Origin of the sequence: Lysinibacillus sp. C5.1, assembly GCF_016350185.1 — a bacterium.
GTDB classification, from domain to species: Bacteria; Bacillota; Bacilli; order Bacillales_A; family Planococcaceae; genus Lysinibacillus; species Lysinibacillus sphaericus.
This window is the reverse complement of record NZ_CP066226.1, coordinates 3,008,298-3,123,640: the sequence shown is the minus strand read 5'-3', so window position 1 is coordinate 3,123,640 and position 115,343 is coordinate 3,008,298. Positions and strand designations below refer to the sequence as shown.

The 115,343-nt window shown below is 37.0% G+C and carries 118 protein-coding genes, 1 riboswitch and 1 other annotated feature (2 of these 120 cut by a window edge); of the genes, 88 read left to right on the top strand and 30 right to left on the bottom strand.

Annotated features, from left to right (window positions below; genetic code table 11):
* The 4 genes from lepA to I5435_RS15245 all read left to right on the top strand — a co-directional run.
* A protein-coding gene (gene lepA / locus I5435_RS15260; RefSeq protein WP_103976185.1) for a translation elongation factor 4 crosses the window boundary here: on the top strand, positions 1 to 404 show its final stretch. The gene continues 1,423 nt to the left of window position 1, outside the view; the window shows 404 of its 1,827 coding nt (coding positions 1,424–1,827); the start codon falls outside the window, past its left edge; its stop codon occupies positions 402 to 404.
* Positions 405 to 717: 313 nt separating this feature from the next.
* Positions 718 to 1,125, top strand: coding sequence for a hypothetical protein (locus tag I5435_RS15255; RefSeq protein ID WP_025220058.1), 408 nt, complete (start codon positions 718 to 720; stop codon positions 1,123 to 1,125).
* 21 nt (positions 1,126 to 1,146) lie between these two features.
* Positions 1,147 to 1,335: a hypothetical protein gene (locus I5435_RS15250; protein WP_025220057.1), complete on the top strand. Its 189-nt coding sequence runs from the start codon at positions 1,147 to 1,149 to the stop codon at positions 1,333 to 1,335.
* A gap of 1,255 nt (positions 1,336 to 2,590) precedes the next feature.
* The gene (locus I5435_RS15245; protein ID WP_025220055.1) at positions 2,591 to 3,337 is read left to right on the top strand and encodes a hypothetical protein; all 747 of its coding nucleotides are present in this window, start codon (positions 2,591 to 2,593) and stop codon (positions 3,335 to 3,337) included.
* A 458-nt stretch (positions 3,338 to 3,795) separates the two neighbouring features.
* On the opposite strand, the gene I5435_RS15240 is transcribed toward I5435_RS15245, so the two are convergent.
* The gene (locus I5435_RS15240; RefSeq protein ID WP_108029816.1) at positions 3,796 to 4,422 is read right to left on the bottom strand and encodes a nitroreductase family protein; all 627 of its coding nucleotides are present in this window, start codon (positions 4,420 to 4,422) and stop codon (positions 3,796 to 3,798) included.
* Between the two features lie 129 nt (positions 4,423 to 4,551).
* Here I5435_RS15240 and I5435_RS15235 point away from each other — a divergent pair, with 129 nt between their 5' ends.
* Positions 4,552 to 4,923: a winged helix-turn-helix transcriptional regulator gene (locus I5435_RS15235; protein WP_107893877.1), complete on the top strand. Its 372-nt coding sequence runs from the start codon at positions 4,552 to 4,554 to the stop codon at positions 4,921 to 4,923.
* Positions 4,924 to 5,083: 160 nt separating this feature from the next.
* Positions 5,084 to 5,812: a hypothetical protein gene (locus I5435_RS15230; protein WP_337982542.1), complete on the top strand. Its 729-nt coding sequence runs from the start codon at positions 5,084 to 5,086 to the stop codon at positions 5,810 to 5,812.
* A gap of 167 nt (positions 5,813 to 5,979) precedes the next feature.
* On the opposite strand, the gene I5435_RS15225 is transcribed toward I5435_RS15230, so the two are convergent.
* Positions 5,980 to 6,603, bottom strand: a complete 624-nt coding sequence (locus tag I5435_RS15225) for a hypothetical protein (protein ID WP_024363069.1) — start codon at positions 6,601 to 6,603, stop codon at positions 5,980 to 5,982.
* A 228-nt stretch (positions 6,604 to 6,831) separates the two neighbouring features.
* Here I5435_RS15225 and I5435_RS15220 point away from each other — a divergent pair, with 228 nt between their 5' ends.
* The 10 genes from I5435_RS15220 (at position 6,832) to I5435_RS15175 (ending at position 13,639) form a co-directional block, all read left to right on the top strand.
* Positions 6,832 to 7,365: a DUF6143 family protein gene (locus tag I5435_RS15220; protein WP_337982541.1), complete on the top strand. Its 534-nt coding sequence runs from the start codon at positions 6,832 to 6,834 to the stop codon at positions 7,363 to 7,365.
* Positions 7,366 to 7,642: 277 nt separating this feature from the next.
* Complete coding sequence (locus tag I5435_RS15215) at positions 7,643 to 8,278, top strand: DUF2306 domain-containing protein (RefSeq protein ID WP_337982540.1); 636 nt, start codon at positions 7,643 to 7,645, stop codon at positions 8,276 to 8,278.
* Between the two features lie 491 nt (positions 8,279 to 8,769).
* A complete protein-coding gene (locus I5435_RS15210) occupies positions 8,770 to 9,462 on the top strand; it encodes a hypothetical protein (RefSeq protein ID WP_337982539.1) in 693 nt (230 codons plus the stop codon).
* Positions 9,463 to 9,507: 45 nt separating this feature from the next.
* Positions 9,508 to 10,401 carry a S8 family peptidase gene (locus I5435_RS15205; protein WP_337982538.1) on the top strand — a complete coding sequence of 298 codons (894 nt, stop codon included), beginning with the start codon at positions 9,508 to 9,510 and terminating at the stop codon, positions 10,399 to 10,401.
* A 218-nt stretch (positions 10,402 to 10,619) separates the two neighbouring features.
* On the top strand, positions 10,620 to 10,829 hold the full coding sequence (locus I5435_RS15200; RefSeq protein ID WP_108029813.1) for a hypothetical protein: 210 nt from the start codon (positions 10,620 to 10,622) through the stop codon (positions 10,827 to 10,829).
* Between the two features lie 157 nt (positions 10,830 to 10,986).
* Entirely contained in the window at positions 10,987 to 11,640 is a 654-nt protein-coding gene (locus tag I5435_RS15195) for an SMI1/KNR4 family protein (protein ID WP_108029812.1), read from the top strand.
* A gap of 60 nt (positions 11,641 to 11,700) precedes the next feature.
* Positions 11,701 to 12,189 carry a tetratricopeptide repeat protein gene (locus I5435_RS15190; protein WP_025220045.1) on the top strand — a complete coding sequence of 163 codons (489 nt, stop codon included), beginning with the start codon at positions 11,701 to 11,703 and terminating at the stop codon, positions 12,187 to 12,189.
* A 12-nt stretch (positions 12,190 to 12,201) separates the two neighbouring features.
* Positions 12,202 to 12,405, top strand: a complete 204-nt coding sequence (locus tag I5435_RS15185) for a hypothetical protein (RefSeq protein WP_025220044.1) — start codon at positions 12,202 to 12,204, stop codon at positions 12,403 to 12,405.
* Between the two features lie 85 nt (positions 12,406 to 12,490).
* Positions 12,491 to 12,829: a cupin domain-containing protein gene (locus tag I5435_RS15180; protein WP_337982537.1), complete on the top strand. Its 339-nt coding sequence runs from the start codon at positions 12,491 to 12,493 to the stop codon at positions 12,827 to 12,829.
* Between the two features lie 114 nt (positions 12,830 to 12,943).
* Positions 12,944 to 13,639: a VOC family protein gene (locus I5435_RS15175; protein ID WP_108029810.1), complete on the top strand. Its 696-nt coding sequence runs from the start codon at positions 12,944 to 12,946 to the stop codon at positions 13,637 to 13,639.
* A gap of 23 nt (positions 13,640 to 13,662) precedes the next feature.
* Here the strand turns inward: I5435_RS15175 and I5435_RS15170 are convergent, their stop codons facing one another.
* Positions 13,663 to 14,658, bottom strand: coding sequence for a PLP-dependent cysteine synthase family protein (locus I5435_RS15170; protein ID WP_108029809.1), 996 nt, complete (start codon positions 14,656 to 14,658; stop codon positions 13,663 to 13,665).
* A 261-nt stretch (positions 14,659 to 14,919) separates the two neighbouring features.
* Between I5435_RS15170 and I5435_RS15165 the strand changes: the two genes are divergently transcribed.
* The 14 genes from I5435_RS15165 (at position 14,920) to I5435_RS15100 (ending at position 29,401) form a co-directional block, all read left to right on the top strand.
* Positions 14,920 to 15,981, top strand: coding sequence for a DUF1835 domain-containing protein (locus tag I5435_RS15165; protein ID WP_337982536.1), 1,062 nt, complete (start codon positions 14,920 to 14,922; stop codon positions 15,979 to 15,981).
* A gap of 147 nt (positions 15,982 to 16,128) precedes the next feature.
* Positions 16,129 to 16,533, top strand: a complete 405-nt coding sequence (locus I5435_RS15160; protein ID WP_052599507.1) for a hypothetical protein — start codon at positions 16,129 to 16,131, stop codon at positions 16,531 to 16,533.
* A 66-nt stretch (positions 16,534 to 16,599) separates the two neighbouring features.
* Positions 16,600 to 17,025, top strand: a complete 426-nt coding sequence (locus I5435_RS15155; RefSeq protein ID WP_337982535.1) for a GatB/YqeY domain-containing protein — start codon at positions 16,600 to 16,602, stop codon at positions 17,023 to 17,025.
* 218 nt (positions 17,026 to 17,243) lie between these two features.
* Positions 17,244 to 17,813 carry a TetR/AcrR family transcriptional regulator gene (locus I5435_RS15150; RefSeq protein ID WP_337982534.1) on the top strand — a complete coding sequence of 190 codons (570 nt, stop codon included), beginning with the start codon at positions 17,244 to 17,246 and terminating at the stop codon, positions 17,811 to 17,813.
* An 85-nt stretch (positions 17,814 to 17,898) separates the two neighbouring features.
* Positions 17,899 to 18,831, top strand: coding sequence for an SDR family NAD(P)-dependent oxidoreductase (locus I5435_RS15145; RefSeq protein ID WP_337982533.1), 933 nt, complete (start codon positions 17,899 to 17,901; stop codon positions 18,829 to 18,831).
* Between the two features lie 252 nt (positions 18,832 to 19,083).
* A complete protein-coding gene (locus tag I5435_RS15140; RefSeq protein ID WP_337982532.1) occupies positions 19,084 to 19,881 on the top strand; it encodes a DUF5643 domain-containing protein in 798 nt (265 codons plus the stop codon).
* A gap of 89 nt (positions 19,882 to 19,970) precedes the next feature.
* A complete protein-coding gene (gene chrA, locus I5435_RS15135) occupies positions 19,971 to 21,140 on the top strand; it encodes a chromate efflux transporter (protein ID WP_337982531.1) in 1,170 nt (389 codons plus the stop codon).
* A gap of 368 nt (positions 21,141 to 21,508) precedes the next feature.
* On the top strand, positions 21,509 to 22,654 hold the full coding sequence (hemW, locus tag I5435_RS15130) for a radical SAM family heme chaperone HemW (RefSeq protein WP_337982530.1): 1,146 nt from the start codon (positions 21,509 to 21,511) through the stop codon (positions 22,652 to 22,654).
* A gap of 89 nt (positions 22,655 to 22,743) precedes the next feature.
* A complete protein-coding gene (gene hrcA / locus I5435_RS15125) occupies positions 22,744 to 23,772 on the top strand; it encodes a heat-inducible transcriptional repressor HrcA (RefSeq protein ID WP_024363052.1) in 1,029 nt (342 codons plus the stop codon).
* 17 nt (positions 23,773 to 23,789) lie between these two features.
* Positions 23,790 to 24,362: a nucleotide exchange factor GrpE gene (gene grpE, locus I5435_RS15120; protein WP_024363051.1), complete on the top strand. Its 573-nt coding sequence runs from the start codon at positions 23,790 to 23,792 to the stop codon at positions 24,360 to 24,362.
* Positions 24,363 to 24,434: 72 nt separating this feature from the next.
* Positions 24,435 to 26,276 carry a molecular chaperone DnaK gene (gene dnaK, locus I5435_RS15115; protein WP_025220034.1) on the top strand — a complete coding sequence of 614 codons (1,842 nt, stop codon included), beginning with the start codon at positions 24,435 to 24,437 and terminating at the stop codon, positions 26,274 to 26,276.
* 227 nt (positions 26,277 to 26,503) lie between these two features.
* Entirely contained in the window at positions 26,504 to 27,625 is a 1,122-nt protein-coding gene (dnaJ, locus tag I5435_RS15110; protein ID WP_024363049.1) for a molecular chaperone DnaJ, read from the top strand.
* A 21-nt stretch (positions 27,626 to 27,646) separates the two neighbouring features.
* Positions 27,647 to 28,588, top strand: a complete 942-nt coding sequence (gene prmA, locus I5435_RS15105) for a 50S ribosomal protein L11 methyltransferase (RefSeq protein WP_024363048.1) — start codon at positions 27,647 to 27,649, stop codon at positions 28,586 to 28,588.
* 75 nt (positions 28,589 to 28,663) lie between these two features.
* Complete coding sequence (locus I5435_RS15100; RefSeq protein WP_337982529.1) at positions 28,664 to 29,401, top strand: 16S rRNA (uracil(1498)-N(3))-methyltransferase; 738 nt, start codon at positions 28,664 to 28,666, stop codon at positions 29,399 to 29,401.
* 379 nt (positions 29,402 to 29,780) lie between these two features.
* Here the strand turns inward: I5435_RS15100 and I5435_RS15095 are convergent, their stop codons facing one another.
* Positions 29,781 to 30,602, bottom strand: a complete 822-nt coding sequence (locus I5435_RS15095) for a methyl-accepting chemotaxis protein (protein ID WP_337982528.1) — start codon at positions 30,600 to 30,602, stop codon at positions 29,781 to 29,783.
* Between the two features lie 408 nt (positions 30,603 to 31,010).
* Here I5435_RS15095 and mtaB point away from each other — a divergent pair, with 408 nt between their 5' ends.
* The 5 genes from mtaB to I5435_RS15070 all read left to right on the top strand — a co-directional run bounded on the left by mtaB (position 31,011) and on the right by I5435_RS15070 (position 34,544).
* Positions 31,011 to 32,360 carry a tRNA (N(6)-L-threonylcarbamoyladenosine(37)-C(2))-methylthiotransferase MtaB gene (gene mtaB / locus I5435_RS15090; protein ID WP_024363045.1) on the top strand — a complete coding sequence of 450 codons (1,350 nt, stop codon included), beginning with the start codon at positions 31,011 to 31,013 and terminating at the stop codon, positions 32,358 to 32,360.
* A gap of 227 nt (positions 32,361 to 32,587) precedes the next feature.
* Complete coding sequence (deoC, locus tag I5435_RS15085; RefSeq protein WP_025220031.1) at positions 32,588 to 33,259, top strand: deoxyribose-phosphate aldolase; 672 nt, start codon at positions 32,588 to 32,590, stop codon at positions 33,257 to 33,259.
* Between the two features lie 193 nt (positions 33,260 to 33,452).
* Complete coding sequence (locus I5435_RS15080; protein ID WP_024363043.1) at positions 33,453 to 33,680, top strand: spore coat associated protein CotJA; 228 nt, start codon at positions 33,453 to 33,455, stop codon at positions 33,678 to 33,680.
* A 4-nt stretch (positions 33,681 to 33,684) separates the two neighbouring features.
* Positions 33,685 to 33,936, top strand: a complete 252-nt coding sequence (locus tag I5435_RS15075) for a spore coat protein CotJB (protein ID WP_029747265.1) — start codon at positions 33,685 to 33,687, stop codon at positions 33,934 to 33,936.
* 38 nt (positions 33,937 to 33,974) lie between these two features.
* The gene (locus I5435_RS15070) at positions 33,975 to 34,544 is read left to right on the top strand and encodes a manganese catalase family protein (RefSeq protein ID WP_024363041.1); all 570 of its coding nucleotides are present in this window, start codon (positions 33,975 to 33,977) and stop codon (positions 34,542 to 34,544) included.
* 182 nt (positions 34,545 to 34,726) lie between these two features.
* Here I5435_RS15070 and I5435_RS15065 read toward each other — a convergent pair whose 3' ends face one another.
* Positions 34,727 to 35,383 carry a potassium channel family protein gene (locus I5435_RS15065; RefSeq protein ID WP_024363040.1) on the bottom strand — a complete coding sequence of 219 codons (657 nt, stop codon included), beginning with the start codon at positions 35,381 to 35,383 and terminating at the stop codon, positions 34,727 to 34,729.
* Positions 35,384 to 35,408: 25 nt separating this feature from the next.
* Positions 35,409 to 36,746 (bottom strand): TrkH family potassium uptake protein, encoded by a 1,338-nt coding sequence (locus tag I5435_RS15060; RefSeq protein WP_337982527.1) that lies wholly within the window; start codon positions 36,744 to 36,746, stop codon positions 35,409 to 35,411.
* Positions 36,747 to 36,874: 128 nt separating this feature from the next.
* A riboswitch (cyclic di-AMP (ydaO/yuaA leader) is annotated at positions 36,875 to 37,017 on the bottom strand.
* A gap of 255 nt (positions 37,018 to 37,272) precedes the next feature.
* Between I5435_RS15060 and rpsU the strand changes: the two genes are divergently transcribed.
* From rpsU to recO, 13 genes are all read left to right on the top strand, one after another.
* Entirely contained in the window at positions 37,273 to 37,446 is a 174-nt protein-coding gene (gene rpsU / locus I5435_RS15055; RefSeq protein WP_004227078.1) for a 30S ribosomal protein S21, read from the top strand.
* Between the two features lie 352 nt (positions 37,447 to 37,798).
* On the top strand, positions 37,799 to 39,130 hold the full coding sequence (locus I5435_RS15050; protein ID WP_431808388.1) for an NfeD family protein: 1,332 nt from the start codon (positions 37,799 to 37,801) through the stop codon (positions 39,128 to 39,130).
* Positions 39,131 to 39,155: 25 nt separating this feature from the next.
* Positions 39,156 to 40,139, top strand: coding sequence for a flotillin-like protein FloA (gene floA, locus I5435_RS15045; protein WP_370510659.1), 984 nt, complete (start codon positions 39,156 to 39,158; stop codon positions 40,137 to 40,139).
* Positions 40,140 to 40,166: 27 nt separating this feature from the next.
* Positions 40,167 to 40,658, top strand: a complete 492-nt coding sequence (locus I5435_RS15040) for a hypothetical protein (protein ID WP_337982526.1) — start codon at positions 40,167 to 40,169, stop codon at positions 40,656 to 40,658.
* A gap of 54 nt (positions 40,659 to 40,712) precedes the next feature.
* Positions 40,713 to 40,973, top strand: coding sequence for a hypothetical protein (locus I5435_RS15035; protein WP_024363035.1), 261 nt, complete (start codon positions 40,713 to 40,715; stop codon positions 40,971 to 40,973).
* A complete protein-coding gene (locus I5435_RS15030) occupies positions 40,963 to 42,075 on the top strand; it encodes a sporulation protein YqfD (protein WP_337982525.1) in 1,113 nt (370 codons plus the stop codon). The genes I5435_RS15035 and I5435_RS15030 overlap by 11 nt, the downstream gene beginning before the upstream one ends.
* Before the next feature lie 2 nt (positions 42,076 to 42,077).
* A complete protein-coding gene (locus I5435_RS15025; RefSeq protein ID WP_024363033.1) occupies positions 42,078 to 43,034 on the top strand; it encodes a PhoH family protein in 957 nt (318 codons plus the stop codon).
* 477 nt (positions 43,035 to 43,511) lie between these two features.
* On the top strand, positions 43,512 to 45,632 hold the full coding sequence (locus tag I5435_RS15020; protein WP_024363032.1) for an HD family phosphohydrolase: 2,121 nt from the start codon (positions 43,512 to 43,514) through the stop codon (positions 45,630 to 45,632).
* Positions 45,633 to 45,641: 9 nt separating this feature from the next.
* Entirely contained in the window at positions 45,642 to 46,115 is a 474-nt protein-coding gene (gene ybeY / locus I5435_RS15015; protein WP_024363031.1) for an rRNA maturation RNase YbeY, read from the top strand.
* The gene (locus tag I5435_RS15010) at positions 46,116 to 46,466 is read left to right on the top strand and encodes a diacylglycerol kinase family protein (protein WP_024363030.1); all 351 of its coding nucleotides are present in this window, start codon (positions 46,116 to 46,118) and stop codon (positions 46,464 to 46,466) included.
* A 241-nt stretch (positions 46,467 to 46,707) separates the two neighbouring features.
* On the top strand, positions 46,708 to 47,121 hold the full coding sequence (locus I5435_RS15005; RefSeq protein ID WP_029747264.1) for a cytidine deaminase: 414 nt from the start codon (positions 46,708 to 46,710) through the stop codon (positions 47,119 to 47,121).
* Positions 47,108 to 48,025, top strand: coding sequence for a GTPase Era (era, locus tag I5435_RS15000; protein ID WP_025220028.1), 918 nt, complete (start codon positions 47,108 to 47,110; stop codon positions 48,023 to 48,025). The genes I5435_RS15005 and era overlap by 14 nt, the downstream gene beginning before the upstream one ends.
* 171 nt (positions 48,026 to 48,196) lie before the next feature.
* Positions 48,197 to 48,991 carry a DNA repair protein RecO gene (gene recO / locus I5435_RS14995; RefSeq protein WP_024363027.1) on the top strand — a complete coding sequence of 265 codons (795 nt, stop codon included), beginning with the start codon at positions 48,197 to 48,199 and terminating at the stop codon, positions 48,989 to 48,991.
* Positions 48,992 to 49,020: 29 nt separating this feature from the next.
* On the opposite strand, the gene I5435_RS14990 is transcribed toward recO, so the two are convergent.
* Positions 49,021 to 50,448 carry an S-layer homology domain-containing protein gene (locus I5435_RS14990; protein ID WP_337982524.1) on the bottom strand — a complete coding sequence of 476 codons (1,428 nt, stop codon included), beginning with the start codon at positions 50,446 to 50,448 and terminating at the stop codon, positions 49,021 to 49,023.
* Positions 50,449 to 51,182: 734 nt separating this feature from the next.
* On the opposite strand from I5435_RS14990, the gene I5435_RS14985 reads away from it, so the two are divergent.
* A complete protein-coding gene (locus I5435_RS14985; protein ID WP_024363025.1) occupies positions 51,183 to 52,901 on the top strand; it encodes an HD-GYP domain-containing protein in 1,719 nt (572 codons plus the stop codon).
* Positions 52,902 to 53,011: 110 nt separating this feature from the next.
* Positions 53,012 to 53,779, top strand: coding sequence for a GNAT family N-acetyltransferase (locus I5435_RS14980; protein ID WP_337983874.1), 768 nt, complete (start codon positions 53,012 to 53,014; stop codon positions 53,777 to 53,779).
* Positions 53,780 to 53,954: 175 nt separating this feature from the next.
* Here the strand turns inward: I5435_RS14980 and I5435_RS14975 are convergent, their stop codons facing one another.
* On the bottom strand, positions 53,955 to 55,340 hold the full coding sequence (locus I5435_RS14975; RefSeq protein ID WP_024363023.1) for a glycine--tRNA ligase: 1,386 nt from the start codon (positions 55,338 to 55,340) through the stop codon (positions 53,955 to 53,957).
* A 166-nt stretch (positions 55,341 to 55,506) separates the two neighbouring features.
* Positions 55,507 to 55,683: a binding site (T-box leader), on the bottom strand.
* A 137-nt stretch (positions 55,684 to 55,820) separates the two neighbouring features.
* Here I5435_RS14975 and I5435_RS14970 point away from each other — a divergent pair.
* The 15 genes from I5435_RS14970 to I5435_RS14900 all read left to right on the top strand — a co-directional run bounded on the left by I5435_RS14970 (position 55,821) and on the right by I5435_RS14900 (position 69,518).
* Positions 55,821 to 56,453 carry a transcriptional regulator CcpN gene (locus tag I5435_RS14970; protein ID WP_024363022.1) on the top strand — a complete coding sequence of 211 codons (633 nt, stop codon included), beginning with the start codon at positions 55,821 to 55,823 and terminating at the stop codon, positions 56,451 to 56,453.
* A gap of 18 nt (positions 56,454 to 56,471) precedes the next feature.
* On the top strand, positions 56,472 to 57,284 hold the full coding sequence (locus tag I5435_RS14965) for a pyruvate, water dikinase regulatory protein (RefSeq protein WP_024363021.1): 813 nt from the start codon (positions 56,472 to 56,474) through the stop codon (positions 57,282 to 57,284).
* Between the two features lie 208 nt (positions 57,285 to 57,492).
* Positions 57,493 to 59,325 (top strand): DNA primase, encoded by a 1,833-nt coding sequence (dnaG, locus tag I5435_RS14960; RefSeq protein ID WP_029747262.1) that lies wholly within the window; start codon positions 57,493 to 57,495, stop codon positions 59,323 to 59,325.
* A gap of 32 nt (positions 59,326 to 59,357) precedes the next feature.
* Entirely contained in the window at positions 59,358 to 60,485 is a 1,128-nt protein-coding gene (rpoD, locus tag I5435_RS14955; protein ID WP_024363019.1) for an RNA polymerase sigma factor RpoD, read from the top strand.
* 285 nt (positions 60,486 to 60,770) lie between these two features.
* Positions 60,771 to 61,334 (top strand): hypothetical protein, encoded by a 564-nt coding sequence (locus I5435_RS14950; RefSeq protein ID WP_024363018.1) that lies wholly within the window; start codon positions 60,771 to 60,773, stop codon positions 61,332 to 61,334.
* Between the two features lie 489 nt (positions 61,335 to 61,823).
* Complete coding sequence (gene cccA, locus I5435_RS14945; RefSeq protein WP_024363017.1) at positions 61,824 to 62,174, top strand: cytochrome c550; 351 nt, start codon at positions 61,824 to 61,826, stop codon at positions 62,172 to 62,174.
* A gap of 158 nt (positions 62,175 to 62,332) precedes the next feature.
* Entirely contained in the window at positions 62,333 to 63,025 is a 693-nt protein-coding gene (locus tag I5435_RS14940) for a tRNA (adenine(22)-N(1))-methyltransferase (protein WP_108029797.1), read from the top strand.
* Position 63,026: 1 nt separating this feature from the next.
* Positions 63,027 to 64,148: a Nif3-like dinuclear metal center hexameric protein gene (locus tag I5435_RS14935; RefSeq protein WP_108029796.1), complete on the top strand. Its 1,122-nt coding sequence runs from the start codon at positions 63,027 to 63,029 to the stop codon at positions 64,146 to 64,148.
* Positions 64,149 to 64,163: 15 nt separating this feature from the next.
* The gene (locus I5435_RS14930; RefSeq protein ID WP_025220024.1) at positions 64,164 to 64,388 is read left to right on the top strand and encodes a hypothetical protein; all 225 of its coding nucleotides are present in this window, start codon (positions 64,164 to 64,166) and stop codon (positions 64,386 to 64,388) included.
* Between the two features lie 251 nt (positions 64,389 to 64,639).
* Positions 64,640 to 64,831 (top strand): hypothetical protein, encoded by a 192-nt coding sequence (locus I5435_RS14925; RefSeq protein WP_337982523.1) that lies wholly within the window; start codon positions 64,640 to 64,642, stop codon positions 64,829 to 64,831.
* A gap of 81 nt (positions 64,832 to 64,912) precedes the next feature.
* The gene (locus I5435_RS14920) at positions 64,913 to 65,335 is read left to right on the top strand and encodes a lactococcin 972 family bacteriocin (protein ID WP_337982522.1); all 423 of its coding nucleotides are present in this window, start codon (positions 64,913 to 64,915) and stop codon (positions 65,333 to 65,335) included.
* Positions 65,336 to 65,423: 88 nt separating this feature from the next.
* Complete coding sequence (locus I5435_RS14915; RefSeq protein ID WP_337982521.1) at positions 65,424 to 67,436, top strand: hypothetical protein; 2,013 nt, start codon at positions 65,424 to 65,426, stop codon at positions 67,434 to 67,436.
* Positions 67,437 to 67,457: 21 nt separating this feature from the next.
* Positions 67,458 to 68,084, top strand: coding sequence for an ABC transporter ATP-binding protein (locus I5435_RS14910; protein WP_108029792.1), 627 nt, complete (start codon positions 67,458 to 67,460; stop codon positions 68,082 to 68,084).
* Positions 68,085 to 68,231: 147 nt separating this feature from the next.
* Positions 68,232 to 68,480 carry a DUF2164 domain-containing protein gene (locus I5435_RS14905; protein WP_337982520.1) on the top strand — a complete coding sequence of 83 codons (249 nt, stop codon included), beginning with the start codon at positions 68,232 to 68,234 and terminating at the stop codon, positions 68,478 to 68,480.
* A 147-nt stretch (positions 68,481 to 68,627) separates the two neighbouring features.
* Positions 68,628 to 69,518 carry a PhzF family phenazine biosynthesis protein gene (locus tag I5435_RS14900; RefSeq protein ID WP_337982519.1) on the top strand — a complete coding sequence of 297 codons (891 nt, stop codon included), beginning with the start codon at positions 68,628 to 68,630 and terminating at the stop codon, positions 69,516 to 69,518.
* Positions 69,519 to 69,603: 85 nt separating this feature from the next.
* Here the strand turns inward: I5435_RS14900 and I5435_RS14895 are convergent, their stop codons facing one another.
* Together I5435_RS14895 and I5435_RS14890 are read right to left on the bottom strand one after the other, a co-directional pair.
* The gene (locus I5435_RS14895) at positions 69,604 to 69,801 is read right to left on the bottom strand and encodes a YwbE family protein (RefSeq protein WP_024363006.1); all 198 of its coding nucleotides are present in this window, start codon (positions 69,799 to 69,801) and stop codon (positions 69,604 to 69,606) included.
* A gap of 50 nt (positions 69,802 to 69,851) precedes the next feature.
* Complete coding sequence (locus I5435_RS14890) at positions 69,852 to 70,388, bottom strand: tubby C-terminal domain-like protein (RefSeq protein WP_108029789.1); 537 nt, start codon at positions 70,386 to 70,388, stop codon at positions 69,852 to 69,854.
* Between the two features lie 55 nt (positions 70,389 to 70,443).
* On the opposite strand from I5435_RS14890, the gene I5435_RS14885 reads away from it, so the two are divergent.
* On the top strand, positions 70,444 to 70,572 hold the full coding sequence (locus tag I5435_RS14885; RefSeq protein WP_258842304.1) for a hypothetical protein: 129 nt from the start codon (positions 70,444 to 70,446) through the stop codon (positions 70,570 to 70,572).
* A 530-nt stretch (positions 70,573 to 71,102) separates the two neighbouring features.
* Here I5435_RS14885 and I5435_RS14880 read toward each other — a convergent pair.
* Both I5435_RS14880 and I5435_RS14875 read right to left on the bottom strand, forming a co-directional pair.
* Entirely contained in the window at positions 71,103 to 72,368 is a 1,266-nt protein-coding gene (locus tag I5435_RS14880; protein WP_024362999.1) for a dicarboxylate/amino acid:cation symporter, read from the bottom strand.
* Between the two features lie 259 nt (positions 72,369 to 72,627).
* Positions 72,628 to 73,674, bottom strand: coding sequence for a TRAP transporter substrate-binding protein (locus tag I5435_RS14875; RefSeq protein WP_025220011.1), 1,047 nt, complete (start codon positions 73,672 to 73,674; stop codon positions 72,628 to 72,630).
* Between the two features lie 112 nt (positions 73,675 to 73,786).
* On the opposite strand from I5435_RS14875, the gene I5435_RS14870 reads away from it, so the two are divergent.
* The gene (locus I5435_RS14870; RefSeq protein ID WP_428842421.1) at positions 73,787 to 75,367 is read left to right on the top strand and encodes an ATP-binding protein; all 1,581 of its coding nucleotides are present in this window, start codon (positions 73,787 to 73,789) and stop codon (positions 75,365 to 75,367) included.
* 55 nt (positions 75,368 to 75,422) lie between these two features.
* On the top strand, positions 75,423 to 76,124 hold the full coding sequence (locus tag I5435_RS14865) for a response regulator (RefSeq protein ID WP_024362996.1): 702 nt from the start codon (positions 75,423 to 75,425) through the stop codon (positions 76,122 to 76,124).
* A gap of 132 nt (positions 76,125 to 76,256) precedes the next feature.
* Here I5435_RS14865 and I5435_RS14860 read toward each other — a convergent pair whose 3' ends face one another.
* Positions 76,257 to 77,225 (bottom strand): 4-hydroxy-3-methylbut-2-enyl diphosphate reductase, encoded by a 969-nt coding sequence (locus I5435_RS14860; RefSeq protein ID WP_024362995.1) that lies wholly within the window; start codon positions 77,223 to 77,225, stop codon positions 76,257 to 76,259.
* Positions 77,226 to 77,294: 69 nt separating this feature from the next.
* Complete coding sequence (gene vrrA / locus I5435_RS14855; RefSeq protein WP_337982518.1) at positions 77,295 to 77,828, bottom strand: VrrA/YqfQ family protein; 534 nt, start codon at positions 77,826 to 77,828, stop codon at positions 77,295 to 77,297.
* A 392-nt stretch (positions 77,829 to 78,220) separates the two neighbouring features.
* Between vrrA and I5435_RS14850 the strand changes: the two genes are divergently transcribed.
* Complete coding sequence (locus I5435_RS14850; protein WP_229387105.1) at positions 78,221 to 79,909, top strand: methyl-accepting chemotaxis protein; 1,689 nt, start codon at positions 78,221 to 78,223, stop codon at positions 79,907 to 79,909.
* A gap of 90 nt (positions 79,910 to 79,999) precedes the next feature.
* Here I5435_RS14850 and I5435_RS14845 read toward each other — a convergent pair whose 3' ends face one another.
* From I5435_RS14845 to I5435_RS14825, 5 genes are all read right to left on the bottom strand, one after another.
* Complete coding sequence (locus tag I5435_RS14845) at positions 80,000 to 80,173, bottom strand: FeoB-associated Cys-rich membrane protein (protein WP_080653342.1); 174 nt, start codon at positions 80,171 to 80,173, stop codon at positions 80,000 to 80,002.
* A 16-nt stretch (positions 80,174 to 80,189) separates the two neighbouring features.
* Positions 80,190 to 82,169, bottom strand: a complete 1,980-nt coding sequence (gene feoB, locus I5435_RS14840) for a ferrous iron transport protein B (protein ID WP_024362992.1) — start codon at positions 82,167 to 82,169, stop codon at positions 80,190 to 80,192.
* Complete coding sequence (locus tag I5435_RS14835) at positions 82,166 to 82,393, bottom strand: FeoA family protein (protein ID WP_024362991.1); 228 nt, start codon at positions 82,391 to 82,393, stop codon at positions 82,166 to 82,168. Before I5435_RS14835 ends, feoB begins: the two co-directional genes overlap by 4 nt.
* A gap of 330 nt (positions 82,394 to 82,723) precedes the next feature.
* A complete protein-coding gene (locus I5435_RS14830; protein WP_024362990.1) occupies positions 82,724 to 83,428 on the bottom strand; it encodes a response regulator in 705 nt (234 codons plus the stop codon).
* The gene (locus tag I5435_RS14825) at positions 83,421 to 86,129 is read right to left on the bottom strand and encodes a sensor histidine kinase (RefSeq protein ID WP_227665361.1); all 2,709 of its coding nucleotides are present in this window, start codon (positions 86,127 to 86,129) and stop codon (positions 83,421 to 83,423) included. The genes I5435_RS14830 and I5435_RS14825 overlap by 8 nt, the downstream gene beginning before the upstream one ends.
* 265 nt (positions 86,130 to 86,394) lie before the next feature.
* Between I5435_RS14825 and I5435_RS23185 the strand changes: the two genes are divergently transcribed.
* The 4 genes from I5435_RS23185 to kdpC are packed head-to-tail and all read left to right on the top strand — an operon-like array spanning position 86,395 to position 90,926.
* A complete protein-coding gene (locus tag I5435_RS23185; protein ID WP_108029786.1) occupies positions 86,395 to 86,475 on the top strand; it encodes a potassium-transporting ATPase subunit F in 81 nt (26 codons plus the stop codon).
* Between the two features lie 23 nt (positions 86,476 to 86,498).
* On the top strand, positions 86,499 to 88,193 hold the full coding sequence (gene kdpA, locus I5435_RS14820) for a potassium-transporting ATPase subunit KdpA (RefSeq protein WP_024362988.1): 1,695 nt from the start codon (positions 86,499 to 86,501) through the stop codon (positions 88,191 to 88,193).
* Positions 88,194 to 88,208: 15 nt separating this feature from the next.
* A complete protein-coding gene (gene kdpB / locus I5435_RS14815; protein WP_337982517.1) occupies positions 88,209 to 90,272 on the top strand; it encodes a potassium-transporting ATPase subunit KdpB in 2,064 nt (687 codons plus the stop codon).
* A gap of 12 nt (positions 90,273 to 90,284) precedes the next feature.
* Positions 90,285 to 90,926, top strand: coding sequence for a K(+)-transporting ATPase subunit C (gene kdpC, locus I5435_RS14810; protein WP_337982516.1), 642 nt, complete (start codon positions 90,285 to 90,287; stop codon positions 90,924 to 90,926).
* A gap of 87 nt (positions 90,927 to 91,013) precedes the next feature.
* On the opposite strand, the gene I5435_RS14805 is transcribed toward kdpC, so the two are convergent.
* Complete coding sequence (locus tag I5435_RS14805) at positions 91,014 to 92,069, bottom strand: 2,3-butanediol dehydrogenase (RefSeq protein ID WP_229387101.1); 1,056 nt, start codon at positions 92,067 to 92,069, stop codon at positions 91,014 to 91,016.
* 299 nt (positions 92,070 to 92,368) lie between these two features.
* Between I5435_RS14805 and I5435_RS14800 the strand changes: the two genes are divergently transcribed.
* From I5435_RS14800 to I5435_RS14780, 5 genes are all read left to right on the top strand, one after another.
* The gene (locus tag I5435_RS14800; protein ID WP_024362984.1) at positions 92,369 to 93,670 is read left to right on the top strand and encodes a DEAD/DEAH box helicase; all 1,302 of its coding nucleotides are present in this window, start codon (positions 92,369 to 92,371) and stop codon (positions 93,668 to 93,670) included.
* A gap of 12 nt (positions 93,671 to 93,682) precedes the next feature.
* Positions 93,683 to 94,579, top strand: a complete 897-nt coding sequence (locus I5435_RS14795) for a deoxyribonuclease IV (RefSeq protein WP_024362983.1) — start codon at positions 93,683 to 93,685, stop codon at positions 94,577 to 94,579.
* 250 nt (positions 94,580 to 94,829) lie between these two features.
* The gene (locus I5435_RS14790) at positions 94,830 to 95,645 is read left to right on the top strand and encodes a lipid II flippase Amj family protein (protein WP_024362982.1); all 816 of its coding nucleotides are present in this window, start codon (positions 94,830 to 94,832) and stop codon (positions 95,643 to 95,645) included.
* 260 nt (positions 95,646 to 95,905) lie between these two features.
* The gene (locus tag I5435_RS14785) at positions 95,906 to 96,409 is read left to right on the top strand and encodes a DUF6773 family protein (protein ID WP_108029783.1); all 504 of its coding nucleotides are present in this window, start codon (positions 95,906 to 95,908) and stop codon (positions 96,407 to 96,409) included.
* A 14-nt stretch (positions 96,410 to 96,423) separates the two neighbouring features.
* On the top strand, positions 96,424 to 96,618 hold the full coding sequence (locus I5435_RS14780; protein WP_024362980.1) for a helix-turn-helix transcriptional regulator: 195 nt from the start codon (positions 96,424 to 96,426) through the stop codon (positions 96,616 to 96,618).
* A gap of 67 nt (positions 96,619 to 96,685) precedes the next feature.
* On the opposite strand, the gene I5435_RS14775 is transcribed toward I5435_RS14780, so the two are convergent.
* The 6 genes from I5435_RS14775 to I5435_RS14750 all read right to left on the bottom strand — a co-directional run bounded on the left by I5435_RS14775 (position 96,686) and on the right by I5435_RS14750 (position 100,628).
* A complete protein-coding gene (locus tag I5435_RS14775) occupies positions 96,686 to 97,321 on the bottom strand; it encodes an ABC transporter ATP-binding protein (RefSeq protein ID WP_337982515.1) in 636 nt (211 codons plus the stop codon).
* 13 nt (positions 97,322 to 97,334) lie between these two features.
* Positions 97,335 to 98,033 (bottom strand): hypothetical protein, encoded by a 699-nt coding sequence (locus I5435_RS14770; protein ID WP_337982514.1) that lies wholly within the window; start codon positions 98,031 to 98,033, stop codon positions 97,335 to 97,337.
* Complete coding sequence (locus tag I5435_RS14765; protein ID WP_337982513.1) at positions 98,030 to 98,683, bottom strand: hypothetical protein; 654 nt, start codon at positions 98,681 to 98,683, stop codon at positions 98,030 to 98,032. The genes I5435_RS14770 and I5435_RS14765 overlap by 4 nt, the downstream gene beginning before the upstream one ends.
* Before the next feature lie 67 nt (positions 98,684 to 98,750).
* The gene (locus tag I5435_RS14760; RefSeq protein ID WP_108029779.1) at positions 98,751 to 99,644 is read right to left on the bottom strand and encodes an ABC transporter permease; all 894 of its coding nucleotides are present in this window, start codon (positions 99,642 to 99,644) and stop codon (positions 98,751 to 98,753) included.
* 117 nt (positions 99,645 to 99,761) lie between these two features.
* Positions 99,762 to 100,154: a hypothetical protein gene (locus I5435_RS14755; RefSeq protein WP_108029778.1), complete on the bottom strand. Its 393-nt coding sequence runs from the start codon at positions 100,152 to 100,154 to the stop codon at positions 99,762 to 99,764.
* A gap of 237 nt (positions 100,155 to 100,391) precedes the next feature.
* Positions 100,392 to 100,628, bottom strand: coding sequence for a Nif11 family protein (locus I5435_RS14750; RefSeq protein ID WP_024362974.1), 237 nt, complete (start codon positions 100,626 to 100,628; stop codon positions 100,392 to 100,394).
* Between the two features lie 108 nt (positions 100,629 to 100,736).
* Between I5435_RS14750 and I5435_RS14745 the strand changes: the two genes are divergently transcribed.
* From I5435_RS14745 to I5435_RS14735, 3 genes are read left to right on the top strand one after another with little or no spacing between them, the layout of a single operon-like run.
* Complete coding sequence (locus I5435_RS14745) at positions 100,737 to 101,483, top strand: metal ABC transporter ATP-binding protein (protein ID WP_337982512.1); 747 nt, start codon at positions 100,737 to 100,739, stop codon at positions 101,481 to 101,483.
* A 14-nt stretch (positions 101,484 to 101,497) separates the two neighbouring features.
* Positions 101,498 to 102,361 (top strand): metal ABC transporter permease, encoded by an 864-nt coding sequence (locus I5435_RS14740; RefSeq protein ID WP_337982511.1) that lies wholly within the window; start codon positions 101,498 to 101,500, stop codon positions 102,359 to 102,361.
* Positions 102,358 to 102,786 (top strand): Fur family transcriptional regulator, encoded by a 429-nt coding sequence (locus I5435_RS14735; RefSeq protein ID WP_024362971.1) that lies wholly within the window; start codon positions 102,358 to 102,360, stop codon positions 102,784 to 102,786. Before I5435_RS14740 ends, I5435_RS14735 begins: the two co-directional genes overlap by 4 nt.
* Before the next feature lie 80 nt (positions 102,787 to 102,866).
* Here the strand turns inward: I5435_RS14735 and I5435_RS14730 are convergent, their stop codons facing one another.
* Together I5435_RS14730 and serC are read right to left on the bottom strand one after the other, a co-directional pair.
* Positions 102,867 to 103,202 carry a hypothetical protein gene (locus I5435_RS14730; protein ID WP_024362970.1) on the bottom strand — a complete coding sequence of 112 codons (336 nt, stop codon included), beginning with the start codon at positions 103,200 to 103,202 and terminating at the stop codon, positions 102,867 to 102,869.
* A 311-nt stretch (positions 103,203 to 103,513) separates the two neighbouring features.
* Positions 103,514 to 104,602, bottom strand: a complete 1,089-nt coding sequence (gene serC, locus I5435_RS14725; RefSeq protein WP_024362969.1) for a 3-phosphoserine/phosphohydroxythreonine transaminase — start codon at positions 104,600 to 104,602, stop codon at positions 103,514 to 103,516.
* 241 nt (positions 104,603 to 104,843) lie between these two features.
* Between serC and I5435_RS14720 the strand changes: the two genes are divergently transcribed.
* Positions 104,844 to 105,380, top strand: a complete 537-nt coding sequence (locus I5435_RS14720; RefSeq protein WP_108029777.1) for a hydrolase — start codon at positions 104,844 to 104,846, stop codon at positions 105,378 to 105,380.
* 402 nt (positions 105,381 to 105,782) lie between these two features.
* Here the strand turns inward: I5435_RS14720 and I5435_RS14715 are convergent, their stop codons facing one another.
* The gene (locus I5435_RS14715) at positions 105,783 to 106,292 is read right to left on the bottom strand and encodes a PCYCGC motif-containing (lipo)protein (RefSeq protein ID WP_024362967.1); all 510 of its coding nucleotides are present in this window, start codon (positions 106,290 to 106,292) and stop codon (positions 105,783 to 105,785) included.
* Between the two features lie 79 nt (positions 106,293 to 106,371).
* A complete protein-coding gene (locus I5435_RS14710) occupies positions 106,372 to 108,684 on the bottom strand; it encodes a YhgE/Pip domain-containing protein (protein WP_108029776.1) in 2,313 nt (770 codons plus the stop codon).
* A 193-nt stretch (positions 108,685 to 108,877) separates the two neighbouring features.
* On the opposite strand from I5435_RS14710, the gene I5435_RS14705 reads away from it, so the two are divergent.
* The 6 genes from I5435_RS14705 to I5435_RS14680 all read left to right on the top strand — a co-directional run.
* A complete protein-coding gene (locus tag I5435_RS14705; protein WP_024362965.1) occupies positions 108,878 to 109,357 on the top strand; it encodes a thioredoxin family protein in 480 nt (159 codons plus the stop codon).
* 142 nt (positions 109,358 to 109,499) lie between these two features.
* A complete protein-coding gene (locus tag I5435_RS14700; RefSeq protein ID WP_337982510.1) occupies positions 109,500 to 110,201 on the top strand; it encodes a tetratricopeptide repeat protein in 702 nt (233 codons plus the stop codon).
* A gap of 215 nt (positions 110,202 to 110,416) precedes the next feature.
* A complete protein-coding gene (locus tag I5435_RS14695; RefSeq protein WP_052599506.1) occupies positions 110,417 to 112,597 on the top strand; it encodes a bifunctional diguanylate cyclase/phosphodiesterase in 2,181 nt (726 codons plus the stop codon).
* Between the two features lie 301 nt (positions 112,598 to 112,898).
* Entirely contained in the window at positions 112,899 to 114,098 is a 1,200-nt protein-coding gene (locus tag I5435_RS14690; RefSeq protein ID WP_024362962.1) for an NAD(P)-dependent malic enzyme, read from the top strand.
* Between the two features lie 81 nt (positions 114,099 to 114,179).
* Positions 114,180 to 114,737: a hypothetical protein gene (locus tag I5435_RS14685; RefSeq protein WP_108029774.1), complete on the top strand. Its 558-nt coding sequence runs from the start codon at positions 114,180 to 114,182 to the stop codon at positions 114,735 to 114,737.
* A gap of 171 nt (positions 114,738 to 114,908) precedes the next feature.
* On the top strand, positions 114,909 to 115,343 hold the 5' portion of the coding sequence (locus I5435_RS14680) for an alpha/beta hydrolase (RefSeq protein WP_024362960.1). The gene runs 225 nt beyond the window's last position; only the first 435 of its 660 coding nucleotides appear in the window; the start codon lies at positions 114,909 to 114,911; its stop codon lies off the right edge, out of view.

Sequence of the window (115,343 nt, the reverse complement as noted above, 5' to 3'; positions counted from 1 at the left end):
ATGCATCATTTGATTATGAGCTAATCGGTTATCAGCCGTCAAAACTAGTGAAGATGGATATCCTATTAAATGCCGAGCAAGTCGATGCACTAAGCTTTATCGTGCACCGTGACTTTGCTTACGAGCGTGGAAAAGTAATCGTAGAAAAACTTAAAGAATTAATTCCTCGTCAACAATTTGAAGTACCAATTCAAGCTGCAATTGGTCAAAAAATTGTCGCACGTTCGACAATTAAAGCGATGCGTAAAAACGTATTAGCAAAATGTTACGGTGGGGATATTTCTCGTAAACGTAAACTTCTTGATAAACAAAAAGAAGGTAAAAAGCGTATGAAACAAGTCGGTTCAGTCGAAGTGCCACAAGAAGCATTTATGGCTGTGCTGAAGATGGATGATACGAAGTAATGTTGATATAACAACGTTTGTAGAGGTTGTTTATTAGTAATTTTATATCCTTTGGGTGGAGGATGCCACCGATTTGCCACCGTTATTAAAATGAGCCTTCCACAGATGATTGTGGAGGGCTTTTATTATACAAAAAGGAAGGTGTCAGATAAAAATAGACACACTCTATACATCAATCAAAAAAGTGGCGTGAAGTTCTGATTGAAAATTAATATATAATAATGATAGGTATTAATATACCTCGGAGTAATTAACTCTTATAATCATTAATGTAAAATACTTGAATAATTTTTAATAAATTAGGAGTGTGGAAATGATTGATTATTTTGAAAGAATACTAAGATTTAAAGACATGGAAGTATGGGATGTTAAGTTTGGTAAAGATGTTTATCGATTATTTATAGTTGATGAAAATCGAGCGTCTGAAATAAAAGATTTAAACCTATCTCCTAATGATATTTTTTTTGAAGATGATTTAAGGGGGAATTTGATTACCGTTAGTGTTTATTCTAAGCATCCTGTCAAAAAAGAACATATAGAACCAATCGATCAATTTTCTAAACAACTTACAGACCATGTTGCATTAGCACACTGTGATGTAGTAGTTACATTTTATACAGGTATTGTTGAAAATATTTTTAAGACGTTATTACAGGAGAAATATAACTTAGACTTTGACAAAATTCCTTTACAAAAATTATTACATTTAAATCAAGACTAATGCAAAAAAGGAGCGTTTATTTTGAAAAAGATAATAGCCACATTAATGATTTTGGTACTTACAATATCTATGCTTCCTTTATCTCCAAATAAAGTAAAAGCAGCAGAAATTGAAACAGAAAAAATGGATATTCCTCAAGAAGTATTGAATAGTTTACCAGAAGAGATTCAATCAATCTTGAGCGGTGAAAAGAATATGAGTTATATTTAGAGCTTATTGAAAAAGAAAAAATGAAGAATATACTAGTTCTCCTATAGAGATAACACCTTTGGCTTCGAATGTTAACTCTCAAAGTTGTGAATATGATTTAGGAAGTAATTACTGTTTCAGAATTGATAAACAGAATTCGTCAACTGGTAAACCATATCATATACATAGTTATAAAAAGAAAGTACATAAAGGTCTATAGCCCTGATGCGCAAAAATGGTCAGATAATATACCATTTATAAAAACTTTAGCTATCTCAGCAATTGTAGTAGCTCTAGTAGTTACACCTATACCAGGTGACGAGTATGTAGCTTGGGCATATTTTTTAGGAGCCATTGCGTAATATTTTAAAAAGAACCAGGCGCTCATTTTAATTGAGTACCTAGTTTTTCCGTTATTTACCTTTTTGTATTATTCTAACCCTAATTGAGTCTTGTTCATCAATTTACCACCTCCTGTTTCTTGTTTAGAATCATTCGATGTTTCAGCAACCGATTTTTCCTCTTTTGCTGTTTCGTCCTTTGTAGTTGTCTCTCCACAGCCTGCTAGTCCAAGACTTAATACTAATGCTGCACTAAATACTATTTTTTCATTTGTAAACCAATCCCTATATATTTACATTTTAGGAAAATAATTATAAAAAGTGCAGAAAAAAACAGATAGCCGTATTTAGTTATCTATTTAGAATAATTTTTTAATTGTTCGTTTTAAAGATGGTTTACGCTTTTTCTTAATCAATGGCTTTTTCATCTTAATAGGCTTAATTCCAGTTGCTTCATATACTGACTTTTTAGCTTGCTTCTTTAATTGTCTATTCTTTTTGCTAATCAACTTTTAAACATGTTAGCCCTTCGCAGATTATTTATATCTTCGTACCTTCTTCTAACACAAAATGAGCTTCAAACTTAATCCCTACAATATCAGCTACTTCTTATAATTCTTTTTCACTGAAATTATCACGTTTTTATTTTTTGAAAAATTTGATTGTAAAGTTCCCATTTTTTCAGCTAATTACGTGATGTTCAAAGTCTTTAACAGCCATTACACAGCTTCAAAGTGCACCTGACTTCATTAAAGCTAGCTATTCAAAATAGCTATGGATATAAAAGTGAACTGGGTAGAATGGTAGATGGGAGAAATAATGTTTTGGAAAAATACTATACTTTTGTAGGGTTTTTAACAACCTTGATATAATATTAAGTTACTGGTATATAATACTAAGAAATTATGTTTTTATAACTGAGTAGGAGGAGAATAATGAAAAAATTATTTATTGTGTTACTAGCAGCATTCGTATTTGCAGTAGTAAATCCAACGAAATCAGAAGCGAAAGTGATGCATGATGGAGCGGAAGTTGTAAAAGGGCAAACAGGTAAAATGACCTTTAAAAAAGACATTAAGGTATACAAGAAAAATTCAGATGGTACGTTTGAATCTTTAGTGGTAAAGCGAAATAACTTCTTTAGAACGTATGATATTGAAAAATATGATAACAAAATATTCTATCAAATGGGGCAATACCGCGTACAAGCAACAGATTTGGTAGTTTTCAAAGAAGTACCAATAAAAATTCGTTCCTCTTTTTATAACGAACCAACTTATATTATTATTAATCGTGATGGTATTTATAGGGTCGGATCATACGGATTTAATTTCAGAAGTAGATGGGGTATTTCTTTCTTGGATACAAATAGTGGACAATTGCTGGAGTATTGCCAAAGCGATGATGGTAGTTGGATGGCGTGTTATCAGTATCCTGGTACAGACCTTAAAATCGCTGAGACTATACATAGTAAATCCGGAGAGCGTTTTGAGTTAACAAAAGATGCAGGTGGGAAAAGAACACCATTGGATGAAGCTAAATCAGAAACAATGTATGATAAGGGTAGTGTTTTTCAATCGCAAGGTACTGAAGTTAATGGTTATCTAGAAGTATTTAGTGAATCCGACTCAAAAAGTTCATGGCTTCCAGCGAATTTATTAAAGCCAGTTGGAGATAAGTGATAGATTAAGAATTATATAAAGCCCTCTTATTTTATTTGATAAGGGGGCTATTTTTTATGGTTGTGGACATGCGAATAGGCTGATTATCGATGTCTTGTGCTTAGCTGAATAATCCATAAAAGAACACTCTGTGATGGGTGGTCATTTTGTTATTTCCCCCATCATATCCCCACCAATGATAATAAATAAGCGAAGAAAAACAACCGTCAAACCCTTTTACAGCAAAGGTTTATCGGTTGGAAAAGGATACGAATAGATACATCCTGAATACAACGTTTCTATAGGAAGCATTTATGACTGTGCTGAAGATGGACGATACGAAGTAATTCTGATTTATCAATATAGGTTGTAAACAAGAACCATGTAAAAGCTCAGGTACTCAATTAATTTTGAGCCTGAGCTTTTTTCCATGAAAAACATATTGTTTTGCTTTTTGTTAATCAGAGACTATCAAAACATTAACTGATTTCGTTTCTATAAATGATCTTATTTACATCGTGTCTTACTGTTTTATGACCGGCTTTCGTACCTTTCCCAACAGCTATGAGCATTACATCTAAATACCTGTCAGAAATATGCAAGATGTCTTTTAATTTTTTAGAATCATAGCCTGACATAGTAATCGTGTCAAAACCCGCTTCGTTTGCTAATAAAATAAATGACATGGACGCAAGACTTACATCTCTAGTTAATTCAAGCTTTAAATCTTCCTTGGATTGGTGTTTGTAATAATTGATTGCAGCATCCGCTAGATAATCCCTTAGCGATTCATCGTAATACCCCGCTTGGAAGCCTTCCTCATGTATGTCGATAATATTCTTTTTGTCAAATGCCTGATAATCACCCAACATGACAATTAAAGTTGAAGCTTCTATTACTTGTTGCTGATGAAAGGCTATAGGTAGTATTAAATTTCTTAAGTCCGGATTATCAATAATTAAGTATCGTGTAGCTTGGATATTATTTCCATTAGGTGACTTACTTGCACTTTCAACTAATGAACTTATTTGTTCTGAACTTATTTTATAACTTGCATCATAATGTCTAACTGAACGTCTTTTTTCCAAAATATTTTTTACACTCATGCTATCAGCTCCGAAATTTTTATTGTCTTGCAGCTTTAATTATAGTAAGCAATAATATAGAAGAAAATAACGCACTTTAAAGTGGTATAGCCACTTAAAGGTGCCTATTTAGCGTTGGGAGGAAACTAGATGGTGAACTATAATACGGGAATTAATATTTTTATGAATATAGCAGGTGGTAAATGGAAATGTTTAATTCTTTTTTTCTTAAGCCAAAAATCAGTAAGAACAAAAGAGTTTTATGAGTTAATACCTGGCATTACACAAAAAGTTTTAACAGATCAATTGAAACAGTTAGAAAGAGATGGTCTTGTACGAAGAGAAATATTTAAAGAAGTACCGCCAAAAGTAGAATATAGCTTAACGGATTTAGGAAAATCTTTTGTACCAGTATTAAACACAATGTGTGAATGGGGAAATACATATGCAGGTATAAAAGGTCTAGATAAAGATCAACAAATTGATTGTGATTTGTTCCGCGGTGCTCAAAATAACGTGTAATGGCAACTCGTCTTGCTTCTACAGGTACTGTAAATAATGAATCAAACATTTATTTAAAAAGTGAGTAGCTGTTTTTTCTAGATTGAGGCAATATTAGGTTTAACTAGATTTCATTTAAAATGCCAAAAAATTGTCGATATAGATTATGAGGTGGTAAAATATGAAAATAACGCATGATAGTAATTCTACGAACTTCATTAAAGTGTCAAATGTATCTTCCAATAGACCTAAAACGATTCAGCAAAATGCTCTAATTCGTAAAGATACATTAACAATAGGGCAACAAGCACGAAATTTGTTTAAAGGTCAGCAAGCTAAAACGAGTCTGATTGAAAGTTTAATGAAGCAACGTGAGAGCGTTCAACAAATGAAAAGTGATTTAAGCGAACGGACGTTAGAAAACGGAGGCGACTTATCGTCTATTAAAGAACAGCTAAAGGATTTTGAAAAACAAATAGCTGAAATTGATGCCCAAATAGCTGAACAGCAGATGGAAGAGCAAAAGAAAGCGACAAACCAAAATGATCAAGAAATAAAGAAAGAACAACCTGCCAATTCACTGGAGGATATTTTGGGCAAATCTGTTTCACTAGAACAAATGGAAACATTAGAATTGTCGAGAAATTCATTAGGACGCGAACAAAATCGTCTTGCGAGTGAAGTAGCGTTAGATGCTAGCCGGGGTACTTTTATTGATAAAAAATATGAAAAACTCTCAGATTTAGAGGATCGGATTCAAACTGTGCAAGAAAAAGTAGCCGATCACCTTCAAAATGCTGAAGATAAAGATTTACATAAAGAAGCATCTTTAACTACTCTTATTGATGAGCTTAAAGAATCTAAAACCAAACAACAACAGGATAAACTGACAGCGGAAGAAGGCAGTTAAAGTAACTAGCCATCACCATATTGAGCAAATTTGACAGATTAACTGTTATTGTGAAGATTGAAAAAAGCCCAGTTCTCAAAATTATGAGACTGGGCTTTTGGGCGCGATCTAATTATTATGGACATGGCAAAAGGATCGTAGCCATATGCATGGTAGCAAAATAGCTATTAATCACATGTGTATTTATATTCAGGGTTTGTTTGAATAAAATAGCCACTTCGTACTTGCCCTGCCCAGTTTTGTAATGCTTCTTTCCAAGCTATACTATCAAAAAATTCATCTACAGTTGTCGTTTCAGAAAACCATATTAATGGGGTATAAGGGGCAAGTGGACCTGCATCTCCCCAGATACCACCTGCTTTGATTGTACTTTGTTTTACAAGAAGTAAAGGAAGTCCGCGTTGTAGAGACATGGATGGTTCTATTTGTAAGAAAGGCGAATAAGGTTCAAGTTGATCCGTTCGCCGAGTTGGTTTTAATAGAGCCGCAGCTGTTCCATAACTAGAGTTTACTATTGTCCGGACATTCTCTATTGTAGTATTGGGATATTGGTCTGTATTCGGAATGGTTCTTGGGAAAAGAAGCACCTGTTTAATTTCGTTAAACATCCGAATAATAAATCGTTGCTCATTAGATAGTGGTGGTTGTGCTGATCCTAAAGTAAAAAGGTTTTGATGGCTAAAAAAAACAGGAATGCGGAAAAATGCACCTGCTGCATCATTTAAATCTTCCACAGCTTTATAAAATTGATTGATTTCAGTGTTCGTATTTCTAGTTTTATTCTCACTCAAGTTTTATCACCTCCTTACGCTAACTTATTCAAAAGTTAGAAGAAAAGGCTGTGTTTACATACAATATAGCTATTCATTTTATATCTTGTAAATTATCACCTATATATTGCGAGTGAAAAATCATGAAATGTAGTTACTAGAGAAATAAATTAGGTTGCATTAGTTTAATTTTCGAATACACATTTTTATCCTCTCTACATACAGTGTAAAAAGGAGTGGTGTGTATTTATGAAAAATCATGACCGTTTTATTAAAGCTGTTAATATTCCTAATCCATTGTATCAATCCATACAAGGACGATATTTTGTTGGTCAAACGGAACCGATTTGTTTAGGGAAAGGGAAGAATGCCTGGGGAAGCTTGAGTAATCCGCATTATTCAAATGTCGATTTATATGTAAATGCGTTTACCATTACAAATCATTCGAATCAACCGTTTGTTGCTGAAATTTGGTTTAATGCAATACCTCCTGGAAATGCGATGATTTCTAAAAACGTAACATCTGCAAATCAAGCCATTTCGCCACTTCCAAAGCCCGAAGTGAAAATTGAGTTTGCTGAACTTGTAAGTGGATTTCCAAAACAAGGCGTAAATGTATTTAAACGAATTGTACCACCACAAAGTACATTGGTAAGTGATGAAGATGGAAAATTTATTTTTCCATCAGGAGAGTCATTTGTTATTTTTTTAGTTTCACCCGATGATGAATATATCGAGGCAGAAGTGGCATTTGGCTGGTTTGAAAAAAAGATTAAGAAATAAATATATCTCCGCCAAAGAAGATTCGCTTGTGTACATTCGATTGGGTAATGCCAGCGTTCATCGTTAATTGTTGACTATATTATATGTATTGAATATTTTTTATGGGGAGATTACTTTATTTTACAATAGCTAAATGCAATGATAGTCACAATTTAAAACCTCTTATACACATTAAGTTACCACTTACTGTATGAATTACAAATCTTCTAAAATGGCGTGTTACATTAAGAATGTAGCACGATATTTTTTGATAAATCATTTTTTAGGGGACTGTAAAATGAAAAAAATTACGTTAATATTTAGTTGCTTAGCTATTGGAATAGCTGGATACTCCATAGTTCAATATTTAATAATGGATGCCCATCAGGCAGGCTTTGTTCGCATGAAACTGATGTTTATGGATACATTGGATTCGCTTTGGTATACCTTACTTTATATCCATATTGTATTTAGTATAGTGGCTTTAGTAATAGGCCCCTTTACACTATCTTCAAAGTTTAGAGAAAAAAATAGGAAGCGTCATCGTATAGCAGGGAAGGTCTATGTGATAGGCATTTTATTCGGCAGTATTGCAGGTCTTTATTTAGCGTTTTATGCTACAGGGGGATTTGTGTCACAGCTCGGTTTTAGTTTGTTAGCTATTTTCTGGATCATTACCGGCTATCAAGCGGTTACGAAAATTAAAAAACATAATGTTTATGGACACCAAAAATGGATGATACGCAATTATTCATTAACTTTTGTTGCAGTAACTTTAAGAATCTGGCTACCATTATTTACTGCATTATTTGGATTCGAAAGTTTTATGATTAGTTATCCTATTATTTCGTGGTTATGTTGGGTGCCAAATCTTATAGTTGCGCAGTGGATTATTGGGCGGACACTTCAAGAAAGAAGCACAATAGTTATATAGGTTAGGATAAATGCCACTCGATTTAGGGTGGTTTTTATTGTCTATTCGTATCAAAAAGGCTGCCAAATTGGGAGGGTAGAATTTAAAAAAAGAAAAATAAAAGCCATCGGAAAGATGATATTTTTTTATGTAATCCTAAAATTATTATTAAAAAAATGTCTAAATTTTCTTAAAAAATAAAGTAATTTGACTATTGTGTGAGAATCATTATCAATGATAAATTATTGTTAACTCGGGGATAGTTTAGCTATAGTTATACGCTGTTGATATTATATAATATTACTTTTCAAATTGACATCATTTATTTAATAGGGTGAGGTATCGTAGTGTTTTGGATAAACAAAGAATACTTCAAATAAAAGTTAAGTCTGATGTTACAAAAGTTCTATAACATATAAATATTCTATGTGTTTTTTTCGCACTTTTGGATAATAAATAAATTTCATATCAATCAGGTAACTCTTTTAAAATAAAATTTTAGGAGAGAGAAAATGAAAAAAATAATTATATTTTTTACAGTTTTAACATTATTTTTTGGACTAGTACCTTTTAATGCAAAGGCATATGTAAATGGGGTAGATGAAAAAGAATATAAAGAGAGTTTAGAAAATATCATAACTGTTATAGAAGCAAATCTAGAAATTTCACCTCATGGCATAACTATTTTAGACGAAGATAAAATAGTTCATAATTTAAATAACCAAGATATTAATCTATTAAATGAATTAGCCAGACAACAAGGTAGCAATAAAATCATTACTAAAGCTTCATTAATGGAAGATTTAGAAGCACATTTCAATAACTTAAATTCACAGATTGAAAAAGGTGAACTAAAAGTTTTAGACAATGGTGCGATGATTGATTCTACTGATCACAATTTTTATATTCAGGGCGGATCTACTTACGATGAAACTTTTTGGTGGGGCAAACGACGTTATATGAGTACTTCAGCAGCTAGGCAATGGGTTTATGATTTAAGAGATGCTGCATCTGTATCTATGGGTCTGGCACTTGCTAGTGTCGTTTTTGGCAAACTTGGTGTAATACCTGCCACTATTAATGGTATTACTGCTTTATGGACTAACCAATTAGCTAATCGAGTAGAATATCACAATGGAAATACAAATAGAGGAATTAGAGCAGATTTATACTGGGTTTTAGTTTTTAATATCGAGCCTCAATAATAGTATTTATTAAATTAATAAACAGCTATAAAGTAGGTGCTTTTATTGAAAAGTTTTTTAACTAAATTTATTTGGATGATTTTTATATTTGCTGGATTATCCTTGACAATCTATACCGTATTTTCGTCTGATTATGAAAATAATAGTGCAGATGCTACAACTTGGGAATTTGATTGGCTAGATTATAAAGAGCTTCATAAACTTTCTACAGGTGGGTCCCAAATAATTGCTATCATTGATAGTGGTATAAATCCTCTATACAGTGAAAATCTAAAATTTGAAAAATCTTTAGTTGATCAATCTATCGAAGATACAAATGGTCATGGTACTATGATGTACTCCATAATTAAAGGGATTGATGGCATTTTAGAAGGTATAAGTCCAGATGCACAAATAATCGTCATTAAAGTAATGAATGGGGATGATTCAGTTGCACCAACAATTATCAAGAATGCAATTGAATTGGCTATCCAAAAAGATGCTTCTATTATTAATTTAAGTATGGCTAGCCATTTTGAAGATAAAGATATTACGGAAACGATAAAATTAGCAGTAAATAAAGGTGTTACAGTAGTAGCTTCCTCAGGAGATTATGGAAATACTGAATTGATGTATCCTGCAATTTTAGATGAAGTTATTTCAGTTGGGGCGATAGATACTTCAGGAAATGTACTTGATTTAACAAGCGGTTCGCAAAAAACAACGATTAACGCACCTGGTCACGAGATATCAACAATCCATTCCGATGGGACTATAATTAAAACTACTGGTACATCGCAGGCAACAGCCTTAATATCAGGCTATATTGCACTATTAAAAGATTATGCCTTTTCGAAAAATGTAGCGTTAACTGATGATACGATTATATCGTTATTAAAGTCTATTAATAATGAAGAATTAACGTATTTACAAGCATTGATGAAAATCAGTACTTGGTAAGGGGGCTAGTTATATGGAAATAAGACCATATTATTTAGCAATAATAGCAGCCGTGATAAGTTGTAGTGCATCATATTTATCAATATCTTCAGATGCCAAATCTACCATTAACTTTTTTATGGCTATTTTAATAATTATTTCCATTTATTTGAGTTATAAAGAATACAAAAAGTCGAAAAGAGAGTCGTGATCTTAATAGATTAATAGGATGTTGATATATGGAAATAAGAGATTGGTTTAGTATACCAATGATATTAAGTCAAATTGTTATTTGGATTTTATGGATTCTATTACAACTTGCTTTAGAAGCCAATGTAATGTGGATAGTTTTTTATCCATTTAATTTTCTTTTTGTTACAAATGTAATTATTGGCGTCGTCTTCAAATTAAAAAGTGTAAAAAGACAACGTGTTAATATACGGGTATAAGATGACCAAGTAAGCAAACGATGTGACCTTGGTCATTTTTTATTGTGCAACGAATCCTGAAATAATGGAAAAATATAACTGACGAAATACCGTATGTGTATTATGATAAAAGAATAAGAAAGTAACACATTTTGGTTGTAGGAGAGAGGGGATTGCCATGGATTATCGTATATTTGAGCAGAGAGTTCAGAATATAGTGGAGCGAATAGTTGCGATTGGTGGAGAAGTATCAACAGTAGATATTGGTGCCCCTGCGACGCTACAACAAATTGCGCACTGTGAGAACCAATTAGGTTTCCAAATTCCTGAAAGTTTTAAAAAAGTGCTTGTGGAGTTTTCATCAGCATTTTACTTCCGTTGGGGTTTTCTAGATGATTACCAATTGGAGGGTGAACTGGACGGAATCTTTAGCGGAATGCTTCACTGGGATTTAGAATTATTGAACGAGATAAATAATTCTAAAAATGCGTGGATTAAGGAAGTTTTTTCAAATCCACAACATGACTACGATAAAGTATGGCATCAAACATTTGCTTTTTACGAGGTCGGCAATGGAGACTACATTGCATTTGATGTCGTTGATAACAATGCTGATGCTTCTATTGTTTATTTAAGTCATGATGATGGGGAAGGACATGGCTATAAATTAGCGGACAACTTTATTGATTTTCTGGAAAAATGGTCTAGGTTAGCATTTGTTGGTGGTGAAGATTGGCAGTGGCTAGCATTTACATCGAATGCTAGAAGTGGTCTTTTACCAGACAGTCAAAATGCAAAACGATTTAGAAGTTTAATGAAATTAACAATTTAATTTGGGATGCATGACGGGGCTTAAGAAAAGTGTCATATTGTTTAAAAGGAGCTAATAACATTGTACGAACAACAACTTGCAAGGGCAATCCAATTACGTAATGAGGAAAAGAAGAAAGAATCAAATCACTTGTTGTTAAAAATGGTAGAACAATACCCGAATGATGCGTTTGTGAACTATCAATGTGCTTGGAGCTTTGATGTTTTAGGAGAAGAGTCTCAAGCGGTACCATACTATGAAAAAGCAATTCAGCAAGGGCTATCAGGCAAAGAGTTAGAGGGTGCGTTTATAGGGCTTGGTAGTACATATAGAACGTTAGGACAGTATAAAAAAGCACAATCGACGTTTTTAAAAGGAATTGACTTATTTCCGACTAATAAAGCATTACAAGTCTTTTATGCCATGACTTTATATAATCTAGACGAGCATAGTAAGGCGATGGAGCTTTTACTAGAATGCTTGCTACATACGACAAGAGATGCGGAAATACTTAGTTATAAAAATGCGATTCATTTTTATGCACATCAATTAGATAAAGTATGGCAATAAAGGGGGAATAATGTGACGAAGTTTTATATGATGGCTATTACCAAAAAAACAGATGACCAAGAATATGAAGAAGCAGAAAAAGTTTTTGTTAAAAAATCGCAATTAAAAAAGTATTTGAAGAGTGAAGGATACTGCAAGGAAACCAAGTATCAGTACATTAAAATACAAAAAGAATCGATGTATGTTGCCACTGTTGAAAAAATAAAAGTACAATAGCAGTCCAAATTCACGCAAACGAGAATGGCTGATTCTAAAAGGGAAATTAGAATAGATGGCCTATTTGAACAGGGAGTTGTTTTAGTTGAAAATTAGTAAAGAACATGCGGAGCATTACATTTGGGGTAAACAATGTGATGGCTGGCATTTAGTTAAAAATAATGAATTAAGTATTATTCATGAACGGATGCCTGCCAATACAACGGAAGTTTGTCATTACCACCATCAAGCACAACAATACTTTTTCGTGCTATCAGGTATAGCAACAATGGAAATAGGCGAAGATCGGATTATATTATTGCCTCATGAAGGGGTTGAAGTACCACCATTTCAACCACACCAAATGCGCAATGATTCACAGGAGGATGTGGAATTTTTAGTTGTTTCACAGCCAAATAGTAGCGGAGATCGTACGCCGATATAAGGTTATATAGGAACCTAAAGTATATTTTCTAAATTTTCATTCTTTTGCATGAGGAACATTCATCTGTTATTTAGTACAGTAAATGGTATCAGAAGCTAAGGGGATGAGTGATTTATGAAAATTTCTAAAATAAAACTTTATGCGTATGATTTACATAAAATGAGGGAATTTTACTGTACCTTATTAGGATTTGAATTATTAGATGAGGGGACCCATTTTTTTGACATAGCTGCTGGGGAGAGCAAAGTTCGATTCGAAAAAATAGAGGCTTCTGTTGCAAAGCAATATCATTTCGCCTTCAATATCCCTAGTAATTTATTTCAGTTAGCGAAAAAATGGGCAAAAGAGCGTGTAGACGTATTAAGTTTGGACGGAGTCGATGAAGTGTATTTTAAAACAATCGATGCCTATTCATGCTATTTTTATGATGCTGAGAACAATGTAGTAGAGTTGATAGCACGGCAGCAAATCAATCCGAGCGTTAATGCCGATACATTTTCTATTCAACATATACTGAATATAGCAGAAATAAATTTAACCACAGATGCGATTGCAGACCTCGTAGACCGTTTAAAGGAATATGATATAACACCATTAAAGGGAGAAGATATTCGCCCAGATGCGCTAACCTTTATGGGAAATTACGAAGAGAGTGCCCATCTATTAATTGGTCCAAGTGAACGTCTTTGGTATTTCTCTACGCGTAAAGCGATTATCAGCCCTATTCAAATAGAGGTAAATAAAGAGATTGTGATATCTATGACAGCTAAGGGCAATTTTGCTATTTCAGAACAAACGAAGGATAGATAACAAGGCTATCCTTCGTTTTATCGTTAAAATAAATCGGTAGATAAATAGCGCAATCCTGTATCTGGAAAGAGTACGACTATACGTTTTCCTTTGTTTTCGGGACGTTTAGCAAGCGTTGTTGCAACAAACAATGCCGCACCAGAGGATGTACCTACTAAAACACCATCTGTTTGCGCTACAGTGCGAGCAGCTTTATAGGCCTCATCTGTTTCTACTTCTAACACTTCATCAATCCGATCAAGATGAACATTAGACGGAACGCGCGCTTCATGTGCATCTGAAAAGCGATGCACACCTGTAATTTCAATAATATCAGGCTGTTCAACTGTAGCGATAGAATTAATAGCGGGTTCTACGCCTATAATTTGTATGGCTGGATTTTTGGATTTTAAATAAGCACCTACACCACTAATGGTGCCTCCTGTACCTATTGCAGCAACAAAAATATCAATTTGTCCTGCTGTGTCCTCCCAAATTTCTGGCCCAGTAGTGCGTTCGTGAATGTTAGGATTGGCTTCATTATCCAGTTGATTTAGAAAGACGACATTTTCATCCTTATCAACGACAGTTTCTCTAAATACTTTAATGGTTTCAACAAAATCGCCATCAGTTTCTTCAAATGCCGCTACCATCTCTGGTACATCGGAAAATGGCACAACCTCGGTTCCATATGCTTTCACAACCTTTGTTCGTTCTTCGCTTACACCATCTTGCATATAGATACGTAACTTATAGCCCTTTGCTGCTGCGATAGCTGCAAGCCCAATACCAGTATTCCCACTTGTTGTTTCAATAATCGTTTTGTCCTTTGTTAAAACTCCACGTGCTTCAGCATCCTCAATCATCGCTTTAGCAATACGATCTTTTACACTATTCGCAGGATTAAAATATTCTAGCTTCGCAATAATTTCCGCTTCAAGTTGTAGTTCTTTCGTATACTGATTTAACGCTAATAGTGGTGTATGCCCTATTAAATCGATTATCGACTGCTTTATGGTATTGGCAATAATTTGACCCATATCATCATCCCCTTTGTTTTACCTACTTAACAAATTAGTTTTGTAGGAATTATTGGCATCTTAGCATGATAAATCCTTATGAGCAATACATTTTCTGATAGAAAGAATGGTTCGATTAATAGAAAAAAGTAATCAGTTTAGTTAAATTTAAAGTTTTAGTTGTTTTAAAGAGAAGTGGAGGGTAAGGTCAATTATTTGCGTTGTTGAACATTTTAGAAAAAACATGAATTGCGCTATGATAAGAGAAATGGGAATGCTGTTATGATAGTAACTAGAAAAATGAATGGTGGAGAGGATTTGAATGGAATGTTGGAAGATGTTAATCGATTAAAAGAAAGAATCAATCAACTAAGTGAAGCGGAAGCAAAGTCAATGCTTTTCATATCTCTATTAAATGGAAAGTCGAGAGAGGACATGCAGCAAATACTCCTACATATGACAGAAGATAAGGAACAAATGGATAAAGCGCAGACAATACATATTGTTTTTGGTGATTCGCCAGCAGGAAGTCTAAAAGCAGCATTTAGAACGTTAGAATATCAAAAGACAGAGGATATTATTGTTTGGCCAGATAATTTATCGATTGGGCCAGTAAAAGATATACATCAAGCTTCGGGAATAGAAGCGAGACTTGAATGGTTCAACAAGCGGTACAATATGGACGAGGATGAACGTAATCATTATCGACAATGTATGCAAACTGCAATAGAGAAAATAAACAATATTTTACCACATCAAAAAATCGTTATTTGGACATGCCAAAATGCACATGAACAAACAGGATTACGACTTGTACTAGCCATGCTAGAAGGCAAAGTGAATGCAGTGCGAGTCATTGATACGTACAAGGCTTTTCATGAAAAGGAGATGCATCCACAAATAGCGGATTATCCACGAACTTCAGGAGAATTGAATGAAGAAAACCTCCTGTATTTTTATGAACAGTTTGCTATGGATGAACTAAAAAATGAAGCAAGGGAAGCCTTAATGAAGGAAGGTAAAAGCTTATTAGCAGATAAAGTCCATCTGTTACGAACATGGACATGTGATGGGCTATTACATAGCCTACATGAAAATCGAGATGATGATTTTATTATTGAATGTGCCAAGCGGATGTATCAAGAAGAGGGTACCGTAACGTTTAAGAAAGCGGCACGTTTAATAGGTGAAGTATACGGACATATGCAACAATTTACAGGAGACGAGTGGATTGAGTATCGTTTACGAACGTTAATCAAGCAGGGGGTTTTTTCATATCAAGGAGATTTGAAGGCAATGCGATTTTATGAAGTGAAATTGCAAGACGAATTCTTGACAAATTGAAATTTTTGATGTTTTGACTTCATTAAAAAGCATAGATAGAATAGTATAGTAGAGTTTGAATAACTCTAGTCGATTAGCAATATTTATCAGTGAACATAACGAGTGAATAAATAACGAATAGATAAATTTGAAGAAAGGAAGTCGATTATGAATCCTGAAATCAATCAAAATGCAATTCTTCAAGCTATTTTGGAGCTCTCTACACAAGTGCAGGGCGTGAAAACAGAGATTCAACAACAAATCAAAGCGCTAGACAAAAGACTACATTCAGTTGAAACGAGACTAGACTCATTAGAAACAAGACTAGGGTCGGTTGAAACGAGACTAGATTCACTAGAAATAAGATTAGGGTCGGTTGAAACGAGACTAGATTCACTAGAAATAAGATTAGGATCGGTTGAAACAAGACTAAATTCGCTAGAAACGAAACTAGATTCAGTAGAACAAAATCTTAGTGCAAAAATAGATAAAGTAGATGCAAAGATGAACGTGTTAACACTTGACATATTAGAAACAAAGGCCGATGTGGAAATGTTGAAGAAAGCAAAATAATTTGTTTTGGTCGTCACAATGTGCAATAATCATTGACAATTAGCAATGATAGAGGAGTGAGTTTGGATGTTAAAAACAGCAGTATTTGAACAACTAAAAACAGCAATGAAGGAAAAAGATGTCTTAGCAAAAGGTGTGCTAACACTAGTTAAATCAGCATTAGATTTAGCAGAGAAAGAAAAAGGTGAACCTCTAACTCAACCAGAGGAGATTGCCATTATTAATCGTGAAGTAAAACAAACGAATCAGGCATTAGAAGGCGCGCAAAATGCTGGCCGTGCAGATTTAATCGAAAGAGAAGAAGCAAAATTAGTGTTATTAAAATCCTTCCTTCCTAAGCAATTAAGCGAAGCGGAAATTGCTGAAAAATTACTAGCAGCAGGCGTTAGTAAAGGTATGAATATGGGTGAAGCGATGAAGATTGCAAAACCATTATTATCTGGTCAAGCAGAAGGTGCCGTTATATCTAAAGTAGTAAAAAGTTTAATTTAATAATAAATTGAAGGATCGCTGACGAAGTAGTGTTGGCATCCTTTATTTATTTTCTGTGCAAGTTTTCACCATCTAATCACTGTCAGAAAATAGAGGTTTTGCTTAATACAATGTTTAGAAGAGGAACCGTAAAGATTTCTATTAAAATTAAGGTTTGCCAAATAAATGAAAACATTTTATACTATTAATTAACCACTGGTCAGTTGAAGGAGGATTCCATGTCGCCACGTAAACCATCAGCACAAGAATTGACACTCAAGATGATTGTTGACGAAGCTCATAAACAGTTTATTGAAAAGGGTTTTCACCAAGTTTCCATGCGTAGTATCGCGAAAGAACTTGGATGTAGTCATGGAGCAATTTACTATCATTTTAAAAATAAAGCGGAATTATTTTATTGCATTATAGGTGAGTATTTTACTGAATTAAATCAAATGTTAGATGACATTGTAAATGGAACTGGAGACTATCAAAACAAACTTTACGATGTCTTTGTTGGCTTTATGAAATTTGGATTAAACTATCAAAGCCAATATGAATTGATGTTTATGACGAAAGATCTTCATATCGATGGATTATCGCAAGAGGCTGCTAATCTTAGCTATGAAAAATTTGCGCAATCGGTTCAAGCTTTATCAGCAAAAACATTGTTCATTTCGGATATTCATTCAACATTTCTTGCATTACACGGTTTTGTTTCACATTATCACCATTATGTGATGAACTATGATGAAGCGCAAGAGGCGGTAGATGTCCATGCTAAATTTCTCGTTAAAGCATTGACTTAAATAATGTTGCTCTAGATGTGAAAGTGAATCTAGAGTTTTCTTTTAACATCTATTGACCAGTGGTTAATTAAAGGAGGAATAGATGATGAAAAAAGCATTAGTCATGGGTGCTTCAGGTGGAATAGGTTTTGCGATAGTGAGTGAATTAGCAGCTAGAGGTATACAAGTTGTGGCTTTCGCTAGGGGGAAAGAGAAGTTGCAAGCGCTTTTTGAAAGTTACTCGAATGTGTCGATTTTTCCAGGGGATGTCTTTAATGAAGAGCATGTAAGGAAGGCATCTGTTGGGATTGATGTTATGTTTCATGCAATAAGTTTTCCCTATCAAGAATGGGAAGAAACACATATTCAGTGTATCCATTCAATTATCAATGTCGCACAAACGCAACAAGCAAAGATTGCACTAGTGGACAATATCTACGCATATGGTAGGCAATCTTCTATTGTAACAGAGGAGGCAATTAAAGAACCTCATACGAAAAAGGGGAAGATTCGATTAGCAATGGAAAATAAATTGAAGGCTAGTAGTGTGCCTTCATTAATCGTCCATATGCCTGATTTATATGGCCCCAATGCAGAAAATACAATTCTAAATGAAACATTAAAAAGTGTTATGAGTAATAAAAAGGCAAACTTCGTTGGGCATATGCAAGTGGCAAGAGAATTCCTCTATACAGTCGATGGAGCTAAAGCAATCGTTGAATTGGCATTGCGCTCAGACACATATAATCAGAATTGGAATGTGCCCGCTGTGCATCCTATTACAGGAGAACAATTAATGGGGATAATTCGGGATATTACAGGCTATAAAAAGAAAGTACGAACGGTTTCCAACACAATGATTGGTATTTTAGCACTCTTTTCTCCGTTTATGAAGGAAATGAAGGAGATGATGTATTTAACAGAGGAGCCTGTTATTTTGAGCGGGGCAAAGTATGAAAGCGCAATTGGCACGTTGCCACAGACTAGTTATCAGGAAGGTTTACAACAAACGTTGCTATGGTTGAAGAAGAGGGGATAAAATCAGTTTTCCTAAAGTATAAAAATCCACTTCGGTTTCTGCGAGTACAAAGTAGTTCGCAGAAATCTACGTGGATTTTTATTAAATTGTGTGAGTGACTGGCACTTATTTAGTTATATAATGCCTAGCTCGTTATTACAATGAATCATAGGGAAGTACTCGTTGATAGATTAAAGGGATTGGGGGTGTTTGTTTGTCAGTTGAATCGCATGTGCATGAAGTGTATCCCGAAAAAAAGGAAAACGTAAATGGGTGATCGTTGTAGTAAGTATTTTATTTGTTGTCGGTTTATTAATGGTAGGTAGCCGCGTTGTCTCTTCTATTTTTAATGATAATCAGTCGGATTTTGCAGCTTATAAAACACTTGTCGGTCAATCAACAGAAAATGATTTTGGGAGATTGACTTTAAACGAGGTGATGGTTGATGATAATCAACTATTGTTAAATGCAACTTTTGAACCGGCGAAAGATGTAAATTTCGACTATCAAATTTTTTTCTTTCCACAAGTACTCGTGAACGGTCAAAATTATACCGTTCGAAATGGTGGTCAGACCATTGCCCAATCAGAAAATACTTATACAATATATAGCAGTGTTAAAATGCGTGATTTACCTCAAGATGAAGTGTTGCAGCTGAATATCCTCTATAACGATTGGAATTGGGAAAAGCCTATTCCAGAGCCTTGGGCATTTAAGGTAGAAGCATCTCAAAAGAAACTACAAGCGGATCGAAAAGTAATTGCGGTTAATAAAACCATTAAGCTTAGTGATGGTCAGAAAATTAAGGTAGAAAAAGTTGTATCTACACCGATTTCAACTACAGTATACGTTGAGACACAAGAAACTACAAATGAATCGTTAAATTTTAATATTGTATCGCAATCAGGCAAAACATGGCGTCAAGATTCTTCTTATACATTAAATGAAGAACATACAAAGTGGGGGATTCGCTTCGATGCACGCTATCTAACAGATAAGACATATAAACTGATTCCTGTTACTGCAAGTGATGTTAAAAGTGGCCCAGCTATCAAAATACGCGAGAAATGAATATGCGATGCTTTAAGTAAATTTTACAATATCTTAATCTATTATAAGACATTCTCCGTGTAATATGATTGTATATCACATGGAAAGTAGTGAACAGTTTGCCAAAGTTGTTAGAGATTTTTCTTATTTCCTTTAAATTAGGCTGTACATCTTTTGGGGGTCCAACAGCGCATTTAGGTTTTTTTCAAATTGAATACGTGCAAAAAAGAAAATGGTTATCAGATAAAGAGTACAGTAACTTAGTGGCACTTAGTCAATTTCTCCCTGGGCCTGCATCCAGTCAGGTAGGAATGGGCATTGGTTTACTACGTGGCGGACTGTTGGGAAGCTTAGCCTCCTTTCTTGGCTTTACGTTACCATCTGTATTACTATTAACTCTATTTGCCTATTTTTACTCGCATCTAGAGATAGATATGGGATGGATTCAAGGCTTGAAATTGGTTGCTGTTGCCATCGTGGCACAAGCCATTTGGGATATGTCCAAAAAGTTAATTCCTAGCGTAGTGCACTTGATAATAGCAATTTTGGCGCTTTTAACGCTCCAATTTTGGGGAAATCCATTTGCACAAGTTACTGTCATCGCATTGGCAGCTTTAATAGGTGCACGGCTGTTTAAGCAAACGAACGGTGTAGATGATACCGCGCAAAAAAACTTACCTATATCTAAAACAACAGGTGGTTTACTATTAGCATTATTTGCTATGTTAATGATTGCATTACCAATAGCTAATTCATTTGTAAAAGATGACTTATTAACAATTATAGAAAAATGTTATCTAGCAGGTGCCCTCGTATTTGGTGGCGGCCATGTAGTATTACCGTTACTCGAAACGCAGTTTGTGCAAAGTGGGTTAATGAGCGCATCTGACTTTATAGCAGGCTATGGTCTTACACAGGCAGTTCCAGGTCCATTGTTCACATTTGCTTCTTATATTGGGATGGTCATTGCTGGCGTGCCAGGAGCAGTGGTTGCAACGATTGCAATTTTCCTACCTGCATTTCTTTTAATTGTTGGGGCAATGCCTTTTTGGCTGTCTATGAGCAGGCATGTAGCTTTAAAAGGTGCAATGGCTGGTGCTAATGCTGCGGTTGTTGGGATTTTAGCTAGTGCTTTTATCCATCCAATTGTGACGCAAACAATTCTAAGTGGATTAGATATTCTTTTAGCGGCTATATTTTTGTTGCTATCCTTGCGCTGGGCAGTCCCGCCTTATATACTGGTCGTGCTTGGCATAATAGTAGGATTGCTATGTTATTAAGAGTAAACATAAAAAAATCAAAACTACACATGATGATGGTAGTTTTGATTTTTTTTTGGATAAATTGTTCCTCTATTGTAGAAGCAAATGAAACTTTTCCATTTCAAAGGTAGGTTCCGCGAGCGGTGTGTCATCATGTTAGCTGAATTGTCATGTTCTATCTTCTATCTTCTATATAAAATATATTGCGTACGTATTTTGATACAGTTTTTGCTTTTTTGATTTTTGCAAAGACGTTATGAGAGTTCACTTTTATAAAACAATGTTTTTACAGTTCTTTTAAATATCTGGATGGATTCATAGCGTTCTTTATTTCGTTTGTTTATAATGAAGAAATGGAAAAACTCAACAAGAAAGAAGGGATAGCTATGGCACGAGGTGTTTACATTCATATTCCTTTTTGTCATCAAATTTGCAATTATTGCGATTTCAACAAATTTTATTTTAAAAATCAACCTGTGGATGATTATATAGAATCACTTGGCAAGGAGATGGCGCTTGCTACGGAAAAATATCCGCAACATTTTCAACAAATTGAAACGATATTTCTTGGCGGTGGAACACCGACTGCTTTATCTCCAGAACAATTGACGAGATTGCTCAACATGATTCGCACGTATATTCCAATGGATCGTGTGACAGAATTTACATCAGAGGCGAATCCAGATGAATTATCAGAGGCGAAAATGCATGTCTTGTTTGATGGAGGCGTCAATCGTTTAAGTATGGGCGTTCAATCATTTAACCAAGAATTATTGAAAAAAATTGGTCGCACACATAGCAATACGCACGTCTACGATACAATTGCACTCGCTAAAAAGGTCGGTTTCCAAAATATAAGCATCGATTTAATGTATGGTTTGCCTGGTCAAACGATGGCGCAATGGAAAGATTCACTAGATAAAGCGTTTGCGCTTGAGCTACCACATTTCTCAGCTTACTCTCTTATCGTAGAACCAAAAACAATTTTTTATAATCAATATGCGAAAGGGAAACTGAGCTTACCAACGGAAGATTTAGAAGCGGATATGTATGAAGTGCTAATGCAAGAAATGAAATTGCATGGTTATATGCAATATGAAATCAGCAATTTTGCGAAAGCAGGCTTTACTTCAACGCACAATAAAATTTATTGGGAAAATGATGAATATGCTGGTTTTGGCGCAGGTGCACATGGCTATATGAATGGCACACGTTATTCAAATTATGGTCCTTTAAAAAAATATATGGATGCTGTAAATGCAGGGTACTTACCTATCATGCAGGAGCATGTTGTAACAGCAACAGAACAACGCGAAGAACAAATGTTTTTAGGGCTGCGTAAAACGGATGGAATTACACACAATATATATGAAGAAAGATTTAATGAGTCAATGATGGACCGTTATGGACATGTCATTGATAAGCTAGTATCAGAAGGGTTTTTGGCACATGATGCTGTAGGCATTCGGCTTACACGCAAGGGACGATTTGTCGGGAATGAAGTTTTTCAACAATTTTTGCTAGAAGATTGAGCGATATCGTTGACATAAAATGTGGGATTTGATAACTTAATAATAGTATTAGCACTCCTCTTAGTTGAGTGCTAACAGAGGTGATGATCATGCTAACAAATCGGCAATTACAGATATTGCAAGTAATCGTAGACGATTTCATTATGTCTGCACAGCCGGTAGGTTCTCGCCAAATCTCAAAAAAACAAGAGATTACATTTAGTCCAGCCACTATTAGAAACGAAATGGCGGATTTAGAGGAATTAGGGTTTTTAGAAAAAACCCATACGTCCTCTGGTCGAGTGCCTTCGGAAAAGGGGTATAGATTTTATGTAGATCATTTGTTGAATCCACAGGGCATTAATTCACGGGATATTCAGCAAATTCAATCGATTTTCAACGAACGTCTAGTAGAAGTAGAGCACATTATCCGAAAATCAGCGAATATTTTATCTGAGCTGACATCGTATACATCGATTCTTTTAGGACCAGATGTCCAAAGACATCGAGTAAAGCGTTTTTCTATCGTGCCACTCTCAAGCGACGCGGCAGTAGCGATTATCGTAACGAATAACGGACATGTTGAGAACCGCATGTTTAGTTTACCACCTAATTTTACCGCTGCTGAACTAGAAAAAATGGTGAACATTTTAAATGAGCGCTTAGTCGGTGTTTCGTTAGATGAAATCCATAAAAAGCTGGAAATTGAAATTCTGGCTATCTTGCAGCAACATGTTCGATCGGCGGATGATTTTATCCATTCGCTCGTTTCAGCTACGATGCAAAATTCGGAAAGTAAAATTTTCTATGGTGGTAAAACAAATATGTTCAACCAACCGGAATTCCACGATTTAAATAAAGTCCGAATGATTTTGGACTTAATGGAAACGACTAGCCAAGTGCAATCGCTTTTCCATCCGAACGAATCGGGTATTCATATTCGTATAGGCTCGGAAAATCAGCAGTTAGAAATGGAAAACTGTAGTGTCATCACGACGACTTATTCAATAGGTGAGGATCAACAGGGGGCCATTGCAATTATTGGTCCAACGCGCATGGATTACAAGCGTGTTGTTGCATTGCTTGAAGTAATGCGCATGGACTTATCTCAAGCCTTTACGAAGAATCGTAGTGAATGATAATGAGGAGGATTTAAGTGACTGAAACAACAGAAAACAAAGACCTTGTACAAGAAAATGTACAAGCTGAAAATGAGGCAACTGTAGAACAAACAGAAACGCCAGAAGAAGTGAAAGAACTAACGATTGAAGAGCAGTATGAAGCGAAACTAGCAGAATTACAAGCAAAGCTAGATGATGAGGAAAATCGCCATCTACGCCTGCGTGCTGACTTTGACAATTTACGTCGACGTACACAACTTGATCGTGAGGCGGCTGAAAAATATCGTGCACAAAGTCTGTTATCGGATTTATTGCCGGTATTAGATAATTTCGAACGTGCTTTACAAATAGAGCCAACTTCTGAAGAAGCAGTCTCAATTGTAAAAGGTATTGAAATGGTCTACCGTTCACTAGTAGAAGCAACTGAAAAAGAAGGCTTACAAGTGATAAAAGCTGAAGGAGAGCAATTTGATCCAAATGTTCACCAAGCTGTTATGCAAGAACAAGATAGTGAAAAAGAACAAGGTGTTGTATTACGTGAGCTTCAAAAAGGGTATATTTTAAAAGATCGCGTATTACGCCCAACTATGGTATCTGTAAACGAATAGTCATCGTACTATTTGAAAAAATAATTAGTTAATTAACGCATTTGCGTTTTAATAATAGGAGGAAATTTTACTATGAGCAAAATTATCGGTATTGACTTAGGAACAACAAACTCTTGTGTATCTGTACTTGAAGGCGGAGAGCCAAAAGTTATTCCAAACCCAGAAGGAAACCGTACGACTCCATCTGTAGTAGCATTCAAAAATGGTGAAAAACAAGTTGGGGAAGTAGCAAAACGCCAATCAGTAACAAATCCAAATACGATTATTTCAATTAAATCTAAAATGGGTACAGCTGAAAAAGTAAAAGTGGAAGATAAAGAATATACACCACAAGAAGTTTCAGCAATGATTCTTCAATACTTAAAAGGCTATGCAGAAGATTACTTAGGTGAAAAAGTAACGAAAGCAGTTATTACTGTACCTGCTTACTTTAACGATGCACAACGTCAAGCTACAAAAGACGCTGGTAAAATCGCTGGTCTTGAAGTAGAACGTATCATTAATGAGCCAACAGCTGCTGCACTTGCTTACGGTTTAGATAAACAAGATGTAGACCAAAAAGTATTAGTTTTTGACCTTGGTGGTGGTACATTCGACGTATCAATCCTTGAATTAGGTGACGGTGTATTCGAAGTATTAGCTACAGCTGGTGATAACAAACTTGGTGGGGACGATTTCGATGACGCAGTAATCGAATATCTAGTTGCTGAATTTAAAAAAGAAAATGGCATTGACCTTTCTAAAGACAAAATGGCTATGCAACGTCTAAAAGACGCTGCTGAAAAAGCGAAAAAAGATTTATCAGGTGTTACGTCTACACAAATTTCATTACCATTCATTACGGCTGGTGAAGCAGGTCCATTACACTTAGAAATCTCTTTAACTCGTGCGAAATTCGATGAGATTACATTACCATTAGTAAACCGTACAGTAGGTCCAGTACGTCAAGCATTATCTGATGCAGGTCTATCTACTTCAGAAATTGACCAAGTAATTTTAGTTGGTGGTTCTACTCGTATTCCTGCCGTACAAGAAGCTGTACGTAAAGAAACTGGTAAAGAGCCTCACCGTGGTGTAAACCCTGATGAAGTAGTAGCAATGGGTGCTGCAGTTCAAGGTGGCGTATTAACAGGTGATGTGAAAGACGTAGTACTTCTTGATGTAACACCACTTTCTTTAGGTATTGAAACAATGGGTGGCGTGTTCACAAAATTAATTGATCGTAACACAACAATTCCAACATCTAAATCACAAGTATTCTCAACTGCAGCAGATAACCAACCAGCAGTAGATATTCACGTATTGCAAGGTGAGCGTTCAATGGCAGCGGATAACAAAACATTAGGTCGCTTCCAATTAGCGGATATCCCACCAGCTCCACGTGGTATTCCACAAATCGAAGTAACATTTGATATTGACAAAAATGGTATCGTGTCTGTTAAAGCGAAAGATTTAGGTACAAATAAAGAACAAACAATCGTTATCCAATCTGATTCTGGTTTATCAGATGAAGAAATCGAACGCATGGTAAAAGATGCTGAAGCAAATGCAGAAGCGGATGCAAAACGTAAAGAAGAAGCTGATCTTCGCAACGAAGCAGACCAATTAGTGTTCCAAGTTGACAAAACAATTGCTGATTTAGGTGAGCAAATTACAGAAGATGAGAAAAAATCTGTAGAAGATGCTCGTGATGAGCTTAAAAAAGCGCTTGAAGCTGGTGAATTAGAAGGTATTAAATCAGCGAAAGAAAAATTAGAAGGCGTATTACAGCCTCTAGTAATGAAAGTTTACGAACAAGCTGCAGCAGCGGCTCAAGCGGCTCAAGGTGGCGAAGCAGGTCCAGAGGCTGGAACTGACAAAAAAGACGATGGTATCGTTGATGCTGACTTTGAAGAAGTAAAAGACGATAAATAAGATATCAACAGCACAGTAAAGTGAAGAAGCCAAAGACCGCTTGCGGCTTTGGCTTTTCTCTTTCTATTCTTTATAGAAAAAAGAATGGGCATGTCAGTGACATTTCTATAATGCTAGAGATATCATAGATACAATGATAGTAATGAGAAAATTATGGCGAAAATTAAAGCAGTTTTTTAAACTGCATGTTACAATAGATTTTATGCAAAAAGAGCGGAGTGTGAATCATGGAGAAACGCGATTACTACGAGGTGCTTGGTTTAACGAAATCGGCTTCTAAAGATGATATTAAAAAAGCATATCGTAAATTATCAAAGCAATACCATCCTGACTTAAATAAAGAGCCAGGTGCAGATGAAAAATTCAAAGAAATTGCTGAGGCTTACGAAGTTCTAAGTGACGATCAGAAAAAAGCGCGCTATGACCAATTTGGCCACGAAGATCCTAACGCAGGCTTTGGCGGCGGTGGCTTCGGAGGCGGCGGCTTTGGCGGCTTCGAGGATATTTTCAGTTCATTCTTTGGTGGCGGTGGACGACGTCAAGATCCGAATGCACCACGCAAAGGTGATGATTTGCAATATCGCATGAATATTAAATTTGAGGAAGCGATTTTCGGGAAAGAAACAGAAATCGAGATTCCAAAAGATGAAACATGTGATACTTGTCATGGCTCTGGAGCAAAACCAGGGACATCACCAGAAACATGTTCGACATGTAAAGGTGCAGGGCAAATTAACCAAGCAGTCGATACACCTTTTGGTCGCATGATGAATCGTCGTACTTGTTCAACATGTCAAGGAACAGGTAAAATCATTAAAGAAAAATGTTCAACTTGTCGTGGAGAAGGGAAAATTCAAAAACGTAAAACAATCAAAGTGTCTATTCCAGCAGGTGTAGATGACGGTCAACAAATTCGTGTGTCGGGTCAGGGTGAACCAGGTATTAATGGCGGTCCAGCTGGTGACCTATACATTATGTTCCGTGTTCAAGGGCACAATGAATTTGAACGTGATGGAGATGATATCTACTACGAATTAAAATTAACATTCCCTCAAGCAGCACTAGGTGATGAAATTGAGGTACCAACTGTGCATGGAAAAGTAAAATTACGTATTCCTGCAGGCACACAATCAGGTGCTCAATTCCGCTTGAAAGATAAAGGCGTTAAAAATGTGCATGGGTATGGAACAGGTAACCAATATGTCACAGTTAAAGTTGTCACACCAGAAAAACTAACAGAGAAACAAAAACAATTACTACGTGAATTTGCAGAAATCAGTGGTGATATTCCAGAAGAACAAGGAAGCTCACTATTTGATAAAATCAAGAAAAAATTCCAAGGTGAATAATTAGAGGAGCTGAAGAGCTACGTGAAGTGGTCAGAATTATCCATTCATACAAAAAATGAAGCGGTGGAAGCAATTTCAAACATTTTGCATGAAGCAGGGGCTAGCGGTGTTGTTATTGAAGATTCAGCTGAATATGCGAAGCCACGTGAAGATCAGTATGGAGAAATTTATGCGCTAAATGAAGATGATTTTCCAAAAGAGGGAGTCATCGTTAAAGCTTACTTATCAGAGTCTAGCTTTTTAAATGAAACAGTCGAAGAGATTAAGGCGGCCATTACAAATTTAACGAAATTTAACATTGATATTGGCGAAAATGTTGTTTCGATTGTAGAAGTGAACGAGGAAGATTGGGCAACAGCGTGGAAGCAATATTATCACCCTGTTAAAATTTCGGAACGCTTTACAATTGTACCGACATGGGAAGACTATTCACCCGTTTCAACGGATGAGTTAATCATTGAGTTAGATCCTGGCATGGCATTTGGAACAGGAACACATCCAACGACAGTAATGTGCTTACAAGGGCTGGAAAAGGTCGTGAAAGAAGGCGACACGGTTGTTGACATTGGCACAGGTTCAGGGGTTCTGTCCATTGGTGCTGCAATGCTAGGTGCAAAAAGTGTGCATGCCCTTGATTTAGACGAAGTTGCTGTACGTTCTGCTAAAGAAAATGTTGCGTTGAACAAAGTAAGCGATACAGTGCAAGTTTTCCATGGTAACCTATTGGATACTGTCAAGGAGCCAGCAGATGTTGTTGTTGCCAATATTTTAGCGGAAATAATAATGTCCTTTACTGACGATGCATTTACGATTGTCAAACCGGGTGGATTATACGTCACTTCAGGCATCATCGGAGCGAAACGAGATGATGTAAAAGCAGCACTAGAAGCTTCTGGCTTTGTTATTGAAGAAGTATTATTAATGGAAGATTGGGTAGCAATTATCGCCCGTCGTCCACTATAAATGAACCGAGGAAGCGCAAATTGTGAGCCGAGTGCTGACGATTTGGCGCTTCTTCTATTGAGAGGAGTGAGCAGTATGCAACGCTATTTTATTGAGACGGCCATTCATGAAGCTCGCATTACAGGTGAAGATGCCCGTCATATTATGCGTGTTATGCGGATGAAAGAAGGTGCTGAAATCATCGTTGTGGCACAAGACACAGCTTATATTTGTACGATTACGGCCTTTGAAGATGAGGATGTCTTAGTGCAAGCGACGGGACAAACCATTCCATCCCCTGAACTACCAGTGCGTGTAACAGTGGCGTGTGGGTTGCCTAAAGGCGATAAACTAGAGCTTATCACGCAAAAGGCAACGGAGCTAGGCATGTATGCTTTATTACCATTTGAAGCGGAACGTTCCATTGTGAAATGGGATGTGAAAAAGGGTGCGAAAAAACAAGAGCGCTTGCAAAAAATTGCAAAAGAGGCAGCGGAACAATCACATCGCACACATATTCCTCAAATCTATGAACCGATTCACTTTAAGCAGCTTGTGTCACAAATTGGAGATTTCGATGCGGTTTTTATTGCAGATGAAGAGGATGCCAAAGCCGAAAAACGAACAAGGTTTGCGGATAAGCTAAAAACCATGGTTGACAAGCCAGCAAAATCCATCCTTATCGTCTTTGGACCAGAAGGTGGGATTGCGCGTAAGGAAGCTGAAATGTTAATGCAAACAGGTGCCCAAACAATGTCTCTAGGACCAAGAATTTTACGAGCAGAAACGGCGCCTCTTTATGCATTATCTGCAATATCGTATGAATTTGAATAAAACTGCGGTTTAGCCTTGTGGTATTGCTATTTTTTGCAAGTGGAACTGTCACGGAGTAAAGCATTTTACCAGTGTGTAAATCCCTTTGTAAAGCGCGTTTTAAGAAAGCTGCTGTCTGCACATGCAGGTGGCAGTTTTTTAGTGCGATTGCCGTCCAATGGTTGTAGGGAATTACTGCTAGATAAGAAAAGCATGATGCAATCGAGCGAATTTACCGTAGAAGCAAATTTTAAAGTAGTGCTGAGAAGGGGAGAAAATTTTTGGAAAAATAGATTGGTTAATGTCAAAGGATTACAGGAATAAAAAAGCCCAATTGTTAGCTTTATCTAACAATTGGAGCGATTACAGTGCTTGAAAGTTGCCTGTTAGAGCAGTTTATTTATTTTAAGGCTTCTTGCATAAAAACTTTCATCTTGCTACTTAATACTGTTAATTCACCAATAATTTCGCTGAAATCTTGAACTAGTTGAGCCTGTTCATTTGTTGCACCATTAATTTGCCCCATGTTTTGTTTCAGATTTTCAAGGCTACTATTAATATTTCGTAATGACGTTTCAATACTTGTCGCGTTCGATGTTTCAGAAGAAAGTTTTCTTACTTCTTGTGCCACAATATTAAAACCAGCGCCATGTTGACCAGCACGAGCTGCTTCAATCGATGCATTTAAGCCAAGTAAATTTGTTTGACGCGAGATGCTTTTTATTAAATTTGTTACTTCGTGTGTTTTTTTAGCATCATCTAGTGCGTGCTGTGCTTGCGTGTTAATTTCGTCACTAGTGGCTGCTAGCTCCTCAGAATGAGAAGCTACGTTATGTACTTTATCTTGTAAACTGTTAATAATAGCTTCCATTTTATTCATATATTCTTCAAGTTTAAGTTTGTTGTCGATTGGTAAACCAAAAGCAAGTGCTCCCACAACTTTACCATGTTCACGAATTGGAAAAGCAAATGCATAAATGAAAATTCCGTAAACATCTTCTGGGATAATGATATCTGAATTTTGCCCTTTTAAAGCAGTGTAAATATTCTCATCGTTTGCGTTTACTTTGTGCCCGTCTTGATAACCTACATCGATGCGTTTACCAGCTAAACATTTTACAACAGTTTCAGTTTCTTTATCAATAACCGCTACTATTGCTTCTTCTTTTAATGCTAAGTGAATATAGGGTACTGAAAGAGATAATGCTTCAAGAATGTTCATACTAATTCCTCCGTTTTTTGTAAACCGTTTAAGGGCACTATTAGTTATGTAATCATACAATTACATTGAAAGTATATCATTTCACCAGCTTTGTTGCTATATTGGAAAAAAGAAATGTATTTTATAATATGACAATAAAAAACAATTAAATGATAAAAGAGGATGACAATTACTGATAGAAGGTTTCGTTTTCAAAGGTGATATTATATTGAGATAATTGATAGCAGAGCGTGTTAAAGTTCGGCAGTAGCTACTTGTTATGCTTAGTTATTTTATAAAAAAATCTAATAAGTACTGATTTTAAAAGGTTTGTGTTATTATAGTTCTCGTATCTAAAATAAGAACACAAAAAAATACTTATAAATACGAAACACAATGTTATGTGATGTTGAAAGGATGAAATTAATTATGAGTTACGCGCCTCCAAAAACCGTATCTCTATATACGCTAGGTTGTAAAGTAAATCATTATGAAACAGAAGCTATTTGGCAACTGTTTAAAGAAGAAGGCTATGAACGTACGGAGTTTGATCATAAAGCGGACGTTTATGTGATTAATACATGTACAGTAACAAATACGGGTGATAAAAAATCACGTCAAGTTATTCGCAGAGCTGTCCGTCAAAATCCGGATGCTGTTATTTGTGTAACAGGCTGTTATGCGCAAACATCGCCAGCAGAAATTATGGCTATTCCTGGTGTTGATATTGTGGTAGGGACACAGGACCGTACAAAATTACTAGGCTATATTGAACAATATCGTAATGAGCGTCAACCGATTAATGCTGTACGCAACATTATGAAAAACCGTGTATATGAAGAGTTAGATGTACCGGCATTTACAGACCGAACACGTGCATCGTTAAAAATCCAAGAGGGTTGCAATAACTTCTGTACATTTTGTATTATTCCTTGGGCGCGTGGTTTAATGCGCTCTCGTGATCCACAAGAAGTTGTCAAACAAGCCCAACAGTTAGTAGATGCCGGTTATCTTGAAATTGTGCTAACAGGTATTCATACAGGGGGCTATGGTCAAGACTTAAAAGACTATAACCTTGCACAGTTGTTACGTGATTTAGAAGCGAATGTAAAAGGATTGAAACGTTTACGTATTTCTTCTATTGAAGCAAGCCAACTAACAGATGAAGTCATTGAGGTTTTACGTGACTCAAAAATCGTTGTCAATCATTTACACATTCCAATTCAATCTGGTTCGGATACGGTTTTAAAACGTATGCGTCGAAAATATACGATGGCATTTTTCGGGGAGCGCTTAACAAAATTACATGAAGCTTTACCAGATTTAGCTGTTACTTCCGATGTAATTGTTGGTTTCCCAGGGGAGACAGAAGAAGAATTTATGGAAACCTACAACTTTATTCGTGACCATAAGTTTTCTGAATTACATGTTTTCCCATTCTCACCTCGTACAGGCACGCCGGCAGCACGTATGGAAGACCAAGTGGATGAGGACATTAAAAATGAGCGCGTGCATCGTTTAATCGCTTTAAACGACCAACTAGCAAAGGAATATGCTTGTCGTTTTGAAAATGATGTGTTAGAAGTAATCCCAGAGGAATTTGTTCATGATGGTAGTGATGAAGAAGGTTTATTAACAGGTTATACTGATAACTATTTAAAAGTAGTATTTGAAGGACCTGAAAACCTTATTGGTCAACTTGTAAAAGTCAAAATTACACAAGCAGGCTATCCACATTCTAAAGGGCAGTTTGTACGTTTACTAGAAACGGTAAAATAATTGATAAAGGATTGTCTATCTGTTGAAGATGGACAATCCTTTTTACTTCATAATAATAAGCTTGTATGGGCATGATAAAATTTAATAATTTATAAAATTAGTGTTTGTAGCACATATTTTTATTGGCTAGACTGGCTCTCGTGTAACGATTATTAGACGGAAACGTGAAAACATGTTATCATTCCAAAGAGGTACGGACAACTTAAGTTAGAAGGAGCGCTTGTTAAATGAAAACAAATTATGCAAGTATGATTGATCACACGTTATTAAAGGCGGAGGCAACGAAAGAGCAAATTGAAAAGTTATGTGCTGAGGCTAAAGAATTTGGCTTTGCATCAGTTTGCGTAAATCCAACTTGGGTAAAATATTGCAGCGAGCTATTACAAAATTCAAATGTTTTAGTTTGTACCGTTATTGGTTTTCCGTTAGGTGCTAATACAACCGCTGTAAAAGTATTTGAGGCAAAAGATGCAATTGCTAACGGTGCACAAGAAGTGGACATGGTTATTAATATTGGGGCATTAAAAGACCAAAACTTTGAATTAGTGCAATCAGATATTGCTGCAGTGGTAGAAGCGGCTAAAGGCAGTGCGATTGTTAAAGTGATTATCGAAACATGCCTACTAACCGAAGAAGAGAAAGTAAAGGCATGTGAACTTTCAGTGGCTGCCGGAGCAGATTTCGTCAAAACGTCAACAGGTTTTTCTACAGGTGGAGCAACAGCAGAGGACATTGCCTTGATGCGCAAAACAGTTGGTCCAGAGCTAGGTGTAAAAGCTTCTGGTGGCGTTCGCAGTTTAGAAGATATGCAAAAAATGGTCGAAGCAGGTGCTACCCGAATTGGGGCAAGCTCTGGTGTAGCGATTGTAAAAGGCTTAATTGCAGATTCTAATTATTAATGTTCACATCATTTAATAGCGGTCTTTAGAAAATAGTGTATGGGGGATTTCTCCGGTACACTATTTTTTTAATTACCACTAAAGACCGTACTTCCAATCAACCATCTATATTACGCTAACTTGTCTATAGAATAATTAATTTTTCCTTCTCATATACTCGAATGACGTAAATGCGTTTTGAAAGGAGGATTTTATGTTTACGCAATTTAAATATTGGCGGCCTTATATCAGTCCATTCGACCCTTGTAAACCGATTGAAGTCAAAAGTTATTCAACACCTCCGCAATTGTATATAGGCTTTCAACCACCTGGACTACCACAATTTCAAACTGCCAAGGAAGCGCTGAAATTTGGCACTTTATGGCCTCAATTTTTTAGCCCATATCCGAATCCTGAGAGAGGTGAGATGAAAGGTGAGTAAAAAAATGCCACCAGAATTTTATGAGCTTCTCGAGGAAATTCAGGCCATCGATTTTGTTTTAGTTGAATTAAATCTTTATTTAGATACACATCCTCACGATTATACAGCGATCACACAATTTAATGAAAATGCTGAAAAAAGTATGCGCTTAAAAATTGATTTTGAGCAAAAATATGGACCACTCATGAACTTTGGAAGAAGCTATTCGAATTATCCGTTTAATTGGGTCGACACGCCATGGCCTTGGCAAGTGTAACATCTTATGAAAAATGTTTGGATTAGGGGGAAAGATGTTTGTGGTATTATGAAAAAAAGCTCCAATATCCAGTGAAAGTTAGTACATGTAACCCGATGCTTGCGAAATTTTTAATAGAGCAGTACGGGGGTGCTGATGGGGAGCTGGCTGCAGCACTTCGGTATATGAATCAGCGTTACACTTTACCTGATAAAGTAGTTGGTTTGCTGACGGATATAGCGACGGAAGAGTTTTCACATCTCGAAATGATTGCGACGATGATTTATAAATTAACGAAGGACGCCACGCCACAGCAGTTAAAAGAAGCGGGAATTGGTGATTATTATGTGAATCATGATAAAGCTTTGTTTTATCAAAATGCAGCCGGTGTGCCATTTACCGCAAGCTACATTCAGGCAAAGGGGGATCCCATTGCTGACCTTTATGAAGATATTGCTGCAGAAGAAAAGGCACGTGCCACATACCAATGGATTATCGACTTATCCGATGACCCTGATTTGAATGATAGTTTAATTTTCCTAAGAGAAAGAGAAATCATCCATTCCCAACGCTTTAGAGAAGCGGTCGAACTATTAAAAGAAGATGGTAACACAAAGAAAATTTTTTAAAATACGACATAAGGGATATTCGTACAGGTTTGCTTCTGTAACAAAACGTAGATGAGATAAAACTTAGCTGATAAGGCAAACGCTTGTGGATAACAACACCGTAGTGAAAATCAACGGTAAAGCAATAAAGTGTTAGATTATTGGTAGTCAATCTAACACTTTTTCTCATTTTGCTAATTAGCCTATTCAATATTGGAAAATTGCGCAATATCTTTACGATGACCAATCATGACTAAAATATCTTCTTGTTCAATTAATTGTTCTGGAGATGGAGAGATAATGATATCTACTCCTCTTACAATGGCAATAACACTGACATTGTATTTAGCACGTAGATCTAAATCGCGTAAATTTTTATTAGCCATTTTGGGAGGAATCATTATTTCTTCTATACTATAGTCTTTCGATAACTCAATATAATTTAACATATTAGGGGAGAGCAACTGATTTGCTACTCGCTCACCCATATCGCGTTCAGGATAAATAATCCAATCTGCGCCTACTTTATCTAATACTTGCCCATGTCTTTTCCCAAGCGCTTTAGCAATAATTTTTTTTATGCCAAGTTCTTTTAGCAATGAAACAGTTAAAATACTGGATTGCATATCGTTACCTATAGCAACAATGACACAGTCGAAATTTCCTATTCCGATGGAGGTTAGCGCCTTCTCTTCAGTCGTATCCGCAACGACTGCATGTGTTACATAAAGCTCGGCATCTTCAACCCGCTCCTCGTTAATATCGATTCCAAGCACCTGTTGGCCAGCTTCATGTAATCTTCTAGCAACACTTACTCCGAATCTACCTAAGCCGATGATGGCATATTGATTGATGGTCATAGTCGTTAGCTCCTCTTGAATTTAATTAACCGATCATTATATTTCCTTTTGGATGATGGAAAGCTTCTGGCTTTCGTCGTTTTGTAATAGCAAAAGCAATCGTTAGAGGACCAAGTCTACCAGCAAACATTGTTAAAATAATGAGTATACGACCAGCAGGCGTCAATTCAGGAGTTAGCCCCATGGAAAGTCCAACAGTACCAAAGGCAGATGTAGCCTCAAACAAATACATCATAAAACTATGTTTTTGTTCGGTAATGCTAAGAAAGATGGTGACAAACACCACAATGACCATCCCGCACATTGCCACGGTTAATGCCTTTAAAATGGTTTCAATCACAATTCTACGACGAAATAAAACAACATCTTCCTTCCCTCTAATTTGCGCCCAAAGCGTAGCAGCTAAAACGGCAAACGTTGTTATTTTAATCCCACCAGCGGTAGAACCAGACCCTGCTCCGATAAACATCAATAAAATAGTTAAAAACAATGTAGAGTGAGTCAAATCTCCGATAGGTAAAGTATTCGATCCAGCAGTCCTTGGTGTAACAGCCTGATAGAAAGAGCCTAAAATTTTACCCATTCCCGTTAAATCACCAATTGTTTTACTATTGCTATATTCAAATAAAAATATTAAAAGGGTAGAACCCACTGTTAAAATAACTGTGGCTGATAATACAATTTTAGAATGGACCGAAAGACGCTTTGTTTCACGATATTCATATAACTCATTCATGACGATAAACCCTAAACCACCAATTGTAATCAGCGCACAAATGGTTAACACAACAAATGGATCAGCTACATACGCTGTTAAACCTTGAAACCCTCCCATTAAGTCAAAGCCAGCATTATTAAAGTTCGAGATCGAGTGGAAAAAACCAAAGTAAATGGCTTTGCCAATCGGCATATCAAATGAAAATCGAATCGATAAGATAAGCCCTCCAATTAGTTCAATAAGTGCTGTAAATAACAAAATTCTTTTCACCAATTTCACAAGACCAGCCATCGAAATATTATTAAAGGCTTCTTTTAACAATAGCCTTTCTTTTAAAGAGATTTTTTTCCCTAACAACAAAAATAATAATGTTGCAAAAGTCATAAATCCTAAGCCCCCGATTTGAATAAGAGCCAGAATAACGATTTCACCAAACATTGTAAAGGTGTCTCCTGTATCAACTACAATTAAACCTGTTACACATGTGGCGGAAGTAGCAGTAAACAAGGCATTTAAAAAAGGTAGGCCATTTCCATCCTCTGTAGCAATCGGCAAAGTGAGCAAACATGCCCCAATAAAAATAATAATGGCAAAACCAAGTACAAGAATTTTTGGTGGACTTAAATAATGTATCAATTTTTTCATCGATGTCTCCTAACTGTTTACAAAACATGTGAGCCTTTCATATCCATATTTGGGCATAAGAAAAAGACCCTCATGGTTAGAATGTTGGATTGGGCATCACAAAAAAACTAATGAATGGTGGTCTTTATGACCTCCTTCGCTTTAGCCGACGAAGTTAGCTGACGGGTAGGATGGCGAAAGAGAACTCATCCCTTCTACATATGCAGAATTAACCCCAAAATATTGGGTCCTCCGTACTCACAAAAAATTTGAGATTTGGCTGTTATGAAATTGAATGGGATTATTTTACGCCCAACTAATATTTTTTGTAAAGCCCTTATTTAAAATAAAATTTCTTCACCTTATTGTTCACGTTAAAGCGCTATAAAATTCGGACAAAGTGGGTGTAAAAAATTCTCTGAACTATTTCGAATACTTTCTATTGACCGTTAAAAGACAATACGGTATAATTTTTTAGTACACAACAGTTAGTTATTAGCCTAATTCGATTGTGTATTGACGTGTGTTCGGAGGGAGGGAAAGAGAGATGTCAAAAACTGTCGTTCGCAAAAACGAATCGCTTGAAGATGCTCTTCGCCGCTTCAAACGTACTGTATCAAAAAGTGGTACAATTCAAGAAGTTAGAAAGCGCGAGTTCTACGAAAAACCTAGCGTAAAACGTAAAAAGAAATCAGAAGCTGCACGTAAACGTAAGTGGTAATTTAATTTCCCATTAAAAATCCCTACGTTCAAAACACGCAATTGTATGATTCACTGAGCAGACAATGATATACCTGGAATTAATTGCACTAGCGATTAATTCTGGGTATTTTGCATGATGCTCCATTTTGCGGTACATATTCGAAAAAAAGGCCGAATGAAGTCACTCAAGATTTCATTCGGTTTTTTCATATCCATTATCAACACAACTATTAAATCCATCCAACCGAAGATAAAAAACAACCTTTCATTAAAATTTCACTGTATAATAAAAATAAACAATATTTTGTGAAACTTATTACAAAGTCTCTCGTATATACAGTAGAGAAGCATGTTAGAAGGGAGGGAAAAAGATGCGACAAAAAAGGAGAATACTAAGCTATATCATCATCATTTGGATGACAGTTTTGGTAGCGTTTCCATTGACTACAGCTTTCGCGAGTAGCAAGGTTTACCACGTACCGATTCATGATGAAGTAGAACGTGGACTTCACGCATTTTTGGAACGAGCTTTTAAAGAGGCAGAAGAAAATTATGCAGAAGCGATTGTACTGGAGATACATACGCCGGGTGGATTCGTCAATGCAGCTAGTGACATCGCCATGCTTATGGATGCCACAGAAATTCGTACAATTGCTTTTATTAACAAAGATGCGCATTCCGCTGGTGCTTTTTTAGCCTTACATGCAGATGAAATATATATGGTACCAAATGGAACAATTGGCGCAGCGGCTGTCATCGATTCAGTGGGGAATGCAGCGGACAATAAGGCGCATAGTGCGTGGTTAGCACAAATGCAGGCAGCAGCCGAAACATCTGAACGTGACCCGAAATATGCATTAGCAATGGCTGATCCAAAGATTAATTTGCCAGAATATCGTGCTGGGGGAGATAATTTATTGACATTATCTGCTGCAGAAGCAAAAAAGGTCGGCTATTCTGAAGGAACGGTTGCTAACTTTCAAGAGCTTTTGGCGGTAACGGGGCTAAAAGGTAGTGATATTGTACCGATTGAGCCAACATTCGCTGAAAAAATTGCTCGTTTTATTACGAACCCGCTAATTATACCTATTTTGTTGTCCGTTGCTAGTTTAGGGCTTGTTATGGAGCTCTATTCGCCTGGATTTGGCGTTCCGGGTATAATGGGGTTGTCAGCTCTCGGATTATTTTTCTTCGGTCATATGGTGGCAGGCTTTGCAGGATATGAAACATTGTTACTTTTCATCGCAGGGCTAGCCCTCGTTATCGCAGAATTTTTTGTCCCCGGAGGCATTGTTGGTATTTTAGGTGGTGTGCTTATAATACTTAGCTTGCTGCTAGCAGGTGCGAATATAACACAAATGATTATAGCGATCGTTATTGCACTTGTAGTAGCCATAATAGGAATGGTGGTCCTGATGAAATTTTTCGGTAAAAAAATGCATGTTTTAAACAAGTTAGTGTTGATGGATGCAACAACGACGGAAGAAGGCTATGTGTCTAACGTTAATCGCACAGAGTTGTTAGGAAAAGTGGGGGTAACAATTACACCGCTTCGTCCTGCAGGTACAATTCGTTTTGTTAATGAGCGTATTGATGTAGTATCAGAAGGTGGCTACGTTGATGTAGGCAAAAATGTAGAAGTAATTAAAGTTGAAGGCTCACGCATTGTCGTGAGACAAACAGAAAAAGAGATGGAGGAATAACAACATGGGATTTGATTTAGCTCTAATGGGTCCAATTGTCGGGCTAGTCTTATTATTTATTGTAGTCGCTGTATTCTTTACTTTTGTACCAGTGGCGCTGTGGATTTCAGCTCTTGCAGCAGGTGTCCGCGTTAGTATTTTCACATTAATCGGAATGCGCTTACGTCGTGTCATTCCATCGCGTATCGTCAATCCGTTAATTAAAGCCCATAAAGCTGGCTTACCAGTAACTATTAATCAGTTAGAAAGTCACTATTTAGCAGGTGGTAATGTAGATCGTGTCGTAAATGCACTAATTGCTGCTCACCGTGCGAATATTGAACTAACATTTGAACGTTGTGCTGCGATTGATCTTGCGGGTCGTGATGTATTAGAAGCGGTACAAATGTCGGTTAACCCAAAAGTAATTGAAACACCATTTATTGCAGGTGTTGCAATGAACGGGATTGAAGTAAAAGCGAAAGCACGTATTACTGTGCGTGCTAACATCGAACGTTTAGTCGGTGGTGCAGGGGAAGAAACAGTTATTGCCCGTGTAGGTGAAGGGATCGTTTCTACAATCGGTAGTGCAACAAGCCATACAACAGTCCTTGAAAATCCGGATATGATTTCGCAAACCGTGTTATCTAAAGGCTTAGACTCGGGAACAGCATTTGAAATCTTATCGATTGATATTGCGGATGTTGATATCGGTAAAAATATCGGTGCGGAATTACAGATTGAACAAGCGCAGGCGGATAAAAACATCGCCCAAGCGAAAGCTGAAGAACGCCGAGCGATGGCGGTAGCAAATGAGCAAGAAATGATTGCCCGCGTTCAAGAAATGAAAGCGAAAGTAGTGGAGGCAGAAGCAGAAGTTCCGCAAGCGATGGCAGAAGCTTTACGCTCTGGTAATCTTGGTATTATGGATTACATGAATTATCGTAACATTCAAGCGGATACAGCTATGCGTGATTCTATTTCTAAAGTAAGCCTAGATAAATCAGAACCAAATGAACCGAACGTATAACATACGGAAAGGAGCGAGTGCTAACAAATGGAACAACTCATTTTATTTGCAATTATTGCCATAGTCAGCTCGCTTTTCGGAAAATTAAAAAACCCAAAAGAACAAAAGCCAATGCCCCCTTTCAATAAATCGGCGCAACCTTCCGCTTATAAGGAAGTAGATGAGCCGATGCAACATCAGCCAACGACTAAAAGGCAGAGCTTCGAGGATTTTGCACGAGAGTTTTTAGGGGAAATGAAAGCGGAAATGACGACAGACATGCCGGAAAAACGAGTGGAACCAAGAGAGGAAAGTGTGAAGGAACACATTCCTAGCTATGTAGCACCACCGTTAACGCCGACTGAACCTTCTAGTCGTAAAATTGAACGACCTAGCCTTGGTCGTTTAGCTGCAGGGAAAAAAGAAAGAACAGTTGCAGCATCCAATAATGGATTTCAACTACCAAATTCTCAAAAGGCAATTGTGCAAGCAGTGGTAATGGCTGAAATTTTAGGTCCGCCAAAAGCAAAACGAAAATAACTAGCATGTCCTCCTTTTTTGGCGCATATATTGCCGAAGAAGGAGGCATTTTTTATGAAAAAATTATTTCAATTAACGCCACTACTTGAATTAACACAGTATGAAACATTAAAAATTATCGGTCCATATCGCTTTTTACATGCGGACGCTACATCGTGCTCGTTTATTTATGCAGATTATCATATTATTGTGCGTGGAAAATCCGTTGCTATAAATGCAATTAAAGAAGAAATGCTTCATCTTTCAGTAGAGGATTTGCAAGAATTACATGTGAAAATGACTAAAGATTTGGGTGTGAGCAATCATGTGGAATAATCGACCGATTATCATACGTATAAAGCGTCATGAAAATGTTCATCCTTTTATTCAAGCATTGCATGCGCAACACATACCATTAAAGCGTGTCGTCTTTCGGGAGCAAGAAGTGACATTTGAAACGCATATGGGGTACTTGTCTAAAATTCGCCGTACACGCAGTCGCTATCGGCTTAAAATGACTGTTCATTATGCAGATGAACAACATGTTTTTCGAGCTCAACTTTGGACATTGCTTGGTTTGTTTATTATGATTTTAATCCCTTTACTATGTGCGCAAGTAGTTTGGCGCGTCGATATTGAAGCGGCTACACCAGAATTGCAACAACAAATAGAGCGAACGTTTCAAGAAACTTTTAGGCTAGAAACACCTATGACGAAAAAAGTGTTACCGTCAGATGCAGTAATTCGGCAAAGTCTGTTAGAAAAGCATCGAGATTTAGCATGGGTGCATATTGAAAAACACGGTGGTCGAGTTATTTTAAGACCACAGGAATCGCCTAAGAAAACGGAGCTGACAACAGAAAAACTTGCCACGCATTTAGTCGCTACAAAAAGTGGTGTTATTACACACTTTAATATTCAACATGGTGAGCGGAAAATTTCTGTAAATGATACAGCGTATGATGGGGACGTTCTAGTTAGTGGTGTCATTGAAAGTGGGGATGATCATGTTTTTGTTGGGGCAAAGGGAGAGGTATTTGCTGACTATTGGCTTGAATGCACATTTAAAATACCAACGAAGCTAACGCTCCAATCTTTGCAACAAAAGCAATGGCGTGTAGTCGTGAAAGGTATTCATAAAGAAGCGGTTGATTATGTACAAAAGAAAGACTTACCAAGTTGGTTAGATCCTTATGTTTCCATTGTGGAGGAACAGCAAACAAAAACGATGGAAATTACATTAGATGAATCTAAAATAGACACGTTGTTAATGCCACTACTTCATGAAAAGATGTTGCAATCCCTTCCTGCAAAAACAGTTATTAAGAAAGAAAACCTTTTACAGGCGAAGTGGGGGAATGGTACAGTTGAAGGGAAAGTTCTATTTTTAGTCAATGAAAACATTGCAAGTCCAATACAAGGGCCACAAGGAGAATGATTATGTCAGAACATTTAACTGTATTACAAGTGGATAATCCAAATGAAGCGGTCATGTTACTAGGTATATCTGATGCGAATATGAAATTGATTGAAGAGGCACTTCGCGTTCATATTATTACGCGCGGTGAGCAAATTCAGCTTGCAGGTGAAGAAGAGGCAAAAGAACAAGCGACATATCTTTTACATGCATTATTAAAAGTTATTCGCAAAGGCATTAATATCGACCAACGGGATGTAGCAACCGCAATTGAAATGACACAAAAAGGAACAATTGAATATTTTGCAGAACTTTACGATGAAGAAATTGCACGCACGACAAAAGGGAAACCAATTCGTGCTAAGACAATTGGTCAACGAGAATACATACAAGCGATTCGTCACAAAGACGTTGTTTTCGGTATTGGTCCAGCAGGTACCGGAAAAACGTATTTAGCGGTAGTAATGGCTACACAAGCGCTTAAAAATGGGCATGTAAAGCGTATTATTTTAACTCGTCCTGCCGTAGAAGCAGGAGAGTCATTGGGCTTCCTTCCAGGCGATTTAAAGGAAAAGGTGGATCCGTATTTACGTCCACTCTACGACGCATTAAACGATATTTATGGCTCGGAACAAACTCAACGTCTAATTGAGCGAGGAACGATTGAAATCGCGCCATTAGCGTATATGCGAGGACGTACATTAGATGATGCTTTTGTAATTTTAGATGAAGCGCAAAATACAACACATATGCAAATGAAGATGTTTTTAACACGTCTTGGCTTTGGTTCAAAAATGGTTATTACTGGCGATAAAACGCAAATTGACCTTCCTAAAAATACAGAGTCAGGATTGATTGTTGCGGAACGCACGTTAAAATATGTCAAACCAATACATTTCCAAATTTTAGAGCAAGGCGACGTTGTCCGCCATCCAGTCGTAGCAAAAATTATCCAAGCTTATGAGGAGCAACAACTTTAAAATAACCGCCTAAGGCGGTTATTTTAAAGTCTGTACCGAAAGCGAAGCGACAGGTACAACGATAGAAAAGTCTGTACTGAAAGCGAAGCGACAGATACAACAATAGAAAAGTCTGTACGGAAAGCGAAGCAACAGGTACAACAATAGAAAAGTCTGTACCGAAAGCAAAGCGACAGGTACAACAATAGAAAAGTCTGTACCGAAAGCGAAGCGACAGGTACAACGATAACCCTGAACACAGCGTAGCGGTGGAGGAGACTTAAGCAACGCCCGCGGAAAGCGAGCAATCCGTAACGGAAATCAATGGCAAAAGTTTGAGACCAAAGCGAAGTGACAAGTCAACGAATTATGCATATATAAGGTTAAATGTGACGGCTATACATATACGTATAGCTGTTTTTTTGCTTTCTTTATACATTTTTCGGGAAAAATGTTTTTTGAATTGGTATGATAGAAGATAGATAGGGGAGGTGCCAAATGGAGAAACAACTTCAGAAAATTACGGAGCTTATTGGATTCCGCTACTTTTTGATTGTCGTTCTCATCCTTACAGGAGCATTACAATTTACATTTATGTATGGCAATGTAAAGGGTGTTACATATGATTTTAAACCGTTGCAACTTGCGTCAGAAACAGTAAGATCAACGAAAACCATCGAAGATACCGTGAAGACACAGCAGGAACGAGAAAAGGCTGCTAACGCAGTTACGCCCGTCTATCAATTTTCTGAAGACGTCGCTAAGCAACGTGTAGCAATCGTGACGTCTTTATTTGATTATGTCCTCGAAGTGAAAAAGGATGTCGAAAGTAGTAAGGACCCTGTTGCAACTGTCGACCAAGTGGCAAAGCTCCGGAAAAAATTAGAATCCATTGATGTGGATCAAATGCCTGTCGTCTTTACCGATGCACAGTTAGAAGGCTTATTACAACAAAGTGAAGCCGATTTAAAGCGAACAAGCATACAACTATCAAAACTTGTACAAGAATACCTAGAAAAATCAATTCGAAAAGAAAATGTGTTAGCTGCTCAAAATGATTTTGAAACCAAAATACGTGGACAGCGTGGCTATCCTGATAGGATTTTAAGTACCGTCGTATCAATTGGACGTGCTAGTATTATCGAAAACGAAACCATTAATGAGGAACAAACGAAAGTTAGAATAGAACAAGCAAAGGAAGCCGTTGAACCAACACGTATTCTACAAGGTCAAATCATCGTACAAGAAGGTCAGATTATTGATAATGAGGCTTATCGCCAGTTAGAGCTACTGGGTATGGTGAGTAATAAAGCATCACTGAAGCCGATTGCAGGGCTAATTATTTTAACGTTCATTCAAATGATATTTATGTATATTTATTTTGATCGCTGGGAAATCGAAGAACAGAAAAAGCGCAATGCATTACTCGTAACCGTTATTGTGTATAGTTTTTCAATCCTGCTAATGAAGTTTATAAGCTTAGTGGCAGATGGGTTTGATGTGACAATTGCCTTTTTATTCCCAACAGCGTTAGCTACAATGCTTGTACGTCTACTCGCTGATGATCGAGCTGCAGTCCTTATTACTGTCATGACAGCTGCTTCAGCAGGGGTTATTTTCCAAGAAGGATATTCTTCTGTAATGCAAATGGAAATTACTTTGTATATCATATTTGGTGGCTTTGCGAGTCTATTCTTTATGCGTAGTGTAGAAAAACGCTCGCATATTATGCAAGCGGTTGCCGTGATTTCTGTTGTAAATATGGGCTTTATCGCATTTTATTTATTAATGACACAATCATCTTATGGTTTATCTGAGCTATTGTTTTACTTTATAGCCGCGATATTATCAGCACTACTATCTGGTGCGCTAACGATGGGACTATTGCCATTTTTTGAGTCAGCCTTTAGTTTGCTCTCCACATTACGTCTCATTGAGCTATCCAACCCAAATCATCCATTGCTGAAAAAGCTACTAATGGAGACACCGGGAACATATCATCATAGTGTAATGGTAGCGAATCTAGCTGAAGCGGCATGCGAAGCGATAGGTGCGGACGGATTGCTCGCACGTGTCGGTTGTTATTATCATGATATTGGCAAAACGAAACGACCAGCTTTCTTCATTGAAAATCAAATGTCAGGTATGAATCCGCATGATTCCATGCCTCCAGAAACAAGTGCTGAAATAATTATTGCGCATACAACTGATGGCGCAGAAATGCTAAGACGTTATAAAATGCCACAAGAAATTATTGATATTGCGCTACAACATCACGGTACAAGTCTGCTTAAATTTTTCCTTTACAAAGCGAAGGAAGAAGGAAAAGTAATAGATGAGGCAAAATTCCGTTACCCAGGACCAAAACCTCAAACGAAGGAAGCCGCGGTAATAAGCGTTGCTGATAGTGTGGAAGCGGCGGTTCGTTCGATGAAAGAGCCAAATGCTGAGAAAATTCATAAACTCGTTCGAGCAATTATTGATGACCGTGTACAAGATCATCAGTTTGATGAATGCGATATTTCGATAAAAGAGTTAAAATGTATAGAGCAAGTACTTTGTGAGACGTTGAATGGGATTTTCCATTCCCGTATTGAATATCCAAAGGCAGATAAGTAGGAGGCACTAATGATTTTAACGATTGATTTTACAGATGAAACAAATGAAGTGACAGCACAACATACGGAGCTTGTAGAAAAGCTTTTACAACATGCTGCAAAAGTGGAAAAGATTGAACCTGAAACAGAAGTATCAGTAACTTTTGTCACAAATGAGGCTATCCAAGAAATTAACCGAGAATACCGCGATAAAGATCAACCTACAGATGTGATTTCCTTCGCGCTAGAAGAATTAGGCGAGGGAGAAATGGAAGTAACATTTGAAGGCATGCCGCGCATTTTAGGTGATATTATAATTTCCACGGATCGCACTAAGGAACAAGCAGAAGAATATGGACATTCATTTGAACGGGAATTAGGCTTTTTAGCTGTCCATGGCTTCTTGCACTTATTAGGTTATGACCATATGGTACCTGAAGATGAAAAGGTGATGTTCGGCAAACAAGAGGAGATTTTACAAACTTTTGGCTTAGGACGTGACTAAATGAACTTACGCAAATATTTACGTTCATTTGGATATGCTTTTGAAGGAATAATCACAGCATGTAAAGAGCAAAATTTTCGATCTCATTTGCTTAGTGCGTGCATTGTTATCATTGCAGGTTATTTCACAGGTTTATCACGAGTTGAATGGTTGATTGTGCTATTATTAATAGCACTGATGTTTGCGCTTGAAATGATCAATACTGCGATTGAGCGAGTTGTAGACTTAGCATCAACAGACATTCACCCACTCGCTAAGCAAGCTAAGGATGTTGCAGCGGGTGCGGTGCTTGTATTTGCGGTATTCAGTGCTATAATCGGTTTACTTATCTTTATACCGAAATGGTTTTAGTTTTGTTCCATTACAAGCTACCACTTCGCTATGTGAGGATAAACGCCAACTATGCTCTTATGCATGTGTGGTTTAAACGCTGGCAAAAATCAATTGAAAACCCCAGCAAATGTCACAGATTTTGGAGAGGCGCTTTTCAAGCAGGCTCGAAAAAATCTAGACGCAATTACGCTGTGGCGTAATGGATAGTGCCTAGTCAAAGAGGCATATTTGATTTTTATGTAGAGGAGAATTAGCATAGATGAAGATAGATATGCATGCATTACTAGAAGAGTCAAAAAAAGCACGCGAGAAGGCATATGTTCCCTATTCAAAATTTAAAGTGGGAGCTGCGCTTTTGACTAAAAATGGCGATATCATCCACGGCTGTAATATTGAAAATGCTGGCTATAGTATGACGAATTGTGCGGAGCGTACGGCGTTTTTTAAAGCCATTTCAGAAGGTGTTTATGATTTTGAGGCAATTGCGATTGTAGCGGATACGGAAGGCCCCTGTGCGCCTTGTGGAGCTTGTCGCCAAGTGATGGTGGAGTTTTGCCCACCAACAATGCCTGTCTATTTAACAAATTTAAAAGGTGATGTCACGGTAACGTCAGTTGGCGAATTAGTACCGTTTGCATTTACAACGGAGGATTTAGAGAATGCTGGAAAATAATACTGGCTATAAGTCAGGCTTTATCTCAATTATTGGAAGACCAAATGTTGGGAAATCTACATTTTTAAACAGAGTCATTGGTCAAAAAATTGCCATTATGAGCGATAAGCCACAAACAACACGAAATAAAGTACAAGGTGTACTGACAACAGATGATAGCCAAATGATTTTTATTGATACACCAGGAATCCATAAGCCAAAGCATAAGCTAGGCGATTTCATGTTAAAAGTATCTAAAAATACATTGCGTGAAGTGGACGTTATCATGTTTATGGTAAATGCGGAGCAAAAGCTTGGAAAAGGTGACGAATTTATTTTAGAAATGCTCGAAGGTAATCCAACGCCTGTGTTTCTAGTAATAAATAAAATCGACCAAGTTCACCCAGATGAATTAATGGGTATTATCGACAGTTATAAGGAACGTTATGACTTTGCGGAAATTGTGCCGATTTCAGCACTTCAAGGTAATAATGTTGAAAACTTACTAGCAACACTTACTAAATATTTACCTGAAGGCCCACAATATTATCCTGCCGATCAAGTAACAGACCACCCCGAGCGCTTTATCATTTCCGAGTTGATTCGTGAAAAAGTGTTACATTTAACACGTGAGGAAATTCCGCATTCCATTGCAGTAGTCATTGATAAAATTCGTCGTGATGAAGAAAACGAAGGAAAAATTCGTGTAGCCGCGACAATTATTGTAGAGCGTGATTCTCAAAAAGGCATTGTGATTGGGAAGCGTGGAGCATTACTGAAAGAAGTAGGAATCCGAGCTCGTAAAGATATCGAAATGTTATTGGGTTCTAAAGTGTATTTAGAGCTATGGGTAAAAGTGCAAAAGGATTGGCGTAATAAATCGACACATCTTCGTGACTTTGGATTCCGCGATGATGAATATTAATTTTCTTCGTAGGGCTTAATGGTTTCAACTGAAGTCTACCGTATCGAGTTATTGCAGTGGACAAGTGTTCGTTGAAGTAATGCTTGATTCAGAAGAAGGGAAAATGGAGCTGTCCAAATATGTTGGAGAGCTCTATTTTCATGGAAAACTTGAAAAAAAGGAGGGGGATGGATGCTTTATAAATGGGAAGGTATTGTGCTAAAGGTGCGTGCGTACGGGGAATCCAATAAGATTGTGACGCTACTAACGCGAGAAGCTGGTAAAGTAGCAACGATGGCGCGAGGGGCCAAAAAACCTTCAAGCAGATTATCAGCTGTGACACAGCCCTTTACATATGGCATGTTTATGGTGCAGCATCATACAGGTATGGGCACTTTGCAACAGGGAGAGCATCTCAATTCAATGCGTCATATACGTGAGGATATTATAGCGACAGCCTATGCGAGCTATATTATGGAACTAGTGGAACGTGTAGTGGAAGAGGGAAAAGCAGAACCTTTTGCATTTGAAGTACTCTTGCAAGCATTACAAGCAATTGAAGATGGCTATGATCCGGAAGCTATTACCCTTTTTGTAGAGTGGAAAATGCTCCCTTATACGGGTGTGCAACCGATACTCCATGCTTGTGCTTCTTGTGGTGCAGTGGATGGAGAATTTGCCTTTTCTTTTGCACAAGGAGGTTTCTTATGCCACCGCTGTTATCAGCATGATCCATATATTATTCGCCTAACACCAACACAGTTAAAGTTAATCCGAATGTTTTATACCGTTCCAATTGATCAGATTGGTAAACTGGAATTGAAAAAAGAAACAAAATATTTCATAAAAAAAATTATTACAACGATTTATGAAGAACAAACTGGAATCCGCTTTAAAACAAAGAAATTTATTGAGCAATTAGAAAGAACGCCTGAATTACAGTTAAGACCATCTACAGATAAAACAGAAATGCCAGAGGACAATTAATGTACCCTCTGGCATTTTTACATAATGAATTAGTAGTCTTCCATATCATCATATAAATCGTAATAAGTTGCCCATTTACCTGCAATTTTCATAAATTCAACATTTAAATATGCAGTTTCTCCATTTTTTCCAGTTACATGGATCATGGCATTGCCCTCTGCTAACGGTGTTACAATCAATTTGTTTCCATTAAGTACTGCTTTGACTGGTACTTTGTAAGTTGGATCAGAACCATCATCTAAATCTTCTAATGCAACTTGTACTGGTTCAAATGATAAATAATCGCTTGTAAATGTTAGTTCGTCGGTTAATTCGTAAATGTCAATACTACGTACAAAATCATACGTATATACATCAGCCGCCATTATTTGTTGTTGGGTACCATTTGTGAAAGTTAATAAGTATTGTCCATCTTTAAAAATCGATAGTGTTGTATTATTATTTTTCGTTTCTAGTGCATAGGAATCCGAAGATAAAGCCTGTCCATCGGCTGTTTGTATACTTACTTCTGTAGGTGCGAACGTTAAATCCGTTTCATTTAAGTTGAGCGGTAGATGTTCTAAATAGTCTTCTTCCTTTACTTCTTCAAGCGTTGTTTGTAGCTTACCGTCTACAGTTTTTACATGAACTAAGAAAAAGAAATCTGTGAACTCTTCTGTCTCTTCGCTAAAACCAGAAATGACTAATTTACCAGTACCTTCTTTTAAAGGCTTAATCGTAATGGTATTTGTCATCATCTCTTCGTCATCCCATGTGAAAATATCCTCTGCGGGTTCAATTCCACCATAAGAAGCGAAAATATAATCTTGGTTAAAACGACTTGCAGAAATCATAGCATTATGTTGAGTGTTTTCTGCTCTTACTACAAAAGAAGCTAGTTGAGAACGTTTTACATAGCTTTGAGGGCCAAAGGTAGTCGGTGTCGTGCCTTTTGTAATGTTATTAGAAAATAATGTTTGAATATATGGCTCATATTCACTGCCAGCTTCTACATCTGTAAAGGGAATATCAATATCATCAGTAATTGTTAAATCAAAGCCCTTGACAATCATTTTCGACAATTGACCACGTGTAATTTGTTTCGTTGGGTTGAAATAACCATTAGAGCCTCGGATAATCCCTGCTTCTGCTAGTGCAGCGATGGCACCGTAGTTTTCATTGTCAGGGGTAATGTCCTTAAAGTTAGGATTTTTTACATGAACAGTATCAAGATGTAAAATGCCTGCTAAAATTTTGGCAGCCTGTGTACGGGTAATAAAATTTGCGGGCTTGAACGTGCCATCTGGATAGCCGGATATAATTCCACGCTCTGCTAAGTTTATGATTGCTTTCCCTTCCTCTGTTGAGGGATTTATATCGGGGAATGATGAAGCAGCATATGCTGGGGGTGCTATGACAATGGCGCTCGTTGCGATAGTTGTTGCCATAACCAGTTGATAAAAACGATGTGTATTCAATTTGTTTCCTCCAATGTCCATTTTTATAGCTTGCTTTTTTCTAGTAAAGATCCTTCCTATGTACAGTTTCAAACTTCCGGACGATTGATTGCGAATGGTTGGTATTACTATGTATTGTTAAAAATACGTACTTTAACACAAAAGATTAACTATAATAATATATTTATAACAAATTGTTGAAGGTGAGAATAGAGGGAATATTATCCACTATAAAATGGGAATTATGAGATATAAATAGCAATGAGCTTATGCTACTAGGAAAAAAAGATTAGTAGATAACATTTAGTGAGAAATTTTTTGTTTTTTAAGCCATTCTTTATATTAATAGAAAAATGGCTATTTTTTATAAATATACATTTATCTATATTTTTAAATAGGTCAAATGAAATATAACATTGCCTGAATATCGATAAAAATAAATAAAATAAATAAGAAAAAATAACTAATTTTTAGCCGGTTTATAATATATGCATAGTATTAACTAATCATTTAAGCCCCATATACTAGTTGAAAAGGAATTTTAACCTATGATATTGTAAAGATACAAAGAAATGTCATATTAATTATTCTTGTATAATTATACGAATTAAAGTTTAGGAATGTAATTTCAAACTATTTTAAAACCATGCCTCTATCAGCAAAACGTACTATTGTACGTTATTAGATTAATGCAGTCCTATGGAAAAGGGAGGGAGGTCACATAATGCTCTAACCATGCGTGTGTGGCTGATAAAATGCTAAAAAAAGTGATATTATGTATTGATGAAGTAGAAGCCGGTGATATTTTAGCAGAAGATATTTTTTCCGAGTATCGCCTATTAGCTAAAAAAGATTTAGTGCTAACTGAAAGAATTATTGCATTACTTAAACTTAGAAGAGTAGAAGAATTGTCAGTTTATCTATCATCAGATTCAGTAAGAATTGTTCATGATTTAAGTATACAACGTACAATGGAGTACGAAGATATTTTTGCACCACTGTTGGAGAAAAATGAAGAGATAGATGAATATCAAGTAGCGGTCAGTAATCTATTTATGTCAACGTTAGAAAATGTTGTACATGAATTACGTTATGGTCAAATATTAAAAAGTACGCAGGATACGGCATATGTCAGAGGTATATTTGAACGGATTTTAGCAGAAAAGAGTCGCTACGATTTGCTTATGCGTTTAAAGGAGTGGGATGAATACTCATTTGTCCATTCCTTTGATGTCTTTGTTCTTGGAACAATTTTTGCAAGACAATTAGGCTTAACGGACATTGAGATGCTTGCCAGAGGTTATTTATTTCACGATATCGGCAAAGTTTTTATTCCACAAGAAATCTTAAGTGTAAAAAGAAAACTGTCCGAAGATGAATTTGATATAGTCAAAACACATACGACGAAAGGCTACGAGCTTCTTATAGAAAATGGTGAAGCTGATATTGCCTATTTGGCGCGCGATCACCACGAACGCTTTGCTGGAAAAGGGTACCCTAACCAACTGTGTGCAGATGATATGAGTGAAGGTGTTCAGTTATTACAAATTATTGATGTCTATTCTGCAATGACCTCAAAGCGTGTATATCATTCTGGATATGGTGCGACGGATGCTTTAGCAGTTCTATATCGTGATCGGCATTTATATAATGAAAAATTTATGAACAAATTTGTAGAATGTCTTGGCATCTATCCTGTAAACTCAGTTGTGTTACTATCAGATAATCGTAGTGCTCAAGTAGAGCTTGTCTATGATATGTTCCCAACATTGCCGAAAGTAAAGTTACTAGATGAACAAACGTCCATGAACTTACCACTGAATTATAGTGTCAAAATTGTTAAAATGATTGATTATCGTGCCAATAGTTTTGAGGAGATTTTTAATTTATTTATCGAGCAGTTGATACGTAATGATGAAAATTCTTTAAGGGTACATTTCAATAAATTGATTGACCATTTACATCCGAAAGAAATTGTTTTAAAAATTTTTCTCCCAGCTTTTCGTATTCTTCGACTACTAACGAGAGAAATACAAACCGATATGAAGAAATATAAAAATTCCATACTCATATTAAATAAATTGTTGGAAGAACAATTAAATGTTTTGTACATGGATTATCAGCATGAGCAAACAACTATTTTAGTTGTTGAAACGGCTGTTCGAGAAAATTTTTTCATCAAACTTGTTCAGAGTATTTTGTATATTGACAAAATTGTACCATTCTTTATCAATCCGGGAGATGACCAGCGCATTACGCAACTAATGGAGCATTGTGGAGTCAATGTTGCCTATTTTATTGAGGAAGAATTGACGATAGACAGACGAGTGCGTCCTATGCGCGAAGGGACATTTCTCTATTACTCTCTAAGTGATATTGAGGAACTGTTAGTAAACTTAGTAGGGATGAGTATGAAAAAGTTTCTATTTGAAGAAAAAATGCAAGAGCGATTATTTATATCGTTAAAAGCATAAAGCAAGATATTTATGACGACCAAATCAACAGTTGATTTGGTTTTTTTTGTAAGCTTGCAAGAGGGATTAGATAAGGCAGTTGCAATTTTAAAGGGGGAGTTCGATTGGCAATTGATAGTATCATCGAATTGAATGAACAAAATATTGTTCAAAGTGGATGCTTTTGTCTACGCAGTAATCCACATGCTACAGGATATATAAATAAAAGTAACTGGCTTTATGAAAGATTTCATGAAGGATTAAAGTATATAAAAATAATGGACAATAATAAGCAGGCAGGTTTTATTGAGTATACACCGATTGAGTATTCTTCAAGGGTTGTGTTTGGTGAAAACCATGTTGTGATTCATTGTTTGTGGGTAAGTATTACTGGAAAGGGCTATGCCTCGAAATTGATTGATAGTTGTATAGAAGATGCAAAGAAACAACAGAAATCAGGTGTCATTGTCATTACAAACGCAAATAGTTCGTGGGTTCCGAGTAAGCAAATTTTTTTGAAACATAACTTTAAAGAATTAGAGCAGGCACCAAATGGATTTGAATTGCTCGTTTATAAGTTCAAAAATGCACCAAATCCATATTTTCCGAACGATTGGGATAAGCGGCTAGCATCTTATCAGGAGCTAACAATATTCCGAACCCCTCAATGTCCCTTTGTAGATATTGCAACGGATAATGTTGTAGAGGCTGCAAAAAAACTAGGCATTCATGCTGAAATCATTGATGTGCAAAATAGAGAAGAATTAGTCAGACTTTCTCCTACGCCTTATGGTGTCTATGGAGTCATCTATAAAGGAAAATTACTAGCCTTTCATCGACTTACTGTGCATTCGGCGATAAAGCGTTTAAAAGCCTTTCATCCAATTGATGGTAAATAGAGCGCTAGTTTTAAAAGCGGAAGTAGGCAGTGACTCTTGTAAACAACTAGACATACACTAGTGTTACAGCTTACATGTATGCCCACAAAAAGCATCGCCGAAGCAAAAACGTGTTAGATTGACTGTAATCAATCTAACACGTTTTCTTTGCTTAAAACCTAACTAATCGTTTGAATTAAAATTGAAGATGCTTTTCGATATATGCTTTCACATCAGCGATTGGCATACGTACTTGTTCCATTGAATCACGATGACGAACAGTTACTTGACCATCTTCTTTTGAATCGAAATCGAATGTAATACAGAATGGCGTACCGATTTCGTCTTGACGGCGGTAGCGTTTACCGATTGATTGAGACTCATCAAAATCAACAGGGAATGATTTACGTAACGCTGACCATACATCTGCAGCTTCATCAGATAATTTTTTAGAAAGTGGAAGAACAGCTGCTTTAAATGGTGCTAAAGCAGGGTGGAAACGTAATACGGTACGTTTGTCATCACCTTCAAGCTCTTCTTCATCATAGGCGTCACATAAAAATGCTAATGTCACACGGTCAGCACCTAAAGATGGTTCGATACAATATGGTACATAACGCTCGTTTGTTACTGGATCAATATAAGTGAAATCTTCGCCTGAATGTTCCATATGTTGTTTTAAGTCGTAGTCTGTACGATCAGCTACACCCCAAAGCTCGCCCCAGCCGAATGGGAATTTAAATTCGATATCAGTTGTTGCATTTGAGTAATGCGATAATTCATCTTCCTCGTGGTCACGTAGACGCATAGAATCTTCTTTCATACCTAAGTTTAACAACCAGTTTTTACAGAATTCTTTCCAATAGGCATGCCACTCAAGATCTTCACCAGGCTTGCAGAAAAATTCAAGCTCCATTTGTTCAAATTCACGAGTACGGAATGTGAAGTTCCCTGGCGTAATTTCGTTACGGAAAGACTTCCCGATTTGTGCGATACCAAATGGTGTACGTTTACGCATAGAACGTTGTACGTTTTTAAAGTTAACGAAAATTCCTTGTGCTGTTTCTGGACGAAGGTAAATTTCATTTGTTGAAGATTCTGTTACACCTTGGAATGTTTTAAACATTAAGTTGAACTGACGAATATCAGTGAAATCTGCTTTGCCGCAATCAGGGCAGACAACATCGTATTTCACCATTGTTTCTTTCATTTGATCGAATGTCATACCATCAACGATAATTTCATCACCTTTTGCTAGCGCAGCATCTTCAATGATTTTATCTGCACGGTGACGCGCTTTACAAGCTTTACAGTCTACCATTGGGTCGTTGAAGTTGCCAACGTGACCAGATGCAACCCATGCTTTTGGATTCATCAGGATAGCCGCATCGATTCCAACATTATGTTCAGATTCTTGGACAAATTTTTGCCACCAAGCTTTTTTGACATTGTTTTTTAATTCCACACCCAGTGGACCATAATCCCAAGTATTTGCTAAACCTCCGTAGATTTCAGAACCCGGGAAGACAAAGCCACGATGCTTTGCTAAAGATACAATTGTTTCCATTGATTTGTTAGCCATAATAATAGCCTCCTTCGTAATTTTTCCTTGCATTTGAGTGAAACGTAACTGTCTGATAGGACGAATAGATAGACAACAATCATGATAGATTACCCTCATATTTGTTGAAAATAAGAATTCGCCATATCCAAAATAAAAATAGCACCCGTCTCCGGGCACGAAAATGCCCAGGGACGAGTGCTAATACCCGCGGTTCCACCCTGATTGTTTTAAACGCTTTGTTTAAAACCTCTTTTCAAAAAGTTAGCTCAAGGAGTGCCTTTCTCTGTTGCTATGTAGACTTTCACCATCTTCTACTCGCTAAATAAATGAACAGATACTTTTTTCCTATCATCGCCTGTATAACGCAAGATTGCTCGAAAATACATGGAGAGCAAGCGTCTGTGTCAATATTGTAGCATGTAGTTCTTTTCTTCGCAATAACCATTAAAATAGTATATAATAATTGAGCATAAGTATAACACTATTAGATTTGAGGCGGTGAGTCCAATCGAACTCAATAAACGTCAGGAAGACATTTTACAAATTGTGAAAGAGAACGGCCCGATAACAGGGGAACATATTGCAGAACGTCTCAATCTGACAAGAGCGACTTTAAGACCAGATTTAGCCATTTTGACAATGGCTGGCTTTTTAGATGCTAGACCAAGAGTTGGTTATTTCTATTCTGGTAAAAAAACATCCGTAACATTAACGGATAGCATTAACAATTTAAAAGTTAAAGATTTTCACTCTGGACCTGTTGTTGTACCTGAAACAATGACGGTGTATGATGCCATTTGCTTCATGTTTTCAGAGGATGTCGGGACCCTTTTCGTTGTCGATAAAAACGAATTTTTGACAGGTGTTCTGTCTCGTAAAGATTTACTGCGTACAAGTATTGGCACGCAGGATTTAAATAAAATTCCTGTACATATTATTATGACACGAATGCCAAATATCTCGTACTGTGAAAGATCCGATTCGTTAGTTGTTGCAGCTAATAAGCTAATAGAACGAGAAGTAGATTCATTACCGGTAATCGAACCACAAGAGGGTGGATTGACGATTGTAGGTCGTCTCACTAAAACGACCATTACACGTGCTTTCCTGTCGCTTGCGCAAAATGTCTAAAAATTGAAGGGGAACAGCATGAAAAGACTACGAGTTTTTGTTGTATCTGATTCAGTCGGCGAAACTGGGGATCAAGTAGCCAAAGCCGTAATTAGCCAGTTCCGACCAGGCTTGGAAAATACGATTATTCGGCGCTTTCCACATATTCAAACAGAGGAGCTTGTTCGAAAAATTGTGTGCCTCGCTGCAAAACAGAAGGCATTTGTTGTCTATACACTTGTTCGACAAGACATGCGTACATTACTACATGATTTATGTGAGAAAGAAAAAGTACATGCTGTAGATATTTTAGGACCAGCGTTGAAATCGATGGCAACCTTTATGGAAGAAATGCCATTAGAGACACCGGGCATTGTGCATCAACTTGATGACGACTATTTTAAAAAAATTGAGGCGATAGAATTTGCGGTGAAATACGATGATGGCAGAGATCCACGAGGCTTATTGCAAGCTGATATTGTACTTGTGGGTGTTTCACGTACATCAAAAACGCCTCTTTCACAGTATTTAGCACATAAACGTTATAAGGTGGCAAATGTACCATTAGTCCCGGAGGTCGCGCCACCAGAAGAATTATTTAAAATCGATCCGAAGAAATGCTTTGGTTTAGTTATCTCTCCTGATAAATTAAATTCAATACGAAAAGAAAGATTAATGACATTAGGGTTAAATGATGATGCCATCTATGCTCAGCATGTCCGTATTTTAGAGGAGATTCAACATTTTGAACAAGTTGTTGAGAAAATAGGTTGTAAAGTGATTGATGTAACAAATAAAGCTGTAGAGGAAACAGCGAATATTATTATTGAACAGCTAGCAAGTTGTAAATAAGAAACCAAATTGTGTAAACCACCTCGGGGTAGTAGAGGCGGTTTTTTTGAGTGGGTTTTGAAATTGGTATAGATAAATACTAATTTTTGTTTTATAATAATAAAATTGTGGTAAAAATATTTAAAAAGAGAAAAATCCTATTTTTTTGTCGAGAAATAAAGGATTTTTAAAACGGATATCGAATTGTGTTCTAGAACGTAAATTAAAGATGGTGATGAATTTGGCAGGGAAAATACCAGAAGAAGTGATTGAGCAGATTCGTACACAATCGGATATTGTCGATGTTATTAGCGAATATATGCAGCTAACAAAGCGCGGGCGCAATTGGTTTGGTCTCTGTCCTTTTCATGGAGAACAAACGCCATCTTTTTCTGTGTCAACCGACAAACAGATTTTTCATTGTTTTGGTTGCGGTGCAGGCGGTAATGCCATTACTTTCGTCATGGATATCGAAGGGATTTCTTTCCCAGATGCAGTCGTCAAACTAGGTGAACGTGTGGGTGTACATTTAGATGTTGGTCCAACTTTGCCTCAAGCGACGACAAAGATTTCAAAAGCGGAAGAAAGGATGAAAGAAGCACATGCTTTTGCGGCAGATTTTTTTCATCATTTATTGCTGAACACAGAAGATGGGGAAGAGCCTTTAAATTATTTGCTAGAAAGAGGATTTACAAGGGAACTTATCGAATCTAATAGCATTGGATGGTCTCTCCCAAGCTTTGATGCATTAACGATATTGCTTGAAAGAAAAGGTTATAACTTACAAGAAATCGCAGATAGTGGTCTAGTAATCAAACGTGAAGGAGAAGAACGCTATTTTGATCGTTTTCGGGGACGTATTATGTTTCCAATTCGAGATGAGAACGGTAAAATTATTGCCTTCTCAGGGCGAATTCTGTCATCGACAGGTGAAGAGGCAAAATATTTAAATAGTCCAGAATCACCAATTTTTCAAAAGAGTGAAGTGCTATATAACCTAGACAAAGCACGAACCTCTATTAGAAAAAATCGTCAAGTAGTGTTGATGGAAGGTTTTATGGATGTTTTAGCTGCAACTTCAGTTGGTGTAACAAATGCCGTAGCAACAATGGGTACTTCGCTTACGAATCAGCATATCACAAAGCTAAAGCGCTTAGTAGAGCAAGTTACGATTTGCTATGACGGTGATAATGCTGGATTTGATGCGGCGAAACGAGCGGCACAGTTATTACAAACGGAGCGCATGAAAGTGAATATTGCGGTGATACCAGATAAACTAGATCCTGATGAGTATATTCAAAGTCTAGGTGGACAGGCTTTTAAGGAACAGATTTTGGAAAACCCACATACGTATATTGCTTTTATGATGATGCATGCTAGACGAAATAAGAATTTTCAGTTTGAAAATGATACGCTTCAATATATTCAAGAAGTACTCGAACAATTAGTGGGTAGCTCCTCACCGATTGAACGAGATTTGTATATCCGACAGCTATCGAATGAAACAACGATTTCGGAAGAAGCAATTTATGCCCAATTCCGAAAACTAGAGGCAAATCAGGTACGCACTGCGAAAGTGGAAATGCCAACGCATACACCTTCGATGCCAGTCACGCAGCGACAAAAGCCTATGGACGCAGCAGAACGTGCCGAACGTTTATTACTGGCTCATATGCTTCATAATATAGATGTAGTGGACAGGGTATTACGTAGTGAGCAAAAAGAGCCTTTTGTACGAGATGCATATATGGCAGTTTTTGTTCGATTGGTAGGATTTTATGAGGAATATGGTCATCCAGATTATCAGCGCTTTGTCGAGATATTAGATGACGCTGAATTACGCAAAATTGTGATGGAAGCTGCTTTAGTGGAAAGGGATCCAGACCAAGCAGAGTCAGAGGTTACAGATTCTATTCGACAGCTTCAAAAATATAGAATTGAGCAGGAAATTCATCAAAAGATGCATGAGTCAAAGGAAGCGGAGAAGATGCACGAGTATGCGCGTGCACTTGAAATCGCCCAACAGATTATTCATTTAAGAAAATCGTTATCGGCGATTTAACCCGATTCGGTTGTTTAGAAGGAGGAAGGTTTATGGCGGACAAGTCTGAACGTTCAAAAGAGGTAGAAGTAGAAATTACATTAGATGAAGCAAAAAAATTACTACAAGAAAAGGCGAAAACAGAAGGTGAAATTTCAATGAAAGAAATTTCAGAGAAATTACTGCCCTATGAGTTGGAAAATGAAGAAGTTTTTCATTTCGCTGAAGATCTTGAAAAACATAAAGACATTCAAATTATCGGTAAAGAAGAATTTGAAGAAGAAAGCTTAATGAAAGAAGAAGCTAACGAAGAAACGTTCGATTTAAATGATTTAAGCGTACCACCAGGGGTAAAAATTAATGATCCTGTTCGTATGTATTTGAAAGAGATTGGTCGTGTAGATTTACTTTCTGCTGAGCAAGAAATTGCACTGGCAGAACGTATTGAGCAAGGGGATGAAGAAGCGCGTAAACGTTTAGCTGAAGCGAATTTACGTCTTGTTGTATCAATCGCCAAACGCTATGTGGGCCGTGGAATGTTATTCCTTGATTTAATTCAAGAGGGGAATATGGGACTTATTAAGGCAGTTGAAAAATTCGACTATCGTAAAGGTTTTAAGTTCTCCACTTACGCAACATGGTGGATTCGTCAAGCGATTACACGTGCGATAGCAGACCAAGCACGTACAATACGTATCCCTGTGCACATGGTAGAAACAATTAACAAATTAATTCGTGTGCAACGTCAATTATTACAGGACTTAGGTCGTGAACCGTCTCCAGAAGAAATTGGCGAGGAAATGGATTTAACACCTGAAAAAGTACGTGAAATTTTAAAAATCGCGCAAGAACCAGTATCTCTTGAAACGCCAATCGGTGAAGAAGACGATTCACATTTAGGGGACTTCATTGAAGACTCAGAGGCTCAATCTCCTTCTGATCATGCAGCCTATGAATTGTTAAAAGAACAGCTAGAAGATGTATTAGATACATTAACAGACCGTGAAGAAAACGTACTACGTTTACGTTTTGGCTTAGATGATGGACGTACACGCACGTTAGAAGAAGTAGGGAAAGTATTTGGTGTAACACGTGAACGTATTCGTCAAATTGAGGCAAAAGCACTTCGTAAATTGCGCCACCCTTCTCGCAGTAAACGTTTAAAAGATTTCTTAGAGTAAAACAGAACTTCAAACTTATATATGCAAACCCCGCCACTTAAATTTTGTAGCGGGGTTTATTCTTTATAAGCTATTTTTAAAGTAGCTGTCCTTCTTTGGGACATTTAGCAGTTTGAACACTATTAAACCATGTTAATTTAACATAATGATATAAGAGATGTAAAAATACATAATTTGAACGGATGATAAGTTCCGTTTTTTGCGACTTTTTACAGATGTTCTTTCTTTAATTGTGAGATAAAATTGTAGTACAACCATTATTAAGCAATGTTTGGAGAAAATACGATGACAAATCCACGGAAAAAAATTATTTTAAATGAGATATTGTTTTGGAAGCAAAATAAGCTATTACCAGAGCACTACTGTGACTTTCTAGCCACTCTTTATGCAGAGGGAAATGATGTGGAAGAGCTAGAGGAAGCAACTCATAAACAGGCAGTATTGCCTTTAGAAAAACGAAAAATGATGTTCTTCATAGTGGGATTATGCTTGGGTATGCTACTGCTCTTGTATATTTATTTTACAGTCACTTCTTTATTGCTTTTATTAACAGGTATTGTAGCCATTGCTACAATTACATTATTCATAATGGCTTTTCGAGTTGCGACCAAAAATAACTTATTAGCACCTGTCTTTCATATTATTGCTGCTATCTTGTTATTTAGCTTATCTATTCGCATGTATACTACATATTTTAGTGGAAATAATACTGTGCTGTTTGTCATTATCGCTGCAAATTGTGGGGTATGGCTAGTATCAGGTATCAAAATGAAGTTGCTTTATTTCACAGTATCTGGTGGTCTCGGGTTATTAGCACTTATTGGTTATTATTTGTATAATTTTATGTAAAAAAATACACCGCTATGACGAACTTTTCATTCATAGCAGTGTATTTTATTTTTGTAATATAGTAGTATGACTTTTTTAAAAAAGTATAAATAGAAGAAAAAATAGAAAAAACATCGAATAATAATATATCAAAATAATAGTATAACCTATTTGTGAAATTGTTAGGATAAATCAACAGCATAATAGGACATAAAGGTTTTATACGACAGCTATTAAATTTTTCATTGGACGTATATGATTGCCAATATGGTGGCAAAATATTGGCGAGAAGTGAAAGAGTTGAGTTATTAGAAGGTACATTATCAGTCCATATTTTGGGTTTAACAAGACATAATTTATCCAATTGATACAGAAATGTCGAAATTGTTACAAACAAAGGAAAACTTAGCGAATGGGGCTTTTCGTTTCTTGTTTAATGCAGTACAATATTAGATGTTGACTGATTCTATATTATAATAGAAGTAGACTTATTATGAGGAGGGGAAACATATGAAAAACAATCCAGTCGTTCCTTACATCTTGATTCTGGCATTTGGTATAGGTCTTATTTTCTTCATGTCTTTACAAGGCGCAGATAACAAGAAAGAAATTGCTGCTGAACAAGAGGGCGGTGGCGAAACTACAGAAGCTAATGATGATGGTTCTGCATTAGTACAAACTTGTATCGGTTGTCACGGTGGTGACTTAACTGGTGGTGTTGGTCCAAACCTACACGGTTTAGATGAAGCTCGTATCGTAGACGTGTTAACAAACGGTATCGAAGGCACACCTATGACACCAGGAATGAAAAACGAAGCGGAAGCAAAAGCAATCGCTGAGTACATTTCTACTCTAAAATAGTTTTAAAAAATGGCTGTACTAAAAAGTGTCTTTACGCTTTTAGTACAGCTTCTATTATGATGGAGTTGCTCAAAAATCTGAGACAACTCCATTTGTTTTTTTGTTCAACATCATACATACTAGAGTGGACTCTATATTTATAAGGTAGGCGGTTTAAAATGAACGCACAAAAATTATCAAAACGTTTAGAAACAGTGGCAAAATTTGTTCCAACTGGTGCGGTTGTAGCAGATATTGGCAGTGATCATGCATATTTACCATGCTATTTAATTCATAAGGGGATTGCTGCGAGCACAGTAGCTGGCGAGGTTGTAAAAGGACCGTATGAATCGGCGCTAGGACAAGTAAAAAAAGAAGGGTTAACGGAGAAAATTACTGTTAGACTTGCAGATGGCTTAGCTGCAGTGGAGGCAACTGATCATGTAGATACTGTAACAATAGCTGGCATGGGTGGACCACTCATTGTGTCGATATTAGAGAAACATCCACAAAGCTTACAAGGTGTTACACGTCTGATTTTGCAACCTAATATTCATGCAAAAGTTATCCGGGAATGGGCTTTAACAAATAATTGGGCCATTCTCGATGAAGATATTTTAGAAGAAGATGAAAAAATATACGAAATTCTTGTCTTACAAAGAGGAGCGATGACGTTATCTCCATCGGAAATCTTATTTGGTCCTAAATTATTGTTACGTAAAGCACCAGCTTTTTTAAAGAAATGGCAACGAGAAAAAGAAAATTGGCAACGTGTTTTACAGTCCATTGAAGGGGCAGAGCCAACTCTTGAAATTGAGGAAAAACGTGCAGAATTAACAGCACTACTTGAGTTAGTGGAAGGAGTTTTATAGCATGAAATCAGTAAATGGTCAGGAAATTATACAACTATTTGAATCATGGTCACCAAAGCATCTTGCATGTATGGAGAATGATCCAATTGGACTTGCCATTGGAACGTTAAATAAACCTGTAAACAAAGTATTAGTGACATTAGATGTGAATGACGCCGTAGCAGACGAAGCGATTGCCCAAGGCTGTGAACTGATTATAGCGCATCATCCGCCTATTTTCCGTCGACTAGCGAATATTCGTACGGACAATCCCGCTGGACAATTATACGAAAAACTTATTAAACATGATATTGCGGTCTATGCCGCACATACAAATTTAGATGTAGCGGAAGGTGGCGTCAATGATTTATTAGCTGATGCATTGCTGCTCGAAAATCGCTCTATTTTACAAGAAACGTATGCTGAGGATGTTTTAAAACTAACCGTTTTTGTACCGACTGCCGATGCAGACGTGCTGCGTGAGGCATTAGCAAAAGCGGGAGCAGGTCGTTTAGGTTCTTATGAAGCGTGCAGTTATACATCGAGTGGAGAAGGGCGTTTCCGTGCACTTGAAGGGGCAAATCCGCATGTTGGTTCTATTGGAGAATTACATGTCGAGGAAGAAGTCAAAGTGGAAGTGGTTTTGCCCGCGTCCATTAAAAACCGCGTATTGAAGGCACTGTTAAATGCCCATCCATATGAGGAGCCTGCGTATGATATCATTCGCTTGGAGCAACAAACGAATCGTATGGGATTAGGTCGTGTTGGCTATTTACCAAAAGAAATGCTGTTACAAGATTTTGCAGAGTTTGTAAAGAAACAACTAGATGTACCAACTGTTCGTGTTGTCGGCGATTTGCAGTCAACAGTAAGAAAGATTGCACTAGTCGGTGGAGATGGAAATAAGTATATTTATACGGCAAAGCGTGCAGGTGCCGATGTCTTTTTAACAGGCGATATGTATTTCCATACGGCACAGGATGCACAAGCAATTGGTTTGCAAATTGTAGACCCAGGTCATCATGTTGAAAAAGTAATGATTACGGGTGTTGCGAAAAAAATGGCAACATTGTGTGAGACCAAAAAATATAGAGTAGAATTTGTCCAATCTACTATTCATACAGAACCATTTTTATTTGTTTAAGAGAGGGGAATACATGTGGCAAATGGGAAACCTGCTGGGAATAATGCAGGCAAGTTATGGATTATTATCGGCTTACTAATTGCTGTGTTTGGTGGCGGTATGACACTTATGACAAATATGATGAATGAGAAAAAAATAAATGCCATGACTGCGCAATGTGAAAACGATGGAGGCAAAGCCATCGTGTCAAAAGAAAAGAGCTTTCTAGCAACAAATTATTCGTTTGAATGTAAAAAATAGAATGATTCGCATATGAATGAACGCAACTTTTAAAGGAAGTTCCTTTAAAGGTTGCGTTTTTTTGTTATAGTCTTACAGATAAATCTACTATTTTTTTATTGTTATATAAATATTAAGAATATATTGATTTTTCTATTATCTTATGCTATATAAAAAATAATTAAATGAGAATCCATTGAGAATGTAAATTGTAGGAATGTGGAACAGTGTTGACGATAACAAAATGCTAGAAATAGGAGGTATATTTCTATATGAAAAGAGGCGATAAAATTAAAAAGATTCCAGCACCATATGTTTATCTAATGCTAATATTTATTTCGTTACTATCATTAATCAGGGATTATGAAAGTACGCCTATTTGGATAAAGGTTTTTGGGATATTTGGCATTTTAGGATTTTCCGTACTCACATATTTGGAGAGAGATAAATTTTTTAGAAAGTAAAGTGTTCTATCAATTTCTATCCATTACATAATAAAAAATAGCCATAAATTCTTCCTTGTCAAATGAAAGGAGGTGAGCCATATGTTAGCCAAAAAAACTGTGAGGGTGAAAATAGTAGTGTTAGCGTTGGTGGCATTATTGTTATTGCCATCTGGCGTTTTGGCAGTGTCCCATAAAGCTATTCAGGAACCTTTAATTGCTACAACATCAATGGTTGCCACACAAAGTGATCAATTCAACCGCGGAGACATTTCCCGTAAATGGCTAGCACCAGGACCAATCACGCAATATCCAAATGAAGGTGGCACGTGGGAGTATGGATTTTGGGATGTTAAAGTGCGTTCCTACTACACAGTGGATCGCTGTCATGGAAGCACGGTAAATCTGAATGGTAATATATCAAGATCAGCTGAAACTAGAGCAGGAAAAAAATCAATTGCTGAACTTTGGGCGGTGCAGTTACCTACCCATAATGATCGATATTACTATTGGGTATGCGATTAAGTACTAAAGCTTTAATCCTTTTGGGGCTTGGAATGTCTTTCACAGTAGGCTTTCCAAGCTTCTCAATAAAAGATTAGGGGGAGTGGTTATGCTTAAAAAAGCAGTGCAACTGACATCTTTGATTTGTGTAATGCTGCTGTCTCTGCTTATTTTTCAATATACGTCACTTATCCAACAGCGGCTGCCATTAGGCACGACCCATCAATTTGATTTAAATCTTGCTGAAACTACTATTGCAAAAGATCAATTGGTTTCGGATCTTAACCGACTAACAGATCAATATAATGCAATTGTAGTCAAAACTTCAGTAGATCCAGAAAACTACAACAACAAAAAAGATATCATCTATTTCGGTACTGCAAAACCAGCATTTCATGGCTTGCTTATAGAGCAGAATGCGATTAAGTGGTTCGAATCTGCTCTAACAGGTGACTTGCTTTCAACTGCAGAAATAGGCACCCGTTCTTTATCAGGCACCTATGCTTTTAACGCTGGAAAAGATTTTCAAGTAGCAGTAAATGATTGGGCGCAACAGCATCAAATTGGGCTTTTATGGGTTCCAGAACCATCTATACTAAGAATCATTTTTGCATACTTATTTCAAAATGGTACAGGAAATGCAGTGCTCGCTTCCTTGCTGTTATTAGTAACGACCATTAGTACGTGGATATTTCAACACGCAAAAGCAAGGTCTATTCGATTATTAGGCGGTGTCAAAACAAGGAAAATCCATGTGGAGGATACAACGACAATTTTATCTTATATCTTTGTCGGATTTTTGTTAGGTTTGTTCATTTCATTAGGCTATGTAGGTGTCGTAAAGGACATTCGACAAATTCCATTCGTATTGAATCCTCTACTACTTTGTCTAATACTATTCTTAATTGGCGTTGCCATCATCACAGCATTGCTTTCGCTAATTGCTAGTCCAAAAGCTGCCCATATAGCCAAAAGACAAATTCCGTTGAAGCGGTTTTCCATAATGGGAAAGCTAAGTCATGTTCTTGTTATAATTTTATCGCTAATTGTTATCCCGACCATTATCACATCTATACTAATAACCAATCAACTGTCAAAAGACTATGCGCTTTGGGACAAAATGCACAATATCGTTCGGCTATCCATGTCTGACTTGGATTCATTAGAACAAGAGTCGACACTTCCCGAGGTAGAAGCTTTTTTTTCTAAAATGCAAAAAGCTAATAATGTAAGCCTTTCTTACGTTATTGATAAAGCAATTTTTTTAGAGCCATCTGAGATGAGTGGCTATGATCATATTATTATGACAGATCGAGCTTGGATTGATTTGCTAGAAATAGGTGTGGAAACAGAAGGCAAGGGCGGGAAACTCATTGCAAAAAATGTTAAAGATTTACCAGATGAATTGGCTTCCTTTTTAGAAGGGCAAATTCCGCTATGGACGAAACATAATGATGTTTATCCAGCGCAAGGTTTAACTTTTTACGAATATGTGGGAACGAAATTTCTTGCATTACCACCAAATGTTGGTTTAGCAGGGGAAACAGTGCAAGCAGAAAATCCGTTAGTTATACTGATAGATGGTCAGCTAACAGACATTGTAAAAACGAAAGGGTTCTTAATATCTTTAGCTTCTAGTGGAAATATCGTTTTTTTTGATGAGAATCATTTACAAGCAGCTTTAGCTAACTCCGTTATGAAACCTTCTATCACGTCGATTAATGGGATAGCAGACGTTGCTTTGGAAACGGCTCAAAGGTTTAAACAACAATACGTTTACTATATTGTATCAGGAATACTTATTGTCGTAACAATGCTGTTGACTGCTATATTAAATGGCAGACTGTGGGCAGGCACGAATGGTAAACGTATTTTTACCTTGCACACCTTTGGTTACCCATACACATCGATTATTAGACCGGCTTTAAAGCGACAACTAATGACAATCATTTTAACAACAATTATCGGTTCCATAATTGGTTATTTTATCCACTATATGCAACTTAGCGTTATACTTTCATCTGCATTGCTTGTCGGAATCTTATATTGGCTAGGTAGTTACATTTCCTTTCAAAATTCCGCAAAACAAGCATTTTATCGTACGAATCATCGGCACAATTAATGTCTTAAAGGAGTAATGAATATGATTATTCAAACGAAAAATATTGGCATTGAAATTAGTGGCAAAACGATTTTTTCTAATATTTCTCTTGAGATCAACCCGAATGAAATGATTGCCATTACCGGTCCATCTGGTAGTGGCAAAACAACACTGTTAAATTGTTTAGGGCTTATCCAATCAGTTAATAGCGGGGACATCCTAATAGAAAATCAAAATGCTAGTAAATGGAAGGAAAAAGAAAAAACAAGTTTTTGGAAAGATAAAGCGGCATTTATTTATCAAGATTATGGGATTATTGAGGATGAAAACATTAGTTATAACGTGACATTAAATAAGCAACAAGCAAAGGCAAAGATTGTGGAGGAAATTCTACATACGGTTGGACTTGGGGGAAGAGGTCAGGAAATGGCGGCTGTGTTATCAGGAGGAGAAAAACAGCGTCTAGGCGTAGCACGCGCCATTTATAAGAAAGCCACAATTATCTTTGCGGATGAACCAACAGCCTCTCTTGATCAATCGAACAGAGAAATCATTATTAATCTACTAAGAAAGTGTAGTGAAAACGGTGCTAGTGTGATTATTGCAACGCATGATGAAAGGCTTGTAAGTGTTTGTGATCGAAGTATAAATTTGAATCCATTTATGTAAGAGAAGCGAAACGGTGGATTATTGTTCTGATGTTCCAGCGCTTCATGACAGCCTACATTTAAATGCGATTAAAATAAAAATTCACTATACAAATTTCTACCTTCGTCTATACTTGATTTAACGCAATGCAGAAGGGAGTGGCGAATTGTGTTTATTCGTTTAACTAAGGAGCAACAAGAACAAATCATCGCTGATATACAACGCTTTTTCTATAATCAACGTGAAGAGGATATTTCCGATTTTGAGGCAGAAAGGGTATTTGATTTTATAAAAGAGAATATTGCTCCATATATTTATAATGCGGCCATTTCAGATGCAAAATATGTAGTGGAAAGTCAATTATCAGCGCTGGACGAAGAACTGATGGCTTTGGAACGCCCGATAAAAATAAAATGACAGTGCCAGTCACCCAAACAATTATGAAAATTCAAAGAAACTTCTCCATAGGATAATCAAATGCATTATGATAAAGGTAGCAGAATTCATTAGAAAAAAGTTCTGGCAAATACCATGATAACATTCTAACAAAAAGTGGGGAAGTTTATGCAAATAGTAACTGTTCAACATTATGATGCATTTAGTACGGAGCCTAATAAGGGGAATCCTGCTGGGGTTGTAGTGGAAGGAAGCCAATACAGTGAGCAAGAAATGCAAGAGATTGCTAAAATGGTAGGCTTTAATGAAACTGCCTTTGCCTTGCCATCTAATCAAGCAGACATACGTATCCGATATTTTACACCAGGGCACGAGGTGGATTTATGTGGACACGCCACAATGGCAACCATTTATGCTCTACAAACACAAGGGTTTTTAGCAAATAAATCAAGCATTACAATTGAAACGAAGGCGGGGATATTGCCAATCCTGCTGGAAGAAAAAGAGGAAAAGCTATACATAACAATGCAACATGCGGCACCACAATTCGTAGATTTTAACGGTTCTAAGGCAGCGCTTGCACAGTCGATTGGTTTAAACGAAGATGAATTACATGCAGAATTACCCATTGTCTATGGAAGCACAGGCTTATGGACTTTATTATTACCTGTCCAGCACTTAGCCTCGTTTGAAAAAATGAGTCCACAAACTGCTACATTTCCGTCTATATTACAAGAAATGCCAACAGCATCGTTGCATCCATTTTGTTTACAAGCATTCGATAAGTCGGCAGATATGCATGCTAGACATTTTTCATCGCCATACTCTGGCACAATACAAGATATCGTAACGGGGACGGCTTCAGGCGTCATGGGAGCATATTACGCAAAGTACATCGATTCTGAAGTGTTATATCCAAAAACACTCGTTGTTGAGCAAGGTCAAGAGCTTGACCGAGATGGTCGCGTCCATGTTCATGTAAACAAAGTAGATGGTGAATTGGACATTTCAATCACAGGAACAGCTGTCTATGTAAAGGAATTAAAAGTCCAAATTTAAGTGCCAGTCACTCAAACAATTCTCACACAATTTCAAACAAAAGAGACTGTTCTTTATTAGAACAGTCTCTTTTGTTATACGTTCTTTACTTTTGTAGTATGTCACACACTCTACCTATTTGGCCATCTGTTAAACGAACTTTAATACCATGTGGATGGTTCGAGGAGTTGGTTAAAATATCTTTCACGATACCTCTCGTTTTAACACCTGTTCGCTGATCTTTTTTAAGAATTATATTGACCTCTAGGCCCGGATAAATATCTTTTCGATTTTGACCGTTCATACTGTACCTCACATTTATATAGCATGACTCAAATTATAGCATATGTGTCGTTAGTTACCTATGGCAAATAGAGATTGAAAAAGTGAGGCTACTAAAGCGACAAATAAAGTATCATCTGATTGAAACAGTTTAAAGACAATTCCTTCGCGACGAATCCCACTATCTACAAAGCTTGCACTCGCAATTTTTTCATCATTGCAATATAAAAATGCGGTTGAAGTAAAGTCTTTCTCAAAACGAAAGACGAGGCCATCCATTGTAAAGGAATAGGAAGATTCCAATAATTGAACCGTTTTTCGCTGAATAGGTATCATGCTTCCATCTGGCATGATTAAGTGATGGCTTACACCTTGTGTTATCAGTGTGGAACGCACTTGAAAAAGAGCTTCTCCTTTCGTAGTGCACGTTTCATAGCGATGTGGCAACGATTGTTGTGTTGCTACTAGTGCAGCTACATTCAGTACTTTTACAATATTGGAACGTTCGACAGGTTGGAGAATACAAACTGTTTCATGGTGACTATTTAGGATAGGGTACTTTGACGGTCTATCAAATGCTTGGGAATATGTAAGTGTAAATGTTGCCATAAAAAAACCTCCAATTTACTTACTATACGAGTAAGCAAGACTGGAGGTTTCATTATTGAGTGTTGGGAATCATTTTAACTTTGTGCATGCTGTCTGCTCCGAATCGATCATTTTCCCTGGCAATGTCGGCACAATCAATACGCTAAAAGAAGTGATTGAAGTGTTGGAAGGAGAAATAAAGTAACCATTTTGAACATATTTAACCTTTTAGAGAAAAGATAAACCGAACTTCTTGCTACTAATGAAGGCGTTACGGTTTTTCTTTTTATGTTAAAATAGTTATTTATTCCATAGAAAAGGGAAGTGGAAAAATTGATGATTTGGTGTACATTCTTTCCTATGTTTCAGCGAACTAGGAAAAGTTTATGCTGAAAACGGCTTTGCAGGCATTTTTTTGTTCGTTAGTCCTACATATACTATTCGTTTTCATTATGTATGGATGGTCATATATTAAAGAGATTTTCGGAAAGGTAAAACTAGGGGAGAGATATGTAGCAGAAAGTCATACCGATGTGATGTTCGTTTTTATAGGTTCCCCGATCGTTTTTATAGTGACGTCGTTTTTGGGAATAGCAATAGTAAGTGCTTTTCTGATTCGCTTGACTAAAAAATTTCTTAAGACACGGGGCGTGCAAGAAAACTAGCAAAAGGATTGACTTACTATAAAAAAACATCCAATCTACTAACTTTACTAGTAGATTGGATGTTTTATGTTTAAGCGTTGTGAATCATTTCACCTGAAAGAGCGCGTTTTTCTTGGTCCGTATCAAATTCTTTTTCCATCTTCGATACGACAACTGTTGCTACACCGTTACCAATTAGGTTAGTGACAGCACGAGCCTCAGACATAAAGCGGTCTACACCTATTAACAGAGCTATACCTTCTACAGGAATCATCGGGAATGCAGCAAGTGTTGCAGCTAGCGTAATAAAGCCTGAGCCTGTGACACCGGCAGCACCTTTAGAAGTTAACATTAAAATCCCTAGTAAAGTAAGCTGATGCCAAATATCTAAATCTACCCCATAAGCTTGGGCAATAAAAATAGCCGCCATGGATAAATAAATGGAAGTACCGTCCAAGTTAAAAGAATAACCTGTTGGCATAACAAGTCCAACAACTTGTTTTGAACAACCGTAATTTTCTAATTTGCGCATCATAGAAGGTAGCGCAGATTCTGAAGAAGAAGTACCGATTACGATAAAAATTTCATCTTTGATGTATTTAATAAATTTAAAAATATTAAAGCCAAAGTAACGTGTAATTAAACCAATAATGACAACAATAAATAGGAACATTGTAAGGTACACAGAGAGCATTAAGAAACCTAAATTACCAAGCGATTTTAAACCGAAGTTCCCAATTGTGTAACTCATCGCACCAAATGCACCAATTGGAGAAATTTTCATCACCATATTGACAATTTTAAAGAAAATATCTGCAACGTGTTCAAAAAATTTGATAACAGGTTTTGCTGGTTCACCTATAGCAGCAGCAGCTAAACCGAATAATACTGCAGAAAATAAGACAGGCAATAACTCGCCATTTGCTAGTGCACCAACTACATTATCAGGAATAATTTGCATTATAAATGCTCCAAATCCATGCTCAGCAGCAGCAGCTTGCTCTGTATATTGAGCAACATCTGCAGCATTGGCTGCATCAGTATTAAATCCTTTACCAGGTTGAATAATATTTACTACAAGTAAGCCAATCGCAAGTGCGAAAGTAGAGACAATTTCAAAATAAATTAATGCTTTCCCACCAATTTTTCCGACCTTTTTCACATCGCCCATGCTACCAATTCCGATAACGACCGTTAAGAAAATTATAGGTGCAATTAACATCTTAATTAATTTAATAAATATATCAGCTAGTATTTTTAAGCTAGCACCGAACTCTGGGAATGCGGCTCCAACAATAATACCGAGTACGATGGCAATCAGCACTTGTACCGTTAAGTTTTTAAAATTTATACGCATAATACTTCCCCCTTGAAAAATGTATAATTTGTGAACGCTTTCATGTGGTTATCATAGCTGAAATTTTCCGACAATAGTTTTTATGACCGTAAAGTTTCTATTGTTCATTTTGTTCATTTTTCGTTTCGATAGTTTGGAAGTTAGTAATATCAAGGGTTGAAGGCTGTTTTATAGTAGATTGTAAATTATTGAATCTATTATAATACAAAAGAAAAAATCCTCACGAAAAGTGAGGATTTAGCCAAAATGACCAAAAAGTTTAGGGAGAAACAATTTTTTGGATTTCAGATAGTATATGATGCTGTTTGACATCTGCTTTATAGAAATCATAGACAGGAGCTAGTTTTTCTTGAAAACGTTGTCGTTCTGCATCACTCATTGTGTAAATTTCAAAATCGTTCTCTTGTTGTAGTTTACGTAAATCATTGCTGTTCATAAAAACTGCTTGCTTAAATTGCCAGTCAGTAGTTTCTTTCATCGCTTCCATTAGTTGTTTTTGAACTTTGGGTGGTAGCTGTTCCCAAAATTTTTCATTCATTAAAACCGAATAACCTAAAATACCATGTTTAGTTAATGTCATATTTTTTTGAACTTTGTAAAAGCCTTTGGAAAAAATATTAGATGCCGTGTTCTCTTGTGCATCGATAGCGTGTGCTTCAAGGTCAGTAAAAATTTCACTAAAGGAAATCGATACTGGCGTTGCACCTACTAAGCTGAATTGTTTTTCAAGTGTTTTGCTTGGCATGGTACGTATGCGTAACCCTTGTAAATCCTCAAATGAATGAATTGGATGCTCGGCAGTTAAATGTTTAAAGCCATTATGCCAAAAACCGAGGCCGCGAACATTAAAAGGCTTCAGCTCATCTAGTAATTGTTCACCGATGGGACCTGTCAAAACTTCACGTACTTCATCATCTGTATGAAAAAGATAGGGCAGATCAAGTACTTGCCAATCTGGTAGGTAAGAAGTCATTTTAGAAAAAGTAGGGATAATCATTTCAACTTTTCCATCTTGTAACGCTTGGAATTCATTTTCATCGTTATATAGCGAGGCATTTGGATAGACATGTACTTTAACCTTACCATTTGTTTTTTCTTCAACAAGTTCTGCAAATTTAGTTGCAGCTTGTCCTTTCGGCGTATTCTCCGCTACAACATGACTTAAATGGATGGTAATTTGTTTGTCGAGTCCTTTTTGTTCATCATCATACGGCAAGGTTTTCGAAAACAGAAAACCTTGCTGTATACTAAATACAATCGTTAAAACGAAAACAGTGGCAATCGTTCCAAAAATAAAATTTTTCATATAATACACCCAATTGATTCGTATTTTCACATGTTTTTGTTATTCTAACATAGGGAGAAAGCTAATACATAGTAAGAAGGAGGCAATGATATTGAAATTTCAAAAATTATCGATGAAGGGAAAAATCATGTCTCTTACTTTTTTTATACTCATGCTTTCCTTTAGTATTGGTGGTACGTTTTTACTAGGGTTTGTGATGAACGAGCAAAAAGAAAAGTTAGCAGAACAGGCGTTATTGGTAGCAAAAACCGTATCACAGTTACCAGAATTAAAATCGGCCATTGCAAACAGCGATTTTTTAGAAGCAACTAAACATATTAATCCTGTTGTGGAAGAAATTAGGGATATTAACGGAGCACAGTATATTGTGGTTCTGGATATGCAACGACGCAAGTATTCCCATCCGAACTCGGAAGAAATAGGGACCATATCACAGTCAGGTGATTTAAACGCGGCATTTTCGGAGCATTATTATACATCAATTGCGCATGGTGAACATGGTGATATGGTGCGTGCTTTTGTCCCGATTATGAATGATGACGGACGTCAAATTGGCGTAGTGATTGTAGGGTTTAGTGTGTTAACAGTTAGCGAGCTACTATCGTCTATACAAAAAGAGCTAATCATTACATTAGTTATGTCATTGTTATTTAGCGCATGGGGTGCTCAAACTTTAGGGCGACATATGAAAAAGCAAATGTTTGGATTAGAACCACACGAAATTGCTAAAATGTATGTGGAACGAACTGAAACATTTAACGCAATGCATGAGGGAATTATTGCCATTGATAAAGAATTTACAATTACAATCTTTAATGAAAAAGCATGTGATATATTAGGCGTAGCACACCGACCTTCGGCATTAATAGGCAAAAAAATCTTCGAAGTATTACCAGATACACGTCTACCCGAGATATTAGCGCTAGATCGCCCACTATATAATCGTGAACTTTATATCAATAATCATAGTATTATGAGCAATCGGATTCCTATACAGGTAAATGGTGAAACCGTTGGTGCGGTGGCTATGTTCAAGGATCGTACAGAAGTGAAAAAGCTAGCCGAAGAACTTACAGGTGTAAAGGCGTTTGTACAGGCATTACGTGTCCAAACGCATGAACATAAAAATAAATTGCATACGATTGCTGGTCTTTTACAGCTTGGCCATTATGATCAGGCACTTACTTACTTAACGCAAGTAAAAGAAGAACATGATGAAATTACGAAGTTTTTAAATGAGCGCATTAAAAATGAAAATATATCGGGTCTATTGCTCAGTAAAATTGCTCATGCGAAAGAGCATGGGATTACACTTGAAATAGACAGAGCTAGTCGTCTGACAACATTTCCGAAAAATTTAGATCATCACGATTTTGTTATTATTTTTGGGAATCTAATCGAAAATGCCTTTGATGCATTAAAGGATAGTCCGATGGAAGAAAAGGTTGTGCATATTTCGGTGGATGAAGATGAAGATGTACTGGCAATATTAGTAACGGATAACGGTGTCGGCATGTCAGAGGCAGTAAAGGCACATATTTTTGATAATGGCTATTCGACGAAAGAAAAAAAGGGTCGAGGAATTGGACTATATTTAATAAAAGAAATTGTCCAAAAAGGACAGGGTGAAATTGAAGTAATAAGTGAGCCGAACAAAGGGACGAGCTTTTTATTAACATTTTATCATTCTTAATATACAGCGATTTTTTCGCTAATGAGTTGTACTAGAGTATATGGAGGGCTTGACAGTGACACAAATAAACGTGTTATTAATAGAGGACGATCCGATGGTGCGGGAAGTAAACCGTCAATTCATCGAAAAAGTAGCCGGATTTGAGGTAATAGGACAAGCCTCAAACGGCGTAGAGGGCATAGAGCAAATTTGTTCACTACAACCAGACCTTGTATTTATGGATATTTTTATGCCAGAGCAGGATGGCCTAACAAGCTTGCGGAAAATTCGAGAATTGAAAATACCAGTCGACGTTATTACCGTAACAGCAGCCAATGATATGGAAACCGTTAAACAAGTTTTGCACCTTGGTGTCTTCGATTATATCATGAAGCCTTTTTCATTTGAGCGCGTACAAGGAACGCTGGAAAATTACAAGCGCTTTAAGCAACAAATGCAAACAGAAAGAGAATTTACGCAAGGAGAGCTCGATCAATTATTCCATTATCATAATGAGCAAGAAAAACGTGAGCTAGCAAATGAAGAAAAGTCTGAAAAAACGTTGCCGAAAGGCTTTAATCGAGCAACACTTGAAAAAGTGGTTCATTATTTACAATCAGTGGACGGTGCATCAGCAGAAGATGTTGCCAGTGGGGTGGGCATTGCGCGTGTAACAGCAAGACGGTACTTAGATTATTTAGAAAAACAACAGGAAATTACGATGGATGTCCATTACGGTGGCATTGGTCGCCCAATTAATTATTATTTTAGTAAATGACACTAAGGTGTGCTGAGCGGAAAGTAGCGCCGAAGCGGACAACAACGGCGTAGCAAAAAAGTGTTAGATTGATGACAATCAATCTAACACTTTTTCGTTTTGTTCAAGTACTTTAACATCGCCCTAAGTCAATTAGTAAGGCATAATTTTATCGACAGGTTTAGGCGTTTTAATTTTTGGTAAAATTTTATCAAGTGTCACCGTCCGTTGGATCGTATGCGTTGTTTCGTCTTTTTCATCGAATTGCTCAAGGAAAGTAATAACCTCTTTTACAATAGGGGTTGGAGTTGAGGCACCGGCAGTGACAGCAACAGTATTAATTCCTTTTAACCAATCAATTTTAAGCTCCGAAACGTCTGCAATACGATACGAAGGTGTGCCAGCAATTTCTACTGATACTTGTGTAAGACGGTTTGAGTTATTAGATTTTGGATCACCAACAACAATTAGTAAATCAGCTTCCCCTGCTTGTTTCGCAACTGCTTCTTGACGTACTTGTGTCGCTAAACAAATTTCTTTATGAACTTCGATATGTGGGAACTTTTCTTTTAAACTATCCATTAAATGTGCAACGTCCCATTGACTCATAGTCGTTTGGTTCGTGACGAGCAATTTATCATTCGTTAAGTTTAATGCATCGATATCCGATGAAGATTGTACTAAATGAACATGGTCTGGAGCAACACCAATTGCCCCCTCTGGCTCTGGATGACCTTTCTTACCGATATAAATAATATCATAGCCCTCAGCTGATTTTTCACGAATCAAATCGTGTGTTACTGTTACGTCAGGACATGTAGCATCAATGGATACTAGGCCTTTGCGTTTCGCAATTTCACGAATTTCAGGTGAAACACCATGTGCTGTGAAAATAACAGTGCCTGTTTCAACCTGTTCAATAATTTCTAAGCGATTATCACCATCTAGTGTAATGATACCATCCTCTTCAAAGGCATCTGTAACATGCTTATTGTGCACAATCATCCCTAAAATGTAGATAGGTCTTGGTAATGTTTTATCGAGTGCGGCGTTACGTGCAATGACCATCGCATCAACAACACCGTAGCAATAGCCACGTGGATTAATTTTTAATACTTGCATGGTTGTGACTCCTTTCAAGCTTACCTACCTACATTATAACGGACAGGCACGGCGAATACAAAGAAACCTTCACTCCATAGGTGGCTGGAAAATGCGCGGCTTCGATGGAAGTGGTTGTCGCGGAGTAGTCGACGCACTTTGTTGTGTTGAACGTCTAGTTCTTGTTGAACCTGCGACATTGCTAGCAGCGGCTGCATCAGTTGCTGCCGCACCCGCCGCCGCTCCAGCTGCAGGGAGCCCTGAAAAACCTTTATATAGTTTTAATAGTGAAGGAATGTTTTTTACCATAGGCATTGCTTGTTGTATATAAGGGGTATACGTTTTGGCAGAGTTAAATAAACTATTTGCCTGTTGTAAAAATGAACCGATTTTAGAAGGCTCCTGTACAGGTGGTGTCGGCATTTGCCCTCCGAATGCCCCCCTCATGCCCCCAGACATTGGAAAGCCACCTGGAATTCGTGGTTGAGGAAAGCCTCCAGGCGGGTAAAAGGACTGCGGTGGCATTTGTGGAGGTGTTGGCATCCGCATTTGCATGGGCATTTGCGCAGGCATTTGCATGCCATTTGGATACATAGGGAATTGATAAGGTGGTCTAAATACCATAATGATCTCCTTTCATTGTACGTTTTTCATTGATGACATACCTGATTATAGATATGATATGCAGACGCTGATGTTAGCGTTCGACAACGACTAATAACTAGAAAGTGGAAGAAATCGTAAGGAATCATGAAAGAACAGCTGTAAATACATCGTTCCATCAACTGCTTTGTAAATAAAATTCTAAAAAAATACACAATATTTTTACTTGAGCAAGCGTATAATAATTTGTTGGTAAGTGCTAACTTAGGCAAAAAGAATGTGTATTATGGATTATATTAGTGGAAAAATGAATAATAGCGATTGGATTGTAAGAAATATGTTACAGTTATGTAAATGTGGTTTGTTATTTTTACAAAACTGTAATAGTCGGGTCCAATTGAGGAGGGTTTTTTGTGACAATTAAATTAAGAAGTGTGTTATCGTTTGGTATTATTATATTGCTTGTTCTAGTAATGGGGATTGTTCAACAACGAAATGCATCTTCGCAGCTAGAGGAAATACAAGTAATAAAGGAAAAGACATTTCAATCTACATTGCTAGCAGATGAAATGAAGTTGTCAGTTGTGCAGGTACAACAGTATTTAACGGATATTAGTGCCACACGTGCCCAAAATAATTTAGATGATGGGTTTGACTTGGCACAAAAATATAGTGAAATTTTTTATCGAGACTTAGAACAATTGAAAAGCCTTCATCCCCAACAGCAAGAAAAATTAGATACGATTAAACGTGCATTTGATGCCTACTATAGCACTGGGCAGAAAATGGCAACTAGTTATATAGAAGGTGGCCATGAGGCTGGTAATCAAATAATGCTTGAATTTGATACAACGTCAATAGAAATTAATGAAAAAGTAGATGTATTCCAACAAGATAGCATTGCCGAAATGCAAAAAAAATTAGACAATGTTGAACATCTTGTCGACCATAATAGAGACGTGTTCTTATGGATATTTGGCATTATTTTAGTCATTTGTTTAGCAGTTGGCGTCTTGTTAGTTCGTTCAATTGTTGTGCCAGTAAATAAATTGGCGGCAGCGGCTGAAGTGATTGCAAAAGGCGATTTATGTCAAAAGGATATAGAAGTTCGAACAAATGATGAAATAAGAAAATTAGCAGATTCATTTAATTTGATGAAATCTAATTTACATTCACTTATTCATAACATGACATTGAATGTGGAACATACCACTTCCGCAGCGGAGCAATTAGCAGCTAGTACGGACGAGATATCACATTCTTCAAACGATATTGCCAATCTTGTCGAACGAATGGCTTTTAGTGATAATCAATCTGCTGCAACTGGGCGGGAGAGTTCGATAGCGATGGATGAAACTGCACAAGGTGTTCAACGTATTGCAGAAGCTACACAAATGCTTCATACAAAAGCAATTAGTACACAATCTGCTGCAAACGAAGGCGAACAAACCTTACAAATTGCAGAAAAGCAAATGTCGATTATTCAACAATCATCTCAATCAACAAGTGATCGAATCGATCAGCTAAGTACTCAATCTGCTGAAATTGTTAATATTACAAAAGTGATTTCTGCTATTACGGAACAAACGAATCTGTTGGCACTTAATGCCGCAATCGAAGCAGCCCGTGCAGGAGAGCATGGGAAAGGTTTTGCAATTGTTGCAGATGAAGTACGCAAACTAGCAGAGGAATCCAAAGAATCCGCAAAACAAATTGTCGAGCTAGTAACGCTTATTCAACAAGATACGCAAGAAGTGGAAAAGGCGGTAGGGGAAACAGTAGGCAATGTTGAGGAAGGCGTGAAATTTATTCGCAATGCCCAACATTCCTTCGATAATATTTTAAAATCTATTGAAGAGATGACGGACCAAATTGAAGATGTCTCAGCTTCAACCCAACAAATTTCAGCAAGTACAGAAGAAATGGCCGCCTCGGTAAATGAAATGTCTTCCGCTGCTGTCCATGCTGCTGAACAGTCAGATGCCGTTGCAGCGACCATTGAAGAACAAGTGGCAACTATACAGGAGATTAACACGGTTGCTAAATCGTTAAGTGAGGAAGCGTTATCAGTGAAAGAAGTTATCAATAAATTTAATATCTAATACGTTGTCGTTTCATATGCGAAATACAAAAGGCATGACTCCTATACTTGGGAGCCATGCCTATTTTAATACCTTTGTAAAGTTGCTATGTTAATGTTGATTGGAATCGTTTATTTTAGCCGGAGGTGCGCATGTATTGGTTGTACAACTTTTCTGTAAAGAACAGGCTGCACATTTCCCTTTTTTCTGTTTCTTAATGCTCTTATATAAAGTAACCCCTGCATAGCCAAAAATAATACCGCCAATGACTACATTGATGATTATCGACATCTTCTACACCTCAAATAAATAGATTCCCAATTGCGTAAACAACGAGTGCAATTAAATAGGCAACAACAAACGGATAAATAGTAGCGAATAACGTCCATTTAGTAGATTGTGTTTCTCTTTTAATAGCGCCAACCGTTGCTAAACAAGGCATGTAGAGCAACACAAAAACTAAAAAGGTATAGGCACTTAATGCATTAAAATGGGTTGTCATAGTGGACGATAATACACCTTCATTTACACCATAAATAATTGCCATTGTTGAAACAATTACCTCTTTTGCTAAAAAGCCCGATATAAGGGATGCTCCAGCTTGCCATGTCCCAAATCCAAGTGGTATAAAGAGGACCCCAAAAGCGCCCCCAATCATTGCGAGAAAGCTTTCATCCATCGCTACATTTGTGCCATGTGGTCCTATATAGGATAATAGCCAAATGATAACGGAGCCCGCAAAGATAATTGTCCCAGCTTTGCGAAGAAATCCTTTCCCTTTTTCCCATGTTGAACGCCAAAGGGTTTTAAACTGGGGCATATGATAGGAAGGCAATTCGACAAAGAAAACTGACGTCTCATTTTTTAGGAGTGTCATAGACAATAACTTTGTGACAAGTAATGCTATTACAATTCCTAATAGATATAAAGATAAGACAACCAATGATTGATGTTTTGCAAAGAATGCTGCGCCAAACAAAGCATAAACCGGTAACCGAGCTGAACAACTCATAAAGGGAGCTACAAGAATAGTTAAAAGTCTTTCCTTTGGTTGTTCAATTGTTCTTGCCGCCATAATGCCGGGAACATTGCAACCAAAACTGATAATCATGGGAATAAAAGCTTTCCCGTTCAAGCCAAAGAATTCCATTAGACGGTCCATAACGACTGCAATTCTTGCCATATAGCCCGAATCTTCTAGTAAAGAAATAAAGAAAAACAAGACAAAGATTTGAGGAATAAAAACGATTACCCCTCCAACACCGGCGATAATACCATCACAAATTAAATGAATAATAAAAGAAGATGCGCCGATTGCCGTTAACCCATTATAAACCGTTTCACTAAAAGGTCCACCAACAAAGCGATCCAAAAGATCTGAAAGAGGCCCGCCAATCCAAGCAAACGTTGCTTGAAACATGAAATACATCAACGCTAAGAAGATTGGTACACCTAAAACAGGGTGTGTTAAAACTTTATCTATATGTTCGGTCCATTGTTTTTCACTTTTCTCTTGAATGACCAATTCATTTTTAATGGTTGCGATGTAGCTGTCCCGTTGATTTGTAATGGCGCCACTTAACGACTCACCTATTTCAGTTGCTAGTGCCGTTCGAATCGTTTGTATTTTATGCAAGTAGTCCTCGTTTTGTAAAAAAGCATCGATAGCCTGATTGCCCATTAAAAATTGAATCGCACACCATCTTTTTTGCTCAGCGGCCACATTTTGTAGCAGGTCTTCAATCGTTGCAATGGCTGTTTCGATAGGGGTATCGTATGTTAACGTAAAATGTTGTTCGAGTTGGGAAGTGCTTTCTAATGCTTGATAAATCCCCTCGATGCCTTTTCCTGTACGAGCGACAATTGGAATTACAGGTACACCTAAAGTACTTTGTAATTTCTCTATGTTAATGGAGATGCCTTTTTTCTTCGCAACGTCCATCATATTTAAGCAAATAATAATAGGCTTTCTTAGTTCTAACAAATCGAGTGTTAGTTGCATATTTCGTTCAAAATTGGATGCATCGATAATATTTAAAAGCCCATCTATTTGTTCTTCTAGTAAAAATGTAGTAACGACGCTTTCATCTCTAGAAATAGGATTAAGTGTATAAACACCAGGCAAATCGATTATTTCTTTATTGAGCTTCTTTACCTGTCCTACCTTTTTTTCAACCGTTACACCACTCCAATTGCCAACATATTCGTATGAATTTGTTAATGTATTAAATAATGATGTTTTTCCAATATTAGGGTTTCCTATTAAAGCTAATCGCCTCATAATTGTTCTACCTTTATGTTCATTAAGTCTTTTTTACGCAGGCCGATTTTCTGACCTTGGCATTCCATTATACAGGCGCCAGAAAACCAACCTTTTTGAACCATACATACTTGGCAGCCCTCTTTTATGCCAAATGCATTTAAACGTTTCATTAAGAGTGCATCGACTTGCTGTAGGTCTTTAACTTTAACTTTTTCACCCAATTGAACCGCATGAAGGTCCATGAAATCTACCTACTTCCTTGTGAGTGATAATCATTGTCAAAATAAATAATATAGTATCACCTTTTATGCAATCTATCAATAAGAGGTTTACAGTAGGAAACAATATGAAAGTCGCTTTAAGCTATAAGGATGGTTGGGGGATAGTCATGCTTCCTTTAAAGCAGGTAGATAGTAAAAAGGAGACAATCCAATAGGGGAAGTTGTCTGTCGCCAATGAAGTGGTGTCATGTCATGTAACTGGCACCTTATTCAAAGGCATAACGGACTTTTCCCCAATAGGAGTGTGGTTACTAGAGGTAAATGCGCTTGCTAACTTGCCCTATCGGTTTTTTAGTCATCATCATGATAACGAAGCATGCGATAGCCAACACGAACGTGTGTCTGAATGTACTTTGGTTGGGATGGATTATCTTCTATTTTTTTGCGCAGGGTTGCCATAAAAACTCGAAGACTAGGGACGTCCGATTGTAATACATTTTGCCAAATTTCCTTCAATAAGAAGTTATGTGTCAACACTTTGCCTACATGCTTGGATAGCACGACTAATAGTTTATATTCGATGGGGGTTAAATGTACTTCCACACCGTTGACAAACACTGTGTTAGCCAAGTAATCAATTTCTAAATGACCATTGACAAACACGGCTGATTCATTTTCTATTTGATGTTCGCTGACCGTTCTTCTTAAAGCTACTCGAATGCGTGCAAGTAGCTCTTCGACACTAAAAGGTTTTGTAACATAATCATCTGCCCCTGCATCAAGCGCATTAATTTTATCGAGCTCTGCACCGCGGGCACTAACAACGATAATCGGCGTTTGTGTCCAACTGCGGATTTTGTGAATAAAGTCTAGGCCATCCATATCAGGCAATCCTAAGTCAAGGATAATTACATTCGGTTTGAACGTTATGGCTTTTTGTAAAGCACTTGAACCATCTTGCATAATATCGAATTCATAATTTTGGGTAGTTAAGGTCATTTTAATTAAATTGCCAATTGCTATGTCGTCTTCAACGACTAAAATCCGTTTATTCATCGATACTGACAACTCCTTTTTTTAAAGTAAAACGAAAGATGGTTCCGTTCGGGTAGTTATCTTCAACTACTAATTTACTATCGTGTAAAGTTAAAATCGTCTGACATAATGCTAATCCTAACCCTAAGCCTCTTCGGCTATCACTGCGCTGCACTTTCCCTGTGATAAATGGTTCAAATAGCTTTTCTTTTAATGAATCGTCAATACCTGGTCCATTATCAGCTATACTAAAATGTACATATTCGCCTTCCTCTTTTGCGATAAAAGAGATGTCACTACCAGCAGGTGTATACGTTAGGGCATTATTAATAATATTAATAAGCACTTGAATAATCAGACGTGCATCCATCAAAGCCATGACTAATTCGGGCTCTACATGATAAGAAATATGATGCGTATTGTTGCGTGGAATTACATGTAGCAATGCCTCTTGAATAATATCCTCCACTAGTTCCAACTGCATCTCGAGGGCAAATTGTCCATCCTCTAACATCGAAACGGCTAGTAAGTTTTCGACCATTTGCACAAGCCATCTTGAATTTTTATAGATATCTTCATATAACCGAGTTTTTTCTATATCTGGAATTTGAACTGTATTCGTTAACAATATATCCGCATTCCCAGAAATCGTAGTCAGTGGTGTCCGTAAATCATGCGAGATAGCACGCAAAAGATTCGCTCTCATTTGTTCAAGTTCAGCTTCTCTTGCAACTTTTTCATTTAAGTTTTGCAAATACCATTTATCTAACGCAAACGAAAAATCATTCATAATGGCATTTAAAATATGGCGTTCAAATGCAGGTAATGGGGTTTGCTTTGAAAGCGCAATGCCAACGACACCCTTTACACTGCCACTTGAAAGAACGGGCAAATAATAGCCGTTTACTTCTGGGAAAATGTCAGTCGACACGCCAGCAAAATGGTTATTGTTGATGACCCAATGAACGACGCCTAGTTCATTTGTATTTTTAAATAGGGTAGCTACTTTCGTATTTTCAGTATTTGATAGAGTTGGTGTTGGAAAAAAAACAGATTTAGCAATCATGTTATTTTCTATTTCAAAAAATTGGACAGGTTTCTCTACTAATTTAACAATTTGAGACATGCCTTCTGTAATGATATCTTCGATGGACTTAGCGTGTTGTAATTTGCGATTCGTTTCAAGTAACACTTCCATTCGATAGGATTTTCGGACGGCTACGATGGCCTGCTCTTTTATCTTTTTCGTTAAGCTACTTGTAATAATTCCAGAGAAAAACATAATCATAAATGTCATCGGATAGTCCCGATGATATGCTTCCAGTGAAAATCGTGGCTCTGTAAATAAAAAGTTGAACAGTAGTACAGCTACAGCCGAGCTAATAATAGTCATGAGCCATCCAGATGACCAAATCGCAAGAATTAACACACTAAGAATATAAATTGTAATAATATTCGATTCGCTGACGCCCATTGTGAAGAAAAATAAGGCTAAACATGACGCCAAGCTAAACACGACGGACATCTTCAACAAATCTAACCATTCAAAAGTTAGTCGATTGCGAAGATCTGGAAAATAAAATTGTTCGTTTTCTTGGTCTGGCACGATATGAATAGCGAGATTTGGTACATAATCATTGAGTCGATCGATGATTTTTGCATTGGGCTGCCACCATTTCTTTTTCATCACCGTCCTGCCGAGTACCAGTTTTGTGACGCCACTCATTTGAGCATAATTAGCAAGCGCTGCTGCGACATCATTCTCCTGCACGATTACGACATGTCCGCCAAGTTGTTCGGTCAATTTAATATGCTGTTGTAACCGCTCGGAATTCGCGTCGTTATCGTCACCTTCTTTCACCTTTTGTACATAAAGCGCCGTGAATTTACCATGTAAGGCTTGAGCAAGTCTGGCAGCAGTGCGAATGACTTTTGCGTTGGTTGGGGAGCTACTAATACCAACTAAAATATGCTCTTCAATTTGTGTCGTTTGCCTAATCGATTCGCTGTCATTTATTTGTTTGTAATTAATCGTATCTGCCGTTCTACGCAGGGCGATTTCCCGCAGTGCTACTAAATTTTGTTTGCGAAAAAAAGATGCTAACGCTTTTTCAGCTTGTTGTTTGGAATATATTTTTCCTTCTATTAAGCGTTGAATTAACTCATCAGGTTCGATATCTACAATTTTAATGAGCGCGGCTTGATCGATTAAATAATCTGGAATACGTTCGCGCACTTTTACCCCAGTAATTTCTTCTACAACATCATGAAGACTTTCAATATGTTGAATATTAACGGTTGTATAGACATGAATGCCTTTTGCTAGTAATTCTTCCACGTCTCCAAAACGTTTTGTATGTCGCATAACCGGAACGTTGCTATGAGCCAACTCATCGATAAGGACAATTTCCGGTTTACGCTCCAATACCGCATCAATATCCAATTCTTGAAAAGTTCTCCCTTTATAATGGATTGTTCTAGTAGGTATTTGTTCAAGCCCATCAAGTAATGCTAATGTTTCTGGTCGAGGATGTGGCTCTATATAGCCAATTACTACATCTTTTCCAAGTTTTTTTGCTAAATGTGCGGCATCTAGCATAGCATACGTTTTTCCGACGCCGGCTGCATACCCAATAAATATCTTCAATCTACCGACAGTTGTTTGTTCCTGATGAAACCTTGTTAAAAGCTCTTCGGGAGTGGGGCGCATTTTTTCCATCATCCTTCACCTCATTTGTATTATAGCGTTATCTGCCATTAAGAAAGTGTAAAGATTTAACACCTTTATTGTTTCTTAATACAAAGAAGCGATTTCCTAACACTACATTAATTTGAAAGTCAGTATGATAAAAACATCAAATAGAGAGAAGGGTGATGCAATTGATGGATTTATATATGGTTGGCTTATTACTCATTAGTTTTGCCAGTCTATATGCGTTAACGACTTGGTGCTACAAGCTAGTCGAAGAGTAAGGGGAGGAATTGCTATGTGGATTGTTATTGGAATAATACTTATATTGCTTTTTGGATATTTAGGGCATGCCCTATTATATCCGGAAAAATATTAATAGGTATTTAGGAGGAATAGAGTATGTGGCAAATAGCCATTGTTTGTATTATTTATTTACCGCTTGTTATCCTGACCGGCCATTATCTTTTTCGTGTGACAATGCATAAAAAAACATGGCTCGATCCATTAATGGATAAAGTGGATCATGTGATTTATAAGGTATGCGGCATTAAACAAGTGGATATGACAGGTAAGCAATATGTATTGTCATTAATTATTTCAAATGCTTTTATGGTTTTTATCGGATACATTCTTTTACGCATTCAATCTTTTTTGCTGTTAAATCCAAATGATATAGAAAATATGGAGGCATCACTTTCTTTTAATACCATCATTTCGTTTATGACCAACACCAATCTACAACATTATAGTGGTGAATCTGGTTTAAGTTATTTGTCACAAATGCTCGTTATTATTTTTATGATGTTTACATCTGCAGCGACTGGCTACGCTGCTTGTATGGCGTTCTGTAGACGATTAGTTGCAAAAAGTGATACATTAGGCAATTTCTTTGTAGATTTTGTGCGTGTGATTACACGTGTATTAATGCCTATTTCCATCGTAGTTGCCATTATTTTAGTATCGCAAGGAGCACCTCAAACATTCAGTGCCAATCAAACTGTTCAAACAATCGAAGGAAAAATGCAAGATATCGCATTGGGACCAGTTGCCTCACTTGAATCTATTAAACATGTAGGTACAAATGGAGGTGGGTTTAATGGTGCTAATTCCACAACGCCTTTTGAAAACCCTACGGTTATATCAAATATCGTAGAAATGCTATCTATGATGTTGCTACCAGGTGCTTGTGTTGTTGCCTTTAGTCTAATGGTTGCTTATAGAAAGAAAAAAACAATATTCGGCAAGCAAGGGCTAGCGATCTTTGCTGCAATGGGTATGCTATTTCTTATAGGGTTAGTGACAGTGTATATTGCTGAGCGTGCGGGTAACCCCCTTATTAGTAACCTGGGAATTACTCAAGAGCTTGGTAGTATGGAAGGAAAAGAAATGCGCTTTGGGGTAGCCCAATCTGCCCTTTTCACTACAGTCACAACTGCCTTTACAACGGGCTCGGTCAATAACATGCACGATACATTAACCCCAATTGGTGGTATGGTGCCGATGTTTAATATGATGTTAAATGTTGTATTTGGGGGCAAGGGTGTTGGGCTGATGAATATGATGATGTATGTCTTACTAACGATTTTCATCGCATGTTTAATGATTGGTCGCACGCCACAGTTTTTAGGAAAGAAAATTGAGGAAAAGGAAATGAAGTTAATAGCACTTTGTATTTTAATTCACCCTGCAATTATCCTACTGTTTTCTGCGCTTGCTGTTGCCACAACATCTGGGGTAGCTGGTATTACGAATCCTGGAGCACACGGTTTATCGCAAGTACTATATGAGTTTGCTTCAGCATCTGCCAACAATGGCTCTGGCTTTGAAGGATTAGCAGATAATTCAACGTTTTGGAATGTGACGACAGGGTTAGCTATGTTTTTTGGTCGCTATTTAACCATTATCCTTCAATTAGCAATTGCTTCACTACTTGCTAAAAAAATGTGGCACAGCGATTCAGTTGGAACATTGAAAACAGATACCTCAATGTTTACATTTTTGCTTGTTGCCATTGTACTGATGATTGGTGCGCTAACATTTTTACCCGCATTAGCACTTGGACCAATTACGGAGCATTTACAAATACATTCCTAATGAGGAGAGAATCAAATGGAAACTGTAAGAAAAGGTTTTATCACGAGCGATTTAGTAAAGAGCTCATTGATAGGCGCATTGAAGAAATTTAATCCAGTTACGATGATAAAAAATCCCGTCATGTTTGTCGTAGAAATCGGTTTTATTTTTGTTCTGTTGTTATCGTTTTTTCCTAATCTACTTGGCGGCGCGGAAGGAGAGCATGCTCAGCTCTATAATGCCATTGTCGCTATCATTCTCTTTGTTACGATTTTATTTGCTAACTTTGCAGAATCCATCGCTGAAGGGCGTGGAAAAGCACAAGTACAAACGTTAAAAAATACAAAGACAGATACACAAGCACGTGTCCTTTTAGCGGATGGTACAGAAGTGATGAAACAGGCACATGAGCTGAAAAAAGGGGATATTGTTTTAGTGCAAGCAGGGGAAGTGATTCCAAATGATGGCGAGGTCATTGAAGGGATTGCCACAGTCGATGAATCAGCCATTACTGGTGAGTCTGCACCAGTTGTAAAAGAACGCAGTGGAGATTTTTCATCTGTTACTGGTGGTACGACTGTCACAAGTGATTGGCTAATGATTGAAATTACTTCACTGCCAGGAGAGTCATTTTTAGATAAAATGATTGCCCTCATTGAAGGAGCAAGTCGGAAAAAAACACCTAATGAAATAGCGTTAAATACATTGTTAGTTAGCTTGACAATCATCTTTTTATTAGTGGTCGTGACATTATATCCAATGACTACTTATTTAAATGTACACATTTCCATTGCAACGTTAATTGCACTGACAGTTTGCTTAATACCAACGACCATCGGCGGTTTACTTTCTGCTATTGGTATTGCTGGTATGGACCGAGTGACGCAGTTTAATGTCATTGCAATGTCTGGTAGAGCTGTGGAAGCTTGCGGAGACGTAGATACTCTTATATTAGATAAAACAGGCACAATAACGTACGGTAATCGCATGGCAACTGAGTTTTTACCAGTCAAAGGAGTTGACCAACAAACTTTGATGCAAGCTGCATGGCTTAGTTCGCTGACAGATGATACACCAGAAGGGAAATCTATCTTATCATTGGCATGTGATTTAGGGGTAACTACAACGGATGAACAACAACTGATTCAATATAGTGAGCATATTCCCTTTACTGCACAGACAAGGATGAGTGGATTGAACTTGCAGGATGGGACGATCATTCGAAAAGGGGCTTATGATACGATTAAACAAGATAGTCTTGCAGCAGGACAACATATTCCTACAAATTTGGAACAGTTAGTGCATCAAGTATCTGCTGTTGGGGGCACACCACTTGTTGTGTCGTTGAATCATAATATCTTGGGTGTCATCCATCTGAAAGATGTTGTAAAATCCGGTTTGAAAGAACGCTTTGAACAGTTGCGAGCAATGGGCATCAAAACAATTATGTGCACAGGGGATAATCCACTAACAGCAGCCGCTATTGCTAAAGAATCCGGCGTTGACAGTTTTATTGCAGAAAGTAAGCCAGAGGATAAAATAAAGGTGATTAAAGATGAGCAGGCACTTGGAAAAGTTGTGGCGATGACTGGGGACGGTACCAATGACGCACCAGCTTTAGCACAGGCGAATGTCGGTCTTGCTATGAATTCAGGAACGAATGCAGCAAAAGAAGCTGCAAACATGGTTGATTTAGATTCAAATCCAACTAAAATAATTGAAGTTGTAGAGATTGGAAAGCAATTATTAATGACGCGTGGTGCACTTACAACATTCAGTATTGCAAACGATGTGGCAAAATATTTCGCCATTATTCCTGCTATGTTAATGGTTGCAGTACCAGAAATGAATGCGCTCAACATTATGCAACTTCATTCGCCGACAAGTGCCATCATTTCTGCTTTAATTTTCAATGCGGTGATTATTCCGATGTTAATTCCCATTGCGATAAAAGGCGTAAAGTATAAGCCGATGAGTGCTACAAAATTATTACAGAAAAACTTGTTTGTTTATGGACTAGGTGGTATCCTTGCGCCGTTTATCGGTATAAAGGTGATCGATTTACTAGTAGGGCCACTGTTAACCATGCTTGGTCTATAGGAGGAAAATGATATGAATAGATTTTGGGACAATGTAAAGCAAGCATTAATGGTTTCTTTCGTCATGTTTGTAGTCTGTGGTTTACTTTACCCTGTGACGGTAACGGGTATCGCACAAGGGCTATTTAAGCATCAGGCGAATGGTAGTATTGTGGAAGTTGACGGAAAAGCTGTTGGTTCGGAAAAGCTTGGGCAAGCCTTTACATCAGCAGCGTTTTTTAAGGGCCGTGTTTCATCCATCAACTATAATGTTTATACACAAGAAGATATTGTACCAGATAAAAATGGTGAGATAGCTTATGGTGGCGTGAGCTCTGGAACGTTCAATTATGCTCCGTCCAATCCAGAATTAACAAAACGGATAGAGGGAGATATTCAAGCGTTTTTACAGGCGAACCCGACTATAAAAAGACAAGACATTCCTGCTGATCTTATGACGGCCTCCGGATCGGGTTTAGACCCACATATTAGTGTGCAAGCAGCGCGCATTCAAATCGATCGAATTGCCAATGCAAGCGGGCTGTCAGAGAAGGAAATCGAAAAAATTGTGGAGGCTAATACAGAAGGGCGGGCGCTCGGTCTATTTGGGGAAGAGAAAGTGAACTTCTTAATGGCGAATTTAGCTATTTTTAAACAAATGAAGGACAATGAATAAGTAGTGTAAAGTATAACTTCAATAGGGCAGATAGAGAGAATGGTATAGAGGTATTTTCTCTATCTGCTTACAATAAAAGGGTCTATATTAGCTTTGTGAATTGACAAGAATTTTAATATGGTTTTTCTCTTTCATTAACGCTTCAAAGCCTTCTGTTACAACATCATCGAGCCCAATACGCTTAGTTACAAGTTTGTCCGCTGGGAAATATCCTTTGGTCATTAACTCCATAACAGCTGGGAAGATATCTCGATAGGCAATAATACCTTTCACAGTACGCTCAGACAATACAATATTATTTGGCTGGATAGAAGCGCTTGATTCCCATATCGAAACGATGATTGTTTCACCTTCGAACGTAGTGGAGTCAATAGCTTGCTGTAAAACAACAGGAACACCAGTAACTTCAAATGCCACATCCACACCGCCATTTGTTAAGGCATGAAGACGTTCAACAGCATCTTCATCTTGCGGATTAATAACAGCTGTTGCTCCTAGTTCCATCGCTTTTGCAGCACGTTCTGCTGAAAGTTCCACCGCATAAATTTCGGAAGCTCCAGATGCCCGTAATGCTTCGATAACAAGAAGACCAATTGGCCCTGTTCCAAAAACTGCGGCTTTATCGCCAGCTTTTAATTTGCTTTGGCGAACTGCATGTAAAGCTACTGCGGCTGGTTCTACAAGAGCACCTTGTTCATAAGAAAGTCCTGCTGGCATTTTGTGTACCATGTGGTCATCTACCACAGTATATTCTGACAATCCGCCACCGCCTCCAGAAAGTCCGTGGAAACCTAGTTGTTTACAAATGTTGTACTTCCCTTTTTTACAAGCAGCACATTCGCCACAAGAGAGAATAGGTTCGACAACGACAGCATCTCCAATTTTTACTTTTGTAACACCTTCACCAACTTCAACTACCTCGCCAGAAAACTCATGGCCCATTACAATAGGCGCTATATCTTTACTGATAGAGTGTGGCTGTTCAACTGGAATAAAGATTGGTCCTGCTGCATACTCATGTAAATCGCTTCCACAAATGCCTGTCCAATGTACTTTAATTTTTACTTTACCGGGTGCAATGGAAGGCTCCTCAATGTTTTCTACACGGATATCTCTTGCTTTATACCATCTTGCTGCTTTCATCACTATCAACCTCCAATACTATTATTCATGTTTATATTAACATGTGGAAAATATGCAAATCATTAGTTGGACAAAAATTGACATAAAAAATACGAAATGTCCATTAAATTATTTCACATTTTTCACACTTTACTTTTTTCATTGCATAATAGTCGTAATTAAAGTAAGTTTGTTAAGGGTTAGCGTTGCATCGATGAAAAAAACAAGAGAATATTGTAAATGCTTATGTTAATAGTACGTAAACATCCCTAAAAGGCCGAATCATGGTACAATGGGAAAGATGTAAGGAGGAACGAATTATGTCAAAATATACTGATTATAATTTTCAGCCATTTTTGCAGGACGCAATTGCAAAGCTTGGCTTCACAGAACCAACACCAATACAAAAGGAAATTATTCCACTAATCCTGAAAGGGAAAAGTGCGATTGGACAAGCACATACGGGTACAGGGAAAACACATAGTTTCCTTATTCCAATCGTACAACGCATTCAAGTTGACAAACAAGAGGTACAAGCGGTTATTACCTCTCCAACACGCGAGTTGGCTCAACAAATTTTTGATGCGTTAAATCAATTAATAGAAGGAACAGACATTCAAGCGAAATTATTTATTGGGGGTACGGACAAACAACGCTCCATTGATAAGTTAAAAACGCAACCACAAATCGTTGTTGGTACACCAGGACGTATTCGTGACCTTGTTTCAGCTCAAGCGTTATTTGTGCATACGGCACCAATGTTAGTTGTGGACGAAGCGGACTTAGCGTTCGATATGGGCTTTATCGAAGAGATTGATGGCTTTGCTTCTCAAATGCCAGAAAAGCTTGAAATGTTCGTGTTCTCTGCAACAATTCCAGAACGCTTACAGCCATTCTTAAAAAAATACATGGAAGCGCCTGTTCATGTTCATATGAACGATAAACGTCCCGTGGCAGAAGGTATTGATTTCGTCCTTGTACCTGTTCGTTCGAAATCTCGTAACAGACGTTTACAGGATGTTATTGAAGGCATTAACCCGTTTTTAGCGGTCATTTTTACCAATACACGTAAAAATGCAGAGCAAGTTGCGGGCTATTTAAACGAGCAAGGGATTCGTTGTGGACAAATTCATGGTGATTTAACGCCACGTGATCGTAAAAAAATGATGAAGCAAATTCGCGATTTAGAGTTTCAATATATCGTAGCAACAGATCTTGCAGCGCGCGGTATCGATATTCAAGGAATTTCACATGTCATTAACTATGAAATTCCAGAAGATCTAGAATTCTTTATTCACCGTGTTGGACGAACAGCACGTGCAGGCAATAAAGGAACAGCGATTACATTATTTGAGCCTTCTGACGAGGATGCATTAGCTCGTATTGAGAAAATGGGTATACCGTTTGTACAAAAGGATGTCAAAGATGGTGAATGGTCGGAACTAAAAGAGCGTCATGCACGTAAAAACCGCGTGAAGCACGAAAATGAGATTGATGCGAAAGCAAAATCTTTAGTACGTAAGCCGAAAAAAGTAAAACCAGGCTACAAACGTAATATGAAATGGGAAATGGAAAAAATTAAAAAACGCGAACGTCGCATAAAAGCTCGCGGCAAAAAATAAGGAGGCATAAATATGTTACTTGGCTCACATGTTTCAATGAGCGGCAAAGAAATGTTGCTCGGCTCTAGTAAAGAAGCTCTTTCTTATGGTGCGAACACCTTTATGATTTATACAGGTGCTCCACAAAACACGCGTCGAAAATCCATTGCAGACCTTAATATTATGAATGGTCTGTTGCACATGAAAGAGCACGGCATGACAAATATTGTTGTGCATGCTCCTTATATTATTAATATTGCAAATACAGAAAAACCAGAAACATTCCGTCTCGGTGTAGATTTCCTACAATCTGAAATTGAACGCACTGCTGCGTTGGAAGCTACACAAATAGTTTTACACCCTGGTGCTCATGTAGGTGCAGGGGCAGATGCTGGTATTGCTAAAATTATTGAAGGTTTAAATGAAGTACTATCGCAGGACTATCCCGTGCAAATTGCATTAGAAACAATGGCAGGGAAAGGAACAGAGTGTGGACGTTCTTTCGAAGAGCTTGCAAAAATTATCGATGGTGTGACACATAACGAGCGCCTTTCTGTATGCTTTGATACATGCCATACACATGATGCTGGCTATAATATTGTTGAAGATTTTGATGGGGTATTAAACGAGTTTGATAAAATAATCGGTGTAGATCGCATCAAAGTTCTTCATATAAATGACTCTAAAAACGTTCGTGGTGCAGGTAAAGACCGCCATGAAAATATCGGTTTTGGACATATCGGATTTGATGCATTAAAATACGTGGTTCATCATCCGCAATTAATGGCGGTACCGAAGATTTTAGAAACACCATTTGTTGCTCTAAATAGTGATGCGAAAACTAAAACAGCACCGTATAAATATGAAATTGATATGCTACGTAGTGGAGAATATAAGCCAGAGCTTATTAACGCTTTACGAGGAGAGTAAGAGAACCGTAGACCAACGCAATGCAAATTGTGTTTGGTCTACGTTTTTTTATGAATCGCGGGTAAACGAGGCTATATCGCGGGTATTTGAACGGCTTCCGCGGGTAAAGAGAGTTTTATCGCGGGTATTTAAACACCAATCGCGGGTAAACAGTTTAAATTCGCGGGTATCTCAATCGTGCGGTTCGGAACTATTTTGAAATTCAAACGTCTACATGTGAAATAATGGGAAAGAACATTAGGTATAGAGAATGGAAATAATTACAGATAAATTAATTATGATTGCTTTATTTATTCTCATCATTCATTCAATCGAGACACTTGCCTATGCGGTACGTTTATCAGGGGCACGTGTAAAGTTACTAGCTTCAGCTTTATCTCTGTTTAATGTAATGGTGATGGTTTCAAGGCTAGCGAATATGATGCAACAACCGTTTACGGGGAGTTTAGTGGATACAGCGCCTGCTGACAATGCGCTAGCTTTTGTAGAAAGCCAATATCGCTTTATTATAGGAGCGGCATCCTTAGGGACACTAATGGGGATATTATTACTGCCGACGTTCGTAGCCATCTTTTCACGAGGCATCATTCATTTGGCTGAGGAAAGAGGGTCGATTCCAGCTTTATTGAAGAAAGGCTTCACATTTGACTATGTAAGAAGAGGTATTAAACATATTCGCAAGCCAAGCTTGGCTTATGTAAAGGGCATTGGTTTACGAGATATTCCAGTTAAACTATTTGTGATGAACATTGTGATTACAGCAATTTATACTATTGGTGTTTTATCTTCTTTATATGCGGGTTTATTAGTCCCTGAATTAAAGGCAACAGCTGTCATGGCGTCTGGATTAATCAATGGCGTAGCAACAATTTTGTTAATTATTTTTATTGACCCTAAAATTTCTATACTTGCGGATGATGTTATCAATCAGCGGGGAAGTTATCTTGATTTAAAAAGAGCATCTGTTATGATGATGACCTCTAGATTTTTAGGAACGATTTTGGCGCAAGTATTATTTATACCTGGGGCACATTATGTAGCTTGGTTTGCAAAGCTTATTACTTAGGTGCTAAGACAGAAATAGCTGTTAAAACGAGGCATTCATCTACTGGAAGAAGTAAGAATTACAACATATCGTAAGCTTAATCCTATAATATAGTTTAGATTTTAAGGCACATTTTCTACAAGGAAATGTGTCTTTTTTTATGTCTTCACTGTAAATCACTTTGCATTTTGTAATTTATAAATAACTAAATGCAATTTATATGTTGCAAAAAGCAATATGATTTCATATACTAATAGTAATAAAACAAATGGAGGGAAATTATGTATAAGAAACAAAAAAAGCAAGTAGATGAACGTGTTAAAAATTTACAAAATAAAATATACAAAGAGATGTATGTGCTGATTATGATTGTCTGTTCCATTTCTATTGTAATAAAGTTCTTTAAAATGGGCGTGTCCTTGGACAATGTATTAACAGAGTGGTTGATTATATGTGTGTCATCTGTTTATTATTATGTTAGGACGGCTTATCTAGGTATCTTAACAGATGAAGTAGAGGTTCATGATAGTAACAGTAAAATAAAATTACAGACGAAAAATATCATTTATGGAGTGGCTACTGGTTTGGTACTGGCGATTTTTTTTGGTCTTAATAGTGCCTTTAACTATGCAGATAGCACACAACAAGCATATAAATATTTCTTCATGGTTTTCTTAGTATCGCTAATTATCTATGTACCATTTTTTGCAGGATTTTTAGGCTTATCATATATGGCTGCAAAAAAGAAAAGTGACCAAGTCGTACAAAAAAATCTAGAAGATTAACAGTGGTGATAAGCATGAAAAACATCCGTTTAAAAATGGCTCGAATAGAGCATGATTTGTCACAGGAAGATTTAGCTCAAAAAGTAGGGGTTACCCGCCAAACAATCGGTTTAATTGAAGTTGGGAAATATAATCCGACGTTAAACTTATGTATTGCGATTTGTAAAACGTTAAATAAAACGTTGGATGAATTATTTTGGGAAGAGTAAGACAATAAAAACCGCCATATAGCCCTTCGCTAAATGGCGGTTTTTCGCTTAACTTTAGAAAATAAATTCAATAGGTTTCAGTTAACACGCCTTCACGCAGTCTATAAACTTGATCGCATAAAGACTCAATATCATTTTTATTATGGGATGTTAATAAAATAGTTGCTCCTCGCTGTTTTTCAGCGTTAATAATGTCATAGACATTTTGTACAGAATCTTCATCCAAACCATTCATGGGTTCATCTAGTAAAATCAATTCAGGTGTTTCCATAATGCTTTGAGCAATGGCTAGTTTTTGTTTCATCCCAAGAGAGTATGCTTTAACAGGGCGTTTATCTTCGGGGTCTAAACCTACTTTTGCTATCGCAGCTTTTATATTCTGGTCAGTAATTTGATTGCGAATCGCTGCTAAAAATTTTAAGTTGGAGAATCCTGAGTAGTGCTCTAAAAAACCAGGTTTTTCAAGGATAACACTTGCACTTTTAGGAAACGAAATATCATGATGTAACACATCTCCGAATAATTTTACTGTTCCAGCACTGGGCTTCACTAAGCCGCAGATTACCCGAAATAACATCGATTTCCCTGAACCGTTGTGCCCCACAAAACCATAAATGTTGCCCCGCTCTAGCTGAAAACTAATATTTTGTAGCACCGTGCGTTTTTTGATCACCTTGGAAACGTTTGAAACTTCAATCGACATCTAGCAACCCTCCCTAATAATAATCATTTTTTAAGCCGATTCGAACAATAAATAAACACATAAGACAAATAAATAGCCCTTCAATCACTAGAATGACAGCGAACATGTTTGCGTCGAAATTTCCCATTAGCCCATAATAGAACGGAATAGAAGGAGCTGATCGTTTAATACCTGCAAAAAATAGGACGATCAGTAAAACCGTCGCTATTTTCGCTGAAAATAATAATTCAACTATTTTCCATAGCAAGGCATGACAGTACATATTAATGAGTAGAAAGAATGCCTGTAGAACAATCAAGATATCAAATTGTAGCGTCACGTGAGCTTTTAAAAAAAGGAAAAAGCACATGATATAAGTGATTGCGACATAGCACGCCGTGAATATAAGTAGGATTAGCAGCCGATTAAGCCAAAACCAACCTTTTGTTGGATAGCGTAATAGCATATTGTAGGAAAAAGAAGTGGAGCGAGGCTTCCAAACAATTTGAATTAATAGCACATACCCAAACCATAACAAAGTCCAATACATCCAAGTAAGTTCCTCCACTTTACCTAAAAGGGCAGTATATGATTGGTACAATGTCAGTCCATCAAAAAGAGATGTCATATGGAGTAGCAATAAAGTAGTACATAATGGATAGACAATACAAATACAACTAATTTTAAGGGCATCTTCTCGCAGTAGTTTCCACTCTAACGAAAATGTTGTCATGAATCATCATCTCGCACGTAAAAGTCTAGTTTATTGACTAAGTAATGAACGGCATTGATTAATAATATCGTAACAGCCACTAATATAAAGAATGAACTAATAGGTGACGTATATTCACTTTTATGAAAGGCAATAAACACAAAGTGCTTTATATATCGATCCAACATGCCAAGAATCATAACTATAATTGCACTAATGAAGTTATTTTTGAAAAGTTGTTGGAACACGATATAAAGCAACCCGAAAATAGCCGTAACACAATAAAACATATAGATAAAGTAAAGTAATGAACCGTTTTCTTTAGGCTCAGGCACATATAATAATAGGGCACTGTAATTTGTGAGATACGGTGAAAAAAGCGACTTCGCTAGCGATGTGCTCAACAAACTACTTCCAAAAACAATTACTGTAAAAAAAGCAGTCACGATAAACACAAAGCAAATTTTATACGTGGCATATTGCTCTCGGTGACGATATCTTCTAAGTAATAGCCAATCATTGTCTTTAGATGAAAAAGGCGCTAATAATAATAAAAAAACAGGAATATAGAAGTGCTCATAACGAGAGGCTACTATAAAGTCTTTCACCGTATGCCATCTATTTGCCACTGAAGTGATAGGTAATACCTCAAATAGATGTAGCATGAACATAAAACATCCCACAATCCAAAAGAGCAATTTTTTCAAGCGAATATCCTGTAGGCAATAGGTCAAGTATTTATAAAACATCTTCATATTTCCTCATGCCAATAAAGTAGATGACAAATGTAAGTGAAATTTGCATCAGAAATTCGACAACCATAATGGAAATGGAGTTGTCTCCATGTATACCATCTGGGGCTAAAAAGAAAAAGGGAACCCATTTCGGGCTATTGGTAGCTAAAAACCAAATGCTTGTATAAATAATTTGCGGCATAAAAATCATTAAATAATAATTTTTAATAAACATGGAAAGCGCTAGCCCCATACAAACATACGCACTAGCAAACAATCCACCGATAGTATAAAATACAGCAGCATATAAATAAGGAGATATACTGAGTAAATCCGAAAAAAGAGGTTGGATATCTCCTTTAAAAACACTTATCGCATTATCAGGTATCGCCAATGTCCCTTCAACAAACCCTATATAAATATTAGCATAGGCTGTATAATCCCAATGATTCGTAAATAGATTAACAAGCACTACACCTAAACATAGTGGCACTACGAACATAAAAAAGGCAGTGAAAAAAGTAGTAGCAAACTTTGCAATGTAATATTTCCGTCTATCCATGCGCATAAAAATAAAATGTTGATAGCCGCTTTTTCTTTCACGATAAATTGAATCTACAAGTGCAATAGAAATCAACAACGGAAATAGTAAATAATACAATTCAGATGCGAAATTATTCGTAAAACCGAGCCATTGTTTATGCGGAGAAATGAAAATAAGAACATCCTTCACTATTTCTTCTTCATAGTATTGGCTATAAATCCGTTCAGTTAATTGATACTCATCGTTATGTTCTTTCACACCTATTATGACAGCAATCACCACAAGCAGTATTAAGGCACAAATGCTAAGATAAAAGTTTTTATTGTTAAATAGTTTTTTATATTCGATAAGCATTGATATCCTCCTACTCAAAAACAGGGTTGTCCCTATCTTGAATAAGACAACCCTTTCTAAAAATTGATAAAAGAATGACAATGAACGTTGTTATATCAATATTTGACGTGCTCTATTTCATCTTGTGTCTGGATAAAATCTTCCTGAGATTTCTACACTCACCAATTTTCTTTGGTCATTTTCTGCTACTAGTGTTACATCACCACCAACAGCACTTTGATCTACAATGAAGAAACGTGTATCATTATCAGTTACATCTTTAGCAGTATTAGAAACCTTTTTCCCTTTAGCATCCACAATCCACATAGTTGCTCTGTAATCTTGACCAACTATAGAGTTTTCAACTTTTGAGTTACTATTATTGTCTTTAGTCCCTGTTGCTAAATAGATATTTCTCGATAAACTCGGCAGTTCCTTCGCATAGGTGATAGCACTCGTTCCTGCACTTGCAACACCTGCACTCACCAATAATCCTAAGGCACAAATTGTTGTTGCTAGTCTTTTCTTCATGAAAATCCAACTCCTTTTTGTATTTTGCTGAAAATTAACTACAAGCAACACAACAATCAACAAGCATAGAGAAAGAGTATTTCATTCTCTAATTATCAATTATTATAAAATTCTAAAATTTTAAATTTCAATAATTTATCTAAAAAGTTCAAAAAAATTTAAAAATATAGGTATATTTTGGTGGATTATTACATAGGAAAGCCCGAAAGTCTAAATTGACTTTCGGGCAATACTCTATTATTTAGTAAAAAGGGCAATAAGCTGGCGAGAACGTTTTCGTCCGAGTACTGCTTCCACTTCACTGAGTACATCTTTTGGAATACCTAAAAAGAGCCAAGAAAAAGAGAATTGCTCTAGATAAGGTCGAAGCTTTTTCACTTCAGAAGTGGTAATGTCAAAACCTTCGGCACGGGCAATCGCTACAACTTCTTTATCACTACTTTGAGATAATTGTTGCAAAAATTGAATACTCACAAACAATCCCTCCTTTTAAGTTTTGTTTTCTTTACAAATACTAAACTTTCATTTATACTTACAATTTGTAAATCGTAATGATTTTGAATTAGAAAGAAGCGATCATGCATGAAACAAGCATTAATTGACATTAAAAATGTGTCATTTCAATATGACTATACACAAGTATTAAAAAACATCTCATTTCGTGTGGAAGAAGGAGATTTTTTGGCGCTCCTAGGTCCGAATGGCTCTGGGAAATCGACATTACTGAAAATAATTTTAGGTTTATTAAAACCGATGTCTGGTGAAATCACATTATTTGGAGAGCCAAGTGCAACGTTTAAACATCGTGAATGGATTGGCTATGTTTCTCAAAAATCCAATGCCTTCAACTCTGGTTTTCCTGCAACGGTTCAAGAAGTAGTTATTAGTGGATTATCAAAAAAATTAGGGCTCTTTAAGCGTCCTTCGAAGGATGCCAAAAGCAAAGTATACGAGGCATTAAAAGCCGTAGGGATGGACGCCTTTATGAAACGAAATATTGGCGAGTTATCTGGTGGACAACAACAGCGCGTATTTATTGCACGTGCTTTAGTCAGTGAGCCACGATTACTAATTTTAGATGAACCAACAGTCGGCATTGATCACGAGAATGTGCAGTCCTTTTATGATATGCTGGCGAAATTGAATAGGGAACAAGGAATTACGATGATTCTTGTGACACATGATGTTGATACGGTATCAAACCGCATTAGCCATGTTGCTTGCCTTAATCAAACAATTCATTTCCACGGCTACAAAAACGAATTTGATTCGATTTCTCAGGATGCGCTAGACGCTTGGTATGGCCATTCGGTGAGAAAGATTCACTAAAAGGAGAAGGCACAATGATTGAAGCAATTTTTCACTATGAGTTTTTACAAAATGCCTTTTTCTCTGGCTTATTAATTGGCATCATCGCACCACTATTAGGTGTATTTATCGTAGTTCGTAGGCTATCACTGATTGCTGATGCATTATCCCATGTTACACTTGCGGGGATTGCTGGTAGCTTATATGTAAGTCAGTCTGTTGCTGCATTAGCAATGCTCAACCCAATTTACTTAGGCATACTTGCTTCTGTGAGTGGCTCGATATTAATTGAGCGCTTACGCCGTTTATATAAGCATTATGAAGAACTTGCCATTCCGATTATTATGTCTGGTGGAATTGGCATTAGCGCAATTTTTATTTCACTTGCCAGTGGCTTTAGCACCGATTTAATGAGCTATTTATTTGGTTCTGTTTCGGCTGTGTCGAGGCAGGATTTATGGGTCGTTATTGGGATTGCGATTGTAGTTATTGTGTTTTTATATTTCTTCTTTAAAGAATTATTTGTGCTATCGTTTGATGAGGAATATGCCAAAGCAAGTGGTTTGCCAGCTCGCTGGGTTCACCTGTTGTTTATGATTGTGACAGCACTTGTAATTGCTGCTAGTATGCGCATCGTAGGTATTTTACTTGTTTCATCTTTAATGACTTTGCCAGTGGCTGCCGCCATGCGTCTGGCTAAAGGTTTTAAACAAACGATACTCTATGCAATTGTATTTGGCGAGGTAGCAGTGTTCATAGGATTAGTAAGTGCATTTTACTTAGATTTAGCGCCAGGTGGTACGATTGTCGTTACGTCTATTCTTATTTTATTGCTAGTTATTATCGTGAAGAAAATGATGTTAAAGGTATCTGTAAAACAAGGGGAGGAAGCACAGTGAATATTTCAAGAGCGTGGGAAATTTTAAAAGAAAACGGCTATAAAAAAACAGATAAACGTGAGTTAATTTTAAATATGTTTGCGGAAACGGATAAATATTTAACCGCTCGAGATTTATTAGATGTGCTGAAAAAAGATTTTCCAGGTATGAGCTTCGATACAATTTATCGTAATCTTTCAACGTTTGTAAAGCTTGGCATTTTAGAAGAGACTGAGTTGTCTGGTGAACGAAATTTTCGTATGCATTGTGAATCTGAACATCATCACCATCATTTCATTTGTATGGATTGTGGCAATGTAAAAGAGCTGAATGTTTGCCCGATGGAAATGTTAGGTGAAAAGCTTCCAGACTATGAAATTGAAAATCATAAATTTGAAATTTACGGAAAATGCCCAGAATGTAAACATGAAACCCTGTCAAATTAGTTTTGACAGGGTTTTTACTTATATCAAAGGAGTATGTTTAGAAGGAAAGGGTATACTCCATTCTCAGTGAAAGAAGGCTACTATGCTCTTACTACACGAATAGCATCTATTTTTTTGCAATCGATAATAAGTGGTGATGTTGAACCAGCTTCTAGGAAATAAGCACAGCAATTTCTACAATTGAAGCTCACAAAAGTTAAACCAAGGAAACTAAGACCGCCTGCTAAGAAAACATCAACTACAGCTCCAACTTCTAATTTTCTTAATTGCTCACAGATGCAGCTTCTGCAGTTGTTCACTGCTTTGTGGCATTTCTCTTCTTTACATTCATGTTCTTTTTTGTGGCTACATTTGCAAGGTTTATGGCATTTACAAGGAGCCCAGTTCATATGCGTAACATAACGTCTATCTTCCATTCATATTACCTCCTTTCTCCATCACTTAATGTAAAGCTATTGCCTTACACTAATAATCTATGTTTTGTTGAAGAATGGAGGATGGTAATATGTCCGATAAACAAAGAAAAAACTATTTTTTTCTTTTAATAAATGTTGTTAAAGTTTATTTTATATGGCAAAGGTGTGATTGTACCGATATGGTTGTCATAGAGATAGAAGTCTATCGGTGGGGTAATAGGAAAGAATGTTATGTTTAAAGAGCAGAATATGCATTTAAAAAAAAGAAACGACGAATGTTGTTATTTTTACAAGCATTCGTCGTTGTTTCATTATTGGTGTTTTTGTTGGAATGCTACCATGAAATCGCGAAGTGCTTCGCAAGTTTCTAATGGCACAGCATTATATGTTGATGCACGGCAACCACCTACTGAGCGGTGACCATTTAAACCGATAAATCCAGCTGCTTTTGCTTCAGCTAGGAATTGTTTTTCAAGTTCTTCATCAGCGACGCGGAACGTGATGTTCATTAATGAACGGCTTTCTGGCGTTGCGTGACCTTTATAAAAGCCATTGCTGTTATCGATCGCATCGTAAATTACTTGTGCTTTTGCTTCATTAAGTTTAGCAACAGCTTCGACGCCACCTTTAGCTTCCACCCATTTTAATACTTCACCTAACATGTAGATACCGAATGTTGGTGGTGTATTATATAATGAGTTACCATCCGCATGTGTTGTATATTTAAGCATTGTTGGAATTTCTTTATTTGCTTTTTCTAGTAAATCCTTGCGAATAATAACGACTGTTACACCAGAAGGACCAAGGTTTTTTTGCGCACCTGCATAAATGATACCAAATTTACTTACGTCTACAGGTTTAGATAGGATGTCACTTGACATATCTGCTACTAAAGGAACATGACCTGTTTCAGGGAATTCTTTCCATTGAGTACCATAAATTGTATTGTTAGAAGTAATGTGCACGTATGCATCGTCTTCATTAAATTGAATATCTGATAATGCTGGGATATTACGATATTTATTTTCCTTTGTGCTTGCTGCTTCAACAGGTGTACCGAATAATTTAGCTTCTTTGAATGCTTTTTCTGACCATGAACCAGATAATACATAGCTTGCTTTTTTATCGGCTTGGAGGAAGTTCATCGGTACCATTGTGAATTGAAGGCTTGCCCCACCTTGTAAGAATAGTACTTCATAGTTTTCTGGAATAGCATAAAGTTTTTTTAATAGAGCAATTGCTTCGTTATGTACTTCGTCGAAAATTGCACTACGGTGACTCATTTCCATAATAGACATACCTGAATTACGGAAGTTTACTAATTGTTGTTGAGCGTTTTCTAATACTTCTAGGGGTAGTGCAGAAGGACCTGCGTTAAAATTGTATGCTCGTTGTGTCAAAATGGTACACTCCTTGTTTTGTTTAATAAAAGCACCTTTATTGGATTATAACTTAATTTTCAAGAGAAAAAACAAAATTCTCAATTTTTTATTTATGTACGATGAAAACGAGCATTTTAGTGTCAGGCACGCACACAATTGGCACACAATTTGTTTTATGTATTGCATATTGATGAAAAACTACATAGATAAAAAATTTTCGGTATACTGAAAGGTAAGAAATAGTGAAAGGGGTGTATGTATGTTTACAATAGAACAAGCAAGTCTGATTGTTGTGGATGTCCAAGGCAAATTGGCAACGATTGTAGAGGATAGTGAAACAGTCATTCAAAATGTAGCAAAACTAGTACAAGCGATGGAGGCTTTGGATGTACCTGTGTTATGGCTTGAACAAAATCCAAGTCGTTTAGGTGGAACTGCCTTAGAAATAGCGCAGCATCTTCAGGGGGCCCCGATTGCCAAAATGGCTTTTAGTGCTTGTCAGGAGCAAGCCTTTATCGATGCAGTTAAAGCAAGTGGTCGTACCCAATTTATCGTGACAGGTATTGAAGCGCATATTTGCGTTTATCAAACAGCAAGACAACTGAAAGAACAAGGCTTTGAGGTGGAAGTAGTTGTGGATGCGGTGTCCTCTCGTACAAAAGCCAATAAGGAAATAGGGCTAGATAAAATGAAAGCACTAGGTATATTGCCAACGAGCACAGAAATGATTTTATATGAGCTTTTACAAGGTGCGAATCATCCATATTTTAAAACAGTGTTACGACTCGTTAAATAACGATTTACTTGCCAGCAACCTTTAAAAGTAAATGCATAGCAGACAAAGGCGATAGCAAAAAAAGTGACGGGGACATAAGAGAAAAAGTGTTAAATTGAACCTAATCAATCTAACACTTTTTTGCTATGCCGTTGTTGTCCGCTACGACGGTGCTTTCCGCTCAGCACAGTAAGCCGCAATCCTCGCTAATCGCGGTCTGCCCGCGGCTAACATTATGTGCTGTTCTGAGCTGGAGTCACCGCCTTCGCTACCAACAACTAGTGAACACTTCTAATTTTTTTATTGCAAAAGCAAGAATAGCTAAGGTCTCCATATAGCAAAAATTTACGGACAGCTTTCCTCTGTTCCTTAAATTTTTTTAGTTTTGTCCCAGCCACCTTTTCTCTTTTGTGTCAGCACTTTTTATGCAGGCATTTCCGTTGGAGTTGGTTTTGCATAACCATTTTTGTATGTTTCATCAATTGTTTGGCGGATTTCTTTTAGAGTCATGCCATCTTTATGCATTTTTGCGGATTGTAGTGCGATTTCCAAACAAACAGCGCAACGTGTGCCATGATCATCCCATACAATTGTTCCGTCTTGCTTTTTTTCTTGAATAAAGCAGTTTAAATTACTTTTATGTCCAACAGATTCTCCACAGCCACAGTAGCATGGCATCCATTCTAAAATTTCGGTTGATTGTCCAGCTATTTGGTAGACTAAGCGAATATTTTCAGATTGGCTATCTAAAAATGTTGGCAGGACATCAGCACTTGCTGTCTCTTCCTGAATATCTCCTGTTACATGAGCATGTCCATCATGTGAAGCTTCATTTTGAGTATCTTTTGGCTGTTCTTCCGTCGCTTGTTTGTCAGTTCCGCAAGCACTTAAAACGAGCAATAACAACGTAAAAATGGATATTAATTTTTTCAAAAAAACGCCTCCTACATGTTTACAATATTTCCATTATAACATTGGTCACGTCAATATTTATAGCTAGCGTAGTCACAAATCAGTGAAAAATATCTAATCCGCGTGTTTTGTTCATTAAAAGTTCCATTTTTTCGCCTAGCAATTTTTTTAAGAACAAGCCAAACAACAGAAAAACTAACCAGAAGCTTAGTAAGAATGTAAGATCTAGCCATATTTTGGACCAAATGATGCCACCAACTGCTTCACGCATCATGCCGATTGCATAAGTAAACGGTAAAAATGGATTAATTACTTGGAAAAACGTTGGTAACAATTCAACGGGGTAAGTACCGCCAGAACCAGCAATTTGTAAAACCAACATCACAATGGCTAGTGCTTTACCTACATTTCCAAATACAGATACTAGCGTGTAGACCACTGTAATAAAAACAAAGCTAATGATTAAACCAAAAAGAATAAAGGAAAGAGGCGCACGAATGGAGATGTCTAACAGTAAAATATCACCAATTGTAATAATCAATGTTTGTATAATGGAGATAGTTGCAAAAGTCATTAATCGCCCAAAATATATTTCACGAATGCTATATTGTGGGTTGTCGTGAATATTCACTGCAAGCAGAGAAATCAGCAACAAACAACCGACCCAAATAGATAAAACGGTATAAAATGGTGTCATGGCTGTTCCGTAATTTGCAATTGGAAATATTCTATGTTCTGCTAGTTTGACGGGTTCTTCAAAAAAATCTCGCTCTGCTTCGACATCATTTTTTAATAATTGAACGATTTCAGAGATATCGGTTTCGTTTTCTAATGTCCGTAGCTTATTAGCAAGGTCGATAATCTTTTTACTTAGTGTAGGGAAGTCAGATTGAATGGTAGCTATAGCCTTATTGGCCGTTACTAACGTATTTTTGGCATTGCTTAATCGTTGTTTTGCCTGTGGAATGGAGCTTTGCACTTTCGTTAGCATAGTTGATGCATTTGTTAATGTATCCTTTGCAGCATTCAAGGTTGTATGAATTTGTGGTTCCAGTTTATCTGAATAGTAACTAAGAAACTGATTTAAATGATTTGCAGCATCTTGAGCCGTTTGTTGGACTGCGGCAATATCTTTTTTTATTGTTTGCTCGTCTATATTATTGAATTGTTGTACTTTATTTGAGACATCCGTTACTACAGAATTTAGTTGACGTAATGTAGAGAGCACACTAATCATAGAGTCGCTAACAATAGGATTTGCTTGTAACTTTCCTTGTATGGACTCCAATTGCTGAATAATACCTTTATTATCTAATAGAGCGATAACATCATTCGATCGCTCCTGTTGAAGCGATGAAATCACCGTTTGGAGAGAGTTTTCCAGTTGTTTACGAGAGGAGGCATCTGCCTGTGTTAACTTCTGTAAAGCTTCCAACGTTTGGATACTATTATTTACTTTATCTTGTGAAGATGTTAACTGCTTTTGCAGTTCGTCTTTAGATTTTGCTAAGGTAGCTGTATCTGTCTGGATAGTTTGCAATTGCTCTAAAAGCTGTGAGAATCGTTGAGCGATTGTTTGTACGCTTTCTAAATCTGCTTTTACAATGGGGGAAAGCTGAGTGAACAGCGTATCTGCCTCGTTTATCAGCTGTAAACCATTTTGGATAGTTGTTAGACCGCTAGTTGTCATTTTTTCTATCTCGGGTATTTCACTGATAGTGGTGTCCAATAATTTTTCAGCATCTTTTCCACCTTTTGCAGTTTGAGCTAAAAATGATTCAATATCAGGAAGATGTTGTTCAATTGTGAAAATATAATGTTCAAATTTTTTGAAGTCTGGAATCTCGTGTTCGATTTCAATGCCAATGGTATTGAACATAGAAAAAAGTGTGCCATTGACTGTTGAGATAAATTCACTCGAAACTTGTTGGGTAATAACACCGGCGCCTTTACCTGTAATTTTGGGAGCAATAGGATTAATTTTTTCATTTACATAATAATCAATATGTGCTTTTGTAGGTTGATCGGTCAAAATGGATGTAAGCTTTTCTGAAAAATCGTTAGGAACGATAAGTACTGCAAAATAATCACCAATGTTTAATGAATCGAGCGCTTCTTTCCTTGGGAGAAAGTACCATGAAAAGCTATTGTTTGCTTGTAAATTGCTCATTAATTCCTTTCCAATGTTTAAATTTTCACCTTTAATTGTAGTGCCATCATCTTCATTGACAACAGCAATTTTCATATTTGCCGTGTGCGCGTATGGATCCATCGAAGCATAGATATTCAACCATGCATACAAAGAAGGTAAAAAAATGAGCCCACCAACAATGACAGCAACTACCCAGTTTGATACTATATTTAAGATATCACTTTTATAAATTCGAAAAACATGTTGGAAAGTAGGTTTCATAGTAAATTTCACTCCAAATTCATTTTGCGCATTATAGTAAGTAGGTTTCCATAAATACATTAAATTATGTTTGAATTGTGCGAAAACTTACTATGAAAGACGAATTAGTTTACTAGCTTCTAAAAACACTTTATAATCAATTCCAAATACACTAAAAGTAGGACATTTTTTATGTGAAATCGGAGGAGTTTAATTGAAAAAGCTACTAATTATTGGTTCGGTTATTGTTGTATTATTTGCAGCGATTATTGTACTTACAAATGTATCAAACAAAAACAAACTGGCGAGTGCGAATAATCCATACGGAGACAAAAATCTAAAACAAGAAACAATTGACCAATTAGATGATGAAAATTACCAAAATATTATGTTGCCTGATGAGCTAGAAAAGAAGATTAAAGCTGGGGAAGATGTCAATGCGTATTTCTTTAGTCCAGTTTGTGTACACTGTCAAGCATTCACACCCGTATTAATGCCGGTTGCAGATGATTTAGGCGTAAATATTGCACAATTAAACGTATATGAATATGGAGATTTATGGGATAAGTATAATCTCGAAGCAACGCCAACTTTTATTCGTTTTGAAGATGGCAAAGAAACTGCACGTTTTGTAGGGGCATTAGCTGAAGAAGATTTACGAGCTTTCTTAGATAAAGAAGTATTAAAAAAATAACGCACAGAAGAGACTGAACCAATGGGACAGTCTCTTTTTTATTCAAATAGATAGCAAACGAAATGGAGAGTGCTTTATAGAGTGAAGTATGTATAATATATACTATATAGAATGAGGTGTATGAAAACTGGAGGAAGAATGGATGACAATGGAAGAATACTTTTATAATGGAGAGCTGATGAAATGTTATAAGGCTGCTATGCAAATTGCAGATGGGCCTGATAAGGAGTTAGCTACTAAATATATTACTTTGTTGGATGAGTACGATGTTGCTACATTGCCGAAGCCAACACTTTTCTTGGAAACTCAGCATAGTGAACGAGCGAATGAAAGTTATCCTGAATCAGATGATGTTTTAGCAATACGTGCTATAAAAGATGAAGCGGCATTTGCGAAGCGAGTAAAAGCGCTAGAGGACATGGCTAAATCAGGTTCAGCTAATGAAAAGGCACAATCATTTTTTACACAGGGCGAGCTGTTTTTATTTGCCCATCATTACAATGAGAGTGTCCATTGCTTCAAGCAGGCAGTAAAAGCAAATCCTAATAAGGCTTTGTATTGGGGCATAACAGGTCAGACGATTTATCGTTTTGGTTGGATGCCTTTTGATGCACTTGCTTATTTAGAGCAAGCCATTGACTTAGATCCGACAAATGCTCGCTGGAAGTGGAATAAAGCCCTTGTGTTAATTCAGCTTGCAAAAGATTTACAGATGGCACCGTTTATAGCGAATGCAGCGATTATATTAGAGGAAGCCATTGCTTCTTGTGGCGAGCATCAGCGATCTCTAAAAGATGCAATCCAAAATACCATTGATAATATGGATAGTTATGTATTTTCATAAAATGAACATGTTAAGACTGAAGATAAACTCGTTAATTACGAGGATATTTTCAGTCTTCTTCCTTTTTTCAACAGTTGAAACATTTTATCCATTTTTCTTTGATTGAATTTTAGGTATATCATGGTAATCTATTAGTAGAATCATCTCAAAATTATTTATACATAATGAATTATTATAAAGTAGCGGTTATCAGCCAAGTGAAAGTAGGGATCATCGTGTGGGAATTAAATAAACATTTTTCTTTATTTAGGAAAGGGATACTATTCATATTATTCTCTAGCGTATTATTGATGATCATTGGTTATTGGAGTGATGAATTTTACGGGATTTTTGGAAAGAGTAATTATGTTTCGATTCATTTGCTAATAGAAATTTTGATCATTGTTGTGACGATGACGATTGCCATCCAATCATGGTTAACAACACCTTATATTCTATCTAATAGAACTCTATACATAGGTGCATTATTTTTAACGTATAGCTTAATTGAAATTGCACATGCACTTTCTTATAAGGGGATGCCGCATTTTATTATGGAGAGCACCCCCTATGCTGCAACATGGTTTTATATTATTGGAAGGTTAGTGTTATCATGTGGTATCTTGCTCATATTTTTTATTAAGGAAAAAGCCATTCTTAATAAAACGTATCGATGGTTCATTTATAGTACGCCATTTGTTATTACTGTTGGATTATTCATACTTATATATGTACCGACTACCCCTATTCTGCCACCGCTTGTTATTGAAGGAGTCGGTCCAACACCGTTAAAAATTTCGTTGCAGTATGTCGCAATGGCATGCCATTTTCTCATCATGTACTTATTACTAAAAAAATTTAAGGTAGCACCCAATATTATATTCTTGTTGTTAGGTAGTGCAAGTTATTTAATCATTAGTGATTTACTTTTTACTACATATCGTGACGTTTACGATATTAAAAATTTTATTGGACATATTTTTCAATTGTGTTCTTTTTATTTTCTTTTTAAAGCCATTTACTTTTCATCAATTGAAAAACCGTTTCAGGATTTAATAGAAATGCAGAAACATTTAGAGAAATCTAGAGAGAAGATGCATTATATGGCTTATCATAACGAGGTGACAAGCCTACCAAATGAACGGTTTTTAATGGAGACATTACATAAGAACTTATATAAATCGAATGTTAAGAAGGCTATTTTAGCTATTGAGATTGAACGCATTTCAGCTATTAAAGCGTCACTAGGTAGTTCATATGCAGATAAATTAATTAGTCAAGTTGCACAGCGGCTAAAGGATATTATACCGGAGCAGTATTTACTAAGTATGCTTCGAGAAGATTATTTTATCGTATTTATTGATGATGCAAATCATACACAACGAATCATGGAGCTTTGTAAACAGTTGCAAATGGCCATGGCGAAATCCTTCCAAATACAACATATTTCTTTAAATGGGCATTTGAATATTGGCATATCTTTATTCCCGACGGATGCCTACAAAGAAGAAGAGCTTGTCAGGTATGCTGTGTATGCGATGCAGGAGGCGAGAAAAGTACCTTCACGCATCGTATTTTATGAAACTTCCATGTCTAGCGATATTACAGAGAAAATTATTTTAGAAAATGATTTACGTCATGCTTTGGATAATCATGAGTTGTTTGTGGAATATCAACCGCAAATAGATTTGCAGACAGGGCAAATTTTATCGGTTGAAGCACTAGTTCGTTGGCAGCATCCAAGTAAGGGCATGATTTCACCAGGTTTGTTTATTCCGATTGCCGAAGAGTCAGGTATCATCATTCCGATTGGACAATGGGTATTAGAAACGGCGTGTAGGCAAGTGAAGCAGTGGGAACAAGCCGGCTTACCACCTATCAAAGTAGCGGTAAATCTTTCTTTAGGCCAATTATTTCAGCAAGATTTAGTGGAGATGATTCAATCTGTACTTGAAGATACTGATTTAGACCCAAAATACTTACAATTAGAAATAACGGAAAGTATGACCATTAATATCGATCATATCACGATGATTTTACATCAATTAAAAACGCTCGGTGTGACAATTGCTGTTGATGATTTTGGTACTGGTTACTCATCGTTATCCTATTTAAAAGATTTTCCAATCGATTGCTTGAAAATTGATCGCTCTTTTGTCCAAAAAATTCAAAGCGACCCTACTGATAAAGCATTAGTTGATATGATATTATCGATGGCTAAACATTTACGTTTGAAAGTAGTGGCAGAAGGAATTGAGGAAGTAGCACAGCTCAATTATTTAATGGCAGGGCATTGTGAAACAGTACAAGGGTTTTTATTTAGTAAGCCATTGCATCCGACATACTTACAAGATAACTATCAGGCACTTCAAGATAATGCACAAACTATTTTAGAAGCGTTACACGCTCAATGCTGAAACTTTAAAACACCCTTGTTTCGAAAGGAAACAAGGGTGTTTTTGTATGAATCACTTATTTTTGGATAGTATTAAAATGAAAACGATTTCATCTATTTAAAATATTCTAAAAATATTAACAATTTAAAAAGTTTTGTATAGGATTGCACTTGACGACGTTGACTTTAGTTGGATGAAGTAATATAATTTTCAAAATATAACAAGATTAATTATTTAGAATAGTATTACAATAATAATTTTTTTGTTGAGAATAATGGAAAAAAACTAAATGACATGTAGATAGAAGATAGGAGTTTAGACAATGGATATTATGCAAAAGGCAAAAGAGATGCACAAAGAAGCACAAGGGAAAATGGAGATTGTAGCAAAGGTACCTGTGCAGGATACATATGATTTAAGTTTAGCTTATTCACCTGGCGTTGCGCAGCCTTGTATTGAAATCGAAAACAATCCGCAAGCAGTGTATGATTATACAATTAAAGGAAATCTAGTTGGCATTGTGACAGATGGGACAGCCGTTCTAGGGTTAGGTGACATCGGCCCAGAAGCGGCATTACCGGTGATGGAGGGAAAGGCGATTTTGCTAAAACGTTTTGCCAATGTGGATGCATTTCCTATTTGTCTCGCAACAAAAGATGTGGATGAAATCGTACGCACTGTTAAGGCGATTGCTCCAACATTTGGTGGTATTAATTTAGAGGATATTTCTGCTCCGCGTTGTTTTGAAATCGAAGATCGCCTTCGACAGGAGTGTAATATACCCGTGTTCCATGATGACCAGCATGGTACGGCGATTGTTGTTGGGGCTGGCTTAATGAATGCGATTAAAATTGTCAACAAGGAACCAAAAGATATGAAGGTAGTGATAAACGGTGCCGGGGCGGCTGGCATTGCAATATTGCGCTTATTACTTCAAATGGGTTATAGAAATGTTGTGATGTGTGATACAAAGGGGATTATTTATGACGGGCGTAAGGAAGGGATGAATAGCATCAAAGACCAGATTGCAAAAATTTCAAACCCATTCAAATTAGTTGGGACATTAGAAGACGCGATTGCTGGTAGTGATGTTTTTGTCGGTGTATCTGTTGCCAATTTATTAACGAAAGAGCATATCGAATCAATGAACGAAAATCCTATAGTATTTGCGCTAGCTAATCCTAATCCAGAAATCACGTATGATAATGCTCGTGCATGGGGTGTACGTGTTATGGGTACTGGCCGTTCAGATTATCCGAATCAAGTAAATAATATGCTTGCTTTCCCTGGTATTTTTAGGGGGGCATTAGATGTCCGCGCTACAGATATAAATGAGGCGATGAAACTGGCAGCGGTAGAAGCCATTGCTTCGTTAGTATCAGCAGAAGACTTATCAGAAGAATTTATTATTCCAAAGTCGATGGATGAGCGTGTAGCGAGCGTTGTCGCGAAAGCTGTTGGCAGTGCTGCAATTGACTCCGGCGTATCGGTGTTATTCCAGCAACCACATCAACATGTCTAAACGTTGTCCGTTTCTTTCTATTTAACAATCATGGTATGATAGAGGTGTAATGATTTGTTGAGATAAGGACGGGTTTCGATCATGGCACAGGAAGTAGCAAATAAATTTATTGAAAATGTATGTTACCATTTAGTACGTAATATGGATATTGAAAAGGTTGAGCAACACTTTAATCAGACGATTGATATGCAACGTCAATCGGCTAGTTCGAAAACAGATTTTTGGGATAGGCTGATGGTGAATATGTTGTATTTTACTGACAATGAGCAAGTTTGGGAAAATCAGCTTATCAATATGCTAAAACAGAAACAATGGGTAAAACCAGCAGTACTTGAAGAAGAATTGCTTATGCATCAAATGCGAATTCGTCAGCAAGTAGCTGAACGAATGGAGATGGCAAAAGAATTGTTCCATCAACAGTATGACGCTGAAGGTCTTACAGAGGAAGCGATTATTTATGACTATGCCTATAGCGCTGCTGGACATTCGATGCGAATGGATTTACTCTCGGTTCTTGTATCAACGCCTGCACAATCCAACGTGCTATTTGACGCTGATCCACAAGAAACACTTCGCATCATTAACGGATATATAGCCTATCATACAGACGGGCTTATTTCGAAAACAAATTTAACATAAAATTTGTAGGCATCGAATTAGAGCGTTTTCTCTAATTCGATGCCTTTGTAGTGTCAGGCACACAAACAATTTTCAAACAATTAGGGGAAGATTCCAAAATCAACATCTGTGCAGTATAATTGGGCAATATGTTAAAATAGTTTTGATTTTACTTGAAAGGAATTAATAGCAATGAATACACCATTCACTTTTAAACATACACAACCAGCAAATATGGACCCTACTAAAAAATATCCAGCGATTTTTTTATTGCATGGAATGGGTAGCAATGAAGATGATTTACCGCAATTGGTACAAGATTTTCAAGACCAGTGTCATATCATTAGTTTGAGAGGTCCTATTGCACAAAAGCCGGGTTTTGCCTTTTTCACGATACAGGAAGTGGGAAAGCCAGACCGTGCTATTTTTGATAAAGTGTTAATTGCACTGCAACGATTTATTTTAGAAGCGATTGAAGAGTTTCAAATTGATCCGCATAAAGTATTTGTCCTTGGCTTTAGCCAAGGGGCTGTTCTTGCACAGTCACTAGCTTTTGTTATGGGCAATTTAATTACAGGCATTGTAGCATTAAGCGGATATACGCCAAAATTTGTTACGGAGGAATAT

Excerpts from the sequence above, each read along its gene's own strand:
- I5435_RS15255 (WP_025220058.1), top strand. The coding sequence starts at position 718 with ATGATTGATTATTTTGAAAGAATACTAAGATTTAAAGACATGGAAGTA.
- I5435_RS15245 (WP_025220055.1), top strand. The coding sequence starts at position 2,591 with ATGAAAAAATTATTTATTGTGTTACTAGCAGCATTCGTATTTGCAGTA.
- I5435_RS15240 (WP_108029816.1), bottom strand. The coding sequence starts at position 4,422 with ATGAGTGTAAAAAATATTTTGGAAAAAAGACGTTCAGTTAGACATTAT.
- I5435_RS15235 (WP_107893877.1), top strand. The coding sequence starts at position 4,552 with ATGGTGAACTATAATACGGGAATTAATATTTTTATGAATATAGCAGGT.
- I5435_RS15230 (WP_337982542.1), top strand. The coding sequence starts at position 5,084 with ATGAAAATAACGCATGATAGTAATTCTACGAACTTCATTAAAGTGTCA.
- I5435_RS15220 (WP_337982541.1), top strand. The coding sequence starts at position 6,832 with ATGAAAAATCATGACCGTTTTATTAAAGCTGTTAATATTCCTAATCCA.
- I5435_RS15215 (WP_337982540.1), top strand. The coding sequence starts at position 7,643 with ATGAAAAAAATTACGTTAATATTTAGTTGCTTAGCTATTGGAATAGCT.
- I5435_RS15210 (WP_337982539.1), top strand. The coding sequence starts at position 8,770 with ATGAAAAAAATAATTATATTTTTTACAGTTTTAACATTATTTTTTGGA.
- I5435_RS15200 (WP_108029813.1), top strand. The coding sequence starts at position 10,620 with ATGGAAATAAGAGATTGGTTTAGTATACCAATGATATTAAGTCAAATT.
- I5435_RS15195 (WP_108029812.1), top strand. The coding sequence starts at position 10,987 with ATGGATTATCGTATATTTGAGCAGAGAGTTCAGAATATAGTGGAGCGA.
- I5435_RS15175 (WP_108029810.1), top strand. The coding sequence starts at position 12,944 with ATGAAAATTTCTAAAATAAAACTTTATGCGTATGATTTACATAAAATG.
- I5435_RS15170 (WP_108029809.1), bottom strand. The coding sequence starts at position 14,658 with ATGGGTCAAATTATTGCCAATACCATAAAGCAGTCGATAATCGATTTA.
- I5435_RS15165 (WP_337982536.1), top strand. The coding sequence starts at position 14,920 with ATGATAGTAACTAGAAAAATGAATGGTGGAGAGGATTTGAATGGAATG.
- I5435_RS15160 (WP_052599507.1), top strand. The coding sequence starts at position 16,129 with ATGAATCCTGAAATCAATCAAAATGCAATTCTTCAAGCTATTTTGGAG.
- I5435_RS15155 (WP_337982535.1), top strand. The coding sequence starts at position 16,600 with ATGTTAAAAACAGCAGTATTTGAACAACTAAAAACAGCAATGAAGGAA.
- I5435_RS15150 (WP_337982534.1), top strand. The coding sequence starts at position 17,244 with ATGTCGCCACGTAAACCATCAGCACAAGAATTGACACTCAAGATGATT.
- I5435_RS15145 (WP_337982533.1), top strand. The coding sequence starts at position 17,899 with ATGAAAAAAGCATTAGTCATGGGTGCTTCAGGTGGAATAGGTTTTGCG.
- hemW (WP_337982530.1), top strand. The coding sequence starts at position 21,509 with ATGGCACGAGGTGTTTACATTCATATTCCTTTTTGTCATCAAATTTGC.
- hrcA (WP_024363052.1), top strand. The coding sequence starts at position 22,744 with ATGCTAACAAATCGGCAATTACAGATATTGCAAGTAATCGTAGACGAT.
- dnaK (WP_025220034.1), top strand. The coding sequence starts at position 24,435 with ATGAGCAAAATTATCGGTATTGACTTAGGAACAACAAACTCTTGTGTA.
- dnaJ (WP_024363049.1), top strand. The coding sequence starts at position 26,504 with ATGGAGAAACGCGATTACTACGAGGTGCTTGGTTTAACGAAATCGGCT.
- I5435_RS15100 (WP_337982529.1), top strand. The coding sequence starts at position 28,664 with ATGCAACGCTATTTTATTGAGACGGCCATTCATGAAGCTCGCATTACA.
- I5435_RS15095 (WP_337982528.1), bottom strand. The coding sequence starts at position 30,602 with ATGAACATTCTTGAAGCATTATCTCTTTCAGTACCCTATATTCACTTA.
- mtaB (WP_024363045.1), top strand. The coding sequence starts at position 31,011 with ATGAGTTACGCGCCTCCAAAAACCGTATCTCTATATACGCTAGGTTGT.
- deoC (WP_025220031.1), top strand. The coding sequence starts at position 32,588 with ATGAAAACAAATTATGCAAGTATGATTGATCACACGTTATTAAAGGCG.
- I5435_RS15080 (WP_024363043.1), top strand. The coding sequence starts at position 33,453 with ATGTTTACGCAATTTAAATATTGGCGGCCTTATATCAGTCCATTCGAC.
- I5435_RS15075 (WP_029747265.1), top strand. The coding sequence starts at position 33,685 with ATGCCACCAGAATTTTATGAGCTTCTCGAGGAAATTCAGGCCATCGAT.
- I5435_RS15065 (WP_024363040.1), bottom strand. The coding sequence starts at position 35,383 with ATGACCATCAATCAATATGCCATCATCGGCTTAGGTAGATTCGGAGTA.
- I5435_RS15060 (WP_337982527.1), bottom strand. The coding sequence starts at position 36,746 with ATGAAAAAATTGATACATTATTTAAGTCCACCAAAAATTCTTGTACTT.
- rpsU (WP_004227078.1), top strand. The coding sequence starts at position 37,273 with ATGTCAAAAACTGTCGTTCGCAAAAACGAATCGCTTGAAGATGCTCTT.
- I5435_RS15050 (WP_431808388.1), top strand. The coding sequence starts at position 37,799 with ATGCGACAAAAAAGGAGAATACTAAGCTATATCATCATCATTTGGATG.
- floA (WP_370510659.1), top strand. The coding sequence starts at position 39,156 with ATGGGTCCAATTGTCGGGCTAGTCTTATTATTTATTGTAGTCGCTGTA.
- I5435_RS15040 (WP_337982526.1), top strand. The coding sequence starts at position 40,167 with ATGGAACAACTCATTTTATTTGCAATTATTGCCATAGTCAGCTCGCTT.
- I5435_RS15035 (WP_024363035.1), top strand. The coding sequence starts at position 40,713 with ATGAAAAAATTATTTCAATTAACGCCACTACTTGAATTAACACAGTAT.
- I5435_RS15030 (WP_337982525.1), top strand. The coding sequence starts at position 40,963 with ATGTGGAATAATCGACCGATTATCATACGTATAAAGCGTCATGAAAAT.
- I5435_RS15025 (WP_024363033.1), top strand. The coding sequence starts at position 42,078 with ATGTCAGAACATTTAACTGTATTACAAGTGGATAATCCAAATGAAGCG.
- I5435_RS15020 (WP_024363032.1), top strand. The coding sequence starts at position 43,512 with ATGGAGAAACAACTTCAGAAAATTACGGAGCTTATTGGATTCCGCTAC.
- ybeY (WP_024363031.1), top strand. The coding sequence starts at position 45,642 with ATGATTTTAACGATTGATTTTACAGATGAAACAAATGAAGTGACAGCA.
- I5435_RS15010 (WP_024363030.1), top strand. The coding sequence starts at position 46,116 with ATGAACTTACGCAAATATTTACGTTCATTTGGATATGCTTTTGAAGGA.
- I5435_RS15005 (WP_029747264.1), top strand. The coding sequence starts at position 46,708 with ATGAAGATAGATATGCATGCATTACTAGAAGAGTCAAAAAAAGCACGC.
- era (WP_025220028.1), top strand. The coding sequence starts at position 47,108 with ATGCTGGAAAATAATACTGGCTATAAGTCAGGCTTTATCTCAATTATT.
- recO (WP_024363027.1), top strand. The coding sequence starts at position 48,197 with ATGCTTTATAAATGGGAAGGTATTGTGCTAAAGGTGCGTGCGTACGGG.
- I5435_RS14985 (WP_024363025.1), top strand. The coding sequence starts at position 51,183 with ATGCTAAAAAAAGTGATATTATGTATTGATGAAGTAGAAGCCGGTGAT.
- I5435_RS14975 (WP_024363023.1), bottom strand. The coding sequence starts at position 55,340 with ATGGCTAACAAATCAATGGAAACAATTGTATCTTTAGCAAAGCATCGT.
- I5435_RS14965 (WP_024363021.1), top strand. The coding sequence starts at position 56,472 with ATGAAAAGACTACGAGTTTTTGTTGTATCTGATTCAGTCGGCGAAACT.
- dnaG (WP_029747262.1), top strand. The coding sequence starts at position 57,493 with ATGGTGATGAATTTGGCAGGGAAAATACCAGAAGAAGTGATTGAGCAG.
- rpoD (WP_024363019.1), top strand. The coding sequence starts at position 59,358 with ATGGCGGACAAGTCTGAACGTTCAAAAGAGGTAGAAGTAGAAATTACA.
- I5435_RS14950 (WP_024363018.1), top strand. The coding sequence starts at position 60,771 with ATGACAAATCCACGGAAAAAAATTATTTTAAATGAGATATTGTTTTGG.
- cccA (WP_024363017.1), top strand. The coding sequence starts at position 61,824 with ATGAAAAACAATCCAGTCGTTCCTTACATCTTGATTCTGGCATTTGGT.
- I5435_RS14940 (WP_108029797.1), top strand. The coding sequence starts at position 62,333 with ATGAACGCACAAAAATTATCAAAACGTTTAGAAACAGTGGCAAAATTT.
- I5435_RS14935 (WP_108029796.1), top strand. The coding sequence starts at position 63,027 with ATGAAATCAGTAAATGGTCAGGAAATTATACAACTATTTGAATCATGG.
- I5435_RS14925 (WP_337982523.1), top strand. The coding sequence starts at position 64,640 with ATGAAAAGAGGCGATAAAATTAAAAAGATTCCAGCACCATATGTTTAT.
- I5435_RS14920 (WP_337982522.1), top strand. The coding sequence starts at position 64,913 with ATGTTAGCCAAAAAAACTGTGAGGGTGAAAATAGTAGTGTTAGCGTTG.
- I5435_RS14915 (WP_337982521.1), top strand. The coding sequence starts at position 65,424 with ATGCTTAAAAAAGCAGTGCAACTGACATCTTTGATTTGTGTAATGCTG.
- I5435_RS14910 (WP_108029792.1), top strand. The coding sequence starts at position 67,458 with ATGATTATTCAAACGAAAAATATTGGCATTGAAATTAGTGGCAAAACG.
- I5435_RS14900 (WP_337982519.1), top strand. The coding sequence starts at position 68,628 with ATGCAAATAGTAACTGTTCAACATTATGATGCATTTAGTACGGAGCCT.
- I5435_RS14895 (WP_024363006.1), bottom strand. The coding sequence starts at position 69,801 with ATGAACGGTCAAAATCGAAAAGATATTTATCCGGGCCTAGAGGTCAAT.
- I5435_RS14890 (WP_108029789.1), bottom strand. The coding sequence starts at position 70,388 with ATGGCAACATTTACACTTACATATTCCCAAGCATTTGATAGACCGTCA.
- I5435_RS14880 (WP_024362999.1), bottom strand. The coding sequence starts at position 72,368 with ATGCGTATAAATTTTAAAAACTTAACGGTACAAGTGCTGATTGCCATC.
- I5435_RS14875 (WP_025220011.1), bottom strand. The coding sequence starts at position 73,674 with ATGAAAAATTTTATTTTTGGAACGATTGCCACTGTTTTCGTTTTAACG.
- I5435_RS14870 (WP_428842421.1), top strand. The coding sequence starts at position 73,787 with ATGAAGGGAAAAATCATGTCTCTTACTTTTTTTATACTCATGCTTTCC.
- I5435_RS14860 (WP_024362995.1), bottom strand. The coding sequence starts at position 77,225 with ATGCAAGTATTAAAAATTAATCCACGTGGCTATTGCTACGGTGTTGTT.
- vrrA (WP_337982518.1), bottom strand. The coding sequence starts at position 77,828 with ATGGTATTTAGACCACCTTATCAATTCCCTATGTATCCAAATGGCATG.
- feoB (WP_024362992.1), bottom strand. The coding sequence starts at position 82,169 with ATGAGGCGATTAGCTTTAATAGGAAACCCTAATATTGGAAAAACATCA.
- I5435_RS14835 (WP_024362991.1), bottom strand. The coding sequence starts at position 82,393 with ATGGACCTTCATGCGGTTCAATTGGGTGAAAAAGTTAAAGTTAAAGAC.
- I5435_RS14830 (WP_024362990.1), bottom strand. The coding sequence starts at position 83,428 with ATGAATAAACGGATTTTAGTCGTTGAAGACGACATAGCAATTGGCAAT.
- I5435_RS14825 (WP_227665361.1), bottom strand. The coding sequence starts at position 86,129 with ATGATGGAAAAAATGCGCCCCACTCCCGAAGAGCTTTTAACAAGGTTT.
- I5435_RS23185 (WP_108029786.1), top strand. The coding sequence starts at position 86,395 with ATGTGGATTGTTATTGGAATAATACTTATATTGCTTTTTGGATATTTA.
- kdpA (WP_024362988.1), top strand. The coding sequence starts at position 86,499 with ATGTGGCAAATAGCCATTGTTTGTATTATTTATTTACCGCTTGTTATC.
- kdpB (WP_337982517.1), top strand. The coding sequence starts at position 88,209 with ATGGAAACTGTAAGAAAAGGTTTTATCACGAGCGATTTAGTAAAGAGC.
- kdpC (WP_337982516.1), top strand. The coding sequence starts at position 90,285 with ATGAATAGATTTTGGGACAATGTAAAGCAAGCATTAATGGTTTCTTTC.
- I5435_RS14805 (WP_229387101.1), bottom strand. The coding sequence starts at position 92,069 with ATGAAAGCAGCAAGATGGTATAAAGCAAGAGATATCCGTGTAGAAAAC.
- I5435_RS14800 (WP_024362984.1), top strand. The coding sequence starts at position 92,369 with ATGTCAAAATATACTGATTATAATTTTCAGCCATTTTTGCAGGACGCA.
- I5435_RS14795 (WP_024362983.1), top strand. The coding sequence starts at position 93,683 with ATGTTACTTGGCTCACATGTTTCAATGAGCGGCAAAGAAATGTTGCTC.
- I5435_RS14790 (WP_024362982.1), top strand. The coding sequence starts at position 94,830 with ATGGAAATAATTACAGATAAATTAATTATGATTGCTTTATTTATTCTC.
- I5435_RS14785 (WP_108029783.1), top strand. The coding sequence starts at position 95,906 with ATGTATAAGAAACAAAAAAAGCAAGTAGATGAACGTGTTAAAAATTTA.
- I5435_RS14780 (WP_024362980.1), top strand. The coding sequence starts at position 96,424 with ATGAAAAACATCCGTTTAAAAATGGCTCGAATAGAGCATGATTTGTCA.
- I5435_RS14775 (WP_337982515.1), bottom strand. The coding sequence starts at position 97,321 with ATGTCGATTGAAGTTTCAAACGTTTCCAAGGTGATCAAAAAACGCACG.
- I5435_RS14770 (WP_337982514.1), bottom strand. The coding sequence starts at position 98,033 with ATGACAACATTTTCGTTAGAGTGGAAACTACTGCGAGAAGATGCCCTT.
- I5435_RS14765 (WP_337982513.1), bottom strand. The coding sequence starts at position 98,683 with ATGTTCATGCTACATCTATTTGAGGTATTACCTATCACTTCAGTGGCA.
- I5435_RS14760 (WP_108029779.1), bottom strand. The coding sequence starts at position 99,644 with ATGCTTATCGAATATAAAAAACTATTTAACAATAAAAACTTTTATCTT.
- I5435_RS14755 (WP_108029778.1), bottom strand. The coding sequence starts at position 100,154 with ATGAAGAAAAGACTAGCAACAACAATTTGTGCCTTAGGATTATTGGTG.
- I5435_RS14745 (WP_337982512.1), top strand. The coding sequence starts at position 100,737 with ATGAAACAAGCATTAATTGACATTAAAAATGTGTCATTTCAATATGAC.
- I5435_RS14740 (WP_337982511.1), top strand. The coding sequence starts at position 101,498 with ATGATTGAAGCAATTTTTCACTATGAGTTTTTACAAAATGCCTTTTTC.
- I5435_RS14730 (WP_024362970.1), bottom strand. The coding sequence starts at position 103,202 with ATGGAAGATAGACGTTATGTTACGCATATGAACTGGGCTCCTTGTAAA.
- I5435_RS14720 (WP_108029777.1), top strand. The coding sequence starts at position 104,844 with ATGTTTACAATAGAACAAGCAAGTCTGATTGTTGTGGATGTCCAAGGC.
- I5435_RS14710 (WP_108029776.1), bottom strand. The coding sequence starts at position 108,684 with ATGAAACCTACTTTCCAACATGTTTTTCGAATTTATAAAAGTGATATC.
- I5435_RS14700 (WP_337982510.1), top strand. The coding sequence starts at position 109,500 with ATGACAATGGAAGAATACTTTTATAATGGAGAGCTGATGAAATGTTAT.
- I5435_RS14690 (WP_024362962.1), top strand. The coding sequence starts at position 112,899 with ATGGATATTATGCAAAAGGCAAAAGAGATGCACAAAGAAGCACAAGGG.
- I5435_RS14685 (WP_108029774.1), top strand. The coding sequence starts at position 114,180 with ATGGCACAGGAAGTAGCAAATAAATTTATTGAAAATGTATGTTACCAT.